The organism is Pantoea sp. B550, assembly GCF_024158165.1.
GTDB classification, from domain to species: domain Bacteria; phylum Pseudomonadota; class Gammaproteobacteria; order Enterobacterales; family Enterobacteriaceae; genus Pantoea; species Pantoea alfalfae.
Map to the genome: position 1 here is coordinate 1 of NZ_JAMYXI010000001.1, position 115,005 is coordinate 115,005.

The following is a 115,005-nucleotide window of genomic DNA, read 5'->3' on the forward strand; positions in this document are numbered from 1 at the left end:
GATAAATCCACTCACGCAGCAACCGCGAAAACCAGCCCGTCTGTTCCCGCTGTGCATTCCACTGGACCAGAACCAGCTGATCCCGTGTAACCAGCTTCGCAGAAGCGTACATGCCTTCATTGCCAAGCCGTTCGATTTTATTACGTGCATCGTAGCTATCGGCAAAAACGGTTGCCGCGGTGAGCGTGGTACTTAGCGTCGAGCCGATTAATTCGAGGTTTCGTTTCTCATAATTTTTAATAAAAAGCAGCGACGTCGATGAGAGCAACAGCCAGCACAACAGTAATATCACCGCCGAATTGATGGTGCTTATTTTGCGCAGTTTATTGCGGATGGATGATTTATCGTGCTTTAGTTTATCGAATTTCATTTCATTCACTTCCCTCGCGGGAGAGCAAAAGCACATCCGGATTCACTCTGACACCGCTTCTGGCAAGTGAATCGAGATTAACGGAAAAATGCGTATGGTCCGGTTGAAAAATCAGACAAAAAGCGGCGCCCAGCGTGCATTCCGCATTGTTCTCTGCAAGGGTAAGCACCGCTCTTCCCTTCAGCTTCTCAATAATGTCCACCTGCTGCTGCGGTGTCTGATCGCCGAAATAAATGGCATCGCATCGATGCATTGCAGAATCACCTGCACCCGCAAGATAGAGAACGGTGAATGTCGCGGCCGCAGCGGCGCTATTTTCCGGCAAAGAGAGATGGCGTGCTGAAGTAAAAACACATAATTCAGGCGGCCTGTTTAAATTTTGCCAGTGAGTGAAACTGATGATGCCGCTAACGATACGATTAGCTTTGTCATCTTTTGTCCCGGCCAGCGCAATAGGGGGATGAAGAAACAGCAGAACAAGTAGCGCCAGGGCGAGCTGGCAGATGCGGCGCAGCAGAAGCAGCACATCGACATTATGATGCAGGTGATATTTATGGGTCATACTGCGTTCCGGTAATACTACGCACGGCAGGAGAGCTGAATAAGCGCGCAAATATTAACATAGCGCTGGTTACGCTTGCACACAGAATTTTCTTAGCTATAGATCATTCTGCTTATACTTTCAGACAGGTTCATTCACGGAATATTCGTTGGTCGTAACAGCTTCTGATAGCGAACGCCGACGGAGAATTACCTTACTTCACCGGCTTTTTCTGGTGGGTGATAACGTCTCTCTTTTGGTAAAGCAATTCGCCAGGCTTTTCGTTTCAAGGCGCAGACTGGATAAAGACGCCTGTAATAACGTGATGCTGATAATGCATCGCCAGCGATATTCCGCAATTAACCTGTCCAACCAATACCCTCAAACATACCCCATCATTTTCAGAAGCGACTGCACCTGATTCATCGCTTCGCTACGATGTGACACGCCCAGTTTCTGATAGAGATTACGGATATGGGTTTTGATCGTGGTTGACGCTACCGCCAGCTCACCGGCAATTTGATCGTTGCTGTAGCCCGAATAGATTAACCCCAGCACCTGCCATTCGCGCTGCGTCAGCGGGCTGGTGCGAATCAGCTCCGGCACGTCAGGATGGTTAAGCAACCGGCTGACAAAGCCTTCATCGAAATGGGCGAACTTGTGACGGTGATATTTGTTGATCTCCAGCAGGATGCGGCGGGCGCGGTGGTTGTCCAGCTCATTCAGGGTATTAAGCTGTATCAGCTGCCGCAGTTGCTGCGCCATCATCTCGCCTTCAATGACAAAATGGCTGATAAAGCCCGTGCTGCGCGCCAGTTTCAGCGCCTCAATCAGCACGCGCTGCGCCTCCGCTTTGCGGTCAGTCTGCCAGTAGATCTGATTGAGCAGCAGCAGATTACGGTTTAAGTCGCTCATCAGGCGCAGGGCGCGGGCATTCTCATTCAGCTCCTCCAGCACCACTTCCGCCTGGCTGACATCACCCAGCAGAATCTGCGCGCGGGCGATGTTACGCCACTGTCCCTGCAGAAAATGGTTGTTGGCGAAGGCGGGTTTAGGTGTCTGCCGCATCCAGTCGCGGGCGTTCTGACTGTCGCCCGTCATCTGCCAGTAAATCACCCGGACTTTATCGGCATTGGCGATCCAGTCGCTGTGCCAGTTGCCGTTGTTCAGCAGGTTTTCCAGCCGGTTCAGATAGCTGCGGGCATTATCAATATTGCCGCGCGCCAGCGAGCACTGCACCAGCAATCCCAGACACTGAATCTGCTGCTGCGGCTGGTAACCATTCAGCACCTTGATGCCTTCGCGCGCCGCCTGTTCCGCCTCTTCCAGACGGCCCCAGGCCCACAGCAGCTGAGCGCGAATGCGCAGCAGAAACTCATGCAGCGGGAACTGTGCCAGATGCTGCTCTTCCACCAGCACAAAGGCGCGGCTCTGGATCTCCCAGGCGGCCTGCAAAAAGCCCTGCGCAAACAGGATTTCGCTCTGCTGAATCAGGCTCCAGAGCGCGTAGTGCCATATTTCATCGCGACGCGCCATCTGTTCGGTCTGCCGCATCAGCTTGAGTGAGTCGTCCAGTTCGCCTTTGCAGTGCATCACCTCGCCATGCACCGAAGTTGCCACAATGCGGCTGTAGTGACGGCTGGTGGGCAGAGTATCGAGCGCCACTTTCGCCAGCCGCTCCGCTTCATCGGTATTGCCATCGTTGATCGCCACCTGAGCGCGCAATGCATTAAATTCACCGCGCAGTGCCGCATCTATCTCGCAGTGGCTGGCCTGCTCAAAACGCGCCAGCAGGCTGTCGACTTCTGAAAAGCGATGCTGAGTCTGCATCAGCCACGCCTGCAATAGCACCAGCATCGGGTTGTCGAGCATCATCTCCCACGGCAGTGCTTTTAAAGAGTTCTCCAGCAGCGGCAGCTCGCTCTGATTAAACAGCGTCCAGGCGTGCTTCAGCAGCACGTCCCGCAGCATGGTAGCGTCGCCTGAGGCAAGCGCATGGTGAATCGCCTCGCCCGGAAATCCCTGCGCCATCCAGCTCTCGGCTGCGGCTCGATGCAGCGCAGGCAGCTCCGCCGCCAGTTCCCACTGACAGCGCTGACGCAGGAAGTTGCCGAACAGCGGATGGTAGCTGAACCAGCAGCCGGAATCGTCCATACGCTGCAGAAACAGTCCCTGTCGCTCAATCTCCTCCAGCCGCATCTGACCGTTCTCTTCACGGGTCACGCAGGCGATCAGTTCATCATTCATTGAGCGCAGCAGCGCGGTTTTCAGTAAAAAATGGCGGGTCGGCAGATCGACGTTATCCAGCACCTCTTCCACCAGATAGTCGGCGAGATGGCTGGCATTAATGCCCGAGAGACGTCGGGCGGAATGCTGAGCCGAACTGGCTCCCTGGCGTGCCGACAAGACAATCAGCTGCAGCGCCGTTGCCCAGCCTGCGACATCATCACAGAGGCGACTGCTCTCTTCGCTTTCAAGCGGGGCCGCCAGACGGCAGTCAAAAAACTGGCGCGCTTCCTGATGGGTGAACGCCAGCTGCTGGCTGCCCAGTTCGATCAATTGCTCACGCACCCGCAGGTTCGCGATACCGAGCTGCGGCAGGTTACGTGACATCAGAATCAGGGTCAGATTTTCAGGCTGATGACGCAGGAAAAAGCGCATCGCGTCGTGAATGACCGGGTTGGTGATCAGATGGTAGTCATCAACAATCAGCCAAAGCGGCTGCTGCCACTCCACCAGCTCGATAAAGAGCTGTGAAAACAGCGCATTGAGATTCACATATTGCCGCTTCTGCGCCAGCAGCTCACTGCGGGGACAGCCGCCGTGCGTCGCCTGTTGCAGTGCCGCGATCAGGTAATCGGCGAAGCGTTCCGGCTGATTATCGCCCTCATCCAGAGAAACCCAGCCCAGGTCGCTTTTCCCCGCCGCCCATTGCGATACCAGTGTGGTTTTACCGTAGCCCGCCGGACTGGTCACCAGCACCAGCCGATAGTTACCGGCAGCGGTGAGCTTTTGCAGCAATCTCTCGCGGATTACGGTGCCTTCAAGACGCACCGGGCGACTGAGTTTGGCGGGTATTAACATGGGCGCACGTTTCTCCATTTGTCGAGCGCATCATTATTTTACGCTTCGTAATTATTCCTTACACAGGTTCAGCATTTCGTCAGATGAATGCAAGCAAACCCATTAATTAAACTTTACAAAAGCGTGCGCAATCACACTCCTGCGACGATTTCGGATTAGCCTCATCCTCTCCACCCTCCCTATCCTCCTGCCCTAATTCTTTTCAGGAGGATGAGCAATGATTTCCGCCTGGGCAGACTGTCGGCACATTGATCCATTTTCTGTTTTTACAGGACATCAACCATGACACAGCCCGATTTCAACCCGACTCAGTTCAACGCTGCCCTGACCCGTCAGTGGCAGCGTTTTGGCCTGCGCAATGCGCAGGAGATGACCCACGCACAATGGTGGCAGGCACTCAGCGGTGCGCTGGCCGATATGCTGGCCGCACAACCCGCTCGCCCGGCCCCGACAGATCTCCGCCATGTTAACTACCTGTCGATGGAGTTTCTGATCGGTCGCCTGACCGGCAACAACCTGCTGAACCTGGGCTGGTATGACGCGGTTAACGACGCGCTGTCGGCCTGGAACATTTCACTGACCGACGTGCTGGAAAACGAAACGGATCCGGCGCTGGGCAACGGCGGACTCGGTCGTCTGGCCGCCTGCTTCCTGGATTCCATGGCGAATGTGGGGCAGCCTGCGACGGGCTATGGTCTGAACTATCAGTACGGACTGTTCCGCCAGCGCTTTGAACAGGGCGCACAGATTGAAGGCCCGGATGACTGGCAACGCGATTGCTACCCGTGGTTTAACCATAATGCTGCGCTCAACGTCAGCGTTGGACTGGGCGGTAAAGTGTTGACCGCTGCGGGGCAGCAGCAGTGGCAGCCGGCGTTTGAACTGGTTGGTGAAGCCTGGGATCTGCCGGTCGTTGGTTTTGAGAATGGCATCAGTCAGCCACTGCGTTTGTGGCAGGCGAAACATGCGCAGCCGTTTAATCTTAGTCGCTTCAATGACGGTGACTTTCTGCGCGCGGAGCAACAGGGCATTGATGCAGAAAAACTGACCAAAGTGCTCTATCCCAATGACAATCACCAGAACGGTAAAAAGCTGCGTCTGATGCAGCAATATTTCCAGTGCGCCTGCGCGCTGGCTGATATTCTGCGTCGTCATCATCGGGCCGGACGCAGCATCGAAACCCTGGCCGATTACGAAGTGATCCAGCTGAACGACACCCATCCGACGCTGGCAATCCCGGAACTGATGCGTCTGCTGCTGGATGAGCATCAGCTGAGCTGGGATCGCGCGTGGCAGATTACGCAACAGACCTTCGCCTATACCAACCATACCCTGATGCCGGAAGCACTGGAGTGCTGGGATGTCCGGCTGGTGCGCAGCCTGCTGCCGCGCCATATGATGATTATCAACACCCTGAACGCGCAGCTGAAAACAGCTGTCACGGCGCGCTGGCCGGATGATGAAGCAAAATGGGCGAAACTGGCGCTGGTGCATAATAACCAGTTGCGGATGGCTAACCTCTGCGTTACCAGCGGCTTTGCAGTTAACGGCGTGGCGGCGCTGCACTCGAAACTGGTGGTGCAGGATCTCTTCCCGGAATATCACCAGCTGTGGCCGGAGAAATTCCATAACGTGACCAACGGCATCACACCGCGCCGCTGGATCAATCAGTGCAACCCGGCGCTAAGTGCGCTGATCACCCGAACGCTCAACAAGCCGTGGCTGAACGATCTTGATGCCCTGCAGGGACTGGAAGCCTTTGCGGATGACGCCGCCTTCCGCGCGGAATATCGCGCCATCAAGCAGCAGAATAAGCAGGCGCTGGTCGGCTGGATCAAAAACCGTACCGATATCGAAATCGACCCCACTGCGCTGTTTGATGTGCAGATCAAACGCCTGCATGAGTACAAACGTCAGCATCTGAGCCTGCTGCACATCATTGCGCTGTGGCAGACGCTGGTCACCGATCCGCAGGCAAACCGTGCGCCGCGTGTGGTGCTGTTTGGTGCCAAAGCAGCGCCCGGTTATGCGCTGGCGAAAAACATTATCTACACCATCAATAAAGTGGCCGGGGTGATCAATCAGGACCCGCGCATCGGCAACCGCCTGAAAGTGGTGTTTATTCCCGATTACAACGTCTCCGTTGCCGAGCGACTGATTCCCGCCGCCGATCTCTCCGAACAGATTTCTACCGCCGGTAAAGAGGCCTCCGGCACCGGTAACATGAAGCTGGCGCTTAACGGAGCGCTGACCATCGGCACACTGGATGGGGCGAACGTTGAGATCGCTGAGCAGGTCGGCAGCGAGAACATTTTTATCTTCGGACATACCGTGGAACAGGTGAAGGCGTTAAAAGCCGATGGCTATGCCCCGGCGCAGTGGCGCAAAAAAGATCCGCAGCTCAATCGGGTTTTACAGGCGCTGGAAGATGGCACCTTCAGCCAGGGTGACCTCCACGCCTTTGACGCGATGCTGCACAGCCTCGGTCCGGAAGGCGGCGATCCTTATCTGGTGCTGGCTGACTTCCAGCCCTATCTGGACGCGCAGGCGCAGGTGGAACTGCTGTGGAGCGATCAGGAGGCCTGGACCCGTGCCACCATCCTCAATACCGCGCGCTGTGGCATGTTCAGCTCCGATCGTGCGATCCGCGATTACCAGCAGCGCTTCTGGCAAGCGAAACGCTAAGGAACGCGATGAAAGTTTTGGACGATTTTTCGCTGGCAGGCATCGCCGCAGAGTATATCAATGCGCACGGTAAGCCGCAGGCGATCCCGACCCTGACCCGCCAGCGTTTGCTGGCGGTGATGCAGCCTCCCCATCCGCTGAGCACGCCGCTGCCGCCAGGAGTCATTTTTCACAGCGGCGACCTGCTGAGTCTGTCGCCACAGCTGAGCGACGATGCCCACTGGCATCTTACCAGCGAGGCGGGTGAGATCAGCTCAGGTCGCTGCCAGCCCGCCCAGCCGCTGCATCTGCCGCCGCTGCCCGAAGGCTATCACCAGCTGACGCTGCAGCAGGGCGCACAGCAGTGGTCGTGCCGGGTGATTATTGCACCGGCCCGCTGTTATGAACCCCCTGCACTGCTGGCGGGTGAGTCGTTGTGGGGAGCCTGCGTGCAGCTCTATACCCTGCGCTCGGCGGAAAACTGGGGCATTGGCGACTTTGGCGATCTGCGCAGGATGCTGCCAGAGGTGTCCGCACGCGGCGGCGCATTTATCGGTCTTAATCCTGTCCATGCGCTCTTTCCTTCCTGCCCCGAGAGCGCAAGCCCTTACAGCCCGTCGTCCCGACGCTGGCTCAATGTACTCTACATCGATGTAGGCGCGGTCACTGACTTCCGGCAGAGCGCCACCGCGCAGGAATGGTGGCAGTTGCCGGAGACGCAGCAGGCGCTGGAGCAGGCTCGCGCGGCCGAATGGGTCGATTATGCGGCGGTAACCCGGCTGAAAATTCATGCACTGAGCCTGGCGTGGTCGCAGTTCACCCAGCGTGACGCCGCCGATTCAGAGGTACAGGCGTTTAATGTGTTTATCCGGGAGGGTGGCGAAAGCCTGCAGCATCAGGCGCTGTTTGATGCGCTGCACGCCGACCAGATGGCACAGGATAGCGGGCGCTGGGGCTGGCCAGTCTGGCCGGAGGCGTTGCAGAATCCCGGCACCCCGGCTGTGCAGGCATTTTTGAAACAACATCAGGATCAGGTGCGCTTCTGGCTCTGGCTGCAGTGGCTGGCCGCGAAGCAGTTTGCCGACTGCTGGGACATCTGCCAGCAGCAGCAGATGCCGATTGGCCTTTACCGCGATCTGGCGGTGGGTGTTGCGCAGGGTGGCGCAGAGACCTGGAGCGAGCGCGATCTCTACTGCATGGAGGCCAGCATCGGTGCGCCACCCGATATTCTCGGTCCGCGCGGCCAGGACTGGGGGTTGCCGCCCATGGATCCGCAGGTGATGCGGCAGCGCGCTTGGGAGCCGTGGATCGCCCTGCTGCGCGCCAGTATGCGCCACTGCGGCGCGCTGCGTATTGACCATGTGATGGCGCTGATGCGGCTGTGGTGGATTCCGGCCGGTGATAGCGCGATGCACGGTGCCTATGTGCACTATCCCATCGACGATCTGCTGGCGATTCTGGCGCTGGAAAGTCAGCGTCACCGCTGCATGGTAATTGGCGAAGATCTCGGCACCGTGCCGGAGGCGATTGTCGATAAGCTGAGGGACGGCGGGGTCTACTCCTATAAGGTGCTCTATTTTGAGCAGGAGTCAGCCCATGGTTTTCGTCCGCCCGCCGAATGGCCACGGCAGGCAATGGCGGTCGCGACCACTCACGATCTTCCGACGCTGCGTGGCTGGTGGCAGAGCGATGATTTGACCACCGGCGCACAACTCGGCCTCTATCCCGACAAGGTGATGCTGGCCGGGCTATATCAGGATCGGCTGCGGGCGAAGCAGGCACTGCTGCAGAGTCTGCATCGCGTTGGTGCCCTGCCGAAACGTGCCGGACGCGATGCACGTCGCACCGGCATGAGCAAGGCATTAAACCGGGCGATGCAGCACTATCTGGCTGACAGTCACAGCGCCCTGTTGGGACTGCAACCAGAGGACTGGCTGGATATGGCGGCGCCGGTCAATATACCGGGCACCCGCGATGAATATCCGAACTGGCGACGCAAACTGAGCGTACCGCTGGAAACGTTGTTCAGCGATCCTGCCACTGACACGCTGCTGCGTGATCTGACGGCACGACGTAAGCGGCTACTGCGCGACTGAAGGTTAACGCGCGACGCAGACTCTTAACTGACGCAGCCTGTTTTACATAATTTTCAGTTATTACAGCGTGCGGGCCGGCAACGGCTCGCACGCTGCTACTGTAATCAGCGCCTCTCAACAGTGATAAGATCACCCTGAGCACGAGCATCTGAAAAACACACCGGATGCTGTTCAGGATTTAATCAACTTAAGAATTTGTATTCGCCCATTCCTGAGATTGCTTTAACAGCAATGCCCAGTCGTCAGGTGGATAGCCGTTATGCAACATTCCTGAAAATACTTTATAGGCGTCACGCTTACTGCCATAAGCACGTTTGGTTTCAGCGTCATTCATCCATGCAAGGATGATGGTTTTATGTTGCTCACTGAATCTAAAGAACAAACGATACTGCATCAAAAACTTTGCACGGAACCAATGCTTATTTTGTTCTCCCAGCGTATCGCCCTGGCGAAACTTTGCCTGATGTGGATCGGTGCAAATCTCACTATTGATAACTTTAAACACAGCGGCTAAAAGCTTAGTCGTCGCTTTTCGCTGGTAACTTTCAGGATATTTAGCCCTGAGTAACTCCACTTCATTGGTCAGCGCAATCAGCTGCGATTCAAAACAGGGATGAACATAAACGTGCCATCCATTTATAACCGTGCTGTCTTCCATACTTAATTACTCATCGTCCATGAGTGGAGCATCCAAATCAACGTCCATACCTTCGGTCAACGATGTAATGCGAGTTAATAATCCTCGATCCAGCGTTTTAATATTTGCAGGCGTGTTGCGTATGTCAGCAGCAAGAAAACTCAGAAAGCTCGCCATCACTGGATCATCATCAGTCACCGTTTCCTGACGGGCAATAAGGACTTTGCCGCCCGGCAGAACAGCGTATTCGATATTCTCACCAGGTTGCAGATTCATCGCATCACGAACTGCGGCAGGGATAGTGGTCTGGCTGCGGGCTGTCAGTTTTGATGAAGCACGCAGAGAGATGTTTGCATGAGTCAGAGTTCCCATTGCGGATTCTCACTAGAAGAAACAAGGTAGCGCAACAGTAATGCAAGTGCATTGGCAATGCAAATGCATTGTTCGCGAATAAGAGCGAATGTTTTGTTACTAAGTCTTCATTAAAAGCTTCTGATTACGCTTTTCCGTATCGACTGAAAAATTGGCACCCTGTTTTATTTCCTGCCAGACATCAAACTCTTCGCGACTGATAAGCACAGCAGCAGAGCCGCCCCGGCGGGTGATAATCACAGGCTCACGCGCCATCACGATATCCATGATTTCAGCAAGATATTTTCGGGCCTGTGTTGTCGTGTAACTTCGCATTTAGCCTCCAGAAAAGTCATCCCTGAAACAGCTTAGTTAGCCTATATTCATCAAACGCTATTGCCCACAGCATGACTTACGCAATGCGTAAAACCACGCAAAAAAATCATTCAATCAGGATCTCTGCAACAAAAAAAAGGTGCGCCGCAGCGCACCAGATGGAACAACATCAGTATTGTCGGGGCAGCTTCACCCCTTGCCTTTAACACTACTGATAAAGGTTTGCCGCGCAGAAGTGGAACCCAGCCGCTCGGCTTCATCCAGCAGTTTCAGCGCCTTGTCGATATTGCCGCTGTTCACCGCCTCGGTGATCTTCTGATTAAAGTAACGCTCGGTGTCGCTCATGATCGGTTCCGCGCGGGCTTTGGGCGCGGGCGCTGCGGCGGGTGCCGGTGCTGCGCTGTACGCTGCCGCAGGTGCGGTATTGCCGACGGTCACCGCGCTCGGGCCGGATGAACCAAACAGCGGCCCGACCAGAATGGATGAGCCGGAGCTGGTCTGCATCTTCAGCTTGATCGTGCCTTCCCGGCTGTGGCGGGCGACGGGATCGGGGATATCCGGTACCGCATGACCGGTGCCCTGGGCGTAGGCCTTGGCCGGGTCAAGCAGCGTGGTGGTTTGCGTCAGATCGCTGTCGGTGGTGAACACCAGCAGGTAGATTTTTTGCTGACCCAGCGCCGGGGTTAGCTTCATCACCCCTTCCAGTCGATCTGCCGCCATCACGCCCGGCTTCTGATAGGTAAAGTAGCGGCTGGGGAACCAGGCCGCGGGACGCAGGTTTTCATCCAGCACCAGCACGTTCGGCGCGAAAACCTGACCGTTCGCCACTTCACTGCTCAGCGTCAGCGTCAGTTCGCCGATATTGGCGGGCAGACTGTAGGCCGCGACCGACCCGGCAATGTGTGGCGCGTTCAGCGTCTGGCCGCTGTTCGAAAGTGTCGTGGTCTGGGTCTGAGAGGCCGCCAGCGGTTGCCAGCTCAGACGTTGTAGCGATTCAGGTGCCACGACGGGTGCAGCGGAGAGATCCTGTGGCACCAGATTAACATCGGCCAGGGCAGGCAGAGTGTGCCCTGTCAGCAGCGCCGCACTCAGACAGAGTGCAGCCAGTTTTTTCATTTTCATTATGCGTACCTTATTACAGGTCGCGATGTGAACCAGGCAATGGCACACCACGACCAAATAGATCCCTCAGGCGCGACGCCGCGCCTGTCAGAAAAGGGTTACCACCAGATTTCCATCTGCGCGCCGAAGGTGACTTCGTCGTTGTTGCCACGGCTGTTAGTCAGGATGCCGTTGCCGCTGGTGTCCGCAGAGGCGAAGGTGGTGAGATCGCCTGAGTTATCTTTGTTGTAACCCCACTTTTCATCCCATTTGGCGTAGGTCGCGAACAGACGCAGTGCCGGACGAGACCAGATGCTGTCGCCCGCCTGCCACTGCTGCGCCAGCGTCACTTTGTACTGGCCGTTGCGCTCGTTAGCCTGCTGCGATTTGACGTTGTCGTAGCCCAGTTCCAGCAACGTGCTCATAATCGGCGTCCATTTGTACATCGGGCGCACACCCACGGTGTACCACTCGGTGCCGCGGTTGTTGTCCAGATCGATGTTCTGATACATGGCGACGTACATCAGGTCCCAGCGTTCCGCCAGCGAGATCGCGCCGTGATCGAGAATACGATACATGTCACCATTGTTATTCAGACTGGTACCCTGCGGCACGCCTTTGCCCTGCGAGGTCAGCGCATCAGTGGCGTACTGCAGCACGAACTTGTTGTAACCCTTCAGCATGCTCTGGGTATGTTCAGCCGTGAACATCCAGCCATCTTTCGACGCGCCATCCTCCAGACGGTAGTCGTCACGGGCATTGGCACGACCGTAATCGACACCCAGTTCCAGCACGCCATCCGTGTTAGTTTCCAGACCGGCCAGACGCACATCAAACACGTCGTTGGCAGTGCTGGTGGCGAAGTCACGGATACGATCGCTGGAGAAGGTATAAGAGCCGCCGGCTTCAGACGAACGGGTTGCCGCGAAAGAGAGCTTACCAAAGCCCAAATCGACATCTTCCAGACCCGCGCCCGGACCGGAGATATCCCAGTAGTAGAAGTCGATCATATGAACGTCGTGACGCTGATAGAACCGCTTACCGGCCCAGATGGTTGAACCTGGCAGCGCATCAATCAGGTTTTTACCTTTGACGTTGGCTTCGCGGAAAGCGGGGGATGTCGCTTCCCAGTCATTCTGCTGTGCCACGGAGTAAGCCACATTGGTGTCGAAATAGAAGCTTTTGTCGCCCTCTTTCCACACTTCCTGGCCTAATTTCAGTTCGGCGTAGGTTTCACACTCGTTACCCAGACGGTACTTACTTTGAGCGCCGGTCGCCTGAAAACATTGCTGCTCGCCACCGCTGCCGGTCCAGCCAATGCCGGAACGGGCGTAACCGGTAAAATCAACCGCCATCGTCGGGGCGGAGAGGGTGCCCACCGCGACGGCAACGGCAATGGGAAGTTTGCGCAGAGTTAACATTTTCTATCTCCTGAGGTCATTGCTTTTATTGTTTTTGGCAGGGCTATACACCCGGCTCCTGATACAGCCTGCGGCACGCGCTCCCGTCCTCGCGGAACAGGTGACAACGCTCGGGCGGCAGGCCAATACCGAGGATGGCGCCCTCTTTTACCAGCACGACGTCCTCCTGGCGGTAGACCAGGTTCTGACGGATAGCGGGAATCTCGATGTGAATCTGTGTTTCATGCCCCAGCTGTTCCACCACCTGCACTTCCCCTTCCAGGGTGACGTCGGCGATATCGCTGGAGAGCAGATGTTCCGGGCGAATACCCAGTGACATATTGCTGCCGACCTGGACGCCAGCACTGTCCACCGGCAGCCAGACCAGCTGCTGATTCGGCAGCCGCACCTGGACCTGATCAATGGCGGTGGCGGTCACTTTGACCGGCAGGAAATTCATTTTGGGTGAGCCAATAAACCCGGCGACAAAGCGGTTGGCGGGATAGTGATATAACTCAAGCGGCCTGCCGACCTGCGCAATGCGCCCGGCATCCAGCACCACGATCTTGTCTGCCAGCGTCATCGCTTCGATCTGATCGTGGGTGACGTAAATCATGGTGCGCTTCAGGCGCTTATGCAGACGGGAGATCTCAATGCGCATCTGGACGCGCAGCGCCGCGTCGAGGTTCGACAGCGGTTCATCCAGCAGAAAGACGCGCGGCTCCGCCACCAGCGTGCGGCCAATCGCCACGCGCTGACGCTGACCGCCAGAGAGGGCTTTAGGCCGGCGATCGAGCAGGTGCGCCAGTTGCAGAATCTCTGCCACCTGATTGACGCGCTGATGGATCTCCGCTTTTTTCACCCCGGCCAGCTTCAGGCCAAACGACATATTCTCCGCCACCGACAGGTGGGGATAGAGCGCATAAGACTGAAACACCATGCCGATGCCACGTTCGGCGGGCGGCACCTCATTCATGCGCCGGTCGCCGATCAACAGTTCGCCGCTGGTGATGGTTTCCAGTCCGGCAATCATGCGCAGCAGCGTCGATTTGCCACAGCCCGACGGGCCGACGAAAACAACAAATTCCCCTTCACGAATAGTGAGATCAATATCTTTCGACACCACCGTATCGCCCCAGGCTTTTGTGACATTGCGTAGCACAACGCTCGCCATGATCCCTTCCCTCTTAGCTGCACATTCGTGTCTGCCGGGCGGCAGACGGGTTCCGGGGCTCACTATGCGAGAGGAAACAGGGAGTAACATCCTCCGCCGCGACGCAATCTGATGGGGGAGGAGGCGGGAGGAGGAGAAATGCGGGCTGACTCGGCAGGCCGCGCGCTGCTGCGCTTTTTTGTGATCGCTGACGCAGACCTGCAGGATTTTTTACCGCTTCAGCACGCGCTTAAGGCGCTTTTTGCCTGTGCGATCACAGCGATTACGCCAGGGGCGTAGAGCGCAGGAGGATGAGATGCCGGTGTGGATCCGCACAATGATGCCGACAGAGCATTCACCACTTCCGCTAACAGGATGGATTTATGACGATGAAAACCGGAGCACGAATTCTGGCCCTTTCTGCCCTCTCTGCTGTGCTCTTTTCAGCAAGCGCGATGGCAAAAATCGAGGAAGGTAAACTGGTCATCTGGATCAACGGTGACAAGGGGTATAACGGCCTTGCCGAAGTGGGTAAGAAATTTGAGCAGGAGACCGGTATCAAAGTCACGGTCGAACATCCTGACAAAATGGAAGAGAAGTATCCGCAGGTCGCGGCGACCGGCGATGGCCCGGACATTATCTTCTGGGCGCATGACCGTTTTGGCGGCTACGCGCAGTCGGGCCTGCTGGCTGAGGTGACACCGGATGCCAGCTTCCGCGAAAAAATCTTCCCTTTCACCTGGGACGCGGTGCGCTTTGACGGCAAGCTGATCGGCTATCCGATTTCAGTGGAGTCGCTGTCACTGATCTACAACAAAAAGCTGCTGCCAACTCCGCCAAAAACCTGGGAAGAGATGGCCGCGCTCGACAAGCAACTGCGCGCCAAAGGCAAAAGTGCCATGATGTTTAACCTGCAGGAGCCTTACTTCACCTGGCCGTTGCTGGCCGCTGGCGGAGCTTACGCCTTTAAGCTGAGCGATGGGCACTATGATGTGAAGGATGTCGGCGTCGATAACGCCGGGGCGAAAGCGGGCATGCAGTTCCTGGTCGATCAGGTCAAAACCAAAACGCTGAATGCGGATACCGATTACTCCATTGCCGAAGCCGCCTTCAACAAAGGTGAGACTGCCATGACCATCAATGGTCCGTGGGCATGGGGCAATCTGGATAAGAGCGGCATCGACTATGGCGTCACAGAATTGCCTGCCTTGAAGGGAAAACCGTCTAAAGCCTTTGTCGGCGTGCTGAGCGCCGGGATCAATGCCGCCAGTCCAAACAAGGAACTGGCGAAGGAATTCCTGGAGAACTATCTGCTGACCGATTCCGGACTGGAAACGGTCAACAAAGACAAGCCGCTGGGTGCCGTGGCGCTGAAATCTTATCAGCAGACGCTGGAGAAAGATCCGCGTATCGCCGCCACCATGAGCAACGCTAAACAGGGCGACATCATGCCGAACATCCCGCAGATGGCGGCCTTCTGGTACGCGATGCGCACAGCGACCCTGAATGCGCTGGGCGGTCGTCAGAGCGTTGACGCCGCACTAAAAGATGCCCAGGCCCGTCTGAAGAAGTAATTCTCCCTTTTGCAGCCGGGGCAACCCGGCTTGAGTGATCGTTAAGGAAAACCGCATCATGTCAGGAAAACCGAAAACGCGCAGTCTGCTGCTGAAAAGCGTTCTCATCGCGCTCTGCTGTCTGCTGGTCGGCTATCTGCTGGTGCTGATGTACGCGCAGGGCGAATATCTTTTTGCGCTGCTGACGCTCATCCTCAGCGCGACCGGACTGTGGATTTTTGCCAACCGTCGCGCCTATGCGTGGCGCTATGTCTATCCTGGTGTCGCCGGAATGGCGCTGTTTGTGTTGTTCCCCCTCGCCTGCACTATCGCCATCGCTTTTACCAACTACAGCAGCAGTAACCAGCTTACCTTTGAGCGGGCGCAGCAGGTGCTGCTGGGCCGCACGTTCCAGTCGGGTGAGGCGGTGAATTTTTCACTCTTCCCGGCGGGTGATCGCTGGCAGCTGGTGCTGAACGATGGCAAAGATAATTTTGTCTCCCCTCCCTTTGCATTTGGCGCAGATCAGACGCTGAAAATGGCTCCCGCGGCACTCCCTGCAGCCGAACGTGCCACCTTCAGGGTGATCACCACCCACCGTCAGGCGCTGAGCCAGATCCGCGCCGAGCTGCCGGATGGCCGTCAGCTGCGGATGAGTTCGCTGCGTCAGTACTCTGGTACCCAGCCGCTTTATCGGGTTGGCGCGCAGGATGAGCTGATTAATCAGCAGAGCGGCACGCATTACCGCGCCAATCCGCAGACCGGTTTTTATCAGGCCATCAACGCAGACGATAACTGGGGCAACGAAACCCTGAGTCCCGGCTTTACCGTGAATACCGGCTGGAAAAACTTCGTACGGGTCTTTACCGATGAAGGGATTCAGAAGCCGTTCCTGGCGATATTTGGCTGGACGCTGCTCTTCTCGCTGATCACAGTGGTGCTGGCCGTGGCTGTGGGCATGGTGCTGGCCTGTCTGGTGCAGTGGGAAGCGCTGCGCGGCAAAGCGGTCTATCGGGTGATGCTGATTCTTCCCTATGCCGTGCCGGCCTTTATCTCGATCCTGATTTTCAAGGGGCTGTTTAACCAGAGCTTTGGCGAGATCAACGTGATGCTGAGCGCGCTGTTTGGTGTAAAACCCGCCTGGTTCAGCGATCCGACGCTGGCACGCACCATGCTGATTATCGTCAACACCTGGCTCGGCTATCCCTACATGATGATCCTCTGCATGGGGCTGCTGAAAGCCATTCCTGACGACCTCTATGAAGCCTCGGCGATGGACGGTGCCGGCCCGCTACAGAACTTCTTCCTGATTACGCTGCCGCTGCTGCTGAAACCGCTGATGCCGCTGATGATTGCCAGCTTTGCCTTTAACTTTAATAACTTTGTGCTGGTGCAGCTGCTGACCAACGGCGGGCCGGATCGCCTGGGCACTACCACACCAGCCGGTTATACCGACCTGCTGGTGAACTACACCTGGCGTATCGCCTTTGAAGGCGGTGGCGGGCAGGACTTTGGTCTGGCGGCCGCCATTGCCACGCTGATCTTCCTGCTGGTGGGTGCGCTGGCGGTGATTAACCTTAAAGCCTCGCGGATGAAATTCGATTAATAGCCTGATGGACCAGGCGCTAAGGAGTTGTTATGGCTATGGTACAACCCAAATCGCAACGGCTGCGTCTGCTGACCACGCATCTGCTGCTGCTGTTATTTATTGCCGCGATTCTGTTTCCGCTGCTGATGGTGATCGCGATTTCCCTGCGAGCCGGTAACTTTGCCACCGGCAGCCTGATCCCGGAGCAGATTTCCTGGGAGCACTGGCGGCTGGCGCTGGGCTTTAGCGTTGAACATGCCGACGGACGGGTTACACCGCCGCCCTTCCCGGTGCTGCTGTGGTTATGGAATTCGATCAAGATTGCGGCAATCAGCGCGCTGGGCATCGTGGCGCTCTCCACCACCTGCGCCTATGCGTTTGCCCGTATGCGCTTTACCGGTCGCGCCAGCCTGCTGAAAGGGATGCTGATTTTCCAGATGTTCCCGGCGGTGCTGTCGCTGGTAGCGCTCTATGCGCTGTTTGATCGTCTCGGCCAGTATCTGCCCTTTATCGGGCTGAATACCCACGGTGGAGTGATCTTCGCCTATCTGGGCGGCATTGCGCTGCATGTCTGGACGATTAAGGGCTATTTCGAAACCATCGATGGGTCACTGGAAGAGGCCGCCGCGCTGGATGGCGCAACGCCGTGGCAAGCGTTCCGGCTGGTGCTGCTGCCGCTGTCGGTGCCGATTCTGGCGGTGGTGTTTATTCTGGCATTTATCGCTGCGGTGACTGAAGTGCCGGTCGCCTCATTGCTGCTGCGCGACGTCAACAGCTACACCCTGGCGGTGGGGATGCAGCAATACCTCAATCCGCAGAACTACCTGTGGGGGGATTTTGCCGCGGCGGCGGTGCTCTCCGCGATTCCGATCACCCTGGTTTTCCTGCTGGCACAGCGCTGGCTGGTGAGCGGTTTAACCGCGGGCGGGGTGAAAGGCTAGACGATCATCATTGTACGTTGCCACTGCTTACACAACGCCTGTTGTGGTTGAATGATTCGGCGGCCTGCGGGCCGCCTTTTTTATCCTAATCCGCTTCTGACGCCAGACTGCCCGCCACTAGCGCCATCACCATAGCCGCTATCGCCTGCTGACCTTCAGGCTTGCTGATATCGCCGCGTGCCACCGCGCCTGCGATGGCATCCGCGCCCCCCAGCAGCCCCCACATGCCGGCTTCCGCAATACCGCTGCTGCCAGCAAAAGGCGCAAGCCAGCGCTGACAGCGGGCAATAAAATCGAGCTGATAGTGGCGTTTGACGGCGGCCAGTTCCGGTGAGGTACTGAGCGCGGACAGCAGTTCGGGTATTTCGCGCCCCTCCGTCATCACACAATCGACATAACAGGCCGCGAGCACGTCCGCTTTTTCTGGTAATTGCATCGGCGCGGCATCCATCGCCGCATTCATCCGCTCGCTCTGGCGGCGATCAAAATCGTCATACAACGCCGCCAGCAGCCCATGACGGGTAGTGAAATGGTCATACACCACCGGTTTACTGACGCCTGCCGCGTCGCCGACCCGCGCCAGCGTCAGCGCCTCGCTGCCTTCCGTCTGCATTATCTGCCACGCGACGTCTGACAACTGCCTGCGTCGGGCCTCACGTGACAGACGCTTACGGGGTGTTTTTTCTACGGTCATGTTTTTCCTGATGGGCGAACAGACGCTGGCCCAGAGCCTGCGCCAGCTGATAGTGCGACTCAGGATAACCTTCATCGCCGATCAGTAACAGCTCACTGGTCACCACCGGCGCACCGCAGTAGTCAAAGATGCCGTTTTCAATCTGATTACGCATGCTGGTGAAATAGCCGCGCCGCACAAAGGTTCGGGTGTCCGCCGCGCCAATGGCCAGCAGATGCACAGGCAGATGGCCAAGGCGTTTAATTACCCGGCCATCCTGTTCGCTGAAGGCCCAGTCCTGGATAAACACCCGGTCGATCCAGCCTTTGAGCTGTGCCGGGAATGACCACCAGTAAATCGGATAGACCAGTACCAGCGCATCGGCGCGGTCCAGTCGCTGCTGTTCCGCCAGCACTTCGGGCGATGCCATAGCCTGACCGTTGAAACGTCGATGATCATCGAGCGTGAAGCGTGGATCAAACCCTTCTGCCGCCAGATCGGCCTTTTCAACCGTGTGGTGCCCTGTCGAGATTATGCCCTGCGCCAGCTGGTCCGCCACGTGGTGGGAATGCGCATCCTGATTAGGATGGGAAGTCACTATGAGTGCATGCATCGTTGTCACCTTACCTGATTAGCCATTAAGCTACTAAAGGTAAGTTACTATTGGTAGGTTATCAAGCGGCAACGTCTGTTCTTCTGACTCACCGCATTTACGGTTTAAACGCGGCCGTCGCCAGCAGAGCCTTCTCCAGTTGATGAGGGTCAAACGTAAAGGGAAGATGCGCCAGGCTGGCGGCGGGAAAGTGGATTTGCTGCGCGATTTGATGCACGGTGTCGGCGTCGATAGCCGCAGGTAGCGTCAGGGGCGAGTGGAAACGGCGCAGCAGCGACAGCAGTTCCGGCTCGACCTGTTTGCCCTGCTGTTCAATCCAGGACTGGATCAGCAGGCTGAAACCGACCTTTTCGCCGTGCAGCCAGTGATGCAGTTCTGGCTGGTGCGTCAGACGGTCGTGGATAACATGGGCAAAGCCGGGCGTCGCCATTGCGTCCTGAATACTGTTCGCCAGCCCTGCCAGTACAATATTGGCTTCAATCACCTTCTCCAGCGCCGGGGTGACCTGTTGCGCTAGGTTATCGGCCACCGCCGTTTCACCCCACTGTCTCAGCACCGTCACCGCCTGCCAGGCGGCGGCGACTTTAAGATCCAGCGCCATCCGGTGCGGCGTCTGTCGCTGATAAGGTTCAAACTCAAACCATTTCGCCAGCGCGTCCACAATACCGGATCGCAGGTAGCGGACGTCGCTATGGGCAATCACTTCACTGTCCACCAGAATCCATTCCGGCATGGCGTTAAGTGGCTGACTGCGAAGATGCCCGCCCTGCTTGTTATAAATAATTGCCAGCGGAGACCAGGCTGCGCAGGTGGCAGCCAGCGTAGCGAAGTTGACCAGCCGCACATCCGGCAGGGCATCATTGACCGCTTTGGCACAGTCCAGCACCCGCCCGCCCCCGACGGCCAGAATCAGGGTGGCTCCGTGCGTCTGCACCCGCTGTTGCAGTGAAGCTATCGCCGCATCGGTGCATTCACCGGTCAGCATGTCGAGCTGCCAGCGAATGCCTGCCTGTTCCAGGCTGATGGTCAGTGCCGGATTCACCGCCTGCCAGGCGTGCGGCGAGGTGAGGATATGTATATGCGAGGTCAGCGGCCGGATAATCTCACCCACTTCAGACCGGAGTCCTGGCCGTTGCAGATAGCCTTTTGGCGACATTACACGAAACATCGCTGCCCCTTAACGCCGATAAGCCAGCGAACGCACCAGGCGGTCACCGAGTTTCTGAATCAGCATCACCAGCGCCAGCAGCACCACAATGGTGGCCGCCATGATCTGGTTATCGAAGCGCTGATAGCCGTAGCGAATCGCCAGATCGCCTAGTCCGCCGCCGCCGACCACACCCGCCATCGCCGAGAAGCCAATCAGCATCACAATAGTCAGGGTAATGCCCGCCACCAGCGCAGGGAGTGCTTCCGGCAGCAATACGCGGCTGACGATATGCCACAACGTGCCGCCCATTGAGACTACCGCCTCAATGCGGCCGCGATCGACCTCATCCAGCGCGTTCTCCACGATGCGGGCAAAAAAGGGAAAGGCGCCCAGCGTAATCGGGACAATCGCGGCGGTACTGCCGAGCGTGGTGCCGACCAGCAGGCGGGTAAAAGGGATCAGTGCGATCAGCAGCACCACAAACGGCAGCGCGCGCCCAGTATTGACCAGCGCATTGAGCAGTAGTGAAATCGCGCGGTTAGGCAGAATGCCCTGGGGACGGGTCAGGAACAGCAGCACGCCCACCGGTAAACCTATCGCAACCGTAAAGAGTGCCGCCAGCAGCACCATATATAACGTTTCGCCTGTGGCGTTCAACAGCAGTTCCTGAAACCGATCGCTACTCATGCTACGCATCGGGTTAATGCCTCTCGCTGATATTTTTCAATAAACGCCCGGTCCGCTTCGCCATCCTTCAGCAGCATTTTGCGCAGGCGTCCCTCTTCGCGTCCCATAATCTGGCTCAGCGTTCCGCTCTCGACCAGCTGGCCATTCTCCAGCAGCGCCGCACCGTCACAGATACGCTTTACTACCGCCATTTCATGGGTAATCAACACAACTGTGATATTGAGCTGCTGCTGAATATCGGCCAGCAGATCGAGAATCGAGGTGGTGGTTTCGGGGTCCAGCGCGCTGGTCGCCTCATCGCACAGCAGATAACGCGGTCGGGCGGCCAGCGCGCGGGCAATGCCGACGCGCTGTTTCTGTCCACCTGAGAGCTGCGACGGCCAGGCGGCCGCAAAGGACTCCAGCCCCACCAGTTTCAGCAGCGAGGTGACCCGCTGGCGGCGCGCCGCCTTAGGCACACCCGCAATCTCCAGCGCCAGATCGACATTGTCCTGCACGTTACGGGAATGCAGCAGATTGAAGTGCTGGAAGATCATCCCCATCTGCTGGCGCTGCTGACGCAGCTGCGCCAGGCTCAATGTGGCGAGATCCTGACCATCTATCTCAATCCGCCCGCTGGAAGGACTCTCCAGCCGGTTCAGGCAGCGCAGCAGCGTACTTTTGCCCGCCCCGCTCCGGCCCAGGATACCAAAGATGGTGCCCTCTTCGATGGTCAGAGAGATATCGTCTAACGCTGGCGCAGGTGCGCCAGCGTAGTGTTTGCTGAGATGACTGAGCTTAATCATGCTGCTGGTCCGCAACCGGAATCACAGAGCCCTGATAGGTTTTACGGATGAACTCTGCCACCTGCGGCGAGCGCAGATCTTTCGCCAGCTGAATCACTCGCGGATCTTTCGCCAGTTCAGGCGTGGTCACCAGCAGGTTGGCGTAAGGGTTATGCGCCGCGGACTCCAGCCCCAGCGCATCTTTTGCCGGATTCAGACCCGCTTCCAGGGCATAGTTGCCGTTGATAATGGCGGCATCAACGTCATCCAGTGACCGTGGCAGCTGCGGTGATTCGATCTCAACAATTTTAATTTTCTTCGGGTTTTCACTGATATCTTTCGGCGTCACCAGCGTCGAACCCGCCTCGCCCTGCGCGTTAAGTTTAATCACCCCTTTGTCCTGCAACAGCCAGAGTGCGCGGCTCAGGTTGGTGGTGTTGTTCGGCACGGCAATGCTTGCGCCCTCTGGCAACGCTGCCAGCGATTTCACCTTACGCGAGTAGATCCCCAGCGGCTCAATATGCACACTGGCGACCACAGCAAAGGTTTTTCCCAGCGCTTTCTCCTGATCTTTTAAATAAGGCAGATGCTGGAAGTAGTTGGCATCGACATCCCCGGATGCCAGCAGTTCATTGGCATTCACGCCCCCGCTCAGCTCAACAATTTTGATATCCAGTTTCGGATCCAGCGTTTTGACATACTCAAGGATTTCCGCATGCGGCAGCGGATCGGCCGCCACGCGCAGCGGTGCCGCCTGTAAACTTTGAGCAATCAGCAATGAAAGACCAGCCAGAACCAGAAAGCGCTTTTTAATCATCATCATTTATCTCTTATCGTTATCAGTCGTAGTTTTTAGTGGGTGTTGTGTTCGGGATAGAAACGCTGGGCAACTTCCGGATGCGAACGCAGCCGGCCTTTAAGGTAATTCCAGCCAACTTCTCGCAGGAGCGGGTTAAGCGGATCGCTGCTCGGTCCCTGCGCCAGCTCAGCCAGCTGCGGGGGAAGCTGATAGATTGGCACGACGGCGTCGAGCTGTGCGCCAAGGAAGAAGGCGATGGATAAGCGCTCATTGTTCTGCTGCGGCGACACCACGCGGTGTACCGTCGCGCGCAGATAGCCGTTGGTCGCCAGCTCCAGCAGTTCGCCAATGTTGACCACAAACGCGCCCGGCAAAGGTGAGGCATCAATCCAGTTGCCCGGCGTCACTTCAACCTGCAAGCCCGGCTGGTCGTCCTGTAATAACATGGTCAGGAAACCCGAATCCTTATGTGCACCTACACCCTGGCGTGATTCACCCTCGGTGCGGCCCGGATAGCGGATCAGTTTGATGTGTTCGTTGGGATAGTCGCCGTAAAGGTTATCGAAGGCGTTACGTGGCAGGTTCAGCGCTTCGGCAAAGGCGCGCAGCAACTCCAGCGCCACGGCAGTCATCTGCTGCTGCCAGCGGGTCACCACCGTCTGCAATTCAGGCAAGGCTTCAGGCCACTGGTTCGGCCCCTGCATGCGTTGCCAGGTCGGGGAATCGGCGGTGACGGGCAGCGCTTCGCGCTCTGCGCCAATATCGAACTGCTCACGATAGTCGGGCTGGCTGCGGGTGATTTCCACGCCCGCCAGGTTGTAACCACGAAAATGCGGTGAGTTGGCCATCGCGACCGCCGTTTTGTCCGCCTGCGGCAGAGCAAAAAACGTCCGTGCGACCCGCTGAACCTCATCCAGTAATTCACGGTCGATACCGTGATTAATTAAGTAGAAGAAACCGACATCACGCGCGGCCTGGCTTAATTTTTCCAGAACCTGTCGCTGCTGCTGTTGATGACCTGACAATAATGCGAAATCAATGACCGGCAATTCTGATGGGGTTAACGCACTCATGATTAACACTCTGTTGGCATAGAATCGTTTTACCTTGCCATTTCAGTTATGCGTTAACTACCAACTAATCCTGCTATGGATATGCGGCGGATGGGAATATCCCACCGCCCCTTAAGTCCCCGCCCGCAGATTACTCTGTGGTCGGGATCACAAATTCCGGTGGCGACCACGCTGTGATTTCAGGCAGGGTCTCGTGGTAAAGCGCAATCTCTACAAAACAGGTCTGCGCGCTGCACCCCTGGCCCAGTCGTGAACTGCCGCGATCCTGGGTCAGCACATTAGGGTTGCCATGTTTATCCAGCGGCTTGCCCTCCTGCTGTTCCAGCGGGTCATACCAGGCCCCGGTCGACATCTGCACCACCCCCGGCAGGATATCCTGTGTCAGATGCACGCCCGCCAGCAGCGCGCCGCGTCCGTTAAACACTTTCACGATGCTGTTCTCCTCAATGCCACGCGCAGCCGCATCCTCAGGGTGCATCCAGAGCGGCTCGCGCCCGGCAATTTTGGTGGCCCGGCTGACCCGGCCATGATCGTACTGGCTGTGCAGCCGGGTTCGCGGCTGGCTGGAGAGCAGATGCAACGGCCACTGCTGCTTCTCCTGCTGCTGAGCCTGATATTCCGGCGGATACCAGAAGGCAAAGCCGGGCGCTTCTTCATAGCCAAAGTCAGCCACCCGCTGCGAAAAGAGTTCGATTTTTCCCGATACCGTGCTGAGCGGGGCCGACTCCGGGTTATCGCGAAACGCTTTAAGGAGGATCTGTGGTGTGTCAGGCGCGGGATATTCCACCACGCCCTGTGACCAGAAGGCCTCAAAGGGCGGCAGTTCGATGCCCTGCGCCGCTGCGCGTGGCCGGGAGTCTGCGTAAATGGCTTCAAGCCACTGGCGCTCACCGCGTCCCTGAGTAAAGGCATCAGCAAAACCGAGCCGCTGCGCCAGCTCAGCAAAGATGGCGTAATCCGATTTTGCCGCCCCAAACGGCGGCAGATGCTGCGGCATGGCAATAATAAAGCCGTCGTTGCTGGCGCTGCCGATATCCTCGCGCTCCAGCGAAGTGGTGGCGGGCAGGACGATATCGGCAAATCTGGCCTGCGCCGTCCAGAACTGCTCATGCACAATCACGGTGTCCGGCTGCTGCCATGCGCGTATCAGCTTGTTGATATCCTGATGATGATGGAAGACGTTGCCGCCAGCCCAGTAGACCAGCCGGATGTCGGGATAGGTTCGCTGCTGGCCGTCAAACGCGTAGAGACCGCCGGGATTAAGCAGCATGTCAGCGATACGTGCCACCGGTATAGTCTGCTGTACGGCATTATGGCCGGCAGGCAGCCGGGGGCCAGAGAACTGTCGCCGGGCGGCACCCGCCAGATTGGTTGAGGCGTAACCAAACCCCAGCCCGCCGCCGGGCGTGCCAATCTGCCCCAGTAGCGCAGTGGTGGCGACAGTGGCCCAGAACGCCTGCTCGCCCTGCCGCGCACGCTGCACTGACCAGGCAATATTGACCATCGTTTTGTGAGCCGCCATCTGCCGTGCTAATCCGCGAATCTGATCGGCTGCCAGCCCGGTTAGTGACGCAGCCCATTCGGGCGTTTTGGCGATGCCATCGTGTTCACCCAACAGATACGCCGCATAGATATCGAAGCCTACGGTGTAGCGCGCCACAAAGGCCGCGTCATACAGGGATTCCGCAATCAATACCTGCCCGATGGCCAGTAGTAACGCCGTATCGGAGCCGGGCTTTATCGCCAGCCACTCCGCATCGGCCACCCCGGCGAGATCGTTTCTGACCGGACTGATGTTAATAAAGCGGGTGCCATTCTGCCGCAGTGTGGTCAGCCAGTGAGCCAGCGCATGATCGTTAGCCCCACCGCCATTGACCTGCGCATTGCGCAGCGGCAATCCGCCAATCGCCACAAACAGCTCACAATGCTCCGCCAGTACCGGCCAGTGAGTATGGTGACGTTGTAACTCATCCAGATTACCGATGATGTGCGGCAGCGTGCGTTCACCGGCCGCAATGCTGTAGGTATTGGTGCTGGCGGTGTAGCCGCCGTAGTGGTTAAAGAAGCGGTGCAGCTGGCTCTGGGCATGATGAAATCGTCCGGCGCTGGACCAGCCATATGAACCGGCATAGATCGCTTCATTGCCGTGCCCGGTTTTCACCCGCGCCAGCTCTTCAGCCACCAGTTGCAGCGCCACTTCCCAGCTCACCTCGACAAACGGCTCTTTACCGCGTCCGCTGCGTGAAGCGCTTCTGTTCTGCAGATAGCCGAGCCTGACAGCCGGATTTCTGACCCGGGTTTCACTCTGCACCGCGCCCGGCAGCGACTGACCGATAGCGGACGGATTACGGTCCCACGCCACCGGCCTGACCGACGTCAGCGTGTCACCGTCGGTGGTGACGTGATAGGTGCCCCAGTGCATTACCGCTAAATCATTCTTCTTCATGGTTTACTCGCGTCGGATACGACGTGAAATACGCGTACCCAGGGTTTGCAGAAGCTGGACAATCACAATGAGAACCAGCGCAGTGGAAATCGTGGCAAAGGCGTCAAAGCGCTGATAACCGTAAGTAATGGCGAGGTCGCCAATGCCGCCGCCACCCACCGTGCCCGCCATCGCCGTGGCGCCCAGCAGTCCGATGGTGGCAGTGGTCAGGGCCAGCACCAGCGAGGAAGCCGCTTCCGGCAGCATGAAATACCAGATGGTCTGCAGCGTAGTAGCCCCCATCGCGTTGGCTGACTCCAGAATGCCTTCGTCGACCTCCAGCAACGCGCTTTCCACCAGCCGCGAGATATAAGGCGCAATAAAGATCACCAGCGGTACAATGGCCCCCGCCGTGCCAATCGTGGTGTTCACCAGCAGGCGCGTCAGCGGCAGGATAGTAATCAGCAGAATAATGAACGGCAGCGAACGGATGATATTCACGACAGGGTTCAATAGCTGATGCACCAGACGCTGGGGCTGTATCCCGCCCGGACGGCAGACCACCAGAATAATGCCAAGCGGCAGCCCCAGCAGCGAACCAAAGCCCAGCGACAGCCCCACCATAATCAGCGTGTCCTGCATCGCCGTCAGGAACTGATCGCCGGTTACAGCCGTTTCAAAGAGTTCAGACATCACTGATTTTTACTCCGGTCGCGGTGAGAAACTGAATCGCCGCCTCGCGCTGCGCGGGTTCGCCTTTGATCTGCACAATCATGAAACCCAGAATGGTGCGCTGCACCTCCGTCATGCTGGCGAACAGAATATTCACCTCCACCTCATAGTTGCGGATCAGCTGATTGATCACCGGCTGCTGTGCCGTGCTGCCGACAAACTCCAGCCGTAACGCGTCGGCTGCCGGATGCTCGCTGAGCAATTCAAGCGTCTGCTGTGGCAGGCGATCGTGAATGACCGACTGCACAAAGCTGGCGCTCACCGCCTGCCGTGGTTCGGCGAACAGCGTCAGGACATCGCCCTGTTCAACAATGCGACCGTGCGCCATCACCGCCATCCGGTTGCAGATCTTCTGCACCACTGACATCTCGTGGGTGATCAGCACAATGGTGATGCCGTAACGCTGATTGATTTCCTGTAACAGCAGCAGAATCTGCACCGTGGTCTGGGGATCCAGCGCCGACGTCGCCTCATCGCACAGCAGAATGGCAGGGTTGGTCGCCAGCGCACGGGCAATTCCGACGCGCTGTTTCTGACCGCCGGAGAGTTCGTCCGGGTAGCTGTGGGCTTTGTCGCTGAGGTTCACAAACGCCAGCAGTTCCGCTACGCGGGTGGCGATAAAATCTTTACTCCGCCCCTGCAATATCAGCGGGATGGCCACGTTGTGAAATACGGTACGGGCATTGAGCAGATTAAAGTGCTGAAAGATCATCCCAATCTGCTTTTTGACGTCAATTAACCGCTTTTTGCTGATCCCCTGTAACGCTTCACCCTGCACCTCCACCGTGCCGGTCGTCGGCGTTTCCAGATGATTAATCAGGCGCAGCAGCGTGCTTTTTCCGGCACCGCTGGTGCCGATAACGCCAAAAATATCGCCCTGGTTGATGCGTAGATTAATATCCTGCAGCGCCTGCACTTCTGACCCGTTACGTGCAAAGGTTTTGCTGACCTGGTCAAACGCGATAGCCGCCTGACTCATTTGAAATAGTCTGGCAACAGATAGCCCGCATATTGCGCATTACTGGTGATATACGCTTTGAATTCCGGCGAGTGATAGCCGGCAATAATGTCACGGGCAAACTGAGCCTGCTTATTTTTACCCGCTACCGTTACTACGTTAATAAACTGGCTGGTTGGTGCCTCCAGTTTCAGCGCGGAATTGAGTTTCAGGCCACTGGAGACCGCGAAGTTACCCTGAATAACACCATAATCCACATCAGGCAGTGCGCGCACCTGCTGGGCATTATCCATCTCTTTCAGCACGATTTTGTAGGGGTTCTCCGTAATGTTTTTCTGCGAGAAGGTTGCGGCGTCGCTCTCAGGGCTGATTTTCAGCCAGCCGATACTCTGAAGTAGCAGCGCAGCCCGATACTCATTTGAGGGCTGGTTCGGCACAGAGACCGTGCTGCCTGGCGCAGGCTGCGTCAGCGTTTTTGCGCGTTCAGAATAGAGCCCCATTGGCGGGGTCGGCACCTGCACAATACCGACGTTATCAATGCCAAGCCGATCGTTAACCGACTTCAGATAGACCGGATGCTGCATGATATTGGCGTCAATCGTGCCGCGATGAACAGCATCATTAACCTGTATGCCATCGCTGAAATCCTTATATTCCAGCGTATAACCCTGCTTAATTAGCAGAGGTGCCACGCCTTTTTCAAACTGCTCTTTATACGGACCCGGATTAAAACCAATGCGTATTTTTTTCTGGTCTGCGGCTTGCGCAGCAGAGGTAAAAATTGAAACAGCCGTCAGTGAAAAAATAATTCCCCGTGAAGTAATGCGCATAATGCTTCCTGATTCATTATTGTGAGAGCAATCGATTTAATCACAGCCCTTACAATCAGGAACAGGCAAAACCGGCCCCGACTTTGGCTTATTTATGCTAACGATAGTCACAGGCTGAATATCCAGATGGCGGCAATCTTCAGCGTTATTTCTGCTAAAGAAATGAAACCCGGCTGTGTCATTCTTTTCCGCTTCACACTCTTTATTGCGGGACGGTTATGGCGGAGTTTGCAGCTTCAGATTTGGTCGCAGGGCTGGAAGAGAATCTTTTCAGCTTACTTGAGAAGCAGGCAGCAGAACTGGATGCATCGCAGTTACCGCTTATCGATCTCTCATCGGGCAGCCCACGTCAGCCTACGCCGCCTGCGGTCATCGCCTCCTTACAGGCTGCGGCGGCGCGGCCGGAAAATCATGAATATCCCTCCTTCTGGGGAAAGCCCGCCCTGCGTCAGGCTATCGCAGACTTTTACCAGCGTCACTATGGGGTCATGCTGGATCCCGATACCGAAGTTGCGCTGTTTCAGGGCGCGCACATTGGCGTCAACGGCTTTCCACGCGCCCTGCTCAACCCGGGCCAGGTGTTAATCTCCACCGATCCCTGTTATCCAATCTATCGCTCAGCAGCACGCCAGGCCGGTGCCGATTTTTATGGCATCCCGGTGGAGGCGCGTAACGCTTTCCTGCCCGATTTTACTCAGGTGCCGGATGAGATTACCGCGCGCGCCGGTCTGGTTATGCTCAACTATCCCCATAATCCCACCGGCGCACTGGCGACGTCCGCGCTGTTCGCCGACGCGCTGGCTTTCGCCCGCCAGCACCCTATTCCGCTGATCCATGACTTCGCCTACGCTACGCTAGGCAGTGAGCCGGACGAGCAGCCGCTAAGTCTGCTGGCCCAGCCCGATGGCAAAGAGTGGGGGGTGGAAATTTACACCCTGTCGAAAAGCGCGTTGATGGCAGGCTGGCGTGTGGGCTTTGCTGTGGGAAACGCCTCGATTATTACGGCTTTTAAAAAACTGCATACTCACAGCTACAGCACGGTGTCTGGCGCGGTGCAGGATGCCGCCATCACCGCCTTGTCGCTCTCTGCTGAGCAACTTAACCGTCTGGCTGATCCTTATCACCAGCGTCGTCGCGTGGTACTCGCCAGGCTGGCAGCGATGCACTGGCCGGTGCGCGCTCGTCAGGGCACCTTTTTTCTCTGGCTGCCTGCGCCACCCGGTTTTACCGGCGAGGAGTTCGCCAGCCTGTTACTGCAAGAGTGTCATCTGCTGGTGGCACCAGGTCACGGCTTTGGCCCCGCCGGGCGGCATTATATTCGTATCAGCCTGACCGCCAGCACGGAACAGCTGCTGCAGGCGCTGGACCGCATTGACGGGTTGAAACTGTTTAATGAGCGCAGGCGTGGCTGATGAAATCAGAGCCAGACAGCATCTAAGCCATAAACGCGGGATATGACCAAATGTTTGTGAGCGTAAGCAGGCATGATTAAGTGCAGTGTGCTGACTTTGTCAGCAAAGGCAGTTATTTCGACTGAAAACTTGCAAAACCTTACATTCGTAGTCTAAGGTTTACCGTCTGCGGTTTTTGCCGCTTCACTTAAAAATTATACGGCTTCTTATAGCTTTCATTTCCACGGTTTCTTCTGAACATTATTTGCGGCTGCGAAAGCTATAAGACTCCTTCATTGACGTACCTGAGGAGAATATGGACACCAGAAACACATCGTCTGAACACCCAAAGAAACATTTCTGGAACAGAAAGCCCAAAGAGCTGACTGTTGACGACATTACTGTCATCGATAACGACATGCTGAAGCGCGCAGTTGGCGCAGCGGCGCTCGGTAATGCGATGGAATGGTTCGACTTTGGCGTATACAGCTATCTTGCCGTCATCATCGGCAAAGTCTTTTTCCCGGATGCCAACAACGCGGTGCAGCTGATCGCTACCTTTGGTACGTTTGCCGCCGCCTTCCTGGTGCGTCCGATTGGCGGTCTGGTGTTTGGCCCCCTGGGTGACCGCATTGGCCGCCAGAAAGTGCTGGCGATGACGATGATCATGATGTCGATCGGGACATTCTGCATCGGGCTGATCCCGGCCTATTCGTCGATAGGGATTATGGCCCCGATTCTGCTGCTGGTCGCACGCCTGATTCAGGGCTTCTCGACCGGTGGTGAATATGGTGGTGCAGCGACCTTTATCGCGGAGTATTCCACCGACAAACGCCGTGGCTTTATGGGCAGCTTCCTGGAGTTCGGTACCATTGGCGGTTACCTTCTGGGTGCCAGCCTGGTCACGGTGATGACCACCGTGATGTCGAACGAGGCGATGATGTCCTGGGGCTGGCGCGTGCCGTTCTTTATTGCTGCGCCGCTGGGTCTTTTCGGCCTCTATGTCCGTCTGAAGCTGGAAGAGACGCCGGCATTCCAGCAGCACATGGAAAAGCAGGAAGCGCTGGAGCAGAGCAAACCGCGCCTGACACTGATGCAGATGCTGAGCAAGTATCGTGCGCCCATGCTGAAATGTATCGGTCTGGTGCTGCTGTTCAACGTCTCCAACTACATGCTGACCTCGTATATGCCGAGTTACCTGACCGGCGTGCTGGGACTGCCAGAGCTGAGTGGTCTGCTGCTGGTGATGGTGGCGATGTTCGTGATGATGCCGCTGACGCTGCTGTGGGGGCGCTGGACCGATCGCATTGGTCGTCGTCCGGTGATTGGCTTTGGTGCAGTAGGCCTGATTCTGCTCGCCATTCCGAGCTTTATGCTGATCGGGTCAGGTAACATGTGGGCGGTATTTGGCGGCCTGCTGATTCTGGGCGTGCTGCACACCTGTTTCAGCGGCACCATGCCGTCGACGCTGCCAGCGCTGTTTACGACGGATATTCGTTACAGCGCACTGGCTATCGGTTTCAACCTGTCGGTGTCGCTGTTCGGCGGTACGACACCGTTGATTACCGCGTGGCTGGTAGATACCACCAAAAACAACATGATGCCGGCCTACTACATGATGGGTGCAGGCGTGATCGGCCTGCTGACCATTCTGACGGTGCGGGAAACGGCGCGTCAGCCGCTGACCGGTTCATCGCCTGCGGTAGCAACCAAAGCGGAAGCGCATCGACTGATCGATAAGCTGCGTAAACGGCAAAAGCCCGCCACGACCGCGGCTAAATAACGTTTCTGACACCCTGCTCTGCAGGGTGTTTTTTTATCTGGCAGACGCACGCTCTACCCACCTGATTTTACTGCCCTGAAACGCGCAACTTTCGCCCGATTGCCACACAGCGCCATGCTGCACCAGCGGCGGCGATGCGCTTTGGTGCGATCGTAAAACCACAGGGTGCAGTCGGGATGTTCACAGGCACGGACTCTGCTGAAATCTTCCTGCGTGAGCAGCATTGCAGCCTGTTCTGCAACCTGTCCCAGCCGTTGCCTCACGTTCTGGCTGGCGTAAACGCGCCGGATAGTCAGCGAACCCGACTCCACGCTCAGTTGCAGGTGACTCGTTGCCTGGCCCAGCCAGACATTCAGCGCCTCAGTACTCACATTCTCACCTGCTTTATGCTGCTGCACAGCGTCACGAACAATCTGACGTAACTGACGAGCGGCCTGCACCAGCGCGCCCGGCTCATACTGCGGCGCAGATCCGTCGGTTAGCAGTCCGGCCTGTTGCAGCCAGGCTTCAACATCCTGATCGCTTTGCCAGAAATCGTATGGCCGCCCCTCTGCGATAGCTTCGGTGTTGATAAAATCCAGCGCCGGATGATCGGCCAGAAACCACGGCCCCTGGCCGGAGTGTGATTGCGTTTCCGCCATGATGTCGCCCTCATTATTGAAATCTTCTGACGCTACTGTAACCGATAAAAAACCAGATGAGTAGTTACAGACGGCCTCATGTAACCACTAAATATCAATTTGACAGGTTACATTATCACTGCATAATAAGCCCTTGTAACCCTATAAATGCCATTTAACCAGTTACAGGAAAATATCATGAATACACACTCTGTTTCTTATCGTTATCAGCAGGCCGACGGCGTTAATGTTTTCTATCGAGAAGCGGGCGATCCATTACTGCCGGTACTGCTGCTGTTGCATGGCTTTCCCACCTCTTCACATCAGTTCCGCAATCTGATCCCGCTTCTGGCTGATAAATTTCATCTCATCGCACCCGATATGCCGGGCTTTGGCTTTACTGAAGTGCCTGCTGAGCGCAACTATTCCTGGACCTTTGACGCGCTGGGCCAGACGCTGACCGCCTTTGTCGATGCACTGGGGCTGGAACGTTATGCGATGTATGTTTTCGACTATGGCGCACCTGCCGGTCTGCGACTGGCACTGGCTTACCCCGATCGCGTCAGCGGGCTGATATCACAAAACGGTAACGCCTATCTGGAGGGATTAGGAGAGGCCTGGGCACCGGTCCGCGCCTACTGGGACGATCCCAGCGAAGCAAATGGTCAGGTGATCCGTGACGCTATCCTGACGCTGGAAGGGGTGAAGTGGCAGTATCTGCATGGGGTAAGCGATCCGCAGCAGATCGCACCGGAAACCTATACCCTGGATACTCTGTTGATGGAGCGCCCCGGTAACAAAGATATTCAGCAGGCCCTGTTTCTCAATTACGCCAGTAACCTGAAACGTTACCCGGAATTTCAGGCGTTCTTTCGCCAGCAGCAGGTGCCAACGCTGGTGATCTGGGGCAAGCACGATCCGTTCTTTATTCCACCGGGCGCCGTGGCCTGGCAGCGTGATAATCCACAGGCGGTGGTCGAGATGCTGGACAGCGGCCACTTCGCGCTGGAGACACACACGCATCACATTGCGTCGCGCATCCGCGAGATGTTCAGTGGCAACTGATTCGTAGCGCGCAGAGGCAGGCTATTCAGCGCTGCCTCTGCAAACGTGCAGGTCATTCATTGCTAAAGCGGCCAACGGTGCTGGCCGCGCCCAGCGCATGGCCTTTCAGCTGTGCCACCAGCTCGGCCTGTGTTAACCCTGCTTTCAACTGACCCACCGGCAAATCGGTGGCGATCAGCACAAAGTTATAGTGATGCAGGCCGCTGCCTGCAGGCGGGCAAGGTCCATAATAGTGCAGTGTCCCGGGTGTATTTTTTCCGCCGGTGTAGTCCTTGCCCTTTGTCAGCGCCCCCTGCGCGAACGACGAACGGCTGACCGGAATGTTATAGGCCACCATATGAGTCACGCCCAGCCCTTTGGCCCCGACCGGATCGGTCATCAGCAGGGCCAGACTGCGGGTGCCCGCCGGAATCGCAGACCAGTTGAGTTCGGGAGAGATATTCTCACCGGTGCAGGAAGGATTACTTTTATTGGCACCGGCAAACTTTTTGTCCAGTAGCGCATTATCGCTGAAATCCTGTGATTGCAGCGTAAACACCGACGCTGCCAGCGCGGTTATTGGCAAAACGGCAAGCACTGTTGCACAGAGTAATTTTTTCACCAGCCACTCCTTATCAGGTTAGTTCCGGATGCATTGCATCACTGCCTGCTTACTATAACGGCTTTAACACGATTAGCCCGGCTGACCGGCCGTTTAAATATTGCGAAACGGCAGATCTATGATCGCTGTCGCGCTGGCTGAGGGTGCTGACGCGTTGCCCTGAGACACATTACCCGATATAAGTTAACGCCTGCGGCTGAGTTTTCGCCAGACACCCCGTCACTGTCACCGATAAGTGGACACTATGCAGATTGAAGATCTCCGGATTTACATCGCCGTAATACATGCTGGTAACTTCACTGCAGCCGCTGAGCAGCTGATGTTATCGAAGCAGTATGTCAGTCGCCGCATGGCCGCGCTGGAAGCATCGTTAGGCGTACGTCTGCTGATACGTAACACCCGCAAGCTGTCAGTGACGGATGCGGGTCTGCTGTTTGCGCAGCATGCTCAGCGCATTCTGGATGAGATTCAGGAAGCCGAACTGGCGGTGTCGGAGCAGCAGCAGGCGCTGCGCGGTACCTTCCGCATCAATCTGCCGATGTCGTTTGGCATGAGCCACCTGTCACCGCTGATTGCGGAGTTTCTGAGTCATCATCCGGCACTGCAGTTTCAGATTGAGCTGGCGGATCGCTATGTTGATGTGATTGGCGAAGGCGTCGATATGGCGATTCGCATCGGCACCCTGGCAGATTCCACGCTGATTGCCCGTCCGCTGGGTGAATTGAAACGGGTAATCTGCTGCAGTCCCGGTTACCTGCAGCGGGCCGGCACGCCGCAGCAGCCCGAGGAGTTGCTGCAACACGCCTGTCTGCGCTACGGACGGGAAGGTCTGAATGGCTGGGAACTGCAGGTCAATGGCAAAGCGAAATGGCTGGCGGTTCAGGGCCCCATGGTGAGTAACAATGGCGAAGTGCTGCGTGATGCCGCCCTGGCGGGACTCGGACTGGTCTTGCTTCCCGCTTTTATCGTAGAGACAGACCTGCAAAGGGGTGAACTGGTGACGGTGCTGGACGGCTGCCAGCCGCCCCCACTCTCCCTGAATGCGGTTTACCCACAGCACCGTCAGCGCAGCGAAGTAAACCGCCAGTTACTGGCCTTTTTACAGACGCGTTTAGCGCTGTGATTGAGCTAAAGCGTTTTTAATGCCGCAAAAACGCGGGCGACGGCAACCGCACCGGGATCGGGCACGCCATTCAGGTTCGCGCTGTTGAGATAAGATGATCGGCCCGCCTTTGCTTTTCCCATGCTGGCGGTTGCATCACTGCCGTGCTGCGCCGCATCTGCTGCGGCTGCCAGCGGTTTGCCCGCCACCAGCGCCTCAATAGCGGGCTGGAGCGCATCAATCAGTGTGCGATCGCCCGGTTTAGCCCCACCATACTGCTTCATTTTTTCCAGACCCTGCTGTAAGGCGACCGGCAGGTCATCTCCTTCCGACAGGTGCTGCGCCGCGGCGGTGAAGAAGATGGCCATCAACACGCCGCTGGATCCGCCCATGACCGTGGCCAGTCGCTCACCCGTTACCGCGAGCAGGTCGTGCAGAACATTCAGTGGCAGCTGGTTATCTGCGCATTCACGCTGGATCTGACGCGCGCCAGCAGCAAAGGTCGAGCCGGTATCACCATCACCCACCTGAGCATCGAGTTTATTCAGCTCGCTTTCACTGGCGATCAGCGTTTCACAAATGCGGTTAACAAAGGCTGCGACTACCGGATTTTCTGAGGGTTGCACCGAATGCGCTGTCGCCTCTCGGGTCGCGTTAACCGGCTGAAGCGATGTGATCTTAACCGCCGGAACCCAGCCGGTCACTTCAACCGGGGCGCAGATCGCCGCTTCGAACAGCGGCGTCAGCGTCATGCAGGTAACGGAAAACCCTTTCATGTCCAGCGCGGTCATCAGCGGTGCCGGGCCAATCAGATAACGGCTTCCCCGGCTCAGCGGCGACTCAATCAGATCACGTGTGACCAGACTCATCTCCAGCGCCGACATCCCGCCAAGGTTATTCACCAGCAGCGCGCAGGGCAGATCCTTGTCTGGACCTGGCATCACCTTCTCCAGCAGATGCTGCACAATCTGCTGACTGTTCTGAGTCGGCATGACGTCAACGCCCGGCTCACCATGAATCCCCAGCCCCATTTCCACGCTGCCGTCGGGCACCCGCTGGCCGGTCTGTTCTTCCGGCAGATGACAGCTGGAAAGCGCTACCCCCATGGTGGCGATAGCACGACTGGCAGCCTCTGCGGCCTCCGTTACCGCCGTCAGATCATCACCGCGTTCGGCGACAAAGCCTGCCACTTTATGCACCAGCAACGTGCCTGCCACGCCGCGTGGCTGAGGATTGTCCGGTAAGGCTATATCATCACCGACAATCACCATATTGACGCTGAATCCTGCCTTGCGGGCTTTTTCAGCCGCCAGCCCAAAGTTGAGTCGATCGCCGGTGTAGTTTTTCACAATCAGCAGACATCCCGCGTCACCGGTAAGGTTGATGATGGCGTTATAAACCGCATCAACGCTGGGTGAGGCGAACACATCGCCACAGACGGCCGCCGTCAGCATTCCTTTACCGATAAAACCAACGTGCGCCGGTTCATGGCCGGAACCGCCACCGGAGATCAGTGCGACCTGCTGTTTTTTCCAGTCTCTGCGCATCACGATGCGAATGTGGGGATCGACCTGCAGCCGCACCAGATTGCGCCACGGACTGGCGTAAATCATGCCATCCAGCGCGCTGTCGACGAGTTCATCATTTTTATTCATTACGAATCGGGTCATGTCTTCATTCCTCATGGACGGACAGGTTTGTAATAAAGAAGTGTTGCACACAACTGACGATGGGCATAATCCACCGCCTCTCACCGCATACCCACCAGACGAAAGCCCTGCCTGAATGAATTGCGCGCAGTACTTTTTACTAATTCATTGATTTTTATCAAATGTTCTTACCTGAAACTGAGAGGTTATGCGCAGAACCTGAAAAGCGGATAACGGATCGTAGAAAACCATTTTTAACAGAGGATGTTTTGATGACCCAACGTATGATTCTGAATGAAACCGCCTGGTTTGGTGCTGGCGCATTACGTCATTTGCCTGAAGAGGTACAGCGTCGCGGGATGCGTAAAGCGCTTATTGTCACTGACAAAGCGCTGGTTGCGGCCGGTGCGCTGAAGCGGGTAACTGACCTGCTGGAACAGCATCAGCTTGCCTGGGCGGTCTTTGATGAGGTCGTTCCGAATCCGACTATCCGGGTAGTGCAGCAGGGCGTTGCCGTGTTCAGGGAATCAGGTGCTGACTACCTCATCGCCATCGGCGGTGGTTCACCGCAGGACACAAGTAAAGCGATCGGCATTATTATCAACAACCCTGAATTCGAAGATGTTCGCAGCCTGGAAGGGGTTAGCCCAACCCGTCATCCGTGCGTGCCAATCATCGCAATTCCGACCACGGCAGGCACGGCGGCAGAAGTCACTATTAACTATGTCATTACCGATGAAGAGAATCGTCGCAAGTTTGTCTGCGTCGATCCGCATGACATTCCAAAAGTGGCGATTATTGATGCGGAGATGATGGCGAGCATGCCCGCCTCGCTGAAAGCGGCCACCGGTATTGATGCCCTAACTCACGCGATTGAAGGGTACATTACGCGCGGTGCCTGGCCCCTGACTGACATGCTGCACCTCAAAGCCATTGAAATTATCAGCCAGTCGCTGCGCGAATCGGTGGCGGGAAATATTGTTGCTGTTGAGCAGATGGCGCTGGGGCAGTATGTGGCCGGTATGGGCTTTTCCAATGTCGGACTCGGTCTGGTGCATGGTATGGCACATCCGCTGGGCGCTTTTTATAACGTGCCGCACGGCGTGGCGAACGCCATTCTGCTGCCACAGGTGATGGCGTGGAACGCCCCATCAACAGGCGAAAAATATCGCGATATTGCCCGTGCGATGGGCGTGAAACAGGTCGACACGCTGACGCTGGATCAGGCGCGGGAAGCGGCTGTCGCTGCAGTTCGTCAGCTCTGCCGCGATGTGGGTATTCCGCGTTCGCTGCGCGAGGTCGGCTTACAGGAGGCGGATATCCCTGCACTGGCGCAGGCGGCGCTGGATGATGTCTGCACCGGCGGTAACCCTCGTACCCCGGATCTGGAAGCGGTGATGGCACTCTATCGTCAGAGTTAAAACGCGTACGCTGTTTAGTCATGCACTGCCATGTCTGGCCCGCCCACCATAGCGGGCTTTTTTACGTCAGGGTAACGGTCAGTCAGCAAGCGTTCGCCAGGGGATGTAAAGATAGGATGGCGGCATCAGCAAAGGTTCGACCCACATTTCCCGCCACGGTTTCAGCCTGAAATCGCCCGTTATCATCATCGATGTCAGAGCGTAAATCAGCCATATTGACCGATAATTTCTTTAGATGCTTAACCCTGATTCACTTGATCTGGATCACAAAAATCCGCATCATGCGCAGCGAAAACCATAATGACGCTGCGGAGATATCAATGACACTGTACCAGGGTATGCTAATTTTTTATGCCGTTGTTGCACTGGTCGCGACGCTAATCACTTTCTTCATCGCCAAAGATAAGCTGAGCATCAAACTGCTGAGCGCTTTTCTGGTGGGTGCCACCTGGCCGATGAGTTTTCCTGTTGCGCTGATGTTTGCGCTGTTTTAATTGACATTATCCCCTTAGCGACCACACTCAGGTAAGACGTCCCTGACCTGCCAACCGCCGATCACCGACGTGACCTTGCTCAAAAGGGTTAATAAGGAGCGGATATGCGCGTATTCAGTGTGATGATTCTGGTTTCTCTTCTCAGTGCCTGCAGTGCCCCGTGGCACGCTGAAAAAACGGTTCCCGCGGCCGAAACCCGTCAGCAGACCTGCCAGCCCGGATCTAATCCCAGCCAGAACGACTGTGGTCACTTCCCTGAGCCTGAGTTCCACTAATCACTCATACAGCGATCGCGGCGGCGAGATCGCATTTACGCTATTTCATCATATAACAAGGCTTTACAGGCCGCTAACCGGTCAGTAAAGTAGCGCCCAGACATCAATTCTGATGCGTAAGCGTTAACGTCAACCAACGCCCCCGCAGCACTGCTGCATGTGATGATCCCTGCCATGATGCCAGTACAACAGCAAGCTAAACCCCTCGCTGCGTTTTCCAGCGCCAGCTTTTTTTTGTTCGTCCTGCTGCTCACCGCAGCAAATCTTCGGGCACCGATTACCGCCGTCGGGCCGGTGCTGCAGGATGTCCGCCAGACCTTTGGCCTCAGCGCCAGCGAAGCAGGCCTGTTTAACTTTATTCCACTGATGCTTTTTGCCCTGCTCGCCCCGCCTGCCGCCTGGCTGGGAAATCGGGTCGGGCTGGAGCGCAGTTTGTGGAGTGCACTGTGCCTGATTACTGCTGGTTCACTGTTGCGCTGGTTGCCTGCTGAAGCGGCATTATGGAGCGGAACGCTGCTGCTGAGCGCAGGTATTGCCGCGGCCAACGTACTGCTGCCGCCCCTGATTAAGCGCGATTTCACCGCCCATACCGCCAGATACATTGGCCTTTATGCCGCCACCATGTCGATTACTGCCAGCCTCGCGTCGGGCATTGCCGTGCCGCTGAGCGAGCTCTCAACGGCGGGCTGGCGACTCTCACTGGTTGTCTGGGCGCTGCCAGGGCTGGTTGCGCTGCTCGCCTGGCTGCCGCTTTTACGTCAGCGGCAGTCATCTTTAGCGTCGGCTGAAGCCCCTGTTGCACATCGTCATGCGTGGCGCTCAGCCGGTGGCTGGCAAATCGCCCTGTTTATGGCACTGCAATCGCTGGCATTTTATACCCTGATCGACTGGTTTGCCGTGTTTGCTCAGGATAATGGCTTCACTCAGGCGCAGGCTGGGTGGCTGCTGTTCTGGTATCAGGCAATTGCAATCGTTGCTAATCTGGCCTGTATGGTTGCGCTGAAGCGGGTAAAAGATGCCCGGCTCACCGCATTCATTGCTTCCTCGGGTATTTTCCTCGGTATGTCAGGTCTGCTGCTTAATCCGCAATGGGCGTTGATCTGGCTGACACTGGCCGGACTGGGTGCCGGGGCTTCACTGGTGCTCTGCCTCTCGCTGTTTAATCTGCGCGCCACACATCACCGTCAGGCCTCACAACTTTCAGGCATGGCGCAATGTGTGGGCTATGCGCTGGCAGCCCTGGGCCCGCTGTTTTTTGGCGTGCTCCATGAACAGAGCGGTAACTGGACGCTGCCCTTCAGTGTGCTGGCACTGCTGAGCCTGTTACAGATGGTATTGGCTCCGCTGGCAGCACAGTCAAAACCCATCAGCTGAAAATGCGGCTCAGCGACTCACAACAGATGACTGGCCGGTCGCAAATGCATCACGCATTGCCGGCCAGCGTAAACCGACGGGAGAAAAGTGCGTGTCTGAACTAAATAATGCTCTGCTGCAGGAGGTCCTGGATCAGGTGCGTCCGCTGGTCCATCGGGGAAAAGTCGCTGACTATATCCCCGCGCTGGCCGATGTTGCGGCCGACAATCTGGCCATTGCCGTTTGCCTGCGTGACGGCACCCTCTTTCAGGCGGGCGATGCGGAGACGCGCTTTTCTATTCAGTCGATATCCAAAGCGCTATCGCTGACTGTGGCACTGACCCGCTATGACGACAGTGAAATCTGGCAGCGGGTTGGCAAAGAGCCATCAGGCCAGCCATTTAATTCACTGGTCCAGCTGGAGCTGGAACAGGGCAAGCCACGTAATCCGTTTATCAATGCCGGTGCGCTGGTGATTTGCGATCTGCTGGAAACCCGCCTGACGGCGCCACGCCAGCGAATGCTGGAAATTGTGCGCCAGCTTAGCCAGCAGCCCGATATCAATTATGATCGCCACGTTGCCCGCTCTGAATTTGAACATTCTGCCCGCAATGCCGCGATAGCCTGGCTGATGAAGTCGTTTGGTAATTTCGATAATGATGTCACCAGCGTCATGCAGACCTATTTCCACTATTGCTCACTGTCGATGAACTGCGTTGAACTGGCGCGCACCTTCATCTATCTGGGTAATCAGGGTAAAACACTGGATGGCAGCCAGATGATTACACCGCGTCAGGCGCGGCAGATTAACGCACTGATGATCACCAGCGGGATGTATGATGGCGCAGGCGAATTCGCGTGGCGGGTTGGGATGCCTGCAAAGTCGGGCGTAGGTGGCGGAATTATTGCCGTCATCCCTGGCGAGATGAGCATTGCCGTCTGGTCACCCGGGCTGGACAGCGCAGGTAATTCGCTGGCGGGCACTGCTGTGCTGGAATTGCTGACGGAAAAGCTGGGGCGCTCGATATTTTGATACTGAGCGCGCAAATAACAGGCTCGCCGTGATGAAAAGCGATGGAGTTCCCATGATTCCGGCAAGCTGATTTTATATTTTCAGTGCAGTACGCTGGCGATTTGAGTCGTCAGCGTTAATCAGCGCTCAAAAAATTCTTAGCGCGAAATCTGTGCCAGCTCCTTTACAAAGGTTTTGGCGTTTGAGACTTTGCCCGCCTGCACAATGCAGTTTACCAATGCTATCACCTGCAATGAAGAGTGATCGCCTGCCATCAAAATAGATACCAGCCTGTCCATCAGTTCTGCCAGATCACGTTGCCGGATATGTTTCTGCAACAGGGTCAGTGCCGCCATGCTGCGGTGTTGCATGATCTCATCGTCAGGAATCGTCGTGACATCCACCAGCGGAAAACTGTGGCTGTAAAGCCTGTCCGCCAGCAACGGGTCGTCGAACTCATCCAGCCACCGGGTCGAATAAGGAAAGGGAGTGCGTCTGCTCAAAACAGTATGGGTATCACCCGCGGCAATCTCTTATGCCCAGCTTCAGGATGGCGCTGCAAGCAGCCACTGCATAGCGCATCAGCCGAAATGCTATATGTTTGTCAGGTGATGACTGATGCTCAATGAGTAAATGGATCTATCCATTGCCAGCGGTAGTCTTAAGACTGTAAAGCACATCGCTAACGTACTGCCGAAGGTCATCCTCGACAAACGCCCCCGACTCCAGCTTCAGTGTGCTGAGATCACAGCGTTAGCACAACTCTGGCGGCAGGTGCAGCGCCAGGAAATCCCGGGCAATATCCGGCTGAGTCAGAAATTGCCGGAATGTCGCATCATGAGGCGTGTGCGTGCTGTTGTTCTTTTTCACTGACCAGACTGCTTTCTGTTCCTGAAGCGCTGACAACGGCTGATTCAGCAGGATAAAAGGCGCTAAATCCTGTAGCGCACGAACGTTTAAAGACCGGATGGAAATAACGAAATGAATACTCTGATGATTGAACCCCGTAAAACGCTTTTCCTGAATTCTACGAGGTTGCTCTGAATATTAACGAATTGCAGGCCTCAGAAAGCCATTCGACCCAGCTCAGCTCACCACATTAACCGGCTCGCCCTGAATAAAGGCCGCAATATTGGCCATCACACCCGTCACCAGATTCTCTACGCCGCTGCGACTCGCCCAGGCAATGTGCGGCGTCAGCAGCAGATTGGGCAAATCTGCCAGCAGCGGGTTATCTGCAGAGGGTGGTTCGCTGCTCAGAACATCCAGCGCCGCGCCGCCAATCAGCCCCTGCTTTAATGCCTCAGCAAGATCGGCCTCGTTAATGAGGCCACCACGCGCGGTGTTAATCAGCAGCGCATGCGGTTTCATTTTCTCCAGCGCCTCGCGATCAATCATCTGACGGGTGCTGTCACTCAATGGGCAGTGCAGCGAAATAATATCGCTGGTGGCCAGCATCTGCTCAAAGCTGACATAGCCCTCACGCACCCGATCACTGCCTTTGCGCTCCGCGTACTGGACCTTCATTCCCAGCGCCTGGGCCAGCCTGCCGACCGCCTGACCGATATCACCTTTGCCCGCGATACCCAGCGTGGCGCCGCCAATATCCCCTATTGGCTGACGATGCAGACAAAAGTGCTGCGCCTGCGGCCAGTCGATGCGGGTATTAACGGCATAAGCCATCATGTGACGACGCAAGGCGAAAATGGCGGCGATTACCGCCTCCGACACGCTCTGAGAAGAGTAGCCGGGTATATTACTGACCACGATGCCGCGGACGCGGCAGGCCTCTGTATCAATACAGTCATAACCGGTTGCCGCAATACAGATAAAGCGCAGTTCAGGAAGCTGCGCCAGGGTGTCGGCACACAACGGCACCTTATTGGTAATCGCAACCGTCGCGCCCGTGAGCGAAGAGACAATGTCACTGACCGGTGTTTGTGCGCGAATCTCCCAGTCAGCCTGTAGTTGCCCGGTCGGCAGAGAGACAGGCAGTGTGTCACCATCCAGCATTACAATTTTCATCTTCATTCCTTTATGGGTTCGGTTAAATGCAACCGACTCATTAATGTTATTTGTATGTATTTAACGAGTAACATCTAAGTTAAATGATGCTGGAATTAAAGTGAATATGTTCAAAGAGTGCGAATTTTTTCGGAACAGATGCCACTTTATTTAACCCTTTTATCCCCTTCGCGTTACACTGCCGCCCGTAATTTTCACCCTTGCGCCCGTTACAATCATGCAGAAATCTTCACTCAGACATCGACTCACTGCCGGTATTGCGATACTGGCCGTGCTGCTGTTGTTTGTCGCCCCGATGATTTCAAAGAATCTGGCTGAGCATCACGCCACAATGCAGCGTGTCTCCGCTATGAGCGCAGAGATGCCGATGATGCATCATCACAGCGAAATGATGTCAATGGCGGACCATGGGATGATGATGGATCCTGGTTTTGCCTGTGGTTACTGCGATTTACTGGTGCATGTGCCGCTGATGCTCTGGGTCTTTATCCCGTTCATCTGGTGGATGAGCCTGATCAGCCGCACCCCGCCGCCCTTTGCGATTAATCCGCCTCCGTGGCGATGGATGTTGCGTCTCCACCGACCACGAGCGCCGCCCGCTTTCACGTCACACTCACTGCTTTCTGATTCGATTGCGTGACAACGTCACCCAATCGCCTTTGTCTTTTGAAAAGTGTGGAATGCTATGTCCTCTTCTCAGGAAATTATCCCTGCACCGCGCGGCACGCTGTTTAATCTGTTTCGCCGCCTGCATTTTTATATCGGTCTGTTTATCGCACCGTTCATTTTTGTCGCCGCGCTCACCGGCACGCTCTACGTTCTGACGCCGCAGCTGGAACAGGCTATCTATCACGATGCCCTGACCACCGATGCACAGGGCCAGGCACAGCCGTTGTCAGCCCAGATTGCCGCCGCACGTGCGCGTGCGGGTGAGTCTGCACGTATCTACGCCGTGCGTCCCGCACCGGGTCCGCATGATACAACCCGCGTGCAGTTTGCTGAGCCTCAGCTTGGCCCATCGGAATCACGATCGCTGTTTATCGATCCCTACACTCTGCAGGTGAAAGGCGATATGACGGTGTATGGCACCAGCGGTGTGTTGCCGCTGCGCATGTGGCTGGATCAGCTGCATCGCGGCCTGCTGCTCGGCGATTTTGGCCGTAACTACAGCGAGCTGGCAGCCTCATGGCTGTGGGTCGCTGCGCTGGGTGGGATCATCTTATGGTCCGGCACCCGGCCATCACGTACCCGTAAGAAAGTGCGCAGCGGATTTGCGGCAACGCGTCACTGGCACGTTACGCTGGGTCTGCTGCTGGCTATCGGGCTGGTGTTCTTTTCGGTAACGGGACTGACCTGGTCACAGTGGGCAGGCAACAATATCGAAAAGATGCGCAGCGACTTTGGCTGGAAAACGCCGCAGGTTAATACCGCACTGAACGGTGACGCACCCGCCGAAGCAGCCGATCCGCATGCTGACCATCGCGGTGCGATGGAAGGCATGACGATGTCCGGCATGACCATGCCAGCCAGAATCGCCGCGCCAGTGGTTCTCAATCAACCGAATGCCAGCTGGGATCAGGCACTGGCAGCAGCACGTCAGGCCGGACTGCACGCCGCGAAACTGGAGCTGCGTCAGCCTAAGAACGCAGAACAGGCCTGGACAGTTTCGGAGATTGATCGCAGCTGGCCAAGTCAGGTTGATGCGGTTTCAATCAATCCGGCTGATTTCAGCGTGGTCGACCGCGTTGAATTCGCCAGCTTCCCGCTGGTGGCAAAACTGACCCGCTGGGGCGTGGATGCGCATATGGGGGTACTGTTTGGTCTGCCTAACCAACTGATTCTGGCCCTGTTCGGCTTTGGACTCTGTGCGATGATAGTGCTGGGCTACCGCATGTGGTGGATTCGCCGCCCGGCGGTTCCCCAGCTCAGCCCATCGCAGACGCTGTTGTCCGCCTGGCTTGCACTGCCGCGCTATGCACAGGGCACCAGCCTGATAGTGACGCTGGCGCTGGGTTATGCGCTGCCTGTTATGGGCATCAGCCTGGTTGTGCTGATCCTGCTGGATATTCAGCGCTGGCGCAGCGCGCAGGGTGCGTCGGTCATCCGGGAAGAAATTGCGCCAGATAAGCAGTCGCCGCTGGCTATCGTCCAGTCACGCTTCGCCGGAAAGCGCAAAGAGATGCGCTATTTTCTCCGCAGCGTCACGGTGCTGGCGCTGATTGTGATTTCAGTGATGGCGAATGCGATGATTGGCGGCGTGATTGACCAGTATCAGATCCCTTTCAGCCACTGGTCACTGACCATGTATATCACCCAGGCGATGATGATCCTGCTCTACTCCACGGTCTTTACCGGGCTATTGTCGATCCCACTCTGGTATTTCTTCCTGGGTGAGAGCGACGAACAGGGCAAATGAGCAGATGACACACCGCGTTATTTTTTATTCAAAATAACTGACGAAGCCGGGCAAATCATCCGGCTTCTCATTCTGCGCCTGAGGTCTATGATCGTTGTTATGCCTTCCTTTATCTGAGAACTCATCATGAATATTGTGCGAGCTAATTCTGAACAACTCTTTGAGTACGGTCCTTTTACCGTTCGTCGTCAGCGGCCTGGCGAGGCGCTTAGCCCGTTGCTCATTGTTGACCTGATGTCGCTGAAACTGGATGCCCGGATCCCGATGCAGCAGCATCAGGACGAAGAAGTGTTCACCTACCTGTGGCGCGGTTCAATGCAGCATCAGGACAGCAACGGCGAGCGTACTCAGCTCTCTGCGAAAAAGGTAATGGTGGTGAATGCCGGTGAGGGTGTTCAGTACGAAGAATCAGTGCCGCTGTATGAAGCGGAACTGTTGCAGGCCGTTATCCGGCCTTCACTGCCGGGCGGTGAAGCGATGACTCAGGTGCTGGAGCGCGATCAGGGCATTATGACTAACGGCTGGACCGAACTGGCCGGGCCGGAAGAGTCTGATGCCCCGCTGGAATTGCGCCAGGAAGTCTATATCTACGATACGCTGCTGGAGCGTAACCAGACGGTGGACGTGCCCTCGATGCCGGGCTTTGTGGCTTATCTCATCGTGCTGGAAGGAATTATTCGCATCGGCGATCAGCGACTCAGTCGCGGCGATGCGGTGAGTGAGCTGGATAGCAGCATGGAGGTTACCGGCGATCGGGATGCCAATCTGGTCTGCTTCCTGGTGAAGCCTGATAATGTTGCATAACAAAGCGCGGGATAATCCCGCGCTTTTCTTTTGATGGGCGATTTAAAGCGTTTTACGTTGCTGCATCGCCTGCACCCGCTTATAGACATGATCAAACTGACGTACATCGTCGCGTAGCCAGTGGCGTTGTGTCAGCGGTGCATCATCCAGTGCCTGCGGCAGCGGCACGCCGGCCAGCGATCCCCGGCAGCAAAAGGCGCGCGCCAGCGTCGCCGTAGTGATGCCAATGTAGCGGGCAAACTCAGGTAAGGTCATCAGTGCAGTGCTCATATTCCACCTCCTGCTAACAAAATATTCCCTGCATTTTCAGCCCAAATCTTTAATGCTTTTATTGATCTGAAACATAGATATGGTACTAATCTTCTGCCTGCTGATGAGATAGCTCGCCTCGCCTGCCGTAAAACGAAAAGAAGTGAGGACCCCGTGCGCCATTATGGATTGATGATAGCCCTGCTGTTTTCCGGCTTTACAGCTGCTCATACCCTGACACCCGGTCAGCCTGTCCCGCCGGTCTACATTGCCGACAAAGGCGAAATGGTGCTGAACCAGGGTGACATCGATTATCAGCGCTGGAACAGTCAGACACTGACCGGAAAAGTGCGTCTGGTGATTCATGTTGCTGGCCGGCTTTCTGCGAAAGATCAGAGTGCCTCCTTAATTAAAGCCATTCAGCAGGCCCAACTGCCGCGTGACCGCTTCCAGACTACCACCATCGTAAATACGGACGATGCCCTGCCCGGCAGTGCCATTTTTGTGGTGCGCAGCATCGCCTCCAGCAAAAAAGCAGTACCCTGGCAGCAATTTATTATCGACAGCAGTGGCGTCACTGCGCATAGCTGGCATCTTCAGCCGGAAAGCGCGTCTGTCGTGGTGATTGATCGGGAAGGGATTGTACGCTTCGCTAAAGATGGCGCATTATCGGATGAGGATGTCACCAGCGTGATGAAAGCGCTGCGCGCATTACTGGGCTGATTCAGGCAATATAGTGGTCAGGACGGTGCGTTAAAACGCGGAATGCTGCTGAATTCGCCGACAATTTTATCACTGTGAGCTACGCTTAGTTGTAATGGATTTACCCGCCGTTCTTTGAAAACCTGCCAACTATGCTGTGGCAGTCGGGGACGATTATTGAAGATGGCATCGAATCATTTCGACCTGCTGTGACTTCCTCTGTAGATAAGGACAGCCATGATGACGGTCTGTGCAGAACAACACGTCAATTTCAGCCATAGTGATGCAGCCACCCTGTTGAACGACATTGAGCAGCGGCTTGATCAGCTTTTACCGGTGGAGAGTGAACGTGATTTAGTTGGCGAGGCAATGCGCGAGGGTGCGCTGGCACCGGGAAAGCGTATCCGCCCGCTGCTGCTGCTGCTGGCCGCGCGCGATCTCGGCTGTAGCGCCACCCCTGCCGGGCTGCTTGATCTCGCCTGCGCGGTTGAGATGGTGCACGCCGCCTCCCTGATTCTGGATGACATGCCCTGCATGGATGATGCGCAGTTGCGTCGCGGACGTCCGACCATTCACTGCCAGTATGGTGAACATGTCGCGATTCTGGCCGCAGTGGCGCTGCTGAGTAAGGCTTTTGGCGTGGTTGCAATGGCTGAAGGCTTAACGGCAGCTGCCAGAGCTGATGCGGTCGCGGAGCTATCTCACGCTGTCGGCATGCAGGGTCTGGTGCAGGGTCAGTTCAAGGATCTTTCAGAAGGTGACAAGCCACGCAGTGCCGACGCCATTCTGATGACCAATCACTACAAAACCAGCACCCTGTTCTGCGCCTCTATGCAGATGGCCTCTATTGTGGCGGAAACGCCAAAAGAGGCGCGCGAACAGCTACACCGCTTCTCGCTTAATCTCGGTCAGGCCTTTCAGCTGCTGGACGATCTCACTGACGGCATGGCGGATACCGGCAAAGATGCCCATCAGGATGAGGGGAAATCGACGCTGGTCAATCTGCTGGGGCCTCAGGCGGTTGAAACGCGACTGCGCGATCATCTGCGCTGTGCCAGTGAGCATCTGCTTTCGGCCTGCCAGGACGGTTATGCCACTCATCATTTTGTTCAGGCCTGGTTTGAGAAAAAACTCGCTGCCGTCAGTTAAGGATGCTGCATGAGTCACTTCGCGGTCATTGCACCGCCCTTCTATAGCCATGTGCAGGCGCTTACGCATCTGAGCCAGGCCTTAATCGCACGCGGACACCAGATTACCTTTATCCAGCAGACGGATGTCAGCGCACTACTTACTGACAGCCGGATAGGGTTTTTCCCGCTGGGTCTCGCCTCGCATCCGGCAGGCAGTCTGGCGCATACCCTTCAGCTGGCGGCGCATCCTCTTGGCCCATCAATGCTTAAATTAATCAATGAGATGGCCCGCAGCACAGAGATGCTCTGCCGTGAACTGCCGGTGGTGCTGAACACGCTGGCAATTGATGGCGTGATCGTCGATCAGATGGAGCCAGCCGGTGCGCTGGCGGCAGAGTCTCTGAACCTGCCCTACGTCTCTGTGGCCTGTGCGCTGCCACTTAACCGTGAACCCCATTTTCCGCTGGCCGTGATGCCGTTTGACTATGCTAACACCGACCAGGCACGCGAACGCTATCGCGCGAGTGAAAAGATCTATGACTGGCTGATGCGCCGTCACGATCGCGTTATCGCCCGTAACGCCCATGCGATGGGATTAGCACCACGGGAAAAGCTGCATCACTGCTTTTCACCCCTTGCGCAGATCAGCCAGCTGTTGCCGGAACTCGATTTTCCCCGCCAGGCGCTGCCCGACCATTTTCATTCGGTCGGTCCGCTGCGTGCAGCGGTAACAGCGCCTGCCGCGTCGCAGCCACGTTATTTCCCACATGGCGACAGACCACGCATTTTTGCTTCACTTGGCACGCTGCAGGGGCACCGCTACGGCCTGTTTAAAACCATTGTTCGCGCCTGTCATGAGATCGACGCGCAGTTGCTGCTGGCGCATTGTGGTCGTCTGTCACCGTTTCAGGCGGAAAAACTGGCGCAGTCCAGCCATGTTCAGGTGGTCGATTTTGCCGATCAGGCTGCCGCACTGGCGCAGGCCGATCTGGCGATAACGCACGGCGGCATGAATACGGTACTGGATGCTGTTAACTATCTGACGCCAATGCTGGCGATTCCCCTGGCCTTTGACCAGCCGGGCGTCGCGGCCAGAGTGGTCTGTCACGGTATAGGGCGTCGCGCGTCACGCTTCACTACCAGCCACTCAATGGCCCGTCAGCTTCAGACTTTGCTGGCTGATGAAAGCTACGGCCAGCAGATGAAAACGCTGCGCACTGCGCTCTGTCAGGCGGGCGGCACCACCCTCGCAGCGGATATTGTCGAACAGGCGATGCAGACCCGCAAGCCGGTACTCCACAGGAGAGATTATGTCGCGGTATGATCTGATTCTGGTGGGCGCGGGGCTGGCTAACGGGCTGATTGCTCTGCGCCTGCGCCAGCAGCGTCCGTCACTGCGTATGCTGCTGATTGATGCAGAAAGTGAGCCTGGCGCGCATCATACCTGGTCGTTTCATGCGGAGGATCTCACTGACACGCAGCATCACTGGATTGCTCCGCTGGTGGTTCATCACTGGCCCGGTTATGAGGTGCGCTTTCCGCAACGCAGTCGCAACCTGAACAGTGGCTATTTTTGTGTGACCGCAGCGCGTTTCGCGCAGGTGATCCGCGATCGGTTTGCGCCGGATCTGCTGCTGAATACCCGCGTGGCGAGCATCGCTTCACGCCTTGTCACGCTGGAGGATGGTCGGGTGCTGGAAACTGACGCGGTGATCGATGGACGCGGCTATCAGCCCGATGATGCGCTGCGCATGGGCTTCCAGGCGTTTGTGGGTCAGGAGTGGCAGCTCAGTGCGCCCCACGGCCTGACCGCACCAGTCATTATGGACGCGACCGTGGATCAGCAGTCAGGCTATCGCTTTGTCTACAGCCTGCCCTTTTCGGCGGATACGCTGCTGATTGAAGATACCCACTATATTGATAACGCCACGCTGGGAGGCGATCGCGCCCGTCAGAATATCCGTGACTATGCTGCTCAGCAGGGCTGGCAGTTAAAGCAGCTATTGCGTGAAGAACAGGGCGCGTTGCCGATTACGCTGACCGGCGACGTGGACGCCTTCTGGCAGAAACGCGATCTGCCCTGCAGCGGCCTGCGTGCCGGGTTATTCCATCCTACCACCGGCTATTCGCTGCCGCTGGCGGTCGCGCTGGCTGACCGGCTGGCGCAGATGCAGTCGTTCACTTCTGAGACCCTGCACGCCACCATTCAGCAGTTTGCCAGTCATTCCTGGCAGCAGCAGCGCTTCTTCCGCATGCTAAACCGGATGCTGTTTCTGGCGGGTCCGGCAGACCAGCGCTGGCAGGTTATGCAACGATTTTACGGCCTCCCCGAAGGTCTGATTGCCCGTTTTTATGCGGGAAAACTCACTGTGTCTGATCGGCTGCGCATCTTAAGCGGCAAGCCGCCGGTTCCCGTACTGGCTGCGCTACAGGCTATTATGACTCCTCACCGTCAACAGGCGATGCAATGAACAGAACGACAGTAATTGGTGCAGGCTTTGGTGGTCTCGCGCTGGCCATTCGCCTTCAGGCGTCAGGGATCCCTACGCGGCTGCTGGAGCAGCGTGATAAACCCGGCGGCCGCGCCTATGTTTACGAGGATCAGGGCTTTACCTTTGATGCCGGCCCCACGGTGATTACTGATCCCAGCGCTATTGAAGAGCTCTTCACCCTGGCAGGTAAAAAACTCTCTGACTATGTCGAACTGCTGCCGGTGAAGCCTTTTTATCGCCTCTGCTGGGAGTCCGGCAAAGTCTTCAGTTATGACAACGATCAGCCCGCGCTGGAAGCGCAAATCAGCGCATTTAATCCGCGTGACGTAGAAGGCTATCGTCGCTTTCTGGCCTATTCCCGTGCGGTGTTTGCAGAAGGTTATCTCAAGCTCGGCACCGTGCCATTTCTGTCATTCCGGGACATGCTGCGCGCCGCCCCTCAGCTGGCAAAACTGCAGGCGTGGCGCAGCGTCTACAGCAAAGTGGCGAGCTATATTGAAGATGAGCATCTGCGTCAGGCGTTCTCTTTTCACTCGCTGCTGGTAGGCGGAAATCCATTTGCCACCTCGTCAATCTATACCCTGATTCATGCGCTGGAACGTGAATGGGGCGTCTGGTTCCCGCGTGGTGGCACAGGCGCCCTGGTACAGGGCATGGTGAAGCTGTTTCAGGATCTGGGCGGCGAAGTGGAGCTGAATGCCAGCGTTGCCCGGCTGGAGACGCAGGAAAATAAAATCATCGCCGTGCATCTGGATGATGGCCGGGTCTTCCCGACCCGCGCGGTTGCCTCTAACGCTGACGTGGTTCATACCTACCGCGAACTGCTGAGTCAGCATCCCGCCGCTGTGGCCAGGGGAAAATCCCTGCAGAACAAGCGCATGAGCAACTCGCTGTTTGTGCTCTATTTTGGCCTGAATCATCATCACGATCAGCTCGCGCACCACACAGTCTGCTTTGGTCCGCGCTATCGTGAATTGATTGATGAGATCTTTAATAAAGACGCCCTCGCAGAGGACTTCTCGCTTTACCTTCACGCGCCCTGCGTGACCGATCCGTCACTGGCACCCGAAGGCTGCGGCAGTTATTACGTGCTGGCACCGGTGCCGCACCTCGGCACCGCCGATATCGACTGGGCCGTGGAAGGTCCTCGCCTGCGCGATCGCATCTTCGACTATCTGGAACAGCACTACATGCCAGGCCTGCGCAGCCAGCTGGTGACGCATCGCATGTTCACGCCGTTTAATTTCCGCGATGAATTGAATGCGTATCAGGGCTCGGCATTCTCGGTCGAGCCGATTCTGACGCAAAGTGCCTGGTTCCGGCCCCATAACCGCGATAAGACCATTAAAAATCTTTACCTGGTCGGCGCGGGCACCCATCCTGGCGCGGGCATCCCAGGAGTGATTGGTTCGGCCAAAGCCACCGCAGGATTGATGCTGGAGGATCTGGCTTGAATAGTCCGTCACTGCTCGATCATGCCGTTGAAACCATGGAAGTGGGCTCGAAAAGCTTTGCCACGGCATCGAAACTGTTTGATGCCAAAACCCGACGCAGTGTGCTAATGCTCTACTCATGGTGTCGTCACTGTGATGATGTGATTGACGATCAGGTGCTGGGATTCAGCAACGATACGCCGTCACTGCAATCTGCTGAACAGCGCCTGGCGCAGCTGGAGATGAAAACCCGTCAGGCCTATGCCGGATCGCAGATGCATGAGCCTGCCTTTGCCGCCTTTCAGGAGGTAGCGATGGCGCACGATATTCTGCCTGCTTACGCTTTTGATCACCTGGCGGGCTTTGCGATGGATGTCCATGAGACCCGCTATCAGACGCTGGACGATACGCTGCGCTACTGCTATCACGTGGCGGGCGTGGTGGGTCTGATGATGGCGCAGATTATGGGCGTGCGCGACAACGCCACGCTCGATCGCGCCTGCGATCTCGGTCTGGCCTTTCAGCTAACCAATATTGCCCGCGATATTGTTGAAGATGCTGAAGCGGGACGCTGTTATCTGCCCGCTGAGTGGCTGGCAGAAGAGGGGCTGACGCGGGAGGCGCTGGCGGACCCGCGCCATCGCCAGGCCGTCAGCCGCGTTGCCCGCCGACTGGTGGAGACGGCAGAACCTTATTATCGATCGGCATCGGCGGGGTTGCCCGGTTTACCGCTGCGTTCAGCGTGGGCCATTGCGACGGCAAAACAGGTTTATCGTAAGATCGGTATGAAAGTAGTCGAAGCGGGTGCACAAGCGTGGGATCAACGTCAGTCCACCAGCACGCCAGAGAAACTGGCCATGCTGGTGGCAGCATCCGGTCAGGCAGTTACTTCCCGGATGGGACGTCCTGCTCCACGCCCTGCTTACCTCTGGCAGCGCCCCGTTTAACGCCGTGACGTTCCCTGAGCGTCGCCTGCAGTTTTGACAGCGGCGGCGCATAGAGAAAACCAAATGAGACACAATCTTCCTTACCCCGTACCGCATGATGCAGTCGGTGCGCCATGTAAAGCCGGCGCAGATAACCCCGGCGCGGCACATAGCGGAATGGCCAGCGCTGATGGACCAGCCCGTCATGCACGATAAAATAGAGCAGACCGTAAAGCGTCATCCCTGCACCGATCCACTGTAGCGGCCAGATGCCTGTGCTGCCCAGATAAATAAGTAAAATCGACAGGCCCGCGAACACCACCGCATAGAGGTCGTTAACCTCGAACCAGCCCTTATGTGGTTCATGATGTGACAGGTGCCAGCCCCAACCCCAGCCATGCATGATGTATTTGTGCGCCAGCGCAGCCGTTATCTCCATGCCGATAACGGTGACCAGAACAATCAGGGCATTCCAAATCCACAACATAGCTTCTCCCGAACATGCATCCTGCAAAGTGGTACAGAGGAATAATTTTAACAGAGATTAGGGAAAACCGCGGGTCATGGTTAGCGGGTTTTAACAATTGCTGCAGGAGACGGGGCGTAATGCGCAGGGCTGATGACACATGCAGCCAGCATCACGCAGCATTCGTCAGTGATGCACAGCCTGTGCCTGTTAATTATAAACGAGATTGAACGTCACCGTGCCGTCCGCTTTTCCCGCCATCACCTGCCCGCCAGTCTGAATATATTGCGCGTTAAACGTCATCGACGCCGCCTGATTGGGAGAAGAAACTGTCGTCAGCACCGGCAGCTGATCGGTTGAGACATTCAGCGGCACGCGCTGACCTTCCGGGACCTGCAGGCCGGGTCCATAAGTCAGCGCAATGCCTACACCGGATGCTGAGTTGCTCTGAGGCGTCAGGCTGATGGCATCTTTATCACCTGATGTAGCCATACCAAAGAAACCGACTTTTACGGCTGCACTGTGCTCACACATCACCTGAATCCGGAAGCGCTTCTCGCTTCCTGCCCGGCTGCCGATACCGGTGAATTCCGTCTTACTCACCTTTCCCATGTCCACATTAATAGCGGACTGGGAGGCGACCACAGAACAGCTGCCATACTGCACGGTAAAGCTGGAGAGGAATATTTGCGGCTTGTCGTTGATTGGCTGGCTGCTGGCTGCACTGTCCCCGACCTTCAGGCTGGCATTGCCAATGTTCACCTCACCGACAGATGCGGGTTGATCGCCAGGGTTAAGCGGCGAGCGCTGTCCGGGAATTTTATAGAACACCACATAGGACTGAAGGGTTATGTCGTGGGCAGAATTTAACTGTGGGCTGGTCTGGGAGTTGCAGATCGAGCTGGTTTTACCTTTACCGGTGGTATCAGCGAAACCGCCACCGCAATAAGACGGCTCCTTGAAACCAATAGCGAACCCGATGCTCTCAACGCCTGGAACACGGTATATCGGCGTATTGTGCCCGCCCGCGATATTGGTCTGTAAGCCGGACTCTTCAGCATTAATCTCAAACCCCATATCTTTGTAGTTATAGCCCTGCTCACCGCTGTTTTTATTGCATGTAAAAGCATTGCTGCTTTGCAGGGGCATCTGCGCCGAGATGGGGGTGCCATCGGCTGCGCCCGGCACATAGTTGACGTTATGCACCTGCACGACCACCTGGCTGACGCCCTGACAGGACTCCTGTCCCAGTGCAGGTAAAGCACATAATGTCGGGATAATCAGCATCATCCCTTTCGCTAAACGCAGAACTGATTTCATCTTACATTCCTGTGAATTACTGGCAAACCGCAGAGACGAGTCTGACCGGATTGGTGCCGCTGGCGGCAGGCAGGCGGAACGGCGCGCGGCAGCTTTTCTCCCCCCCCTCTTCCTGCCATTTCACCTCGATAACACCCTGGGCGGGTACACCACTCAGATAGAGTTCGCCTTTTTCAGCGACGATGCCGCTGGTGCTGCTGTTTTTTCCCTCTTCGGCGAGCGCGATCTGCCCCGTCGCCCCGAAAGGTGGGAAGGCATCCTGCCAGCTAAGCGTGAACAGCACCCGATTACCCACGTGGGTGGCATAGTCGGTCATCACAATCGCGCCGCGTGTCGGGATAGCCGTTTGACCATCCAGTTCGACGTCAACATTGTCGGGCAGCGTATCCGTTTCCAGTTCGATGGCATTTTCATGATAAGGCGAAAGTGACGGCACAATCGCATAGCCGCGACCATCGGTGACCACATTGCTGCTGCTCTGAATGCCCACATCGGCCGTACCCGGCACACGCACAATCGCGAAGGTGTCGCCCAGCGGCTGGCTCAGCGTAATGCCGTGTGCATGTGCGACGATGCCGCCCGAGAGACCATAGTTAAACTGAGTGCTGTGGCGATCATGACTGACCCCAGCACTGAGGCTGCCGCGACTGCCACGATAGTCCAGCGAGCCGTTGCTGTTCAGATTTTGTCCCTGGCTGTTGTGGCCCTGCTGCAGGTTGTAATGCAGGTTGTTGTCCTGTAACGCGCTACCCGACAGGCTGACCTGCTGCGAAACATTCCCATCATTGCCGGAGTTCATGCTGTAGCTGACGGAGCTGTCTGGCAGCAGCGCGATGAAGGGAACAGAGACATTAAAAGAGACCGCGCGGTCAGCCTTACGGACGCTGGTCGAGTCGGTGTAAAACCAGGCGATGCCCCAGGAAATGGCTTTGTAATTGCTGTAAAAACCCAGATGCAGGGTGCGATCTTCACTCTTTGAACGCCAGTAGCGCTGCACATAGGCAGAGGCGCTAAGGCTGCCGTAGTCACCCATTTCCTGAGAGACCATTATTTCTGACCGACTGCGTTTGTTAGCCACGTAGCGGGTCGGGCTGGTCATCGCATTGGCTTCGCTGAAGGCATAGAAACCACTGGAGGAGTAGCGATAGCTCGCCATGCTGAAAGTCGTATTGGTGGAGGCGAAATTTTTCTGATACTGCGCGCGGACTGACTGACCACTGCTGCTCTGGCCTTGCGCTAAACGGGTTTTAGCCACGGTAACATCGGTTCCCAGCGAGCCAAAATCGCCAAGACTTTTACCCAGACCGATCGCCACAGCGTGATAATTCTGCGCCATCTGAACGCCACCAAAGGCGGTAAAGTCATGCGGCAGTCCGTAAAACAGTGTGGACTGCACAAATTCAGGTGAACGTAGATTGTTGCTGCCTGAGTAATGATAACGACCGCCGCTGACGCTGTACTTCATATGCCCCTCACGCAGCATATAGGGCACCGCCGAGTAGGGCTGGGTGAAGGTTCGCACCGTGCCATCGCTTTCATGGATAGTGATATCGAGATCACCGCTCTGCGCCGTGGGATAGAGATCTTTGATTTCGAATGCGCCCGGTGCGACTACAGTTTCATAAATCACGTAGCCATGCTGACTCACCGTGACCCGCGCATTGCTGTGGGCGATGCCGTGTATCACCGGGGCAAAACCACGCTGACTCTCGGGAAGCATGGTGTCATCAGACATGATCTGCACACCGCGAAACTGCACGCTGTCAAAAACGTCGCCAGAGGTGTAGGTATCTCCGACCCTGAACTGGCTTTTCAGTGTCTTAAGATCCCGCTCCAGATAAGTAGTCTGGGATTGCCAGTGACTGACCAGATCACAGCGCCAGGTGGCCGTGTTACGCAGTCGCCATGCGCCAAGATTGGCCCCACTGCGCAGGCTGAGCAGCGTTGAATTCCAGCGGTCGCTTTCATTACGGCTGCTGCTTCCGGTGAGGTTATAATTTACAAAAGCGGCCGATACACCCTCATCCCAGCGCGAAGGATCGACATAATCGCGATCTTTTATTTTCAGGGCAATCTGGGGAATGGAAAGATTTAACTGCTGGTGCGCGAAATCAAAGTTGGCCGCAGCATCGGGTATGAAATCACCCAGCTCCTCAACCGTCTTATCTTTCTTCAGATTTCTGAACGCAGAGAAGCCGTTTACGTTGACACCAATCGCTGAAAGTTCTTCCGCCGTCAGTTGCGGAACAAGCCCGTTTCTGCCCTGCACAAAAGTGACATCGCGGCTATTAATCATCCGGTTGTTGAGCAGCAGCGTGACATGATAGGTACCCGGTTGCTGGCCGCCTTCATGGGCGAAATAGTGGAGATCGGCGGCGTTATGCTGATCGGATGAAAATTCCAGCGCCGCCGGATTAAAGTAGTCATCCGCACGCGCACCACGCAGCGGGCAGAACATAAGCAGCATCAGACCTGGAACGCCTGCAAGCCAGGAGGAGGCGTAAAGCGGTTTCGCGTGCTTTTTCTTCTCTGTATTGGCCTGTTGAGTGACTTTCACTGTTGATGCCCCGGATTCAAATCAAAATAAATGACTAACGCGTACGTTGTTCAGTGATGCCGCCAAAATCATTAATGGCCGACCATGTCACTGCGCCTGAATCAGCGACGTTCCACTGACGATCTTCACCCGGGCCAATCATGCCAGGATCCTGAATGGCGTGATGATTAACGCTTATCGAATAAAAAGAGACAAAGTAAGGGGTTGGGTTATGTGCAATCAGCTGCCTGCCTTCATGGCGAAACGAGAGTTGTTGCCAGGCATCAGCCGGATTTCCCGCCAGGCCTTTGGGCCGATAAAAAAGTTTAAATTTCGATTTGATATTAACCTGCAGCTGGTTGCTTTTATCGCGTGGCGCAGGCGAAATAGATTTCACATTGAGCCAGAATACCGATTCACGATCTTTCGGCAGGGGCATTCCCAGATAATTAATCCTTAACAGATTCTCTTTTCCCGCATCGAGGCGGAAGAGTGGTGGCGTGACAATAAAAGGCACGCGGGCGTGATCATCTGAATTAAAATTCTCTATCCAGGATTCAATCAGGTAGGGGATAGTTTCATCCTGATTAGTGACAGAAAGCGCTGCCTCCTTTTTTCCTTCAACAAAAATAATACGCGTCCCTCCCATCACAACACCTGCATGAGCAGCCATGCTCAGCATACACGCAGAGAAAAGCGAAATAATTCTTATTACTTTAAACATAGTCATTTACGCCGTTGATATTCAGGAGGGAAGCAGGGTTGCCCCTGCTTTTAATCAGTTATAAACCATTACAAAATTTGAAACTGAGTTGGCGGGACCGACTGCAATTTCAGCACCATCACTTTTATAATCGGCAAAGAAATTCAGGTCGGCAGATCCCCCATCTGAAGACTTAACCACGTTGACCGCTTTGGAAATGGTACCGATAGCAATCGGTGTGCTGCGGTCAGCTTCGTAGAGTTTGATGCCCACGCCAGTTGCGCCACCGTCAGTCACTTTCAGCAGGGTATTGTCGCCGCTATCTTTATCGCCATCGAACAGCACGGCCACTTTAGTGACCGATGCCGGGCAGTCTTTGACTGAAATAGTGAAAGGGGTTTCGGTGGTTTCGCTGCGGCTTTCGAAATAAGATTTCGCCCACTTACCTAAATCAACGCTCTGATTTTTACTGGCAGTTGAAACGTCACAGGAAACATCGGTAATTTCACCGGTAAATTTCACTTCGCCACCTGCACCCTGAGTACCGGCGGCGGTTCCCGGATTAGGCACAATGGGTGATGGGCCGTCAGCTGCGGCTAATGCCGATCCGGAAATCATAAGGCCAGCCAGTGCCACTGGCAGAATACGTTTTCTGATATTCATCAAACCTGTCTCTTTTCAATACATGCAAAGCGGCTGGGATCAGCCACCTGATGGATAAATATGCATTTATAAAATGCGCCAACATAACAACCCGGTGTTTATTATGTTGGGACTATATTAGCGCTGTGCAGCTATATAAAAGATAAACAGGTCGTTTCGTTACATTCCCAAATAATCCATTAAACGCTTTTCATGTTCTGGATCAATTTCCGGTAATTTAAGAAAAGGATTAGTCAGCCGGTTAAACATCCCTTTTTAATAACACATTCACCTATACAGCCCTTTATATTTACTTTAATTATTTATAGGTTCCAGAATGGGAATATCTTTTTCGCCAGCAGCACATACGTGTCGCTCAACAATAGCCTGCAACAATTATTCATTACGATGAAATAGCAAGCCAGTGCAACTTAAAGCAGATCGTGATCCATCGGCGTGCGAAAAGCTTGCCGTGCGGCAACCATCAGTTGACTGGCTGTTACAGTGGTGGGGAGTCGAAGCAGAATTTTACTTGCCTGCCAGTAACAGAGCACCATGACCTCATCCTCCTCTTTTTCAGCCAGCTCATGCAGCCGGGCGCGCAGTGATAACACGTCAATACTCTGCTGATCATCCAGCATGTCAGAGATTGTCTTGTTAATAACGCGATGGAGAATTTTCCAGGTAAGATCGGTATGCAAAATTAACCTCTTCTAACGCTTATCGGCCCCAGGCAGACGATTAGCATACAGTTAACAGAACTGACTTTCTCATTCGGGCGAGCAAATTCTGCAGATAACTATAGCTGCGTTGCAGGGCCAGCAGTTGAGAATGCCAAAGCCGATAATTCTAACGATTAATGGCCCTTGCTGTCGCCTGTTACGCGCGTCTCAGCCGCTGATTGCTGTTTTTTGTAACAATTACGGCTGATTCTCAACTGGCTGATGCGATGAGGATTTGCCAGGGTAAGGACACTTTCCGTTCCGTTTATCTTAAAGGAGTTTTCGATGAGTCAGCATGCTGATGTCCTGATCTGGGGCCACGGTCCCGCAATCTTTGAAGTCTTTCTGGAACCCACCTGCCCTTTTTCGGTACGCGCGTTCAATAAATTTGACGCGTTACTGGCGCATGTGGGTGAAGAGAAGATGACCCTGAAGATTCGCCTGCAATCACAGCCGTGGCACCTCTATTCCGGCGTGATTGTGCGTTACATCCTTGCCGCCGCCAGCGAAAGTAAAGAGGCGGCAAAGAAGGTAATGCAGGCAGTCGCCGATCATCGTGAAGAGTTTGAGTTCACCGATCACTGTACCGGCCCGAATCGCGATGCAACGCCGAACCAGATTCTGGCCCGCCTCAGGGAGTACAGCGGCGTGGATGCCAGCGCCGCGTTTGATCAGCCCGATCTGCAGAACGCGATTAAATGGCACTGCAAATATGCCCGCCAGAATGGTATCCACGTTTCACCGACCTTTATGGTGAATGGTCTGGTGCAGCCCGACATCAGCAGCGGTGACGACATTGAACACTGGGCGAGCTTTCTGATGCGTTAGTTTTTGTGCGCGGCTGTGGCTGGCCGCGCCAGAGTATGCCTCTCCTTTGCGATCCAGCACACACCAAAACCCAATATCATGATAATTAAGCCTGTTTTCCCATGAGCAGGCCGGGTAAGCTGTAACGCGCTTAGCAGCATATAAACCGCTGCTGCTTTATCTTAACGGCGACACTGGCCTGCATTTATTCCGGTCAGGCGCTTCTTTCATTAAGGATTTGCGGATGTCGATGACGCTGGAACAACTGCAGGACAAATATCCGGGTGCATTCACAGATGCATTCGGTGATTCCCCGGAATTAGCTAACGAGCTGGCAACGCTGATTATTGCCGGAAAAAAGGTAGCCACCTGCGGTTCGTTACAGAGCTGGCAGGATCAGGAAGTCCTGCCACAGCCGGGCGGCTACACCATTGTTCTGAACGGCGAAAAACGGCCCGTCTGCGTGATCCGCACTACCGGACTGTTCCTGACGCGCTTTGATCGCGTGACGCCCGAGATGGCGATGCTGGAGGGCGAAGGCGATCTCAGCCTCGACCACTGGCGGCAGGAACATCAGCGCTACTTCGAACGTGAAGGCTATTTCCACAGCGAAATGGAGCTGATCTTCGAAACGTTCCAGCTGGTCGAGGTGATCTAAACCCGAACCTTACAGCGTATTTGCCGCCATCAACGCCAGACGCGTAACACCACGCGCGGCGAGGTTCTCAGCCGCCTGAGCTGCACGCATGCCACTGGCACACACCAGTACCACACGCTGATCGGATGGCGGCTGCCAGGCTGCTATCTGCTGCGGCAAAATCCGTAACACCCGTCCGGCCACACTGACCGGCGCTTCTTCGGGACTGCGCAGTTCCACAATGCAATCGTCCTCACTGAGCATCAGCTTATCGATAAACGGGATGCCCGGCACGTCGGGTTCAGGTGCATCATCAAAGCGAAATTGCCTGATGTGCCAGTCCACAAAGTCGCAGTGAATCATGCAGCCGAGCGGCGACGGCGTCAGTTTCAATAACACACTCAGCACCATCTGGGCCTGAATTGCACCCAGCATCGCTACCGCAGGCCCCATCACGCCCGCCGTATTGCAGTTTCCCGACGCTATCGGCAGTTGAGGAAAGAGCGCACGATAGCCAGGCGCACCGCCGCAGAATCCGCCGACATAGCCTTTGCGACCCAGCACCGAGGCGCAGATCAGCGGCAGACCACGCGGAGAGCAGGCGTCGGAGAGTTGATAGGTGATGGCGAAGTTATCCGCCGCATCCACCACCAGATCGACCCCCTTCAGCGCCTGCGGCAGTTGGCTGGCGCTCAACATCTGAGGATGTACCTCAACGTGGCAGTCAGGATTACGCAGCGCCAGCTCGCGCTGAGCACAGATTGCTTTCGGCTGGCCCACATCCCCGACGCCAAACAGCGTCTGCCGGTGGAGGTTGTGCAGCTCGACCCGATCGCCATCGTAAAGACGAATAAATCCGATGCCCGCTCCGGCCAGCAATGGCAGCAGCGTCGCGCTAAGGCCGCCCGCACCCACTACCAGCACCCTTGCCCCGCTCAGGCGCTGTTGCCCCGCTTCACCAATCTCCGGCAGCATCGCCTGTCGCTGATAACGCGTCATCGCTGCTCCTTAACTGAACTGTGCCAGACCAAAAATGGGCGTAGAAGCTGACGCCATGTCGCGTTGCTCCATCAATCCTGCCTGAAACGCCTCGTACCCGCCGTGGATCGCGGCGGCAAAGGCACCCGCCATGCGCACCGGATCGCGTGCTTTCGCTACCGCCGTGTTAAGCAGCACGCCATCAAAACCCATCTCCATCGCCTGTGCCGCCTGGCCTGGCGCACCGATGCCCGCATCAATAATCAGCGGCACACATTTAAACCACGCACGCATGGCGCGTAGTCCCTCTATATTGCGCAGCCCCTGGCCGGAACCAATCGGCGCGCCCCAGGGCATCAGCACTTCACAACCCGCTTCCAGCAGTTTCTCGCCAACGATCAGATCTTCGGTAGTGTAGGGAAAGACCTGAAAGCCATCAGCACAGAGGATTCGGGCCGCTTCAACCAACGCAAAGGGATCGGGCTGCAGCGTGTCGGCATGACCAATCACTTCCAGCTTAATCCAGGGCGTGTCGAACAGTTCACGCGCCATCTGCGCCGTCGTCACCGCCTCTTTCACCGTGTGGCAGCCTGCGGTATTCGGCAGAATCCGTTTATTGAGCTGCTGCAACAGCGTGCGAAAGGCACCGCCTTCGCTGCCTTCACGACGCAGGCTGACGGTAATGATCTCCGCACCTGACGCGTCGATTGCCTGATGCAGAATATCGGGTGATGGATAGCCGGCGGTGCCGAGCAGAAAGCGTGATTGCGGGGCAAATTGATAGAACATGGTTAACCTCCCTGCATCGGTGACAGGATTTCCAGCTGGCTGCCCGGCTCAAGCTGCTGGCTGGCATAACGGCTGCGCGGCACAAACTCACCGTTCAGCGCAGTGGCGACGGTGCGCGGGTCAATCTGCTGCTCCGCCATAAGTTCCGCCAGCGTGATTGCGCTGGTTTCAATCATGCGTCCATTAAGTTGAACTCGCATGAGTCATCTCCTGAGTGAGTTGCAGCATGAGTTTTTCAGCCATGATCGGGGCCAGTAAAAAGCCGTGGCGGTACAGCCCGTTTAACGAGAAGCGGCCATTTTCATAGCGGACTTCCGGCAGGTTCTGACGGTAGGCGGGACGCAGACCGGTGCCACTCTCCACGATGCGCGCTTCAGCCAGCGCCGGATGCAGGCTGTAAGCCGCGCTCAGCAACTCCATCATCGCCCTGCCGCTGATCGGGCTGCTGTCGTGACTTTCGACCATGGTGGCTCCGAGCATGAAGTGGCCTCCGGCACGCGGCACCAGATAGCAGGGAAAGCGCGGATGCAGCAAACGGACCGGACGGGAGAGCTGAACATCATGCGTGCGCAGGATCAGCATTTCGCCCCGCACGGCGCGCAGAGCGGGCTGCTGATCAAGAGCATGGATGCCGCGGCAGTCGATGATTGTGCCGCCGGGTTTGCCGCTGTGAAACGGTACGCCAGCCTCCTGCAGTGTGGCGCGCAGTTGCTGCAGTGCGCCGCGCGGATCAAGATGCGCCTCTGCAGCAAAGAACAGGCCACGGGCAAAGCGATTTTCCAGCGCCGGTTCGATGTCACCGGGGGCGACCCACCGATGCTGCTGCGTCATGCTGGCGAAGCGCGTCAGTTCACGGCTGTCACGTGGTGGCGCAACCACCAGCGTGCCCTGCTGCTCAACGCCATCAACGCGTTGCGCCCACCAGCCCGCCGCATGCTGGCCCCATTCGATCACCTGCGGCGGCGCGCTTTCCGCTTCGCACCAGGGCGCAAGCATACCGCCCGCCCAGTGCGAGGCGGCACGACAGTCCGGCTGCGTAATAATTTCGACGGACTCTCCCCGCTCCCTGAGCAGTGTGGCGACGCACAGCCCGGCGACGCCGCTGCCGAGCACCGACCAGCGGCTCATGGTGTCCACCGGAGAGGAAGAAAGGGGTTCAGGATGAGATAGTTCACTTTGGCCTCGTTATCAGTTAACGAAGACCCGTGATACGGAGGGAAAAGGCAGAGACGTCGCGAACGCGCCCCTGCGGCAAGTATCGGATGCGATACCCGTCTTCCTACGCCAGTATCAACTGGGTCAGGTTCTAAGGGTCGCTAAGCCGCGCACTGCGCTATTAGCCTCTCAGTCTCTCTGGCGAGACTCCCCTGACGGCTTTAGTTGTAAGTTAAGCGGGCAGCTTCGTCAAGCCGCGTGCGTGAAGACGCGCCAGAAATTCGGAGGATATGTGCAGGCGTTTACTGTGAGTGCAAAGGCTATGCATTCGCATATGAGAAAAGAGAGATGTGTTAAACGGCAGGTGCTCTAAAGCGCCTGCAGCGATTGTGTCACCACGTCGGTTATTTCACGAATACGCAATTCAGCGCGGCGATAGTAGGTCCATTTCCCGACTTTGCTGGCTTCGACCAGTCCCGCATTGTGCAGGGCTTTCAGACATAACGAGGTAGCGGGCTGTGATAAGCCCGCCTTGTCCTGGATGAGGGTGGCACAGACGCCATACTGAGCGAAGGGATAAAGCTGCGAATAGCCCGCAAACGCTTCGTCAGGATTTTTAAGCCACTTCAGTACTGCCACTCTGGTCGGGTTGGACAGTAACTTCAGGGCATTTTCGGGGGACATGCCGCCTCACATAAGATCAGGATTCAAAAACAGGATAGTCAGTATAGCCTTTCTCAGTGCCGCCATACAGGGAGGCGTTGTCGACCTCATTCAGCGGATAGCCCGATTTAATGCGCGCAGGCAGATCGGGATTCGCAATAAACGAGCGGCCAAAACCCGCCAGGTCGCCCCAGCCGTTATCCAGCATACGCTGTGCTTTTTCCGCCGTGTAGCGACCGGAATAGATGATCGGCGATCGGAATGCTTCCCTCAGCGCAACCCGGAAACACTCTGGCATATCCGGGCTATTATCCCAGTCCGCTTCGGCAATAGAGAGATAACCAACTTCCAGCTCATTCAGAAGCTGAGCGGCGCGGATGTAGGTTGCGTGGGGATCGCTTTCAACGAGGCCAAGATAGACGCGCTCTTCGTCGGTACTCGAAAACAGCGGCGCAAACCGCACGCCAACACGGTGGCTGCCAAATACCGAGCTGACCGCCTCAACCACTTCACGCAGAAAACGCAGACGATTCTCTGCTGAACCGCCATATTCATCCGTACGGAAGTTGGTGTGCTCCGAAATAAACTGGTTAATCAGATAACCGTTGGCGGAATGCAGTTCCACACCGTCAAAACCCGCCTCTTTTGCATTTTCCGCTGCGCGTCGGTAAAGCGCCACGATCTCTTTTACTTCCGCGTTGGTCAGTACCCGTGGTTCGCTGGGTGCGGTCAGTATCCCGGCACCGGGTCCGGTTTCAATAAATACCCGGACGTTATCAGCCGCGATGGCTGAAGGGGCAACGGGTGCCTGTTTACCGGGCTGAAGCTCATTGTGAGAGACGCGACCAACATGCCAGAGCTGACAGAAAATCGTTGCGCCTTCCTGATGTACCGCCTCTGTCACCTTTTTCCAGCCAGCGATCTGAGCGTCGCTGTGGATCCCCGGCGTCCATGCATAGCCCTGCCCGCGAGGTTCAATCTGGGTGCCTTCGGTGATCATCAGTCCCGCGCTGGCACGCTGGCGGTAATACTCCACCATCATATCGCCGGGAATATTGCCCGGCTGTTCACTGCGACAACGCGTCAGCGGCGGCAATACAATGCGGTTACGAAGCGTGAGATCGCCCAGGTTCAGGGGGGTAAAAAGTGACGGCATAACAAAAGGTCCTCTGATGTGTAAGAGGCGCCATTATATTTACACATTTAAATTTGTAAATGTGTAATCAGTGCTTTTTGTTTTAGTCGGGTTTATCAGAGTGTCTCATCATACTAAACAGCCTCATCGTAGCAATCCTGCCGACGCGACGCTCAGGATGGCTTTATTGTCACGAAAGAGCCGCCAGCCGCAGGTTCATCACCTTTTAAGCTATGTATTTATCAGCGAACGCCTGCCACTGCTGGCGATAAACCTCCAGCTGTTTAAGTGCGTCATCGATTGAGGGTTGCGATTTGTTGCCCGGATTCGGTGTGGAACGAATCACATCAGCAAACGCACTGAAAATGGCGTTCATGTCACTGCCCGATTTTGTCGCTTCGAACATCCTGGCCCGTTCATTCTGTGGCCGCGCGGTGCCGCTCTTTACCTGGTTGAGATAATCACGCGCATCCGCCACGATTTCGCGGGTGCCATATTGATGCGCAATATCCAGCCTCTGCTGTGCTCCCAGCAGCGTGCGCTCTTCGCGTAATGCCACTTTACCGTCGATCATCTCATCAACAATGCCCGTCGCCTGCTCCCACTTGTCCTCCGGAACATATTTCTCAATAAGTTTGTGCAGTTTCACCTGCGTTAACGTTATTGCCATCGCTTCAGAGGTATCGCTGTTATCGTACTGATTTTGTCCCACCTGACCTTCAGCGAGCACCTGATGAAGTGCGCCCGCAAACTCATCCATACTGGCCTGGGTGTTATCTGTCGTCATGTCCACCAGGGGCCGGAATGTCCTTGCATCCCAGTTAGTATAGGGATCATTGAAAAGCGCATAGCCGAGGTTAAACGTGGGTCCCTGATTAGCGGATCGACTTGTCAGCAGACCTTTCAGATTTATATCCTGCTGTTCAGCTGAGACAGGATCAGCTACGACCTGCATCAGGCGGTCTCTTGCCGCCTGAGAGATGTTAACTACAGCGTCAGGAAGCGTTTTTCCGGTAATTGACTCGGTATTGACGCCTGAAGATGGTTTGATTGCACCGGAAGTAGCATAGCTATTTGCCACGCCGTCTGTAAGTCCATTGATTAACACCATAATGCCCTCTACGGTTTGATGAATTGAGTAATTAATCGGCAGGATGTAACAAAACTTTACCGTGAAAAATACAATCCGTAAGGCGGGTGACTTCTTTGAAAATCAGATCATCAGGTTCGCTTTGGCATAACTTTGATTCATAATGCCTTCAGAAACCCTTATTTTCGCCTCCTGCAGGTCAACACATTCCATATAAGATTAAAACCTTGCGAAATGCATAGAAAAGCATCATGTCAGCAGGCCGTTATTCCTTTCAGACAAGGCAAATTCAAAGGACATATTATGAATAGTGCACTGACTTTAGAGGCGCTGGGACCACGCATTTGTATTATGGGTCCTTCAAACAGCGGTAAATCCACCTTAGCAGAGGCTATTTCCCGCAAAACGAATTTACCTGTTGTTCATCTTGATCAACTTCACCATCTTCCAGGTAGTCAATGGATTCCCAGAGCGCCGGAAGCATTTCGCCATTTGCATGCGGATGCAGTGAGTCAGGAAAAATGGGTGATGGAGGGAAATTATACAAAATGCATTGAGGAACGATTTGCTCATGCCACGGGATTGATTCTTCTGGATGTAAAAGTGACCGTGGCACTGCTGCGTTATATTCGCAGGTGTTATTCATCCACACCGCGAATAGGGGGTCTCGGCATCAGCAGAGAGTCCGTAAGCCTGGAGATGCTTAAATATATTGTTCGTACTGCCCCGCAGAATCGTAAGTACCATCAGACGCTTTACGATCAGGTCAGATTGCCAAAAGTTCTGCTTAATTCTCCGCACGAGATTAAAGCCTGTTCAGAATACTGGGGCTTACAGTTAAAAAAATAAGTAAACCCACACCGCTTCGATAAATCACCCATCTATAAGCTCGTCAGCAAGTCAGCGCGATAACCTGTTGGTGTACGCCATGACATTATCAGGGTTGCATCGCCTGCTGCCGCTCCGGCTCATCATCTGATCGTTCCTCGTAAGGAGTCCAAACGGATGACGCTCCGTCATCATTAGCCGTAATTAGTTACGGCTGAAGACCAGTTTCAATCCTGCCAGCGCAAAGCAACAGGCTAGCAGCGCATCCAGCCCGCGACGAATTCGACGGTAAAAAGCGCTCATTACAGCCGTCGAAAATAGCAAAGCATAACCACCGAATACAACCATGCAGATCGCCGCACAGCCGCAGATAATCATTGGTAACGTCGAGGTGACCGCTTGGGGTTTAAGGGCAAATGACATAATCGCCACCCAGGTCAGAATCGCTTTGGGGTTGCCGATATGCATCAGGATACCCTGACGGAACAGGCTGCCATAAGCGACCCGGGTATCGCTGGTTTTAAACTCTCCGGCTTCCGTACGGCGTAACGCAGATTTACCGGCTTTAAACGCCAGCCAGAGCAGATATAATCCGCCGCCAATTTTCAACGCAATCAGCAGTTGAGCAAAGGTTGTCAGTATGGTCAGCACACCGCAGGCTGCCAGCAGCGCCCAGATCATCGACCCACTCACGACACCCGCAGCCAGCGCCAGCGCGGCACCTCTGCCCTTTTTCATCGCTGTCCCCATTATCGCCATATTGCTCGGTCCGGGACTGGCCGTGGCAACAAAATAGGTCGTAAAGATCAGGATTAACTCGTGTGAAAGCGCCATATTTTTCTCTGCGAAGCGGGATTATCAATATGTTATATCCGCTGGCAAAGAAATTTACTATTCATTAACACATTGCCGGTTTTTACGGAGGAGGCTTAATAAAAAGGGCAGGCATCAGGTACGGCAGCGATAAGCTGTATTCACTGAATGACAGGGGCGCGTTAACGGCTATACAGACCTTGTTTTCCGAAAAAGCGGGAGGAACATCGATCTGCCTGACATCCCTCGCGATTTGTGACCTAATTTCATAATGGTCACTTTAAGTCAATCAGGGTCAGCGACGTTAAGGGAACAGGATCTGCCGATACCCATCTGCGGCTGAATCATAGATCCACCTGGCTTGCCGCCCCAAAAATGCAAGGTGAACAGGAACCGTTTTCATTGCCCGCAGCCTCGGATATTCTCCTGCTCAGCTGCCACAACCTTTTGTTATGACTCCTTTACAGTGACATGCCTTAATTTGTTGATGATAAAAATCCAGCCATAAGTGACCATTGACTTAATTAGTCACAAGAATGAGAATGCGTAAACTATCCTGTTACCGCTTTAAGGGAACTTATGCTCAGGCTTAAATCCGCCACCCTTGCTGTTTACGTGTTGCCGCTGGCTTTGGTGGCCTGCGGTGAACCTTCCACCCGCGACGATCCCCGAACGCAGGCTCCTCTGGTGCGGACTGCAACCGTGGTAAGCGCGATAGATCGATCCCACGCCTTTACCGGCGTTGTGGTCGCCCGGATTCAAAGCGATCTCAGTTTCAGAGTACAAGGCAAAATCCTTGAACGTCTGGTGGATACCGGTCAGGCGGTCAAACGCGGTCAGCCGCTGATGCGTCTGGATCCGATTGACCTGACACTGCAGTCTCAGGCTCAGCAACAGGTTGTGGAGGCAGCGCGGGCACGGGCTAAGCAAGCCACACAGGATGAAGCGCGCTATCGAGGCCTTGTCACGACGGGTGCCGTATCGGCATCAGCCTACGACCAGATAAAGGCCGCTGCCGATACGGCCAGAGCCGATCTCAGAGCCGCACAGGCACAGGCCAGCGTCGCGCAGAATGCAACGGGTTATGCCGTGCTGCTGGCCGACGCCGATGGCGTTGTCGTAGATACGCTGGCAGAACCGGGTCAGGTGGTCAGTGCCGGACAGGCGGTTATCCGGCTCGCCAGAGCCGGACAGCGTGAGGCCATCGTACAGTTACCTGAGACGCTCAGGCCTGCGCCGGACAGTGATGCTCAGGCGACGCTTTACGGCTCCGGAGATAAACGGGTGCCCGCCAGGCTGCGCCTGCTATCAGATGCCGCTGATCCGGTGACGCGAACCTTTGAAGCGAGATATGTACTGGAAGGCGCGCTGGCTAATGCACCGCTGGGCTCGACCGTCACGCTTAACATCGCGGAAAACGCCAGCAAAGCTGCGGTAATGAACGTGCCCTTAGCCGCGCTCTACGATCCGGGTAAAGGGCCGGGCGTCTGGAGCATTTCAGGTCAGCCCGCAACCGTCTCATGGCGCCCGGTGCAGGTGATTAACCTTGGGGATGACAACGCCGGCGTTGTCGGAAAACTCAAGCCGGGTGAGCAGGTCGTTGCGCTTGGCGCGCATCTGCTCCATGAGGGTGAAAAAGTGCGCACGGCTTCGCACGGCAACGCGCACAGTGCGGGGAGTCATCCATGAGCAAGGGACGTTTCAATCTCTCGGCGCTGGCTGTACGTGAGCGATCGATTACCCTCTTCCTGATCATTCTGATTACTGTTGCCGGTATTCTGTCGTTCTTCGAACTTGGGCGAGCGGAAGACCCGCCTTTTACTGTCAAGCAGATGACCATTATCACAGCCTGGCCGGGTGCTACTGCCCGGGAGATGCAGGATCAGGTTGCTGAGCCGCTGGAGAAGCGTCTGCAGGAGCTTAAGTGGTACGACCGCAGTGAGACCTATACCCGTCCGGGTCTGGCGTTTACCATGCTGTCACTGCAGGACAGCACGCCGCCTTCACAGGTGCAGGAAGAGTTCTATCAGGCGCGCAAGAAAGTTCGTGATGAAGCCAGCAGCCTGCCCGCGGGTGTCATCGGACCGATGGTTAATGACGAGTTCTCTGATGTGACTTTTGCCTTATTTGCGCTTAAGGCCAGGGGGGAGCCGCAGCGTCTGCTGGCAAGGGATGCTGAATCGCTGCGCCAGCAGCTTCTGCATGTAGCCGGCGTAAAAAAGGTCAACATTATTGGTGAGCAGAGTGAGCGAATTTTTATCTCGTTCTCTCATGACAGGCTGGCCACGCTCGGCATTTCCCCCCAGGATATCTTTTCTGCCCTGAACAGTCAGAACGTGCTGACCCCGGCCGGTTCGATAGATGCCAGCGGCCCCCAAATCTTTATTCGTCTTGATGGCGCCTTCGACACACTGGAAAAAATCCGCCAGACGCCTGTCGTTGCCGGGGGCAGAACACTGCGCCTTTCAGACGTCGCGACGGTTGAGCGAGGCTATGAAGATCCGGCGACTTTTATCGTACGTAATCAGGGCGAGCAGGCGCTGTTGTTAGGCGTCGTTATGCGCGACGGCTGGAATGGCCTCGATCTCGGTAAGGCACTGGATGAGGAAACGGCCAGAATTAATGACGGCATGCCGTTGGGTATGACGCTGACGAAGGTCACCGATCAGGCCATCAACATCAGTTCAGCCGTAGACGAATTCATGATCAAGTTCTTTGTCGCCCTGCTGGTGGTCATGGTGGTCTGCTTTGTCAGTATGGGCTGGCGGGTTGGTGTAGTGGTCGCCGCAGCCGTGCCACTGACACTGGCTATCGTGTTTGTTGTGATGGAGGCTTCCGGCAAGAATTTTGATCGCATCACCCTGGGTTCGCTGATCCTTGCCCTGGGTTTGCTGGTCGATGACGCCATCATCGCGATTGAAATGATGGTGGTCAAAATGGAAGAAGGTTATGACCGCATCAAAGCCTCTGCCTATGCCTGGAGTCATACGGCGGCACCAATGCTGGCGGGTACGCTGGTTACCGCTGTGGGCTTTATGCCGAATGGTTTTGCACAATCTACCGCCGGCGAGTACACCAGCAATATGTTCTGGATTGTCGGCATCGCCCTGATCGCCTCGTGGATAGTGGCGGTGGTCTTTACGCCTTATCTTGGCGTGAAAATGCTGCCGGAGATCAAAACGGTGGCGGGAGGACATACCGCGATTTATAACACCCGCCATTACAACCGATTCCGTCATATTCTGGGCCGTGTCATCGCAGGCAAATGGCTGGTGGCCGGTTCGGTGGTTGCTCTATTTACGCTTGCCGTGCTCGGCATGGGGATTGTGAACGCACAATTTTTCCCCACCTCTGACCGCCCGGAAGTGCTGGCAGAAGTCCAGATGCCTTATGGAACGTCAATCGAGGAGACCAGCCAGGCGACTGCAAAAATCGAAGCCTGGCTGCAGAAGCAGCCGGAGGCAAAAATCGTCACATCTTATATCGGACAAGGGTCACCGCGTTTTTATCTGGCCATGGCTCCCGAACTGCCCGACCCCTCGTTTGCGAAAATTGTTGTGCTGACGGACAGCCAGGAAGCGCGTGAAACACTCAAGCACAGGTTACGCGAAGCGGCGGCTCATGGACTTGCAGCAGAGGCGCGCATCCGCGTGACACAACTGGTGTTTGGCCCCTACTCGCCCTATCCGGTGGCGTATCGCGTCATGGGGCCGGATCCCGACACGTTGCGCGCCATCGCAGCCGACGTAGAGGCAGTGCTACAGGCCAGTCCGCTAATGAGAACAGTTAATATGGATTGGGGGCCAAAGGTGCCGACGCTGCATTTCACGCTTAATCAGGATCGTCTGCAGGCCGTGGGACTGACATCGAATGCGGTGGCAGAGCAGCTTCAGTTCCTGCTTTCTGGCGTTCCGATTACCTCAGTACGTGAAGATATCCGCTCCGTACAGGTTATGGGACGTGCGGCGGGTAACATCCGGCTCGATCCGGCCAGAATAGCGGGCTTTACCTTAGTCGGTTCCTCAGGTCAGCGTATTCCACTCTCTCAGATAGGCGACGTTGATGTACGCATGGAAGATCCGATTCTGCGCCGCCGCGATCGCACCCCGACGCTGACGGTGCGCGGTGATATTGCTGAGCATCTGCAGCCGCCGGAGGTCTCAAAGCAGATGCTCAAAGCGTTACAGCCCATCATCGATTCACTGCCAGCGGGCTACCGCATTGAACAGGCAGGCTCGATTGAAGAATCTGGCAAAGCGACCAAAGCAATGGCACCGCTGTTCCCGATTATGATCGCCATGACGCTGCTGATTATCATTCTGCAGGTGCGTTCGATGTCGGCGATGGTGATGGTCTTTCTGACGTCGCCTCTGGGACTGATTGGTGTGGTGCCGACGCTACTTCTGTTTAACCAGCCGTTTGGCATCAATGCACTGGTTGGACTGATAGCGCTGTCGGGCATCCTGATGCGCAACACGCTAATCCTGATAGGGCAGATTCACCATAATGAGCATCAAGGACTCTCGCCTTTTGATGCGGTGGTAGAGGCAACGATACAGCGTGCGCGTCCGGTGCTGCTGACGGCAATGGCTGCCATTCTGGCCTTCATTCCGCTGACGCACTCCGTATTCTGGGGAACGCTGGCATATACCCTGATTGGCGGTACGTTAGGCGGCACCCTGATTACGCTGGTATTCCTGCCGGCGATGTACGCGATATGGTTCAGAATTCGTCCGGGTCAACTCCGCTCCGCTGACGCCCCCTGAGCTGAACGTAACCTGAAACGGGCGTGAACGCTGAACCCGACAGCCTGGCGGATTACGTTACAAAGGTTTCAGACCAGGGAATTTGATCGTGATGTAAGAGGAGTGGGATGAAGAGAATAATAAAGAGACGGATGGCGGGAAAGATAAAGCAACACTAAGGGCAGTTCAGTCCGGTTTTAAATCGCCTTTCAGGCCTCTGAAACCGGACTGCGTCTGCTCAGGAAAAGATTATTTTCCCAGAATTTCCCGGCGGACAATCTCGGCACCCGCACTCAACGCATGCAGTTTGCCATTGGCAACCTGGCGCGGCAGAGGAATCATGCCGCAGTTGGTTGAAGGATAGAGATTTTCAGCATCCACAAACTGCAGCGCTTTACGCAGCGTGCTTGCCACTGCTTCCGGCGTCTCAATTTCATGAGTCGCTACGTCGATAGCACCGACCATGACTTTTTTACCGCGAATCAGCTCAATCAGATCCATCGGAACGCGCGAGTTCTGGCACTCCAGTGAGACGATGTCGATAGCCGAACGCTGCAATTTTGGGAAGACCTCTTCATACTGGCGCCACTCTGTGCCCAGCGTTTTCTTCCAGTCGGTATTGGCTTTGATACCGTAGCCGTAGCAGATGTGAACGGCGGTTTCACACTTCAGACCGTCAATAGCACGCTCCAGTGCGGCAATACCCCAGTCATTCACTTCATCAAAGAAGACGTTAAAGGCTGGTTCGTCGAACTGAATAATATCAACGCCTGCGGCTTCTAACTCTTTCGCTTCCTGATTCAGGATTTTTGCGAATTCCCAGGCCAGCTTTTCACGACTTTTATAGTGATTGTCATAAAGGGTATCGATCATCGTCATCGGACCCGGCAACGCCCACTTAATAGGACGATCGGTCAGCTTGCGCAGGATTTTTGCATCTTCAACAAACACCGGCTTCTGACGTGAGACTTCACCCACTACGGTCGGCACGCTGGCGTCATAACGATTACGGATGCGGACCACTTCACGCTTCTCAAAATCCACGCCGCTGAGGTGTTCAATAAACGTCGTTACAAAGTGCTGACGGGTCTGCTCACCATCGCTGACGATATCAATGCCGGCGCGAACCTGGTCGTCCAGACAGAGACGCAGTGCATCTCTTTTACCGTCAACTAACTCTTCATCCTGCAGTTTCCAGGGTGACCACAGCACCTCTGGCTGCGCAATCCAGGACGGTTTAGGCAGGCTGCCCGCAGTGGATGTCGGTAATAAAGTTTTCATAGCAGGTGACCTTTTGTTTTTAATTAATCAAAGAACGGATTCAGCAGACCATTGTGCGAGAAGTGTCTGATTAGGCTTGATGAAATGCGCCTCAGTAAACTTACCCTGCTCAACGGCCAGACGGCTACGCTCTTCGCGATCGTAAACGATGCGGGTTAATGAATAATCCTGATGGTGCAGCGTTGGCTGATAGCACTGTCCGGCTGCAGAATTCGCGTTATAAATTTCCGGGCGATAGATCTTCTGAAAAGTTTCCATGGTGCTGATAGTGCTGATCAGCTCCAGATTGGTGTAATCGCTGAGCAGGTCACCGTGGAAGTAGAAGGCCAGCGGCGCAACACTGCCCTGCGGCATAAAGAAACGCACTTTCAGGCCCATTTTTCCAAAATAAAAATCAGTCAGCGAAGGCGCATCCTGCTGGTATTCGATGCCCAGCACCGGATGCATATTACCGGTACGCACATAGGTATTTTTGCTCGACACACTCAGACAGATGACCGGAGACTTATTGAAGTTTTCTTTATAGGCCGCTGAGTTGACGAAACTTTTAAAAATGTTGCCGTGCAGCTGGCCAAAATCATCCGGCAGACTGAATTCTGTCTGCCCTTTATTGTGCTCTGTCAGCACCACGCTGAAATCATAATCACGTACGTAGGATGAGAAGTTATTGCCGACAATCCCTTCGAAACGTTCACCGGTTTTGTGATCGACGATATGGGTCTTCAGAATCTCAATCGCCGGGAACGATTCGTCGTTGCTGCCAGGACGAAGATTCAGCTCAGCAGAAATAATCTCAAGTTCGACAGCGTAACGGTCGCTTTTTGGGTTGTCCCAGTGCGCCAGCGCGTTAAACCGGTTGTCGATCATCGCCAGCGCGTTATGCAGGTTTTCCTGGCGTTTTTCACCACGCGCCAGATTAGCGAAGTTAGTCGTCGCCCGCGTATTTTTCGAAGGGTTATAGTTTTCGTCGAAACGAATGCGCTTAAGGGTAAAGGCTACGTTGTTCATCGCTATCGGGTATCCTGGTCGCTGATATGATTTGTTGCTTCAGGGTTATGCAACTTCGCTATCCCTTAACAAGCGTTCATATGACTCAAAGTTATTAACAATTCTTACTTTATGCCTCAACATCCGGTTGAAAAAAAGTGATTAAATTTCAACGAACATGAAGGAAATTCATGTTGAGGCGGAAAAGCGGGGAATTTTTCATGCGGCCAGCGTGCCTGAAAATATCTGGAGTGAAATCAGGACTTTTTAAGACGCTACGGAAATAAATAATTTTAATATAAATCAATAAATTATTATCACCCCACCACATCTGCAAGGCTTTTGACGGTTTCGTACTCAGACACGCCAGACATCTTTTTATTCACCTTAGCGGAAATCAATCGATTCCAGCCTGCAGAAAATTGCTGCTAAGGGCACGGCCCTGACAGGGGATCACCTGTGCCCTACACATTTGCTAAATCTTATAAAAATTATCGCATGTCACTTTATGCGCGCCTGATTTAACTGAGAGCCGGCTGGCCGCTTCTTTCATCAGTTTCCCCAGTCCGCTCTCACACTTCGCCTGCGTCAGACGTGACGATGGCCCGGTGAGTGCCAGCGCAGCGAGCAGCCTGTCATCTTCCCCAAACACCGGTACGGAAAATGCCGCAATGTGCGGATCGCGCATCCCGGAGGTAAACAGCGGAAGTTCAGGTACAGCATCAAACAGGGGTTCGTGCTTGCCCCAGTAGCGAAGCACCTGCCCGATGGCAGAGTTATCCAGCGGCAGAAAGGTGCCGGGCAGACGCGTTTCACGCAGTCCTTCAGAAGGCTCAGCTCTGAACAGACAGAGTCGCTGATCATTTTCAATCACATACCATGAGGCGCTTTCACCCGTCGCGGTCGCCAGAGCGTGAAGCTCAGGCTGAACAATGCTGGCCAGATGGAAAGATTGTTCATAGAGCTTGCCCAGATAGAGCAGCCTCGGCCCCAGGGTATAGACGCCATTGTCACGGCGAATCACATAATTCATGCGCTCAAGTGAGTTCATCAGGCGATAGACCGTCGTTTTGTGATAACCCGACAGCTGCGCCAGCGCGGTAAGCGTCAGCGACTCCTCGCCAGGTTTGAAACAATCCAGCAGCGCCAGCGCTTTTTCTACGGCAATTACGCCTTCATTCCCCATGGGTACGTCCTCCTGTATGCGACGGCAGGCAGTTTACCGCGCAATTTGTGATTCACATCGTATTTACATCACAAATGAGTGCTTAACACTGGTGCGATGCGAATTAACATCGATATAGTAGTTTTATATTGTACAACTAAGTTGTATCTGGTAAACCGAAAGAGGAATAATCTATGCCACATGCAGAGAATACCTTCATCAATCGCGACATTATCCGTGTCGCACCAGAGCTTGTTCAACAGGCGGCTCAGTTCCAGGCTGCGATACTGGCTGATGTCGCCGGTCGACGCGGGACGCTGCATGGTCGCGTCAAACCAGTCGCCTCCACGATGAAAGTCGCTGGTCCCGCTATCACCGTCGAGGTCCGGCCCGGCGATAATCTGGCGATCCATGCTGCACTGGCTATCGCCCAGCCGGGCGACGTAATTGTGGTTGATGGCAAAGGCGATATCAGCTGTGCATTAATCGGCGAGATTATGTCGGCCCAGGCTAAAGCCTCCGGCATTGCGGGGATTATCATTGATGGCGCGGTGCGTGACGCCGATGCACTGAGTACGAACGGCTTCCCGGTGTTTGCTGCAGGTCTGAATCCCTGTGGCCCGACCAAGTCTGTTGCGGGACGGGTCAACTATCCGGTTTCTGTCGCGGGCGCTGCCATTCAGCCCGGCGATCTGGTCATCGGAGATAGTGATGGCGTGGTGATTCTGCCGCGTGAAGAGATCCCTGCCCTGCTCGAGCTGGCGCAGAAAAAACTGGATTTCGAGACCGGGCGTATTGCCGCCATTCGTGATGGCGACCTTCGCGCGCCGTGGCTGGAGAAAGCCCTTCTTACCGCTGGCATGCTGGCGGATGGGGAGACGCTCTGATGACAACCCAACTTCCCGTCATTCTGGTCACGGCCAGCGATCTGGCTCCGCAGGCCGTCAGCCTGCTGAACGCGTTCAGCCTGGTTTATGCAGGCAAACAGCCGGACGAAGATACCCTGTTCAGACTCTGCCAGCAGCATAATCCGGTAGCGATAATTGTTCGTTACGGAAAAATGAATGCCCGCATCATGGATGCTGCGCCTGCCCTGCGCGTGATTTCCAAACACGGCAGCGGTATTGACGTTATCGATCAACAGGCAGCCGCGGCACGCGATATTCGTGTGCAGTCTGCGCCGGGTGCCAACGCAGCCGCTGTAGCCGAGCATACCTGGGCGATGATTTTGGCCTGCGCCAAATCCGTGATAACGCTGGATCAGCGCATGCGTCAGGGGCACTGGGACAAATCCACGCATAAATCTGTGGAGCTGGAAGGCAGAACCCTGGGTCTGGTCGGGCTTGGTGCAATTGGCGGTCGCGTTGCCCGCATTGGGCGGGCGTTTGGTATGAAGGTGCTCGCCTATGATCCTTTTGCAAAAACCTTTCCTGATGAGTGTGAGTCCGCCTCACTTGACGACCTGCTGCAACAGGCAGACATCATTTCGCTGCACTGCCCGCTGACCGGACAGACACGCCAGATGATTAATGCAGAGAAACTGGCGTTGTTTAAAAAAGGCGCCATTCTGGTAAACACGGCACGCGGCGGTCTTATTGATGATGACGCGCTTTTAGCGGCACTGAACAATGGCACCGTCGCCTGGGCCGCACTGGATAGTTTCCCCACTGAACCTCTGACGGCACCGCATATCTGGCAGCATGTTGAGAATGTGATTCTGTCCCCCCACATTGGCGGCGTCAGTGACAACTCCTACGTGAAGATGGGTACGGTGGCGGCCAGTAATATTCTGAACGTTCTGGAATCTCTGAAAAATGAAAGCGCGGTGTCCTGAGCCATCTCTGTAGCCGACTAAACAGGCTTTATCGCTATGTAGTCGGCATTTTTACAGATTTGAGTCTCTGCAATCACTTAAAGCGTTAAGAAGCTATCATTGATGCCAGGGGGTTATAAATAATGCGTGTCTGCTTTTAGCGAACAGCTGAAGTCAGACTGATAACAAATCAGAATTGACTCCACCACCCTGGTATACGATCGGGAGTTCATTTACACATTTTCCAGACTCATAAATCCTGATATAACCCGTTGACGTCAACTTCGCGGACTTTTTCCGAATGAGGGATTAAGTCGTCGAGCTGCTTGTAGCGCTCACTCAAGCGTATGAAGTCAATCACGTCACAAATTCCTTTTTAATGAGGTCTGCAGGCTGAGAGTTTGAACCATTAAGCATCCCCTGACTTTATGGCACGTGACAGTTTTAACGAAAATGCCTGTTGAAGTTGATGCTTAGCTATTAGATTCGATCCTGCCGCGAGCCATTCGCTCAGGGCAGGATAGCCTCAGTACGGATCCCTGTCGGCAATAACGATGAGAGGATGCCACATCCAGATGAAAAACAAAAAACCGCCTCATGACAGATAACTTTCAGAGCCTGAATTTATTTTCCACGCGACGAGCCATGGCCTTTAAGCTTGATATTAAGTTACGCTTAATTTAGCTGGTGAGCCAAAGCAATATGAGTTTGATGGAAACGTCGAAGGCCGCATTAAGGATGAATACCTGAAAGAAAAGGGGTTCAGAGATATTCTTCATGTGCGGAAAACAATGAATAACTGTCAGCAGACTAATAATGCCTGCATAGTCAGGTGATCTCAGAATCACCATAAGCGCTCTTAAAATATGGAAAATTATATAAATTGAAAATAAGAAGTTAAAAAAACGATATTATTAACTCATCACTACTTATGATAACGCTGGCAGGCTAACCACTGAAGTGCTTTCAGACAGACTCACTGCAGTAGCTATCAAATGAAGAGCAATGTTGCTAGCTTAATGCGTATTTTTACATCCATTACTTGACTGGAGTAACTGAACAGGAAATTTTGCCCCTTAAAACACTAAGGGGCAATAAATTAATGATGGTTATTTGACTTATTTCGTATTCTGGTATTTTTATTATTTGAATGCTTTTTGCACTCTGTACGCAAGACTTTAAAAATCACATAATCTTGCGTGGTTTTCCCTGGTGTTGCATTGGTCTTTGACCGCCTGACCGCTATGCATTGAAAGTGCTAAGCAGTCAGGCACATTTTTATTATAAGACCTGTACGATATAATAAAAGCTGTCCTTAAGGGCAGGGGTGATAGTTTCATCATGTGATTATTTAGGGGGAGTTAATGAGTTCTGCTATTGATTTTTTTTTGCGTGATTATGATGAATTGTCGGTTGAACAAGCGAATGAGTTATACCGGCTGAGAAGAAAAACATTTCGGGATCGGCTCGACTGGGAGGTCGAATGCATTGACGGTATGGAAAAGGACCTTTTCGATAACAAAAACACAACTTACTTACTGGGTATGCACGCCGGTAAATTGCTATGCGGCGCACGATTCATAGACTCGACGCAGCCGACGATGATGAGCGAAATTTTCCATAAATACTTCTCAGGTGTATGTAGTCTCCCTACAGATATTCCCTGCTGTGAAATTACTCGCCTGTTTTTAGACAAAGAAAGACGTGATGCTGCAAAACTGGATGGTTTACCCGCCAGTAAAGCATTATTTCTTGCAATGATTATTTTTTGCATGAAGAAGAAATATTCAGGGATGTACGCAGTGGTCAGTCGCGGCATGTATGCCATATTTCGCCACGCCAACTGGAAAACAGAGGTCATTCAAAAAGGGATTTCTGAAAAAGGAGAAGTTATCTACTATATTTTTATGCCTGCTAACAGTAGCGTCATTGAGGATATCATCATTAAGGACAAACACTCTGAATGGCTTCGTGAGAAGCTACAGCACTTACGCCATCTTTAAATAAGTATCTGGCTCAGTTTTCCAGTAAGCGGAGTTCTGCGCCAAGTTTTATAGCGTGTCTTGCGTTATTAACACCGAGTTTTTTCATTACATTACCCATGTGGAATTTTACCGTGCGCTCTGCAATGGATAAAATAATAGCAATCTCAGCATATGTTTTCCCGTCACTGACCCACTTAAGAATCTGTCGCTCTCGCGGTGATAAAAAGGCATTTTTTTTCTGCTGATGTTGACTATACAGATTGAGCGTCTTCTGGTGCAGATGAATAAGGAAACTCATGAATTTTGGCCGATGTTTATCAATGTCAAACTCGAAATCCTTCTTTCCAATAACAGATAATACAACCAGGTTATTCAGGTAGTCATGCAGAGGAAATGTCTGCCCCCGATATATGTTATATTGAAAACTTTCGTTGAAAATCCTGGTGAGATTGTAACCTTCTGACAAAATAACTTCATTCTCCCAAAAGTAGTCTTCAACGCAGCGCAAGCCGCGGATAATGACGGGATCGATAAACTGATATTTTCTTTCAAGGTAAACATCAAACCACGCCGGATTGTTATTGATAATCTGCATCTGCGAAGGGTCTTTTTTATTCATAATAGCGTATGCATAGATAATACCCGGGTAATCCTCGAAGAATGCATCCAGTTCCTCCTGGATCAACGAATTTATCCTTTGGTCGTTATAGTATGTATCCTTCACGTCAGCTGTTACCTTCAGGTTGAGTGGTTTAGAAGTATAATCTGGTTCATGAACTGCTGTGAATCGTATTTTCACCCAACTCACATATCCGAAGGACAACATCATACAGTAATATCCCACTCATTTCTGCCTTAAGAAAGCGAGGACAGGAGTGGCTCATGAGATTGTTGATGGGTATCGGAACGTTGACATAACACCATGATCAACAGGAATAACCGAATAGTTTTTGACGGTTATAGGTAATGCATGCCTGTCTGAAGCGACAACAGCAACGTTTCCTTGCAAATCCTTAGTAAGGAAAGGCTGGAGGATCGTGCAGGGGTATGGATCTGTCTTCAACGGGCGGGGAATTGTGATCATGAATTTTCATCAGGTATTGACGCCTGACAGACTTCTTTTAAGCGAAGTGCTTCTTAGATTGCATCCTGTTTTTCTGATCCTAAACTCTTGCTAAATTTCTCTTAGCGAATACTTCCCTGCTTGCTTTATGTCACCCGCATTTTAAAAATTACCTCATGGAATATATCTACTTCCTGATGGTTGTAATATGAATGTTTCAGCCCACCGGGGGTTTTCTCTTCACTCCTGCTCTGATGCAGGCTTTGAGCCATCGCTTTTAGAGGGTGCGAGGCTTTAAACCCACTTGTATGATGAGGTAATAGAACTTACCGTTCAAAGCGAAAGTCTGTGACAGAAAGCCTGATCTCGTCTCTGCTCAATTAATCCACTGACGTCTTAAAATCAAAAGATGAATATTCAAAGGCTATTCAAAACAGTGCTCTTGTGTCAGTAACGCTGAAAGGACTCACCTGCAGACGCAATGTTCAGCATCTGCAGATGATATTACGTTATTTACTGACTGGCGAAGCGTGCGTGTCAACTTCGATGTTTAACTGTTTTCTGCGACCCATAACCAGCACCGCAATACCGCCGATGCCACAGAGGATTGCCAGTGGCATCATTGCCAGCGTATGGCTGCCGGTCGCCTGATTAATGATGCCGTAAACGTTGACCATTAATCCTCCGCCAATCAGGTTCGCCATCGCACCGATAGCGGCCAGACCCGCAGCAGCGGTAGTGGATGACATCCATCCCGATGCCAGCGCCCAGAAAGGTCCTTTCATTGAGTAGGCACCCATTAATACCAATGACAGGATGACAACACTGCCGGTCAGGCTGTTAGTGATAAAGGCGGAGAGCAGACCACCCGCAATCAGGAACAGCGTTAATGCGGTATGCCAGCGACGCTCGCCGCTTCGGTCAGAACTTCTGCCCCATACAACCATCAGAATGGATGCCAGACCGTAAGGAATCGCATTGACTAAACCGGTGGAGAAGTTATCCAGCCCGAACGATTTCAGCAGTTGCGGAGACCAGACGCTCAGCGTTGATCCCGCCGCAGAAGCACCCGCATAAATCAGCGCCATCACCCAGATATGCTTGTGACGCAGTAACTGCCATAGCGAGATATGACCAATCGCTTTTTTCTTCTCGTTTTCTGCCTGAATAGTTGTACTCAGCCACGCTTTTTGTTCCTGATTTAACCAGCTAGCGTCAGTCGGACGATTACTGAGTAAAAAGAAGGCTGCAATCCCCAGAACCACCGCCGGAATACCTTCCAGGATGAATAACCAGTGCCAGCCACGCATGCCCAACCAGCCGTCGAACGACAAAATCAGGCCGGAGATAGGCGACCCTATAAAGTTCGCTGCCGGGATTGCCACCATGAAGGTTGCAATCACACGCGCACGGTACTTGCCCGGGATCCAGTAAGTCAGATAAAGAATCACGCCAGGGAAAAAGCCTGCCTCGGCTGCACCCAGTAAAAAGCGCAGTACGTAGAGCGTATTGGCACTTTCAACAAAAGCAGTACAGACCGAAATAATGCCCCACGACACCATGATGCGAGAGATCCAAATCTTTGCGCCAATTTTCTGCATGGCGAGGTTACTGGGAACTTCAAACAGGAAGTAACCCACGAAAAACAGGCTGCTTGCAAAACCAAATACCGCTTTTGACAACCCTAAATCTTCGTTCATCTGTAATGAAGCCATTCCGATGTTGCCGCGGTCGATGATGGCAATCAGATAACAGACAATCAGAAAGGGCAAAATGCGCCAGACCACCTTCTTAACGATCTGCTGCTCAATATCGGCAGAGAATGTCGTGATGTGCTGTTTTTCAGACATGATAATCCTCACAATTTTGTCATCGGTTTAGGGCAGTGGAGAAACCGCATTATTGTACGATGTACAACAGTAATGTACTGAGTAAAACTATTATCACGATAAAATCTTACCCCTGCCTGACGATGTAATCAGGTTGTGTTAGTTGTCACAAAAAAGTATTCATCTGTTTTCGTTTATGTGATGGGCATGTCGTTAACGGGTCGGATTCAGCGATCTTTTTCCGAGGTACCAATCAGAGAACAGGTATGGAGGAGAAAAAATAGGATGTTTTGAGGTTCAGTGGCTAATGATTGCAACACGTGCGACGACCAACGGTTTATGTCACTGATTCCCCGGACCGAAAACGGCGAGTTTTGCCCCAGGCTATTCGATAACGTAATGACTCGCGGTGTAACGATGGAAACCACAGGGGTCATTATGAAATACAAAATCTCCGGCCTGAAAGCCGAGCCGTTTGCTCATCTTTTTGGACAAAGCGAAAGCTATCTGAAAAATCATAATGCTATACGACAAACGGTAGAGTGCTATCCGGGTTATCCTGACCGTATCTCATTGTGTGATATCCCCGTCGGTGAAACCGCTTTGCTGATCAATCACATCTATCAGCCTGCAGACTCCCCCTTTTTTGGCACTCATGCGATTTATGTCTGGGAGGGATGCACCCGACAAGGCATTTACCTGAATGCCTTACCCGAAGTGATGCAAAGCAGAATTCTGTCACTGCGGGCCTTTAACAAGGAACATTTTTTAATAGTGGCAGACATAGCTGAAGGGAAACTTGCTGAAAACCTCATAGGCCTTTTGTTTAGCGATTCACAGGTGAGTTATATCCAGATACATAATGCGAAACAAGGATGCTATTTATGTTGTGCTGAGCGTTGTGAATGACGAGTCAACTCAGATGTATCTGATGTGTTGCAGAATCCTCTTCTGGCCCTGAGGTGCTGGCTTTTACAAAGTCTTTATCACCATGCCGACTGCGGCCAGCATCATAATGAATCCGGCTGCACGGAAAATGCGTCGTTGCGCTTTTTCACTGGTGAGAAGGTGGCGTATTCTGAGCGCAGCAAGTATAAAAACCGCGCCTACACCCAAAAGGACAATCACGGTTAGCGGTACCAGAATTCCTCCCCACATCTTCAATGATGCATTATCCCGAGAGATTACCAGAGGCAATATTGCCAGATAAAAAGCGATGGTTTTAGGATTTCCCAGCGTGATGGTCAGCCCTGAAAACCAGGCTGAAGCCAGTTCTCGTTTTGTCGCTTTCCGGGCAATGTTTATAGTCTGAGGCTGGTGACACCAGAATTTCCATGCCAGCATACATAGATAGAGTGATGCAGCCCAGTTAATCAGAGCGAAGAGAGAAGTATAGGTATGAGCGATCACCGCCAGCCCAAATACCGCTATAGATAAATAGATTAAGTCTCCGAGAATAAGGCCGGCCAGCATCGTAAAGCCCGTCACCGCCCTACCACTTACACTGCGAGCGACTAATGCAGTCATACCCGGACCCGGAATTACGGCAGCTAAACCGAGCGCAGCCGTATAAGCTATTATCTGAGCGGCATCTGACATGATGATTCCTTTTAGTATCCAATTTCAGGAAGATCGGTTTGATATAATGTCTTAAACATATCTGGCCTGAGTGAAAACGGAGTAACTCAGGCAGTAATAGCCTTAGTTGTTTTTTTTAATCCTTTTTTGCCCGTGGTGCGCGTATCTGGCTCCATTATTAAGCTTGCCTGTTTTAATGATATTAACTGCCATGCACCGTCCGTTATTTTATCGATGTAACACTGCGGGATGCACATGACTCAATCTGCATGGGTGCCTGAGAAATATGGCGTATCCCATGCGCCATTTAAAATAAAAATGCCAAAACAGATTAAATGCAGATTCATATCCCCCCCAAAACTGTGTGTAATAACTGTTTAGATAGTGAATTTATTATGCAGAAATGATGCGGAAAATTGTTACCTATATCAATTACTAAATGCCGCTTTTAAGGTAAAAACAACCCTTTAATGCTCATGAAAAGAAAGGAATTTCCTTATATGGCCCTTAGCCTGACAGATATGAAAATCCTTAAAATTTTACAGGATGATGCTCGCGTCACTAACCAGGTACTGGCAGAGAAAATAAACCTTTCAGCTTCTCCCTGCTGGCGCAAGGTCCGCAAGCTCGAAGAAGATGAAGTTATTCAGGGCTACCGTGCGGTTCTTGATCGCAAAAAAATTGGTCTGGATGTGATGGTTTTCATTCGGGTCGTCATTGACAGTCATAGTGAGGCGGAGGCCAGAAAATTTGAAGAAGAAGTGACCGCGCTGGAGGATGTGGTTGCCTGTTATAGCATCGGAGGGGATGCCGACTTTCTGCTACAGGTTGTGGCATCAGATCTGGACTCTTATGCTGATTTTGCCATGTCAGTGGTACGCAGATTGCCAGGCATCAAAGAAATGCAGAGCATGTTTGTGCTTAAAGAAATCAAACCACTCGTCACTTATCCGATTAAGAAAACCCCTGAATAAATATCATTTCAGGATTTTCGCAAAGCACACCGCCTCTTTGCGATTAATGTAGGGTCCATAATTATCAATCCGTTCATAACCCTTTCTCAGATAAAAATTTACAGCCTTATGGTTAACAGAACGCGTTTCAAGCCAGATTTGGCTATAACCCACACTAAGGGCAGCGTTTTCCAGGAAAGTGAGCAAAGCACCACCAATAGCCGGGGAACTACGATCTGAGAACATCCTTTTGAGTTCGGCAATATTTCCGGTTAACGGTCTGATTGCGCCACACCCTACTGCTCTGCCCTTGTCGTTTCTGGCAATTACCCAAAGCGATCTCATATCATTCAAAGAGTCCATGGTGAAGTTACTGTTGCCGCCATCACCAGTAATCGCCGCAAGCTTAGCTGACAGTTTACTTACCAGAAGTTGTGACTCTGCTGAGCGAGGATCTGCTTTTTCGACCGTTATCATGCTGATACCCTTTTTGATGATTACAGTCAGGATAAAAGGAGATGAACCCAAATGCATCACGGTCATTTTCCGCCAATCCCGATACCGACCACAACATCAACCAACCCCGCACTTCGCATCTATAATTCAGTGTCCCAGGCCCATGCGCGCGATCCGGCCACCAGCTCTCTCATCGTATGGGTGTCTGAAAATCGTGGTGTCAGCGATACCTCGATTTTCAATGCCATGATGAAGCCCGCCGGATTTAACAAGCTCATCATTTACAGAATTAAGGAAGCCACATGATCTTATCACTCGAAAATCAGGTTGCACTGGTTACCGGCGCTAGCTCAGGTCTCGGCTATGCCTGCGCAGAAGCACTTGCCAAAGCAGGTGCCGGTGTGGTGGTTAACTACCATAGCCAGGCGGAACCTGCCGAAGAGCTGGTTGAAAAAATCCGTGCAGACGGTGGACGCGCCATTGCAGTAAAGGGAGACGTATCAAAAGAGGCTGATGTAGAAAATCTCTTTGCCCAGACGATTGCTGAATTCGGCAGGCTGGATATCCTGGTGGCTAACTCAGGGCTGCAGAAAGATGCGCCTTCCATTGAGATGTCGCTTGCAGACTGGAATACCGTTCTGGACGTGAACCTGACCGGGCAGTTCCTTTGCGCACGGGCTGCGCTGCGTCAGTTTCGTGACCAGGAGCACCGCCCGGAGATCAGTCGGGCTGTAGGTAAGATCATTCATATGAGCTCGGTTCATCAGCTCATTCCCTGGGCCGGACATGTTAATTACGCCGCCTCAAAAGGCGGAGTTGATTTGCTGATGAAAAGCCTGGCACAGGAAGTAGGCGAAGATCGCATACGCGTAAACTCAGTCGCACCCGGCGCTATCGCGACTGCCATTAACGAAGAAGCGACCCAGGGCGAAGCGGGTAAAGCGTTGTTAAAACTTATCCCTTATGGGCGTATCGGTGAGGCGGAAGATGTGGCGAATGCAGTGGTCTGGCTGGCCAGTGATCTTTCCGACTATGTTCATGGCACTACACTGTTTATCGATGGTGGGATGAGTCTTTATCCCGGATTTCGCGATAATGGTTAAGTGATGTGTCTGGAATGATATTAACTACCTGGCGGTAAGAGTGCTGCTCTTCCCGCCAGGTGCATTCAGCGATTGCTCGCGCCGCAGATATCGAACCAGACACTCAATCTCGTGATCCAACGCCGTTATCCGCACTGTGCTAATGTTGACGGACAACAGGTTCCGCTCTGAGGATTGCATCATGTCTCCCTTTTATCAACTCTCTGCCACCAGCCTGAATGGTCAGCCAATCCCGATGGCCGACTATGCTGGCAAGGTGGTTCTGGTGGTGAATACCGCCAGTCATTGTGGATTCACGCCACAATATGCAGGGCTTGAAACACTCTACAAAAAGTATGCCGCTCAGGGCCTGGTGATACTCGGTTTTCCCTGTAACCAGTTCGGTAAACAGGAACCGGGTAGTGCCGATGACATCGCGCAGACATGCCACATCAACTATGGTGTGAGTTTTCCTATGTCAGGAAAAGTAGACGTTAACGGCACCGGAACGCACCCGATTTTCCGTTACCTGAAAGAAGAATTACCCGGCGTGCTGGGTGGCCGTATTAAATGGAACTTCACTAAGTTCCTGATTGGGCGTGATGGCAAACCCATCAAACGATTTGCCCCGACCACTACGCCGGAAAAAATGGAAGCTGCCATTCTGGCTGCACTTTAAGAGGGTGAGAGTGGGGATGGGCCATTAATGTAGAAGATGAAATTAACGATGTTCAGAGCCCGACATTTATTATTCTTTGTGCTCTTGTCAATTTGGAACTTATCTGCCGATATCAGCGAATACTCAGCCTTTACTCGCTTCGCAACCTGATACCTGCGAAAGCTTCAATGGGCAAAGTGATTTTGCTGATGGTCAGAATGGCGTCACAGGCACGATAACCCGTGACGCTCTCAAGGGTATTTTATGCAATCATCCCGCCATCAATCACCAGCTCGGTGCCACTGATATAGCTGCTTTCATCTGAAGCCAGGAACAGTGCCGCAGCCGCCACCTCCTCAGGATTTCCCAGCCGCTTTGCCGGGATCCGGGCGGTCAGCGTCTGCCTGACTTCATCGCTGGCCCGGTCAAACATCGGGGTATTGGTCGGACCAGGACTCAGCGTGTTGACCCTGATGCCGCGCGGTGCCAGCTCACTATTCCAGGTGCGGGCATAAGACCGTACCGCGGCCTTGCTGGCGGAATAGCTGCCATAACCGGGATTCGCTATCGCGCCCGCAACGGAACCCACCAGCACGACACTGCTGCCCTCGCCCATCAGCCGCACTGCGTGCTGCACCGTCAGCACCATGGCTCGCACATTCAGATTAAAAGCGCGATCGATGTGTTCTTCCGTGGTCTCTTCCAGGCTGGCCGGTTCTGACACACCTGAAGCGTTGACGAGGATATCAAGGCGACCCGCTCTGGTGCCCAGGGTTTCGAACAGACGCGCAAGGTCATTTGAGCGGGTGATATCGCCCTGGATGGCCTCGACCTGACCGCCGATCAGTGCGACTGCCTCAGCCAGCTGCGCTTCCCGTCGGCCGATGATAAAAACGCGTGCACCTTCCTCTGCAAAACGGCGAGCGACAGCAAGACCGATACCGCTATTACCCCCGGTGACAAGGGCGATTTTTCCACTCAGTTTCATCATTGCGACTCCGGATAGAGGTTAGACACCTGATGGTATATTTATTATATTTAGTGTCAATTACGCACCTGATGTACACCAGATATCCTAAAGGAAACCTCATGGCAACTGATATTACCCAGCTACTGGCCGAGATCAACAGCACGCGCCCTGTCCTGGAACAGGTAGCGAATAAGTGGTCGGTCTTAATCCTGACTGTATTATGCTCTCAGCCCTCACGTTTTAATGCCATCAAACGCAGGCTCGACCCCATCACCCATAAATCTCTGACAGAGGCCTTACGCCGGCTGGAACGCAACGGACTGGTAAGCCGCCGTGTGATTGCTTCATCGCCAGTGGCGGTCGAATATGCGATTACGCCGCTGGGCCGGACATTGCAGGATCCTTTCGTCGCGCTGGTGAACTGGGCAAAGCAACATGGAGGTGCCATGGAGCAGGCGCAGGTGGATTATGATGAAGGGCGGGATAGCGAAGAATCTGCATGAACTTAGCCTGAGCGACGTTCCTGCATGTTGATAGCGTAGGGTGATGCGCAGATAAGTGCAGGATAACCACTTAAGGAGTGGAAGCGGAGACGCGCCATCATATACAACGGCTACTCCGCTGCTGGCTCAAAAAACTGATAAGAACCATCACGTCGTGCTTTAGCCTGATACATCGCCTTATCTGCATTCTCGAATAACATTTTAGCTGTTGCTGTCCCGAAGCGGGCAAGGCTGATACCAATCGCTGCGCCGATGCGTACATCCATGCTATTGATGGCGAAAGGTGCATGCAGACTGTCAATAATCCGCAGGGCAATAGCTGACGCGGCCTCGTGATTGCTGCATTTAGCAGCCACAACAAACTCATCACCACCCAGTCGGGCAACGGAGTCGCCCGGACGCATACAGTGCTGCAACCGTTCACTGACCTGCTGCAGCAGGGCATCGCCTGTTGCATGACCCATCAGATCGTTCACCGCCTTGAAGCCATTCAAATCGATAAACATCACTGTGGTGTAGGCCTGATCGTCTGCCTGCGCCAGCATGAATCCCACCTTCTCGTTAATCCAGGCACGATTGTGCAGCCCGGTCAGCGTGTCCAGGGTTGCCAGCCTCTCAAGATTACGCATCCGTTCTTTGTCCCGCGTGATGTCGCGCGACACCAGCACGGCACCAATATTTTTTCCTGAACTGGGATTGATGACGCCACAGGCTTTGGTACCCAGTGAGATGTAATGGCCGTCGCGATGCAGTTTACGCACCTCAACGACATCCGGCAGTACCCCGCCGCTGAAGATGCATCCCAGCGCTTCGGTAGCTAACTCGCGGTCATCGGGGTGCAGGAAATCCACGACCAGTTGCCCCACAACCTCTTCGGTTGTCCAGCCTATGATTTCGCTGTAAGAGGGAGAAATTGATACGTATCTGCCCTCCGCGTCGCAATGGGCGATCAGATCGGTACTGTTTTCAATCAGAAGACGATATTCCGCCGCCGTGCGCAGTGCATCTTCCAGCGCTTTACGCTGCCCGGTCACATCCAGAATAAAGCCGTTGTATTGCAGATGGGAGGTGCCAGGCTGGCAATCCGGCAGGCCGGAAACAAGAACCCGACGCGTCCTGCCATCCAGACAATGAATCGGCACTTCAATATGGAAAGGCCTCAGCAATTCCAGGGCTGCAGTCAGTTGCAGTGCGATCTTTGCATCGTCGTCAGCCTGCGCCAGTCTCAGCCATGAACTCAGCGTCACGCCTTTAAGCTCAGGTATCAGACCCGCAGGACTTTCCTGACTGGCGATGCAGATCCCCTGAGCATCCGTAGACCAAACAGCGGTAAAAGAAGGTTTGATCATTGGATTCATGGTGGCCGACTCCGACGTTGCTGACGATGTTAAATAAGTTCAATACACGTCGCTACAGACCTGATTATAACCGTTAATGCCTGCCTGTAGCTGAGGGAGGCTATGGATAAGGGTTCAGTATTGCGGGCCGTGATAAATGCTGGTGGAAACTGAGGCCTTACCGGCAGCAGTTTCTGAGGTGCCTTCTCCTGTGGCATTACGTAAAGCTGTCAGGTTGCAGTGTCAGAAGTATGAGTCTGTGTATATCGGCTCATCGGGACATAATCTTTAATCACGGCTTGTTGTCTGATGGCTGTGAACCCTGGAACCGGCAGAACATTGTTCCGACAGTAAATCCCTGCGGGTTTTGGGGCGTCACTCAGTCATGTCATTCCGGCTGGCTGAATGGCGGAGGGACTGATAGCCAGACTGACAAAGACTAAGCTGCTGACAATTAATTGCGCTTCACAATTTGTTAATTTTTTTACTCGCAGATAATGTGCTGTCAGAAAGAGCCATCTGAGCCATTCTGAAAAGCCCTTCAGGGCAGTGAGGATTTAACACCCCGCAAGACGTATAAAAAATCTTTTAATACAGAATCATAATAGCACCTGGCCTTTAAAAACTGCTTATCGTGGCGCATTTCCATCCTCAAGGCAGCAGTAAAAAGCCGGTCGAAAATTTCTCTCACCTCTTGTGCAGCTTAATCTTTCCTTAAGATTAATCCTATAACATCTCCGCTGTATTAGCCCATGCAGGGCTTATCCGGAGAATCACCCTATGCAAAATAACAACACAGCTTCTCACGCTCTGAGTAAAGTTCCGGCCGTTACCGCGGCTTTCTGGTTGACTAAAATCGCTGCAACCACCCTGGGTGAAACCGGCGGCGATGCGGTGACGATGTCGATGAATCTCGGTTACCTGACCGGAACACTGATTTTCGCCATCATCTTTCTGGTCGCTGTCGTAGTGCAGATCAATCGCACCAGCTTCAACAAATGGATCTACTGGTTCACCGTCGTGGCGACGACCACTGTCGGTACAACGATGGCGGACTTTGCCGATCGCTCACTGAACATGGGTTATCTGGGCGGTACGCTGCTGCTGAGCACTCTGCTGATCCTCTCTCTTTTTCTCTGGAAAATGACCTGTGGAACGGTCGCAGTGAGTTCGGTAAACAACGCTGTTACTGAGAGTTTTTACTGGGTCACCATTATGTTTTCTCAGACACTGGGAACAGCATTGGGTGACTGGACGGCAGACAGCGAAGGGCTGGGTTACGATGGCGGGATCCTGCTGTTTGTTGGCGCGCTGGCGATCATCTGGGCGGCAAGTCGCTTTACTTCCCTTTCACGCACCGCGCTGTTCTGGGCAGCCTTTATCCTGACCCGGCCACTGGGTGCCGTTGTCGGTGACTTCCTGGACAAACCCCTTGCTTCAGGCGGACTGGCGCTGAGTCGCTATGGCGCCTCGCTGACGCTGGCACTGATCATCATCGCTTTTCTGGTGGTGCTGCCACAGCGCGCGGCAATGAAGACCGCCCCCGCGAATTAAAAAGCACGACCGGAAGAATTAAAGGTAACGCTTCTTTTTAAACCTGGTCAGGGCCGCCAGTGATGGCGGCTATTTTTTATCTGATCTGTCATCGTCCGTGCAGGTTGTTAAATTCAGGCTGGCCGCTCCAGCGAGACGATAAGCCCTTCATGCGCAGCAGAGAGGACGGGCAGACTTTCTACTGGCTCCTGCATTTTCACCCGAAATGCTGTATTGCTGGCATCAAGAAAAACGGTTCTCAGATGCCGGTTGCAGATAAACCAGATTTCGTCACGGTCATTTGAAAGAATGTAGTAAGCATCTGAGGTTTCAGAGGGGTTAAAGCAGCCCAGTGCGCGATAAGCGGTCTGCGGGGTAAAGCCACTGGAAAGCGGCAGCGGCCTGGGGCCATGCGCTAACTCTTCGATCCTGAGGTAAAGTCCCTGTTCAAGCCACAGCATAGTGTCACATCCTGGATGTAGAGGAATCGGGCTGAGCATGCCGGCTGGCTTACAGGTAGTAAGAATGCCCGTTTACCGACCAGCTCAGGCAATGGGTAATTTTTCTGACATTCAGAAACGTTATCCTGATCTGAGCATAGCAGCGAGGTGTTGTTATGCTTTTTTATCTTTGCCTGGCTCCCCGCTACTCAAGCCGGCTGGCAATCAGCCGCAGTTGTTCCGCAATCTGCTTTAAATCACGCTGCTGCTGTCCGGCGATACCGGTCGAGCTGCGCACCACCAGCTTTGCCGGCAGAATCGAGGAGGAACGCTGCTCGTCCTGCTCACTGGCCAGCAACAGACGGGCAACCGCCTCTTTGCCCTGCAAATCGAGATCCAGCGACACCGTGGTCAGCGACGGATGGAAAAAGGCACTTTCATAAGTGTCATCGTAGCCAATCACCGAAATCTGCCCAGGCACGGCCACACCACGCTGATGCAGCGCACTCAGCACACCCAGCGCCATCTGATCGTTGCCCACCAGCAGTGCACTGAACTCTGGCGCTTCACGCAGCAGTTGCAGCACGCCATTGTAACCACTCTGCGCATCCCAGTTACCGTGGCTGATGCTGACCGGCCTCAGACGGTAGCTTTCCAGCGTGTCGAGCCAGCTCTTTAACCGCAGATTGGCGGAGACCGACTGCTCAGGACCCGCCAGCAGGGCAAACTCGCGATGCCCCTGCTCATAGAGGTATTTGACGCTGGCGCGGGTGCCGTCAGCCGGGTTAAACGAAACGTTAAACACTGCGCTGTAGGGATCAACATCAAGGAACAGACAGAGAATATCGTCGTTCTCCTGCACGACCTGCTCAGCAGCGCTGCTCTCCAGCGGGACATTGATGATCACTTTATCCACCCGCTGAGATTTAAGTTCATTGATGCAATCCTGCAGACTTTGATTGACGTTCTCATCAATCATGGCGATCAGCACCTGGTAGTCCGCAGCATTCGCATAACGTTTAACCGCAGCGGCCACCTGTGAGGGCGCATGCAACGCCAGCGAAGTCGTTACCAGACCCAGAGTTGTACTCTGCTTGCCCACCAGCTGCTGAGCCAGGCGGTTGGGTACGTAGCGCAGGGTTTCAATTGCGTGTTCCACCTTGCGCCGCGTTGACTCCGAGACGTTTGCCGACTTATTCAGAACCCTTGATACCGTCTGATACGACACGCCAGCATGACGGGCGACATCCTCTAAGGTGGCATTTTTTGATTTCATAATTCGCATCCCTGATTACCGATGGCGGAATGTTATCACAGCCCTGATGTCAGCCAGACTACCGCAGTCACATTGCGCGAATAAAAAATAAAAGTAATACCTTCACATCGTAAAATTTGGTGATCTGATTCACTAATCGTTACAGATTCCGCCACTTTATTTGCAGTAAATCACACATTATCGCGATTTTGTTTGTCACTCATCTGACAAAAAGCGTTTACTGCCGCTGTCATGTGAACGTATTACAAATAAAAACTGAGGATAACATGGAAACAAGGTTACGAACTGCTGCTGTGGCGCTTGCTGCGGCCCTGACCTCCCCGACGCTCTATGCCGCCATTGACAACATCGATTTCCATGGCTATCTGCGTGGTGGCGTTGGCGTATCACAGGATGGCGGTATTGAAGAGTATCAAAAGAACAAGGTTGGCCGTCTCGGCAATGAAGCCGACACTTATGGCGAGGTTGAGCTGGGCAGCGAAGTCTACAAAAAGGATGACGTCAGTTTTTACGTCGACACCATGGTCAGTATGTTCTCCGACGGCTCAAACGATAACGAAACTACCTTCGGCGACGATGCGCAATTTGGCCTGCGTCAGCTCAACCTGCAGATCAAAGGACTGGTGCCGGGTGATAAAGATGCGGTGATCTGGGGCGGTAAACGCTACTACCAGCGTCACGATCTGCACATCATTGATACCAAGTACTGGAACATCTCGGGTTCAGGTGCCGGTATCGAAAACTACACGCTGGGTCCGGGCGCGATCTCCTTTGCCTGGATTCGTGGCGATGCGAATGACGTGGATTACCGCGTCGATGGCGACAACGACGTCAACATCAACTACCTCGATCTTCGCTATGCCGGCTGGAAACCCTGGAACGGCGCCTGGACCGAATTTGGTATTGATTACGCCATGCCAAACACCACCAACAAACAGAAAGAATATGGTGGCCTGTATGACGCAGATAACGGCGTCATGCTCACCAGTGAAATCAGTCAGGACATGTGGGGCGGCTACCAGAAGCTGGTGTTCCAGTACGCCAACAAAGGTCTGGCGCAGAACATGATTTCGCAGGGCGGCGGCTGGTATGACATGTGGAATGATACTCAAAACGCCACCGGCTACCGCGTGATTAACACCGGTCTGCTTCCGATCACCGACAAGTTCTCACTGAATCAGGTCTTTACCTGGGGATCGGCGGACGATGTCACCGCACAGACCCGCAAAAGTACCCTGCTGTCGCTGGTAGGGCGTGGTCAGTATCAGTTTACGCAGTATGTCCGCGGCATCGGTGAAGTCGGTAGCTTCTGGCAGAAAGATGAAAACAAAGTGGGCAGCGACTATAAAGCGGCAGGACAGAAATATACGCTGGCGCTGGGTCTGGCAGCCGGTCCCGAATTTATGTCTCGTCCGGAACTTCGACTGTTTGCCTCTTACCTGAATGACTCAGAGGATGGACACAGCTTCAAAGACAACACCAGTAATAACACCTGGAACTTCGGCGTACAGGTTGAAGCCTGGTGGTAACCGCGCAATCTCCTCATTGTGATCATTATTGAGCTCTTATGCAGGGGCTTATTTGGATAACCGGCGACGGTTATCCATTTTTTTATTCATATTTCTCGGGCGTCTGTTACTCCGGTTTAAAGAAACGTTCTTCCAGCAGCTGACGCAGCTGGTCGGACTGCTTACCAAAGATCGCATGCACCTCATGCCCCAGAATCACCACGCCAATCGCCCCCGCCTTCTGCAATCCCGCCGTATCCACCGCTTTCAGCGATGTCACCTTCACCCGCAGCCGGGTTAAACAGGCATCCACCTGCTGAATATTGTCACGTCCGCCAAAACAGTTGACCAGACGCTCCAGTAGCGCGCTGTCTACCTCAAGCTCTTCCACCGTCAGCGGCTGCCGACTGAAATATTGCTTAAACGATTTGAGACTCAACATGTGGTTCTCCTTCAGATAATAAAAAGGCGGGCAACTGCCCGCCACTCACGAGTGATAAACGAAAACGCGGGGCAGAATGCCTGGGGCTGCTCACAGAATATACACGCTTCCTGCGCCTATCCTGCAATCAGCCTCTTAAAACCTGCTCTATATCAACAGTTATATGCAGACCTTCCAACAGACAGCTCCCAATCCATAAGCGATGGGGGCATATGCCTGTAGCAAAGCATCACACCGCCCGGATAAAAACGCCGGAAGCGTTTTTGAACAACGCGATGCGTTGGCCCGCTAACGGGCGCACCTCAGGGATGAGATGCGTAATTGCCCCTGCTGAGCGGACATGGATGCCGTCTTTAGCGTCTTTACGGAAGGCATATGCCCCCTGAGCCAGTGCTCAGACTGCCAGCAATCGCCAATGAATTAACTCCTGAGCCTGTACTCCCCCCCTACTCCATTGGCCCACTCAGAACCCGACATCCCCATGGCCCAAGCGTCAGCAATTCCCCCACACCCGAGCCATCAATCAAATCACTCACCCCGACAGGCAACGAGACCTGCTGCGTCTGACCGGTAAAGTTCTGCACAAACAGAAATGCCTGTTCACCATCAGTTCGCCGCTGAACGACAACGCCTGGCGGCAGCTCAGTCGCCAGCGCACGCGGTAACCCAAGCTGCTTAATGAGTGCACCATAAAAATCCCGATGGAACGGCAGATCATTACGTGACGCAATATACCAGGCTTTACCCTGACCAACCCGATTCACCGTCACCGCCGGGGTTCCGGCATAAAAATCACTCTCGTAACTGGCCAGCGCCGTGGCCCCTTCGAGATGAATATGCTCGCAAAGCTCCCGCGCCTGATATGGCCCGCTCAGACCCAGCTCATTGCCGCGCACCCCGCGCACGCCGTTAAACTCCTCATCGGTCAGACTATCGATCTCTTCTGACCAGATGCCGAGCAGCGGCCGCAACGGCCCAGGGAATCCTCCCAGATAACAGAGATCGCTCTCATTCACGATGCCGCTCCAGTAACTGGCCACGAAATGCCCGCCCCGCTCAACATGCTGCTCAACCCGCGCCGCAAAACCGTCGCGTACCATATACAGCATTGGCGCTATCACCAGATCGTAACCGCTGAGATCGCTGTCGCCGTTAATCACATCTACCGCAACACCCTGCTCCCAGAACGCGCGGTAGTGCTCGTTTACCGTACGCTCATAGTGCAGACCAAGATTGCGTGGGCCCTGCGCGTTATCCATTGCCCAGCGACTCTCCCAGTCGAAAATAATCGCGACGCGCGCCTCAACCCGACTGCCCATTACCGGCGTCATGGCCGCCAGCATCCGGCCCAGCTCACTCACTTCACGCCCTGTTCGCGTATCAATATGGCCGACATGATCAACCACCGCGCCGTGAAACTTCTCGACCGATCCCCGACTCTTGCGCCACTGAAAATATTGCACCGCGTCCGCACCATGCGCCACTGCCTGCAGCGAAGAGAGAATATGCATCCCCGGCTTCTTCAGTTTACTGGTCGGCTGCCAGTTCGTTGAGCCAGGCGTCGACTCCATCAACACGAAAGGCTTGCCCTGCTTCAGTGTGCGCATCAAATCGTGGTACATCGCGGTATAACAGGCGAGCGTGGTCTCATCCTTCTCGTTATGCCACATCGGGTAGCTATCCCAGGAGATAAAATCGAGCGCCGGTGCCAGCTTCCAGTAATCGTAGTCGTAGAAATATTCCATGAAATTAGTGGTCGCGGGCAGATCGGGATTGGCCTGCTTCAGCGGCTTAATCTCCTCCCGACAGAAGTCAGTCACCTGATCGGTCATAAATCGCCGCCAGTCCAGATTCAGACCATGAATCGACATCTCGCCCTGCGGCGCAGGCGACACAATCTGTGACCAGTCTGTGTAGGTATGACTCCAGAAGTCACTCCACCAGGCGAGATTCAGCTTCTCCAGCGTCTCATAACGACGCTGCAGCCAGCCGCGAAAGGCCTGCTGACAGCGATCGCAATGACACTCGCCCCCATACTCATTAGAGATATGCCAGCCGACCACCGCCGGATGATGCGCGTAACGCGCGGCCAGGCGGCTATTCATCGCCTGCACTTTCTGGCGATAAACCGGCGAGGTCATACAGTGGTTATGACGGCCACCGTGCAGGGCAGGTACGCGATCGCGCCCCACGCGCAACACCTCAGGATACGCCTGCGACATCCAGGCCGGCCTGGCCCCGCTCGGTGTGGCGAGAAACACGGAAATCCCCTGCAGCCAGAGCGTATCGATCACCTCATCCAGCCAGCCAAACTCATAGCGCCCCTCTTCCGGCTCCAGCTTCGCCCAGCTGAAAATACCCACCGACATCACGTTGCAGTTCGCCTGCTTCATCATCGCGACGTCGTCATCAATAATGCCCGGCTGGTGCGCCCACTGTTCCGGATTGTAGTCAGCACCATGCAGCAGCCGGTTAACCCGGGCGCTCAGCGGGGGAAATTTATTCATACCTGGTCCTCAGAGGAAGAGATCAGCGTTAGTGCTGATAGTTAATGAAAAACCTGTAGCGAAGGCAGCGCCTTGCCGTGACAGTCAAACAGTGCCTGGTTCTCTCGGGCGTTACCCTGTTTCCATTCGTCGTGGATATATTTCATGCCGACGGGCGTAGCCCAGGTATTGCCGGGCGCGGGGATCCACGCCGGTTCCCAGTAGACCACACCCTTGCCGCGATGGTCCGGCACTGCCAGCACCGCTTTAATCAGGTCATGCAGATAGGCCGCCTGCCCCGCGACCGTGCCGGGATAGCCGCCTGCCTGCTCCTCTTTTGCCTGGAAACTGTTCTCAGCGTTGTCGCAGTTTTCCAGCGTGTAGCCATAGGCGGCTTCCACCACCATCACGTCTTTGTCATAGCGCCGGGAGATATCATCCATGTTGGCTTTCAGAGCGCTAATCGGGCCGTTCCAGTAGGTGTACATCGACAGACCGATCACATCGAACGGCACATCACGCTTAACGATTTCATCGAACCACCAGCGGAAGGTATCGTTTTTAGTACCCTCGGCCAGATGCAGCATGATCTTCACCTGATGCGGATCGCTGAGGTTCTCGCGCACCCCGCTGATGCCCGCCTTCAGCAGGCCGGCCAGCCGATCAAACTCGCCGCCGTTCTGGCCCCAGCTCTTGCCTTCCGGCCAGAGCATGCCGCCGTTAAGCTCGTTGCCAATCTGCACGATATCCGGCATGACGCCATCTGCTTTAAAGCGGGCGATGGTGTCGCGGGTGTAGTCATGCACCTGCGTTTCCAGCTGCGAAAAGGTCAGTGACTGCCAGGCTTTGGGCTTGAACTGCTTGCCCGGATCGGTCCAGAAGTCGCTGTAGTGAATATCCAGCAGCAGCTTCAGGCCCGCTGCTTTAACCCGCTTCGCCAGCGCCAGCGTAGTCGCCAGCTCGTTGCCGCCACCACCGTAGGTGTGACCGCTGCCGTCAGTGGGATCGACCCACAACCGCAGCCGGATAGTGTTGATGCCGCTGGCTTTCAGAATGGCGATAGCATCCTGCTGCTGGTTGTCCGCGTTGTAGAATTTCGCGCCCTGCTTCTCCAGCTCTGCCAGTGAAGAGATGTCCGCACCTTTGATAAAATCGGCGGGCCACGGCCCGGCAGAGCCGATGGCAGGCTTATCGGCGGCGAGCAGCGGCGTCGCCCAGGCCAGCGCCAGGGCGAGAATCAATGTTTTGGGCGTCATGATTTATCCTTTAGTACTGCCTGAAGCCAGGCCAGAGACGAAGTATTTTTGCAGAGCCAGATAGAACACGGCTACCGGCACAGCGATCAGCACGGCTCCGGCCGCATAGGTGGTGTAACTGGCACCCATTTTTTGCGACACCAGATTGTAGAGTCCAATCGGCAGCGTGAACTGTTCCGGCGTGCGCAGAATGGTGCTGGAGAGAATGAAATCGCCCAGCGGCCCCGTGAACGAGAACAGCGCAACGACCGCCAGAATCGGCTTCGACAGCGGCATGATGATCTCAACAAAGATGCGGAAGTTGCCCGCGCCATCCATGCGCGCTGACTCATCGAGATCTTTGGGTATCGAATCGAGATAGCCCTTCATCAGATACGTGTTCATCGGAATCATCCCGCCAACGTAGATCAGCACCAGCGCCAGGTGGCTGTTGATTAATCCCAGCAGCTGCGACAGGACGAAGATCGCGATCAGCGCTGAAAACTGCGGGATCATCTGCAGCAGCAGAAACAGCATCAGTCCATTCTGCCGTCCCTTAAACCGAAAACGGGAAAAAGCGTAAGCGGTACAGCTGACGCTGATTAATGTCAGCACCATGGTCAGGAAACTGATTTTCATCGAATTCCAGTACCAGGTCAGGTAAGGCACCGTGCCGTTAAACAGGTCGCGATAATGCTGAAGCGATGCATTCTCCGGAATGATCGAACTGCTGAGCAGGCTGTTACCTGCATTCAGTGATGCTCCTACCGTCCAGACCAGCGGATAGATAATGATGGCCGAGACGGCCAGCACCACCAGCCAGGTCAGCGACAGGCGTATCCACCTTTCGCGTTTAATACTGCCGGACTTCGCCATAACTGCTCCCTTACGCCATCTCATCTTGTTTAAACGACCGGGTCGCGCGGAACTGCCACAGCGCCAGACCTACCACGAAAATCGACAGCAGAATGGTAATCGTGGCGGCGATAGCATATTGCGACGACGACATGGTGAGCTTGTAGATCCACGACACCAGAATATCGGTGCCTCCGGCATTCGACCCCGCCACCGCCGGACCGCCGTTGTTAAACAGATAGATGATGTTGAAATTATTAAAGTTGAAGGTGTATTGCGTGATGATGATCGGCGCAATGGCGTAGAGCACCAGCGGCAGCGTGATGGTTTTCAGCCGCGTCCAGGCGCTGGCACCGTCCATGATCGCCGCCTCATAGAGATCGTCCGGGATCGCCTGCAGCACCCCGGTGGTCATCGCAAACACAAACGGGAAGCCGAGCCAGGTCTGCATCATAATCAGCGCGGTTTTGGTCCAGAATGGATCGGTCATCCAGGCTTTCGGTGCAATGCCAAAGAAGTCGAGAATTGCGTTGTTGATCACTCCAAAGCTGTCGTTGAACATCCCGGCGAAGACCAGAATGGTGACAAAACCCGGCACTGCCCACGGCAGGATAAAGATGGTGCGGATCAGCGGCTTAAAGCGCAGGTCCTTCTGATTGACCAGAATCGCCAGCATCACGCCGACGGTACACTGTAGTGTGGTCGCCAGCAGCGTCCAGACCACCGTCCACTGCAGCACATCGAAGAAGGTGGAACGCCAGATCGACAGCGTAAAAATGTTGATGAAGTTTTTGAATCCTACCCAGTCCACCAGCTTCGCCGGCGGCGTGTGATAGAGGTTGTAGTTTGTGAAGGCGATGGCAAAACCAAAAAGAATCGGAAACACCACCACGAAAACCAGCAGAATAAACCCCGGCGAAATCATCAGGTAGGGGAAGCCGTCGCGCAGCAGCAGCTGATACTGCTGACGCACGCTGTTAAGGGGTTGCCCCCTGTCGCGCTTAACGCCATTGACCCAGGCATCGCGCACCGACAATCCCCAGACCGCCACGCCAAAGGCGGCGATCAGCACGCTGATAATTCCCTCCGCCAGCAGGAAAATGGAGTTATCGCGCGGCACCGATTCACCCAGCGTGTATAGCCCCCAGAATCCTTCTCGCAGAAAATCGTGGAAGACGCCGGTAAAACTGCTGAGCAGAATCAGAAAGCACAAGCCTTTCGCCCACTGGCGGTGATAAAACTGGCCGAAGCCAGGCAGCAGTGCCAGCAACGCACCGGTCGTCGCATGACGACGCGGACGCTTAGCGGTCACCAGATGTTCATCGGAAGATATAGCCACACTCTGATCCTTATCCTGTACGGTTATCCCGTGAACCAGCATTACTGGTTGCTGGCCTGCATCGCTTCAATCTGCATGGTGATCTGTTTCACCGCGTTATCCAGCGCCGCTTTTGGCTCCTGCTTGCCGGAAACGCTCAGCTCCAGCGCCGCATTGGCCGGGCCCCACACTTCCTGCATCTCCGGCACACCCGGCATGGCTGAGGCTCGCGCCGCCTGCACCGCAACCGCGTTGGCTTTCTCATCATCTTTGATAATCGGATCGTTCATCAGCGCAGTAACCGGTGGGATCTCCTGAGTCTTCTGATAGCGCTCTTTCACATACTGCGGCTGGTTGATAAAGGTCAGGAACTTCTGCGCCAGCGCCTGATCTTTACTCCATGTCGACACCACATAGCCTTTCACGCCCAGGAAAGAGCTCATCGGTTTGCCGTTAGGCAGCAATGGCAGGGGTGCCACGCCGTAGTTGATCCCGGCAGCCTGATAAGGCTGGAACGCCCATGGCCCGTTGATCACCGCCGCCGCTTTCTTCTCGGTAAACAGCGAGTCGATGGCATTCAGGCCGTTGTCGCCCATGATGCCGCCAGGCAACAATCCTTCGCTGAAGAAGCGCCTGAGATAGGTCACCGCTTCCACGCTACCAGGGGTGTTCAGCCCGATATCGTTGGTGTTAATCACACCTTTTGCGTCTTTACCAAAAATGTAAGACCCCGTTGGTGCCATCACGCCCCAGCTGTAGTAAATCTGGTCAAACTTCGCCAGCAGGCCATACTGTTTTGCCTCGCGCTGCTTCTGCGAGAACGCGCGATACTCATCCAGCGTTTTCAGCGGCGCGGGCAGCAGATCTTTGTTGTAGATCAGCACCAGGGTTTCAACCGCCTTAGGCACGCCGTAGACCACGTTATTCTGTGTGAACGCGGCCATTGCCGAAGGCGTATAAGCGCTCTGCTCTGCCGCATCGATTTTCAGCGGAGCCAGCAAGCCCTGCACTACCGCGCTGCCGAGCTGGTCGTTTGGGATCACCAGCACATCCGGGCCAATTCCGGCCGGGCCATCCAGACGCAGCTTTTCAATCTGCTGCGCAAACGGCATCTCCTGCACTTTTACGTCAATGCCGAACTGTTTCTGAAAATCGGCGATCGCCGTTTTGATGCCGTCCGATTTCTTAATGTCTTCCCAGACGGTGAGTTGCTGAGCGGCCCAGACGGATTGATTAAGCATCAATGCTGAGAGGAGTAGCGTAACGCTGATTTTGATTTTCATTACCGGCCTCGTGTGAAGGTATGACATTTTTAGCTGCCATTTGCTGATGTTCTTTTTATAAACACATGCTGATTGTGCATATGAAGTATGAGTAACGTATCGCATTTGAGTCATACGCTACGCGGAATAGGTGCTGCGCTCCAGCCCGTTTGCACCAATGTGTGATCGGTATTACAGAAATCAAAAACAGCGATAGGGCGTGCCCGGACGGAACGTTATAGTCAATGCAGGCACCATCAGGCCTGACGTGGAATCTGACCCACTGTTATACGTCGTACATTTTAGCCACCAGACTCTTTGCCATGAGGTTCAGCATGTCCAGCATCAGATTGAGAAATGTCACCAAACGCTTTGGTAAAACAGAAACGCTAAAAAATATCGCACTCGATATTGAAGCTGGTGAGTTTGCAGTATTCGTCGGTCCATCAGGCTGCGGAAAATCCACGCTGCTGAGGCTTATTGCCGGACTGGAAGAGATCAGTGACGGTGAGATTCTGATTGGCGATGAGGTGATGAATGATGTCGCACCTTCGCATCGTGGGGTGGCGATGGTGTTTCAGTCTTACGCGCTCTATCCCCATATGACGGTAGCGGAGAATATCGGTTACGGCCTGAAGGTCAACGGGCTGCCAAAAGCGCAGATTCAGCATCAGGTTGAAATGGTGGCGAAGACGCTGCAGCTGGGGCAACTACTGGATCGTAAACCTAAGCAGCTTTCCGGCGGACAGCGTCAGCGTGTCGCCATTGGTCGCGCGATTGTGCGTAATCCCCGGGTGTTTATGTTTGATGAGCCACTGTCGAACCTGGATGCAGAGCTGCGTGTCGATATGCGGCTGCACATCGCTAAGCTTCATCAGGAGCTGAAAACCACCATGGTTTATGTGACGCACGATCAGACGGAGGCGATGACGCTGGCCGATAAGATTGTGGTGATGAACTACGGCAAGGTGGAACAGGTCGGTTCGCCGATGGAACTCTACTACAACCCGATCAACCGCTTCGTTGCGGGTTTTATCGGCTCGCCGAAGATGAACTTCCTGCCCGCGCGTGTAGAGCAGTGTGGCCCTGGCGGGCTGGTCGCCCTGATCAATGACGGCGAACACCGGCTGCAACTCCCCTCACCCATCCGCCAGCTGCAGTCAGGAGATGAGATCACCCTGGGTATCCGGCCGGAACAGTTGCAGATCAACGGCGATGCGCCTCTGAATATCGACTTCCACTGCGAGGTTGTGGAACGGCTCGGCAATAATACCTATCTGTTTGGTCAGAGCCACGGCCACGACGGCTTTAAGATGCTGCTGCCGGGCGATGTGCATTTCCGCCCTTATCAGACGCTGCGTCCCAGCTTCCATCCGCACCACTGCATGGTGTTTGATGCCGACGGCGCACGTATCAGCGCAGATATTGCGATGCCGCAGGTGCGTGCGGCCTGAGGTTTTATAAATCTGGCAGGCTGGATATGACATCGACAGCCTGCCCCTGGCAAACATAGGTCTGGTCTGCCGTTTCCTGCAAGATTATCCCGTTCACGCCAGCCTGCGGGTAGCTGGCTGGTATTACTGATGGCCAAAGCAAACACTGACATCCGGCTTTACCGGTTAACGGAGCAGACCTTGATTAAACGGAACCCTCTTTTTCAATGACCAACACGCGGGCGACACCCTGTGGACGCGCAATGTGTTCTGTACCTTCGCTGGCATAAAAAATATCACCTGTGTTGAGTATCCTGCTTTTGATATCACCGTTTTCTTTGTATTGCATCTCAACACACCCATCCATAACAGCAAAAACCTCCTGTCCGTCATTGATGTGCCATCTATAGGGTTGATCGGTCCAGTGAAGTTTCACGCTGATATTATCGAAGCTGGCAATGTGTTGAGCATCCCAGGCTTTAGAGCCGGTAAATGCTTTACTGCGATAAAAGTTCATCTTTTCTCCCTCAACAGACATGATTTAACGTCATGAATAGCTGAGAGCGTTGATGGGTTCCATACGCTGCCCGTATGTTGTCCTGATTTGTCCCTGCGTTGTCCATTTGAGGGTAAAGCCGGGATGCAGGATCAGAGAACGAGGCCGGGAAATCGAATGCGCTTAGAATCAGGGTGTTTCGAAGTCAGAACCCTGTTCTTTATCAGATGACTGCCCGATGATCTCTGTGCGTGGCAAACGCTCTCTTACGGCATATCTCAGGCCCGGGACGGAGCCGATGTCCGCTCAGTGCCAAAGGCGGACGTTTTTCCGGTCTGTTACAGCTGATTCAGACATCATGACACAACCTGCGGTAATTATCGGGTTCAATCCCGTAACGCTTCATTTTGTTATACAGCGCACCGCGTGAAAGATTCAGCGCGATGGCAACCTGACGCATATTGCCCTTTTTTTCCATCAGACAGAGTTCTATTAGCGTCTTCTCGCCATCCTTCAGACTAAAACTTTTCACGCTCTCGCCTGGTATATCGGAAATGGCACAGGCGGACAGACGAAGCTCCTCAGGTAGATCTTTATCACTGATATCGTCCGTTTCGGTCAGGTTGATGGTTCGTTCAACAATATTTTCCAGTTCACGCACATTTCCGGGCCAGTCATAGTTTTCCATCATCTGCAGCGCCGAACCGGAAAGTAATGCGCGTTCACGATTGAGTGCGCGGCATATTTTTTCGCAGAACCAGTCAGTCAGCTCTTTAATATCTTCTTTTCTGACTCGCAAAGGTGGAATGGGCAGACTGATCACGTTCAGGCGAAAATAGAGATCACGACGGAATGAGCCATTATCAATATCTCTTTTCAGATCGCGATTGGTTGCAGCAACAATACGCACATTGACTTTTAGTGGTTGCTTCCCGCCGATGCGCGTCACTTCACCTTCCTGCAGTACTCTCAACAAACTGGCTTGCGCATCGAGCGGCATATCACCGATTTCATCAAGGAACAGCGTTCCTCCATCTGCCAGTTCAAATTTACCCGCTGAGCCACCACGTCTTGAACCGGTGAACGCGCCATCCTCATAGCCAAACAGTTCGCTCAGCACAAGATCACGAGGGATTGCGCCACAGTTAACAGCAAGGAACGGACCGGCATTGCGATTACTGCCATTATGGATGGACTGAGCAAATAGCTCCTTGCCGGTACCGCTTTCGCCTGTAAGCAGTACAGTACTATCACTGCGTCCAGCGTTACGTGCTTTATTACGCGTATCCTGCATTATGCGTGACTGGCCGAGAATCATGTCAAAGGTATAGCTGGCACTACTGCCAATAACACGACGCGTCATATCACGTATACGGCGGTTATCACGCATAGAAATGACGCGGCCACCTTCAGGTGTGATAACAACGGAAATCACACATGTGATACGCGAAACAGGGCCAGGAGAAAGAGTAATGTTGCGATCTTTACAGGCTGGCAGCTCTCTGAATGAACAATCATCCGGCATGAATACTTCATCAGCATCACGGAAGCGGACATCTTCCTGTATACCTAATATCTGGCGGGCATAGCGGTTTAACTGCCGAATTGTGCCTCTCTCACTGACAACCAGAACGCCTTCATTCAGCGATTCCATTACTGATTCCTGCTCATTTACTAAATGACGCAAAATCAGCTGCTGTGAAATTGCCTCTGCAGCAGCCTGAACGGTTCCCAGAGTATGGTAGTGAAAATAGCCAGGATTGGCAGTTAATGTCAGCACGCCCAGCATAACGCCATTTTCATCCCGGATGGGAGCCGCAGCGCAGTGTTTGCCACGAATACGCAGCGCTTCTTTATAATTTTCTGCGCTCAGCATATAGACCAGTTTGTTCTCTTTAATGCAGCGACCGGTGCAGTTGGTACCGGATATTGCCTCGCTGAGAATACTGCCTACTGGCGTTAAATCCTGGCCACAATAGTGCATCGTTACACCATTAGCGTCAGTCAGATTGATGTGACCATCAGGATTATAGGCGAGCAGATTACGCATGATATCGCGCGCTATGGCGATTAATGCCGAGTTCCGTGTCATGACTCTGCGAAGTTCGTGCTCTGCGCATAACTGGTATTCGAAGCGATAGGCATCAATACCTTCTTCATGGCTACGTATCCATGATGCGTGAACAGCCGGGCGTAAGCCTTTCGGTACATTTCCCTGCTCGAAAGCTTTCCAGGCTATCCCCAGTTCTTCTATGTATTCGTCAAATTTCTGCGCATGGTTCAGCCTGGCGATCAGCTCCCATTCCTCGTCCCACGTTTTTTCGTTTTTATGGTTCATACGTTTCATTATCTAATATTTTGAATATGTCCATTCTATAGACATGTTATGGAGACATGTCCTTTTTATAAACACTTTGTGATCGTCATCTTTTTTTATTCCCATATAAAACAGCGATGTGTGAGTTGGCACATTCATTGCTAACCAGAAAGGTCTTACCTACAAATACAAATCATAAAAACCACCGTGGAGAAATATTGAAATGTCTACACGAAAGCATAATGTGCCTTACCTCATTTTCATCTGTGCCATCGCATCAGTCAGCGGGATCATTCTTGGCTATGACGCCTCTGTTATTTCAGGCGTTATCGAACCACTGACTGAACATTTATCGCTCACGCCTGCTGAAAGTGGATGGGCGGTTTCTAACGTTATTTTGGGATGTGTTATTGGTGCCTGGGGTGTCGGGCGCCTTACTGACCATATTGGCCGTAAAGCGACATTAATCATTACTGCAGTTCTGTTTGCCATTTCAGCAGTCGGCGCGGCTCTCGCCAATGACCTTACCTGGTTCGTTATCTATCGCATGATTGGCGGTCTGGCCGTGGGAATGGCCTCTGCCGTTACTCCACTCTACATCGCCGAGGTGTCTCCGAAAGATCTGCGTGGGCGCATGCTGGGTATGCAGCAGATGCTGATGGTGAGCGGCCAACTGGTGGTTTACGTGGTGAACTATCTGATTGCCAAAGGGGCGGCTCACGAATGGATTGTATCGATGGGCTGGCGCTGGATGCTGGCGTCAGCACTGGTTCCCTGCGTCCTGTTCCTGGTGATGGCCTTCTTTATGCCAGAATCGCCACGCTGGTATGCGATGCATAACAGAAAAGAGAAATCACTCAAGGTGCTGACCTCTCTTTCCAACGCAGCACATGCTGAACGCTTATACGCCGAGATCCGTAGTTCTATTGATGTTGATTCCGCCTCAACCAGTGCGCCATCGCAGCGCGGCATCCTTAAGGACAAAAAGGCATCTTATATTCTGTGGATCGGTTGTGCCGTTGCCGTGCTTCAGCAGGTTTCCGGCATCAATATCCTGATGTATTTCGCACCATCGCTGTTGCAGAACGTGACGGGTAATACACAGGACTCTCTGTTTCAAAGCATTTTTCTGGGTCTGGCTTTGTTAGCGGGTGTCAGTATTGCGTTGGTTGCGTTTGACCGCGTGGGCCGTATTCCGTTACTTCGCTGGGGTGCTTTAGGTTGCGCTGCCTTCCTGTTCTTCACTTCCTGGGCCTTCATGAACGAAGCCAAAGGTTACCTGCCGGTGGTTGGCTTAGTGGGATTTATCTTTGTATTCGGCTTGTCATGGAGCCTCGGTGCCTGGCTGCTGATATCAGAAATCTTCCCGAACCGTATGCGCGCTGTAGCGATGGGCTATGCCTTCTGTTCCCTGTGGATTTCAAACTTCATCGTTACTCAGAGCTTTCCAATGATGAACCGCAGTCCGGCACTGATGGAGCATTTCCACGGCGCCTTCCCGCTGCTGCTATGCGGCGGGTTCAGCGTCATCGCTTTCTGGTTCGTTGGCCGCTTCCTGCCTGAGACAAAAGGTGTATCGCTGGAGCACATCGAACCGCTGATGCTTTCTAAATCCCGTCGTTTTGGACATGAGCAGCAACCGCTCGTTACACCAGAATCGGTATCCCAAAAGTAAGCCTTAAATACCCTACATATTGAGGAGAGTCACATGTCTTTAAAAAATATTGTGCGCGTTGGTCTGATTGGCGCAGGTCGTATGGGCAGTTTTCATGGTGAAACGGTTGCTCAACGTATTCCAGGTGCCACTTTAGTAGCAGTTGCAGATCCTGTTCCAGGCGCCGCAGAGAAACTGGCCGCTAAACTGGGCGCACAAAAATCCTATACCGACCCGCAGGCAATGCTGAATGACCCTGACATCGACGCAGTCGTTATAGCATCGCCAGCGCGTACTCACGCTGAGCTGATTGTAGCAGCAGCAAAGGCGAGTAAAGGCGTTTTCTGTGAGAAGCCAATGGCTGTGACTCTGGAAGAGGCAGATAAGGCAATCAACGCCGCTGAAGAAGCCGGTGTTACGCTGCAGGTTGGCTTCAACCGTCGCTTCGTGAGCGGTTTTGCTGCTGCTTACGAAGAAATCAAAGCAGGTAAAATTGGTGTGCCGCAGCTGCTGCGTTCAACCACACGCGATCCAGGCCTGGGCGATCCTGCTCCAATCCCACACTGGACCATTTTCCTGGAAACCCTTATCCACGACTTCGACATCCTGCTTCACCTGAACCCGGGGGCGAAACCTACCCAGGTTTATGCCGTTGCCGATGCTTTAGTTCGCCCTGATTTTAAAGACCGTGGATTGCTGGACACCGCCGTAGTGAACATTCGTTTTGATAACGGCGCAATAGCTACTGCTGAAGCTAATTTCCAGGCAGTATATGGCTACGACGTGCGTGGTGAAGTGTTCGGCAGCAAAGGAATGCTGCAGGCTGGCAATATGAACGTGAACAACTGCGTGCGGTACACCGCTGAGGGTATCTCAATCGATACTGCACGCCGCGATACCGATCTGCTGCGTGATGCCTATGTAGCAGAGCTGACCGACTTCGTGCGTTGTGTTGCGACCGGTGAAACCCCGAAGGCAACGGGCGAAGATGCTCGCAACGCGTTGGAAATTGCGCTGGCATGTATTGCCTCTGTTCAGCAGTCTCAGCCGATCACTCTGTAAGGATTACTCATGTCTGACTATTCATTATCCGTATGCGCTGAAATGGTGTTCCTCGAACTGCCATTCATTGAGCGCGTGGAACGCCTTCACGCCATGGGCTTCGGCGTGGAAATCTGGGACTGGACCCAGAAAGACATCGAAGCGCTGGTGAAAACCGGTGCCCGCATTACTTCAATGACCGGCTATATCTCAGGAAACCTGACCGACGACGAAGAGATTGCACAGCTGCTTTCCAGTGCCAGCGAGTCAATTGAGGTTGCCTGTCGTCTTGGCTGTCCGTCACTGAACCTGCACGGAACCGGTTTGAACAATGTCGGCCTGCCTGTGAAACCAGTTGAAGTAGTAACCGGTGACATGTGGCTGAAGGCGAAGAAAACGCTGGATGAGCTTGCAAAACTGGGCGAGCAAGCCGGCAAGGTGTTCACTCTGGAGAACCTGAATACGGCCGTTGACCATCCGGGTACGCCTTTCGCCAAAGCAGACGATACGCTTGCGCTGGTTGCCGCAGTGAACAGCCCATACCTGAAGATGAACCTTGATATTTATCACGCGCAGATTGGTGAAGGAAACCTGATTGAGCTGATTCAGAAAAGCGAGAAGTACATTGGTGAAATCCAGGTCGCTGACGTGCCGGGCCGTAAGGAGCCGGGAACGGGCGAGATCAACTACAAAGCCGTTGCCCGGGCGCTGCAGGGCATCAACTACCACGGCGTGGTAGCACTGGAAGGTTGGGCATCAGGTGATTCTGTGGCGGCGCTGGACGCTTTCCGCGAAGCGTTCACCCTGTAATCCCTGCCCCCCGAGCCTCGCAGGACCTGGTTAGCATCGCTTCGCAGCTCATCGGGAGCGGTGCTTTTTATTTTGAAGGATAGAAATATGAGCGTATCAACGCGTATTCTTGTTGGAGTGAGTCCACTGTCCTGGACCAATGATGTACTGGCAGATCTCGGCGGCGATATCCCGCTAGAAACCTGCCTGGAAGAAGCCGCAGCAGCTGGTTATGAAGGGATTGAGTTGGGGCGTAAATTCCCGGGAACAATTAATACACTCCAGCCGATTCTCTCCAACGCAAAGCTCAAGCTGGCATCCGGCTGGTTTAACGGATTTCTTGCTGAGCGTAGCGTCGAGGAAGAGCTTGAAGCTGTTCACAATCACGCATTACTTCTCAAGTCTCTTGGGGCGAAAGTAATGGTTTATGGTGAGTGCGGTGTTATGCCAGGCAATTCTCCTCTGGATGAGCCATTATCGCTGTCTCCAGCTTTAGGGAGCATCAATCTTGAGCAGTATGCGCAGAAGGTAAATAGTCTGGCTGCGTCACTGTTGAAAACTTACGGCTTGCGTCTCGCTTACCATCATCATTTGATGATGATTGTAGAAACTAACGATGAGTTGAAAGCATTCCTGGAAGCGACTGATGATGTAGTAGGTATCGTGCTGGATTGTGGCCATGCGACAACCGCTGGCATAGACATTAGCTGGGTGCTGGAAAACTACGGCAACCGGGTGGCACATATCCATATGAAGGATGTGCGTGGAGATGTATTAAATAATGTGATCAACAATGATTGGAGCTTTAATAATGCTGTCAGAAACGGTCTGTTCACCATTCCTGGAGATGGCATCGTCGATTACACGCCAGTAATTAATTTTCTGAAACAATCAAATTATAGTGGTTGGATAATTATTGAGGCAGAACAAGACCCGGTAAAAGCACCGCCATTAGAGACGGTCAAAAAAGCGCGAGCATGGGTTAAAAATGAGATTGGAATCTGAGTCGCCGTTAAAAATTAGCCATCAGGTTACTATATAGGGTCATCTGGCGCTGATTAAGCGCCTTTTTTAATATGAAATAAACTTGCCATTATGCCTGGTGCTTACTCTAATAAACTAACCCTGGATGATTAGCATCGATCGTTGGATGAAAAAAGGATGGTGCCTGGCGACTGTTAATTACCCAAGCAATTATTAATACAATGCGTTATTTTTGAAGCCACCAGAAGGCAGTGAGCATAATTTTTAGCTACCGTTTTCACTTAAAACGCATTTAAGACCCTATCGGACTGCTTTGTGCTGAAAGTTAAACCGGAAATACAGGCTGGTGTATTCATCTTTCGTCAGCTTTATTCAGGCTTTCGGTGCAAAAGTTCGTAACCAGATACTCGGCGTACCGCTCCGGTGGACGACCGGTAATGGTTTCCACAGTGTTGCTGACCAGCGGCGATAAAGGGGCGCCGTGGTAACTTCCGATTTCATCTTTGTCATCGGTGTCTGTCTGAGCAGCTATTCAACATAGCTGTCAGGCGTAAGGTCTGGCACATCAGCCGCACAACCCCAGACCGAAGCAAAGTGAACAGCAATCTGATCGAGGGTCAGCCTCTCCGGGTACGGTTAGCGGGAATATACGCCCTCCGAACGCTTGAACGAGCAGCAGTGCGGCTATATCCTCAGGTGTAATCGTCGCGATCGATATTCCCCGGAGGCAGACCATACTGTCTGCATCTCGCTCATATGGGACATCCATAATCAAATCTCCTGACACTATGAAGATTGAACATGACAATGTCCTCATGGAACAAAAGCCGTATCATGGGCCAGAAGCGGACATGGGTTATTTAATTACTGCACTGCTCATAAAATAATTCCCGCAACAGAATATATTCAATCCTTATGGACATCCTGACTGCAAAGGCGATTACGGCACACATCCAGAATTTCATCAGCCAGTGCTGAGTTATCAGGGCAGGCACGAGATAGAACCAGGGCACCAACAAGATGTGCAATATTATCAATCAGTTCAGCGCGCGTTACATTTTCATTCCCCAACACTGCGAGCTGACGTTCAATCCCGGCCGCAAATGCCGCCTTCATTGACTCAGACTGACGCGCAGTATCGGTGCCTAGTGCCGACATCACACACCCGTTCCCCATATCATCGCGGTGTTGTCGGGAGAGGTAGTATTCAATAAATTTTTCCCGGCTCACACCAACCGTACTTTCTGCCGATCGCGTAAAACCACATCTCATGGCCTCCGACATCAGGTCAGCCTTGGAACTAAAGTGCTTGTAGAACCCGCCGTGTGTTAATCCCGCCGCAGCCATCAGTTCCGCGACGCCCACGCCATCGTAACCGCGCTCACGAAAAAGTTCTGAGGCCGTTTCAACAATGCGTGTCCGGTTTTCCCGAACCTGCTCTTTCGACACTTTCATGGTTTCCTGCCCCTCTTAAAAATTGAGTTTAAGTATACATTGATGATGACCATAATCAAACGGGTTGACTTTATTGATTATGATCATCATCATTATATTGACACCACAACCCACCATTAACGGGCGAATAAGCATGACGAATCAGACATTATTTCAACCCTATGAACTTGGCTCACCAACACTGGCCAACCACATCGTGATGGCACCGCTGACACGTAATCGGGCCGGAGCGGGGCTGGTACCGGGCGAACTGGCGGCGACCTACTACGCCCAGCGTGCCACAGCAGGATTGCTGATCACTGAAGCGACACAGATCTCCGCACAGGCGCAGGGCTATCAGGATACGCCGGGGATCTACACACAGGCTCAGATCGATGGCTGGCGTAAAGTGACTGACGCGGTGCATGCCAAAGGTGGGCGCATATTTGTACAGTTATGGCACGTAGGACGAATTTCGCATGTCGATTTACAGCCGGGTGGGGCTGCACCGGTCGCGCCGTCTGCGATGCGCGCCGGGACGAAAACCTTTGTGAATAATGGCTTTGCTGATGTTTCTGAGCCACGTGCGCTGGAGTTGCAGGAAATACCGGGGATTATTGACGATTTCAGAAAGGCATCGGCCAATGCCATTGCCGCCGGATTTGACGGTGTAGAGATTCACGGCGCGAATGGTTATCTACTGGAACAGTTCCTTAAAGACGGCGCCAATCAGCGAACCGATGAGTACGGTGGCTCTATCGAGAACCGTGCGCGCCTGCTGCTGGAAGTTACAGCGGCTGTTAAAGATGAGATCGGTGCTGACCGCACCGGCGTGCGCATTTCACCAGTTTCCCATGCTAATGCCATTTCATGCAGTGATCCGCAGCCATTGTATGACTACGTCGCTGATGAACTTAATGCATCAGGCATCGTGTACCTCCATGTAGTTGAAGGTGAGACGGGCGGCCCGCGTGATGTTTCACTGTTTGATTACGACTCCCTGCGCCGGCGTTTTAAAAACACCTATATCGGCAACAATGGCTATGACCTGGAACTGGCGTCCACTCAGCTTGCGCAAGGCAAAGCCGATCTGTTCGCGTTCGGTCGCTTGTTCATCTCCAACCCGGATCTGGTCGAAAGGCTGAAGACGGGCGCGCCTCTGGCCTCACTCAATCCTGAAACCCTTTATGGCGGTGGCGCAGCGGGATATACCGATTACCCGTCGCTGACTGAGGCCAGCAAGTAAAGCCCTACATACATCGCACATTGCAGATTCTTTTTACACATTAATAAAGAAGATCAACTTATGACTAAAGCTTCAGTTCTCATCACAGGCGCATCCACGGGTATT

The 115,005-nt window shown here is 54.3% G+C and carries 105 protein-coding genes, 1 pseudogene and 1 riboswitch (1 of these 107 only partly in view); of the genes and pseudogenes, 46 read left to right on the forward strand and 60 right to left on the reverse strand.

Annotated elements, in window-relative coordinates; translation table 11 throughout:
• From NIM72_RS00005 to malT, 3 genes are all read right to left on the reverse strand, one after another.
• The coding region (locus tag NIM72_RS00005; protein ID WP_305884799.1) for a CHASE sensor domain-containing protein at window positions 1-370 on the reverse strand (370 nt) is incomplete at its 3' end.
• 1 nt (window position 371) lies between these two features.
• On the reverse strand, window positions 372-932 hold the full coding sequence (locus NIM72_RS00010; RefSeq protein ID WP_253417706.1) for a YfiR family protein: 561 nt from the start codon (window positions 930-932) through the stop codon (window positions 372-374).
• Window positions 933-1,292: 360 nt separating this feature from the next.
• The gene (gene malT / locus NIM72_RS00015) at window positions 1,293-3,995 is read right to left on the reverse strand and encodes an HTH-type transcriptional regulator MalT (RefSeq protein WP_161736169.1); all 2,703 of its coding nucleotides are present in this window, start codon (window positions 3,993-3,995) and stop codon (window positions 1,293-1,295) included.
• A gap of 282 nt (window positions 3,996-4,277) precedes the next feature.
• On the opposite strand from malT, the gene malP reads away from it, so the two are divergent.
• Together malP and malQ are read left to right on the forward strand one after the other, a co-directional pair.
• Entirely contained in the window at window positions 4,278-6,680 is a 2,403-nt protein-coding gene (gene malP, locus NIM72_RS00020) for a maltodextrin phosphorylase (RefSeq protein ID WP_253417708.1), read from the forward strand.
• Window positions 6,681-6,688: 8 nt separating this feature from the next.
• Window positions 6,689-8,755, forward strand: a complete 2,067-nt coding sequence (gene malQ / locus NIM72_RS00025) for a 4-alpha-glucanotransferase (protein WP_253417710.1) — start codon at window positions 6,689-6,691, stop codon at window positions 8,753-8,755.
• Window positions 8,756-8,942: 187 nt separating this feature from the next.
• Here malQ and NIM72_RS00030 read toward each other — a convergent pair whose 3' ends face one another.
• From NIM72_RS00030 to malK, 6 genes are all read right to left on the reverse strand, one after another.
• Window positions 8,943-9,413: a type II toxin-antitoxin system YhaV family toxin gene (locus tag NIM72_RS00030; RefSeq protein WP_161736172.1), complete on the reverse strand. Its 471-nt coding sequence runs from the start codon at window positions 9,411-9,413 to the stop codon at window positions 8,943-8,945.
• A gap of 6 nt (window positions 9,414-9,419) precedes the next feature.
• Window positions 9,420-9,764, reverse strand: coding sequence for a type II toxin-antitoxin system PrlF family antitoxin (locus tag NIM72_RS00035; RefSeq protein ID WP_161736173.1), 345 nt, complete (start codon window positions 9,762-9,764; stop codon window positions 9,420-9,422).
• A gap of 99 nt (window positions 9,765-9,863) precedes the next feature.
• Complete coding sequence (locus NIM72_RS00040; protein WP_222925810.1) at window positions 9,864-10,079, reverse strand: type II toxin-antitoxin system Phd/YefM family antitoxin; 216 nt, start codon at window positions 10,077-10,079, stop codon at window positions 9,864-9,866.
• Between the two features lie 189 nt (window positions 10,080-10,268).
• Window positions 10,269-11,201, reverse strand: coding sequence for a maltose operon protein MalM (gene malM, locus NIM72_RS00045; protein WP_222925811.1), 933 nt, complete (start codon window positions 11,199-11,201; stop codon window positions 10,269-10,271).
• A gap of 98 nt (window positions 11,202-11,299) precedes the next feature.
• On the reverse strand, window positions 11,300-12,601 hold the full coding sequence (locus tag NIM72_RS00050) for a maltoporin (protein ID WP_161735458.1): 1,302 nt from the start codon (window positions 12,599-12,601) through the stop codon (window positions 11,300-11,302).
• A 43-nt stretch (window positions 12,602-12,644) separates the two neighbouring features.
• Window positions 12,645-13,754: a maltose/maltodextrin ABC transporter ATP-binding protein MalK gene (malK, locus tag NIM72_RS00055; protein WP_150015485.1), complete on the reverse strand. Its 1,110-nt coding sequence runs from the start codon at window positions 13,752-13,754 to the stop codon at window positions 12,645-12,647.
• Window positions 13,755-14,116: 362 nt separating this feature from the next.
• Here malK and malE point away from each other — a divergent pair, with 362 nt between their 5' ends.
• From malE to malG, 3 genes are read left to right on the forward strand one after another with little or no spacing between them, the layout of a single operon-like run.
• Window positions 14,117-15,307, forward strand: a complete 1,191-nt coding sequence (gene malE / locus NIM72_RS00060; protein WP_253417718.1) for a maltose/maltodextrin ABC transporter substrate-binding protein MalE — start codon at window positions 14,117-14,119, stop codon at window positions 15,305-15,307.
• A 58-nt stretch (window positions 15,308-15,365) separates the two neighbouring features.
• Window positions 15,366-16,892, forward strand: a complete 1,527-nt coding sequence (gene malF, locus NIM72_RS00065) for a maltose ABC transporter permease MalF (protein WP_253417720.1) — start codon at window positions 15,366-15,368, stop codon at window positions 16,890-16,892.
• 32 nt (window positions 16,893-16,924) lie between these two features.
• On the forward strand, window positions 16,925-17,815 hold the full coding sequence (gene malG, locus NIM72_RS00070; protein ID WP_013196178.1) for a maltose ABC transporter permease MalG: 891 nt from the start codon (window positions 16,925-16,927) through the stop codon (window positions 17,813-17,815).
• 85 nt (window positions 17,816-17,900) lie between these two features.
• On the opposite strand, the gene NIM72_RS00075 is transcribed toward malG, so the two are convergent.
• The 11 genes from NIM72_RS00075 to NIM72_RS00125 all read right to left on the reverse strand — a co-directional run bounded on the left by NIM72_RS00075 (window position 17,901) and on the right by NIM72_RS00125 (window position 28,519).
• A complete protein-coding gene (locus NIM72_RS00075) occupies window positions 17,901-18,509 on the reverse strand; it encodes a TetR/AcrR family transcriptional regulator (protein ID WP_161735452.1) in 609 nt (202 codons plus the stop codon).
• Window positions 18,484-19,101 (reverse strand): NAD(P)H-dependent oxidoreductase, encoded by a 618-nt coding sequence (locus NIM72_RS00080; protein ID WP_161735451.1) that lies wholly within the window; start codon window positions 19,099-19,101, stop codon window positions 18,484-18,486. Before NIM72_RS00080 ends, NIM72_RS00075 begins: the two co-directional genes overlap by 26 nt.
• Window positions 19,102-19,198: 97 nt before the next feature.
• The gene (locus NIM72_RS00085; RefSeq protein WP_161735449.1) at window positions 19,199-20,269 is read right to left on the reverse strand and encodes an iron-containing alcohol dehydrogenase family protein; all 1,071 of its coding nucleotides are present in this window, start codon (window positions 20,267-20,269) and stop codon (window positions 19,199-19,201) included.
• A gap of 9 nt (window positions 20,270-20,278) precedes the next feature.
• On the reverse strand, window positions 20,279-20,947 hold the full coding sequence (locus NIM72_RS00090) for a methionine ABC transporter permease (RefSeq protein ID WP_013196174.1): 669 nt from the start codon (window positions 20,945-20,947) through the stop codon (window positions 20,279-20,281).
• Window positions 20,935-21,723 (reverse strand): methionine ABC transporter ATP-binding protein, encoded by a 789-nt coding sequence (locus NIM72_RS00095; RefSeq protein WP_161735445.1) that lies wholly within the window; start codon window positions 21,721-21,723, stop codon window positions 20,935-20,937. Before NIM72_RS00095 ends, NIM72_RS00090 begins: the two co-directional genes overlap by 13 nt.
• Entirely contained in the window at window positions 21,716-22,519 is an 804-nt protein-coding gene (locus tag NIM72_RS00100) for a MetQ/NlpA family ABC transporter substrate-binding protein (RefSeq protein ID WP_033785173.1), read from the reverse strand. Before NIM72_RS00100 ends, NIM72_RS00095 begins: the two co-directional genes overlap by 8 nt.
• Window positions 22,520-22,554: 35 nt before the next feature.
• A complete protein-coding gene (locus NIM72_RS00105; RefSeq protein ID WP_161735443.1) occupies window positions 22,555-23,574 on the reverse strand; it encodes an isopenicillin N synthase family oxygenase in 1,020 nt (339 codons plus the stop codon).
• A gap of 130 nt (window positions 23,575-23,704) precedes the next feature.
• Window positions 23,705-26,020 carry a molybdopterin-dependent oxidoreductase gene (locus NIM72_RS00110; protein WP_222925814.1) on the reverse strand — a complete coding sequence of 772 codons (2,316 nt, stop codon included), beginning with the start codon at window positions 26,018-26,020 and terminating at the stop codon, window positions 23,705-23,707.
• 3 nt (window positions 26,021-26,023) lie between these two features.
• Complete coding sequence (locus tag NIM72_RS00115) at window positions 26,024-26,692, reverse strand: methionine ABC transporter permease (protein WP_222925815.1); 669 nt, start codon at window positions 26,690-26,692, stop codon at window positions 26,024-26,026.
• Window positions 26,685-27,710, reverse strand: a complete 1,026-nt coding sequence (locus NIM72_RS00120; RefSeq protein ID WP_253417722.1) for a methionine ABC transporter ATP-binding protein — start codon at window positions 27,708-27,710, stop codon at window positions 26,685-26,687. The genes NIM72_RS00115 and NIM72_RS00120 overlap by 8 nt, the downstream gene beginning before the upstream one ends.
• On the reverse strand, window positions 27,707-28,519 hold the full coding sequence (locus tag NIM72_RS00125) for a MetQ/NlpA family ABC transporter substrate-binding protein (RefSeq protein WP_253417724.1): 813 nt from the start codon (window positions 28,517-28,519) through the stop codon (window positions 27,707-27,709). The genes NIM72_RS00120 and NIM72_RS00125 overlap by 4 nt, the downstream gene beginning before the upstream one ends.
• Before the next feature lie 218 nt (window positions 28,520-28,737).
• On the opposite strand from NIM72_RS00125, the gene NIM72_RS00130 reads away from it, so the two are divergent.
• Together NIM72_RS00130 and proP are read left to right on the forward strand one after the other, a co-directional pair.
• A complete protein-coding gene (locus NIM72_RS00130; RefSeq protein WP_253417726.1) occupies window positions 28,738-29,931 on the forward strand; it encodes an aminotransferase class I/II-fold pyridoxal phosphate-dependent enzyme in 1,194 nt (397 codons plus the stop codon).
• A 295-nt stretch (window positions 29,932-30,226) separates the two neighbouring features.
• Window positions 30,227-31,693 (forward strand): glycine betaine/L-proline transporter ProP, encoded by a 1,467-nt coding sequence (gene proP, locus NIM72_RS00135; protein ID WP_095708080.1) that lies wholly within the window; start codon window positions 30,227-30,229, stop codon window positions 31,691-31,693.
• Window positions 31,694-31,746: 53 nt separating this feature from the next.
• Here the strand turns inward: proP and NIM72_RS00140 are convergent, their stop codons facing one another.
• Entirely contained in the window at window positions 31,747-32,334 is a 588-nt protein-coding gene (locus NIM72_RS00140) for an ABATE domain-containing protein (protein WP_222925819.1), read from the reverse strand.
• Window positions 32,335-32,511: 177 nt separating this feature from the next.
• Here NIM72_RS00140 and NIM72_RS00145 point away from each other — a divergent pair, with 177 nt between their 5' ends.
• Complete coding sequence (locus NIM72_RS00145; RefSeq protein WP_253417729.1) at window positions 32,512-33,378, forward strand: alpha/beta fold hydrolase; 867 nt, start codon at window positions 32,512-32,514, stop codon at window positions 33,376-33,378.
• Between the two features lie 52 nt (window positions 33,379-33,430).
• Here the strand turns inward: NIM72_RS00145 and NIM72_RS00150 are convergent, their stop codons facing one another.
• Window positions 33,431-33,979, reverse strand: a complete 549-nt coding sequence (locus tag NIM72_RS00150) for a YbhB/YbcL family Raf kinase inhibitor-like protein (RefSeq protein ID WP_253417731.1) — start codon at window positions 33,977-33,979, stop codon at window positions 33,431-33,433.
• 244 nt (window positions 33,980-34,223) lie between these two features.
• Between NIM72_RS00150 and NIM72_RS00155 the strand changes: the two genes are divergently transcribed.
• Window positions 34,224-35,102: a LysR family transcriptional regulator gene (locus NIM72_RS00155; RefSeq protein WP_161735428.1), complete on the forward strand. Its 879-nt coding sequence runs from the start codon at window positions 34,224-34,226 to the stop codon at window positions 35,100-35,102.
• 5 nt (window positions 35,103-35,107) lie between these two features.
• On the opposite strand, the gene NIM72_RS00160 is transcribed toward NIM72_RS00155, so the two are convergent.
• Window positions 35,108-36,751 carry a dihydroxyacetone kinase subunit DhaK gene (locus NIM72_RS00160; protein ID WP_253417733.1) on the reverse strand — a complete coding sequence of 548 codons (1,644 nt, stop codon included), beginning with the start codon at window positions 36,749-36,751 and terminating at the stop codon, window positions 35,108-35,110.
• A gap of 251 nt (window positions 36,752-37,002) precedes the next feature.
• Between NIM72_RS00160 and fucO the strand changes: the two genes are divergently transcribed.
• From fucO to glsB, 5 genes are all read left to right on the forward strand, one after another.
• A complete protein-coding gene (fucO, locus tag NIM72_RS00165) occupies window positions 37,003-38,151 on the forward strand; it encodes a lactaldehyde reductase (protein ID WP_161735424.1) in 1,149 nt (382 codons plus the stop codon).
• A 320-nt stretch (window positions 38,152-38,471) separates the two neighbouring features.
• On the forward strand, window positions 38,472-38,645 hold the full coding sequence (locus tag NIM72_RS00170; RefSeq protein ID WP_008924737.1) for a GhoT/OrtT family toxin: 174 nt from the start codon (window positions 38,472-38,474) through the stop codon (window positions 38,643-38,645).
• 104 nt (window positions 38,646-38,749) lie between these two features.
• Window positions 38,750-38,920 (forward strand): hypothetical protein, encoded by a 171-nt coding sequence (locus NIM72_RS00175; protein WP_202605013.1) that lies wholly within the window; start codon window positions 38,750-38,752, stop codon window positions 38,918-38,920.
• 174 nt (window positions 38,921-39,094) lie between these two features.
• Window positions 39,095-40,294: an MFS transporter gene (locus NIM72_RS00180; RefSeq protein ID WP_161735422.1), complete on the forward strand. Its 1,200-nt coding sequence runs from the start codon at window positions 39,095-39,097 to the stop codon at window positions 40,292-40,294.
• 91 nt (window positions 40,295-40,385) lie between these two features.
• The gene (gene glsB / locus NIM72_RS00185; protein ID WP_253417735.1) at window positions 40,386-41,306 is read left to right on the forward strand and encodes a glutaminase B; all 921 of its coding nucleotides are present in this window, start codon (window positions 40,386-40,388) and stop codon (window positions 41,304-41,306) included.
• Window positions 41,307-41,455: 149 nt separating this feature from the next.
• Here glsB and NIM72_RS00190 read toward each other — a convergent pair.
• Both NIM72_RS00190 and NIM72_RS00195 read right to left on the reverse strand, forming a co-directional pair.
• Window positions 41,456-42,155, reverse strand: a pseudogene (locus tag NIM72_RS00190) (Rpn family recombination-promoting nuclease/putative transposase); the annotation flags it as partial.
• Window positions 42,156-42,371: 216 nt separating this feature from the next.
• Window positions 42,372-43,310: a D-2-hydroxyacid dehydrogenase gene (locus NIM72_RS00195; protein ID WP_253417738.1), complete on the reverse strand. Its 939-nt coding sequence runs from the start codon at window positions 43,308-43,310 to the stop codon at window positions 42,372-42,374.
• 217 nt (window positions 43,311-43,527) lie between these two features.
• On the opposite strand from NIM72_RS00195, the gene NIM72_RS00200 reads away from it, so the two are divergent.
• The 3 genes from NIM72_RS00200 to NIM72_RS00210 all read left to right on the forward strand — a co-directional run bounded on the left by NIM72_RS00200 (window position 43,528) and on the right by NIM72_RS00210 (window position 46,530).
• Window positions 43,528-43,950, forward strand: a complete 423-nt coding sequence (locus tag NIM72_RS00200) for a DUF2946 domain-containing protein (RefSeq protein WP_253417740.1) — start codon at window positions 43,528-43,530, stop codon at window positions 43,948-43,950.
• 45 nt (window positions 43,951-43,995) lie between these two features.
• A complete protein-coding gene (locus NIM72_RS00205) occupies window positions 43,996-45,726 on the forward strand; it encodes a DUF2534 family protein (RefSeq protein WP_253417742.1) in 1,731 nt (576 codons plus the stop codon).
• Window positions 45,727-45,852: 126 nt separating this feature from the next.
• Entirely contained in the window at window positions 45,853-46,530 is a 678-nt protein-coding gene (locus tag NIM72_RS00210) for a pirin family protein (RefSeq protein WP_253417744.1), read from the forward strand.
• A gap of 42 nt (window positions 46,531-46,572) precedes the next feature.
• Here NIM72_RS00210 and NIM72_RS00215 read toward each other — a convergent pair whose 3' ends face one another.
• A complete protein-coding gene (locus NIM72_RS00215; protein ID WP_161735411.1) occupies window positions 46,573-46,800 on the reverse strand; it encodes a hypothetical protein in 228 nt (75 codons plus the stop codon).
• A gap of 171 nt (window positions 46,801-46,971) precedes the next feature.
• Between NIM72_RS00215 and NIM72_RS00220 the strand changes: the two genes are divergently transcribed.
• From NIM72_RS00220 to crtB, 6 genes are all read left to right on the forward strand, one after another.
• Window positions 46,972-47,502: a YtfJ family protein gene (locus NIM72_RS00220; protein ID WP_253417746.1), complete on the forward strand. Its 531-nt coding sequence runs from the start codon at window positions 46,972-46,974 to the stop codon at window positions 47,500-47,502.
• A gap of 219 nt (window positions 47,503-47,721) precedes the next feature.
• Window positions 47,722-48,630 (forward strand): polyprenyl synthetase family protein, encoded by a 909-nt coding sequence (locus tag NIM72_RS00225; RefSeq protein WP_222925872.1) that lies wholly within the window; start codon window positions 47,722-47,724, stop codon window positions 48,628-48,630.
• Window positions 48,631-48,639: 9 nt separating this feature from the next.
• Complete coding sequence (locus NIM72_RS00230; protein WP_222925828.1) at window positions 48,640-49,935, forward strand: glycosyltransferase; 1,296 nt, start codon at window positions 48,640-48,642, stop codon at window positions 49,933-49,935.
• Window positions 49,922-51,082: a lycopene beta-cyclase CrtY gene (gene crtY, locus NIM72_RS00235; RefSeq protein WP_161735407.1), complete on the forward strand. Its 1,161-nt coding sequence runs from the start codon at window positions 49,922-49,924 to the stop codon at window positions 51,080-51,082. The genes NIM72_RS00230 and crtY overlap by 14 nt, the downstream gene beginning before the upstream one ends.
• Complete coding sequence (locus NIM72_RS00240) at window positions 51,079-52,557, forward strand: phytoene desaturase (RefSeq protein WP_161735405.1); 1,479 nt, start codon at window positions 51,079-51,081, stop codon at window positions 52,555-52,557. The genes crtY and NIM72_RS00240 overlap by 4 nt, the downstream gene beginning before the upstream one ends.
• Window positions 52,554-53,483, forward strand: coding sequence for a 15-cis-phytoene synthase CrtB (gene crtB, locus NIM72_RS00245; RefSeq protein ID WP_253417748.1), 930 nt, complete (start codon window positions 52,554-52,556; stop codon window positions 53,481-53,483). Before NIM72_RS00240 ends, crtB begins: the two co-directional genes overlap by 4 nt.
• Here crtB and NIM72_RS00250 read toward each other — a convergent pair.
• From NIM72_RS00250 to NIM72_RS00275, 6 genes are all read right to left on the reverse strand, one after another.
• Entirely contained in the window at window positions 53,422-53,949 is a 528-nt protein-coding gene (locus tag NIM72_RS00250; protein ID WP_161735401.1) for a sterol desaturase family protein, read from the reverse strand. The genes crtB and NIM72_RS00250 overlap by 62 nt on opposite strands.
• Window positions 53,950-54,138: 189 nt before the next feature.
• The gene (locus tag NIM72_RS00255; RefSeq protein ID WP_222925830.1) at window positions 54,139-55,248 is read right to left on the reverse strand and encodes a fimbrial protein; all 1,110 of its coding nucleotides are present in this window, start codon (window positions 55,246-55,248) and stop codon (window positions 54,139-54,141) included.
• A gap of 16 nt (window positions 55,249-55,264) precedes the next feature.
• On the reverse strand, window positions 55,265-57,805 hold the full coding sequence (locus NIM72_RS00260) for a fimbria/pilus outer membrane usher protein (RefSeq protein WP_253417750.1): 2,541 nt from the start codon (window positions 57,803-57,805) through the stop codon (window positions 55,265-55,267).
• Between the two features lie 34 nt (window positions 57,806-57,839).
• Window positions 57,840-58,508: a molecular chaperone gene (locus tag NIM72_RS00265; protein ID WP_253417752.1), complete on the reverse strand. Its 669-nt coding sequence runs from the start codon at window positions 58,506-58,508 to the stop codon at window positions 57,840-57,842.
• Between the two features lie 54 nt (window positions 58,509-58,562).
• Window positions 58,563-59,150, reverse strand: coding sequence for a fimbrial protein (locus NIM72_RS00270; protein WP_253417754.1), 588 nt, complete (start codon window positions 59,148-59,150; stop codon window positions 58,563-58,565).
• 410 nt (window positions 59,151-59,560) lie between these two features.
• Complete coding sequence (locus tag NIM72_RS00275; RefSeq protein WP_161736151.1) at window positions 59,561-59,830, reverse strand: hypothetical protein; 270 nt, start codon at window positions 59,828-59,830, stop codon at window positions 59,561-59,563.
• A gap of 306 nt (window positions 59,831-60,136) precedes the next feature.
• Between NIM72_RS00275 and NIM72_RS00280 the strand changes: the two genes are divergently transcribed.
• The gene (locus tag NIM72_RS00280; RefSeq protein ID WP_222925569.1) at window positions 60,137-60,679 is read left to right on the forward strand and encodes a thioredoxin domain-containing protein; all 543 of its coding nucleotides are present in this window, start codon (window positions 60,137-60,139) and stop codon (window positions 60,677-60,679) included.
• Window positions 60,680-60,902: 223 nt separating this feature from the next.
• On the forward strand, window positions 60,903-61,316 hold the full coding sequence (locus NIM72_RS00285; protein WP_161736149.1) for an ASCH domain-containing protein: 414 nt from the start codon (window positions 60,903-60,905) through the stop codon (window positions 61,314-61,316).
• A 9-nt stretch (window positions 61,317-61,325) separates the two neighbouring features.
• On the opposite strand, the gene NIM72_RS00290 is transcribed toward NIM72_RS00285, so the two are convergent.
• From NIM72_RS00290 to NIM72_RS00320, 7 genes are all read right to left on the reverse strand, one after another.
• Window positions 61,326-62,294: a HesA/MoeB/ThiF family protein gene (locus tag NIM72_RS00290; protein ID WP_253417756.1), complete on the reverse strand. Its 969-nt coding sequence runs from the start codon at window positions 62,292-62,294 to the stop codon at window positions 61,326-61,328.
• Window positions 62,295-62,303: 9 nt separating this feature from the next.
• Window positions 62,304-63,062, reverse strand: coding sequence for a thiazole synthase (locus tag NIM72_RS00295; RefSeq protein ID WP_253417758.1), 759 nt, complete (start codon window positions 63,060-63,062; stop codon window positions 62,304-62,306).
• A 2-nt stretch (window positions 63,063-63,064) separates the two neighbouring features.
• Window positions 63,065-63,262, reverse strand: coding sequence for a sulfur carrier protein ThiS (gene thiS / locus NIM72_RS00300; RefSeq protein ID WP_161736146.1), 198 nt, complete (start codon window positions 63,260-63,262; stop codon window positions 63,065-63,067).
• Window positions 63,246-64,190 (reverse strand): FAD-dependent oxidoreductase, encoded by a 945-nt coding sequence (locus NIM72_RS00305; protein WP_161736145.1) that lies wholly within the window; start codon window positions 64,188-64,190, stop codon window positions 63,246-63,248. The genes thiS and NIM72_RS00305 overlap by 17 nt, the downstream gene beginning before the upstream one ends.
• Window positions 64,191-64,321: 131 nt before the next feature.
• Window positions 64,322-64,441, reverse strand: a riboswitch (TPP riboswitch).
• A gap of 145 nt (window positions 64,442-64,586) precedes the next feature.
• Complete coding sequence (locus NIM72_RS00310; protein WP_161736144.1) at window positions 64,587-64,901, reverse strand: helix-turn-helix transcriptional regulator; 315 nt, start codon at window positions 64,899-64,901, stop codon at window positions 64,587-64,589.
• A gap of 16 nt (window positions 64,902-64,917) precedes the next feature.
• Window positions 64,918-66,036, reverse strand: a complete 1,119-nt coding sequence (locus NIM72_RS00315; RefSeq protein ID WP_253417761.1) for an alkene reductase — start codon at window positions 66,034-66,036, stop codon at window positions 64,918-64,920.
• A 205-nt stretch (window positions 66,037-66,241) separates the two neighbouring features.
• On the reverse strand, window positions 66,242-66,970 hold the full coding sequence (locus NIM72_RS00320) for a hypothetical protein (RefSeq protein ID WP_237566741.1): 729 nt from the start codon (window positions 66,968-66,970) through the stop codon (window positions 66,242-66,244).
• A gap of 438 nt (window positions 66,971-67,408) precedes the next feature.
• On the opposite strand from NIM72_RS00320, the gene NIM72_RS00325 reads away from it, so the two are divergent.
• Window positions 67,409-67,954, forward strand: a complete 546-nt coding sequence (locus NIM72_RS00325; protein ID WP_253417763.1) for an AAA family ATPase — start codon at window positions 67,409-67,411, stop codon at window positions 67,952-67,954.
• Window positions 67,955-68,137: 183 nt separating this feature from the next.
• Here NIM72_RS00325 and NIM72_RS00330 read toward each other — a convergent pair whose 3' ends face one another.
• Window positions 68,138-68,767 (reverse strand): LysE family translocator, encoded by a 630-nt coding sequence (locus NIM72_RS00330; RefSeq protein ID WP_161736141.1) that lies wholly within the window; start codon window positions 68,765-68,767, stop codon window positions 68,138-68,140.
• Window positions 68,768-69,325: 558 nt separating this feature from the next.
• Here NIM72_RS00330 and NIM72_RS00335 point away from each other — a divergent pair.
• Both NIM72_RS00335 and NIM72_RS00340 read left to right on the forward strand, forming a co-directional pair.
• Window positions 69,326-70,435 carry an efflux RND transporter periplasmic adaptor subunit gene (locus NIM72_RS00335; RefSeq protein ID WP_253417765.1) on the forward strand — a complete coding sequence of 370 codons (1,110 nt, stop codon included), beginning with the start codon at window positions 69,326-69,328 and terminating at the stop codon, window positions 70,433-70,435.
• The gene (locus NIM72_RS00340; protein ID WP_253417767.1) at window positions 70,432-73,512 is read left to right on the forward strand and encodes an efflux RND transporter permease subunit; all 3,081 of its coding nucleotides are present in this window, start codon (window positions 70,432-70,434) and stop codon (window positions 73,510-73,512) included. The genes NIM72_RS00335 and NIM72_RS00340 overlap by 4 nt, the downstream gene beginning before the upstream one ends.
• A 228-nt stretch (window positions 73,513-73,740) precedes the next feature.
• Here the strand turns inward: NIM72_RS00340 and NIM72_RS00345 are convergent, their stop codons facing one another.
• From NIM72_RS00345 to NIM72_RS00355, 3 genes are all read right to left on the reverse strand, one after another.
• Window positions 73,741-74,772: a methionine synthase gene (locus tag NIM72_RS00345; protein ID WP_161736138.1), complete on the reverse strand. Its 1,032-nt coding sequence runs from the start codon at window positions 74,770-74,772 to the stop codon at window positions 73,741-73,743.
• Window positions 74,773-74,799: 27 nt separating this feature from the next.
• Window positions 74,800-75,780 carry a DUF1852 domain-containing protein gene (locus NIM72_RS00350; protein ID WP_253417769.1) on the reverse strand — a complete coding sequence of 327 codons (981 nt, stop codon included), beginning with the start codon at window positions 75,778-75,780 and terminating at the stop codon, window positions 74,800-74,802.
• A gap of 454 nt (window positions 75,781-76,234) precedes the next feature.
• A complete protein-coding gene (locus NIM72_RS00355) occupies window positions 76,235-76,945 on the reverse strand; it encodes an IclR family transcriptional regulator (RefSeq protein ID WP_161736136.1) in 711 nt (236 codons plus the stop codon).
• A 173-nt stretch (window positions 76,946-77,118) separates the two neighbouring features.
• Between NIM72_RS00355 and NIM72_RS00360 the strand changes: the two genes are divergently transcribed.
• From NIM72_RS00360 to NIM72_RS00370, 3 genes are all read left to right on the forward strand, one after another.
• Window positions 77,119-77,811 carry an RraA family protein gene (locus NIM72_RS00360; RefSeq protein ID WP_222925559.1) on the forward strand — a complete coding sequence of 231 codons (693 nt, stop codon included), beginning with the start codon at window positions 77,119-77,121 and terminating at the stop codon, window positions 77,809-77,811.
• Window positions 77,811-78,758, forward strand: coding sequence for a hydroxyacid dehydrogenase (locus NIM72_RS00365; protein ID WP_253417771.1), 948 nt, complete (start codon window positions 77,811-77,813; stop codon window positions 78,756-78,758). Before NIM72_RS00360 ends, NIM72_RS00365 begins: the two co-directional genes overlap by 1 nt.
• Window positions 78,759-80,101: 1,343 nt before the next feature.
• Window positions 80,102-80,740, forward strand: a complete 639-nt coding sequence (locus tag NIM72_RS00370; RefSeq protein ID WP_161736133.1) for an acyl-homoserine-lactone synthase — start codon at window positions 80,102-80,104, stop codon at window positions 80,738-80,740.
• A 13-nt stretch (window positions 80,741-80,753) separates the two neighbouring features.
• Here the strand turns inward: NIM72_RS00370 and NIM72_RS00375 are convergent, their stop codons facing one another.
• Together NIM72_RS00375 and NIM72_RS00380 are read right to left on the reverse strand one after the other, a co-directional pair.
• Window positions 80,754-81,551: a LuxR family transcriptional regulator gene (locus tag NIM72_RS00375; RefSeq protein WP_253417773.1), complete on the reverse strand. Its 798-nt coding sequence runs from the start codon at window positions 81,549-81,551 to the stop codon at window positions 80,754-80,756.
• Between the two features lie 743 nt (window positions 81,552-82,294).
• Window positions 82,295-83,635 (reverse strand): MFS transporter, encoded by a 1,341-nt coding sequence (locus tag NIM72_RS00380; RefSeq protein WP_253417775.1) that lies wholly within the window; start codon window positions 83,633-83,635, stop codon window positions 82,295-82,297.
• 417 nt (window positions 83,636-84,052) lie between these two features.
• Here NIM72_RS00380 and NIM72_RS00385 point away from each other — a divergent pair, with 417 nt between their 5' ends.
• Window positions 84,053-84,523 (forward strand): DUF1203 domain-containing protein, encoded by a 471-nt coding sequence (locus NIM72_RS00385; RefSeq protein WP_253417776.1) that lies wholly within the window; start codon window positions 84,053-84,055, stop codon window positions 84,521-84,523.
• Window positions 84,524-84,586: 63 nt separating this feature from the next.
• Here the strand turns inward: NIM72_RS00385 and NIM72_RS00390 are convergent, their stop codons facing one another.
• Window positions 84,587-85,213, reverse strand: coding sequence for a LysE family translocator (locus NIM72_RS00390; protein WP_253417778.1), 627 nt, complete (start codon window positions 85,211-85,213; stop codon window positions 84,587-84,589).
• Window positions 85,214-85,692: 479 nt separating this feature from the next.
• Here NIM72_RS00390 and NIM72_RS00395 point away from each other — a divergent pair, with 479 nt between their 5' ends.
• Window positions 85,693-86,166 carry an Lrp/AsnC family transcriptional regulator gene (locus tag NIM72_RS00395; protein ID WP_253417780.1) on the forward strand — a complete coding sequence of 158 codons (474 nt, stop codon included), beginning with the start codon at window positions 85,693-85,695 and terminating at the stop codon, window positions 86,164-86,166.
• Window positions 86,167-86,169: 3 nt separating this feature from the next.
• Here the strand turns inward: NIM72_RS00395 and NIM72_RS00400 are convergent, their stop codons facing one another.
• Window positions 86,170-86,679, reverse strand: coding sequence for a GNAT family N-acetyltransferase (locus NIM72_RS00400; RefSeq protein ID WP_253418313.1), 510 nt, complete (start codon window positions 86,677-86,679; stop codon window positions 86,170-86,172).
• Between NIM72_RS00400 and NIM72_RS00405 the strand changes: the two genes are divergently transcribed.
• From NIM72_RS00405 to NIM72_RS00415, 3 genes are all read left to right on the forward strand, one after another.
• Window positions 86,674-86,907 carry a hypothetical protein gene (locus tag NIM72_RS00405; protein WP_253417782.1) on the forward strand — a complete coding sequence of 78 codons (234 nt, stop codon included), beginning with the start codon at window positions 86,674-86,676 and terminating at the stop codon, window positions 86,905-86,907. The two genes, NIM72_RS00400 and NIM72_RS00405, sit on opposite strands and share 6 nt — an antisense overlap.
• Complete coding sequence (locus NIM72_RS00410) at window positions 86,904-87,704, forward strand: SDR family oxidoreductase (RefSeq protein ID WP_253417790.1); 801 nt, start codon at window positions 86,904-86,906, stop codon at window positions 87,702-87,704. The genes NIM72_RS00405 and NIM72_RS00410 overlap by 4 nt, the downstream gene beginning before the upstream one ends.
• Before the next feature lie 181 nt (window positions 87,705-87,885).
• Window positions 87,886-88,362: a glutathione peroxidase gene (locus tag NIM72_RS00415; RefSeq protein WP_161736126.1), complete on the forward strand. Its 477-nt coding sequence runs from the start codon at window positions 87,886-87,888 to the stop codon at window positions 88,360-88,362.
• A gap of 241 nt (window positions 88,363-88,603) precedes the next feature.
• Here NIM72_RS00415 and NIM72_RS00420 read toward each other — a convergent pair whose 3' ends face one another.
• On the reverse strand, window positions 88,604-89,332 hold the full coding sequence (locus NIM72_RS00420) for an SDR family NAD(P)-dependent oxidoreductase (RefSeq protein WP_222925554.1): 729 nt from the start codon (window positions 89,330-89,332) through the stop codon (window positions 88,604-88,606).
• A 98-nt stretch (window positions 89,333-89,430) separates the two neighbouring features.
• Between NIM72_RS00420 and NIM72_RS00425 the strand changes: the two genes are divergently transcribed.
• Entirely contained in the window at window positions 89,431-89,814 is a 384-nt protein-coding gene (locus NIM72_RS00425; protein WP_222925553.1) for a helix-turn-helix domain-containing protein, read from the forward strand.
• A 110-nt stretch (window positions 89,815-89,924) separates the two neighbouring features.
• Here NIM72_RS00425 and NIM72_RS00430 read toward each other — a convergent pair whose 3' ends face one another.
• Entirely contained in the window at window positions 89,925-91,172 is a 1,248-nt protein-coding gene (locus NIM72_RS00430; protein ID WP_161736917.1) for a sensor domain-containing diguanylate cyclase, read from the reverse strand.
• Window positions 91,173-91,931: 759 nt separating this feature from the next.
• Between NIM72_RS00430 and NIM72_RS00435 the strand changes: the two genes are divergently transcribed.
• Window positions 91,932-92,705 (forward strand): hypothetical protein, encoded by a 774-nt coding sequence (locus NIM72_RS00435; RefSeq protein WP_161736918.1) that lies wholly within the window; start codon window positions 91,932-91,934, stop codon window positions 92,703-92,705.
• Between the two features lie 113 nt (window positions 92,706-92,818).
• Here NIM72_RS00435 and NIM72_RS00440 read toward each other — a convergent pair whose 3' ends face one another.
• Window positions 92,819-93,145 (reverse strand): hypothetical protein, encoded by a 327-nt coding sequence (locus tag NIM72_RS00440; RefSeq protein WP_222925552.1) that lies wholly within the window; start codon window positions 93,143-93,145, stop codon window positions 92,819-92,821.
• Between the two features lie 184 nt (window positions 93,146-93,329).
• Complete coding sequence (locus NIM72_RS00445; protein ID WP_161736920.1) at window positions 93,330-94,400, reverse strand: LacI family DNA-binding transcriptional regulator; 1,071 nt, start codon at window positions 94,398-94,400, stop codon at window positions 93,330-93,332.
• A 266-nt stretch (window positions 94,401-94,666) separates the two neighbouring features.
• Between NIM72_RS00445 and NIM72_RS00450 the strand changes: the two genes are divergently transcribed.
• On the forward strand, window positions 94,667-95,929 hold the full coding sequence (locus NIM72_RS00450; RefSeq protein ID WP_253417792.1) for a maltoporin: 1,263 nt from the start codon (window positions 94,667-94,669) through the stop codon (window positions 95,927-95,929).
• Between the two features lie 106 nt (window positions 95,930-96,035).
• Here NIM72_RS00450 and NIM72_RS00455 read toward each other — a convergent pair whose 3' ends face one another.
• From NIM72_RS00455 to NIM72_RS00480, 6 genes are all read right to left on the reverse strand, one after another.
• Window positions 96,036-96,350, reverse strand: a complete 315-nt coding sequence (locus tag NIM72_RS00455) for a glucose PTS transporter subunit EIIB (RefSeq protein ID WP_150015418.1) — start codon at window positions 96,348-96,350, stop codon at window positions 96,036-96,038.
• 446 nt (window positions 96,351-96,796) lie between these two features.
• Window positions 96,797-98,857 carry a beta-galactosidase gene (locus tag NIM72_RS00460; protein WP_253417794.1) on the reverse strand — a complete coding sequence of 687 codons (2,061 nt, stop codon included), beginning with the start codon at window positions 98,855-98,857 and terminating at the stop codon, window positions 96,797-96,799.
• Between the two features lie 41 nt (window positions 98,858-98,898).
• On the reverse strand, window positions 98,899-100,092 hold the full coding sequence (locus NIM72_RS00465) for a glycosyl hydrolase 53 family protein (RefSeq protein ID WP_253417796.1): 1,194 nt from the start codon (window positions 100,090-100,092) through the stop codon (window positions 98,899-98,901).
• Between the two features lie 3 nt (window positions 100,093-100,095).
• Complete coding sequence (locus NIM72_RS00470; protein ID WP_033786803.1) at window positions 100,096-100,947, reverse strand: sugar ABC transporter permease; 852 nt, start codon at window positions 100,945-100,947, stop codon at window positions 100,096-100,098.
• A 10-nt stretch (window positions 100,948-100,957) separates the two neighbouring features.
• Window positions 100,958-102,307, reverse strand: a complete 1,350-nt coding sequence (locus tag NIM72_RS00475; RefSeq protein ID WP_202605113.1) for a carbohydrate ABC transporter permease — start codon at window positions 102,305-102,307, stop codon at window positions 100,958-100,960.
• A complete protein-coding gene (locus NIM72_RS00480) occupies window positions 102,307-103,527 on the reverse strand; it encodes an extracellular solute-binding protein (protein WP_222925548.1) in 1,221 nt (406 codons plus the stop codon). Before NIM72_RS00480 ends, NIM72_RS00475 begins: the two co-directional genes overlap by 1 nt.
• 314 nt (window positions 103,528-103,841) lie before the next feature.
• Here NIM72_RS00480 and NIM72_RS00485 point away from each other — a divergent pair, with 314 nt between their 5' ends.
• The gene (locus NIM72_RS00485) at window positions 103,842-104,960 is read left to right on the forward strand and encodes an ABC transporter ATP-binding protein (protein WP_161736834.1); all 1,119 of its coding nucleotides are present in this window, start codon (window positions 103,842-103,844) and stop codon (window positions 104,958-104,960) included.
• A 184-nt stretch (window positions 104,961-105,144) separates the two neighbouring features.
• Here the strand turns inward: NIM72_RS00485 and NIM72_RS00490 are convergent, their stop codons facing one another.
• Window positions 105,145-105,456 carry a cupin gene (locus NIM72_RS00490; protein WP_253417798.1) on the reverse strand — a complete coding sequence of 104 codons (312 nt, stop codon included), beginning with the start codon at window positions 105,454-105,456 and terminating at the stop codon, window positions 105,145-105,147.
• A 328-nt stretch (window positions 105,457-105,784) separates the two neighbouring features.
• The gene (locus tag NIM72_RS00495; protein WP_253417799.1) at window positions 105,785-107,773 is read right to left on the reverse strand and encodes a sigma-54-dependent Fis family transcriptional regulator; all 1,989 of its coding nucleotides are present in this window, start codon (window positions 107,771-107,773) and stop codon (window positions 105,785-105,787) included.
• 202 nt (window positions 107,774-107,975) lie between these two features.
• Here NIM72_RS00495 and NIM72_RS00500 point away from each other — a divergent pair, with 202 nt between their 5' ends.
• The 4 genes from NIM72_RS00500 (at window position 107,976) to iolE (ending at window position 112,241) form a co-directional block, all read left to right on the forward strand.
• Window positions 107,976-109,427, forward strand: coding sequence for a sugar porter family MFS transporter (locus NIM72_RS00500; protein ID WP_161736713.1), 1,452 nt, complete (start codon window positions 107,976-107,978; stop codon window positions 109,425-109,427).
• A 33-nt stretch (window positions 109,428-109,460) separates the two neighbouring features.
• Window positions 109,461-110,468, forward strand: coding sequence for a Gfo/Idh/MocA family oxidoreductase (locus NIM72_RS00505; RefSeq protein WP_161736714.1), 1,008 nt, complete (start codon window positions 109,461-109,463; stop codon window positions 110,466-110,468).
• Window positions 110,469-110,477: 9 nt separating this feature from the next.
• The gene (locus NIM72_RS00510; RefSeq protein WP_253417801.1) at window positions 110,478-111,257 is read left to right on the forward strand and encodes a TIM barrel protein; all 780 of its coding nucleotides are present in this window, start codon (window positions 110,478-110,480) and stop codon (window positions 111,255-111,257) included.
• Between the two features lie 87 nt (window positions 111,258-111,344).
• Window positions 111,345-112,241: a myo-inosose-2 dehydratase gene (iolE, locus tag NIM72_RS00515; protein ID WP_253417803.1), complete on the forward strand. Its 897-nt coding sequence runs from the start codon at window positions 111,345-111,347 to the stop codon at window positions 112,239-112,241.
• Window positions 112,242-113,126: 885 nt separating this feature from the next.
• On the opposite strand, the gene NIM72_RS00520 is transcribed toward iolE, so the two are convergent.
• Window positions 113,127-113,675: a TetR/AcrR family transcriptional regulator gene (locus NIM72_RS00520; RefSeq protein ID WP_253417805.1), complete on the reverse strand. Its 549-nt coding sequence runs from the start codon at window positions 113,673-113,675 to the stop codon at window positions 113,127-113,129.
• Between the two features lie 133 nt (window positions 113,676-113,808).
• On the opposite strand from NIM72_RS00520, the gene NIM72_RS00525 reads away from it, so the two are divergent.
• Together NIM72_RS00525 and NIM72_RS00530 are read left to right on the forward strand one after the other, a co-directional pair.
• Entirely contained in the window at window positions 113,809-114,900 is a 1,092-nt protein-coding gene (locus tag NIM72_RS00525) for an alkene reductase (protein ID WP_253417807.1), read from the forward strand.
• Window positions 114,901-114,960: 60 nt separating this feature from the next.
• A protein-coding gene (locus NIM72_RS00530) for an SDR family oxidoreductase (protein ID WP_253417809.1) crosses the window boundary here: on the forward strand, window positions 114,961-115,005 show its start. 738 nt of this gene lie beyond the right edge of the window; only the first 45 of its 783 coding nucleotides appear in the window; its start codon is at window positions 114,961-114,963; its stop codon lies off the right edge, out of view.

What these genes read in the sequence shown, in the direction of transcription:
- NIM72_RS00115 (WP_222925815.1), bottom strand. Translation starts at nt 26,692, where the DNA reads ATGTCTGAACTCTTTGAAACGGCTGTAACCGGCGATCAGTTCCTGACG.
- NIM72_RS00485 (WP_161736834.1), top strand. Translation starts at nt 103,842, where the DNA reads ATGTCCAGCATCAGATTGAGAAATGTCACCAAACGCTTTGGTAAAACA.
- iolE (WP_253417803.1), top strand. Translation starts at nt 111,345, where the DNA reads ATGAGCGTATCAACGCGTATTCTTGTTGGAGTGAGTCCACTGTCCTGG.
- malK (WP_150015485.1), bottom strand. Translation starts at nt 13,754, where the DNA reads ATGGCGAGCGTTGTGCTACGCAATGTCACAAAAGCCTGGGGCGATACG.
- NIM72_RS00310 (WP_161736144.1), bottom strand. Translation starts at nt 64,901, where the DNA reads ATGTCCCCCGAAAATGCCCTGAAGTTACTGTCCAACCCGACCAGAGTG.
- NIM72_RS00125 (WP_253417724.1), bottom strand. Translation starts at nt 28,519, where the DNA reads ATGCGCATTACTTCACGGGGAATTATTTTTTCACTGACGGCTGTTTCA.
- NIM72_RS00255 (WP_222925830.1), bottom strand. Translation starts at nt 55,248, where the DNA reads ATGAAATCAGTTCTGCGTTTAGCGAAAGGGATGATGCTGATTATCCCG.
- NIM72_RS00370 (WP_161736133.1), top strand. Translation starts at nt 80,102, where the DNA reads ATGAGTTCTGCTATTGATTTTTTTTTGCGTGATTATGATGAATTGTCG.
- NIM72_RS00155 (WP_161735428.1), top strand. Translation starts at nt 34,224, where the DNA reads ATGCAGATTGAAGATCTCCGGATTTACATCGCCGTAATACATGCTGGT.
- NIM72_RS00040 (WP_222925810.1), bottom strand. Translation starts at nt 10,079, where the DNA reads ATGCGAAGTTACACGACAACACAGGCCCGAAAATATCTTGCTGAAATC.
- NIM72_RS00465 (WP_253417796.1), bottom strand. Translation starts at nt 100,092, where the DNA reads ATGACGCCCAAAACATTGATTCTCGCCCTGGCGCTGGCCTGGGCGACG.
- NIM72_RS00410 (WP_253417790.1), top strand. Translation starts at nt 86,904, where the DNA reads ATGATCTTATCACTCGAAAATCAGGTTGCACTGGTTACCGGCGCTAGC.
- malT (WP_161736169.1), bottom strand. Translation starts at nt 3,995, where the DNA reads ATGTTAATACCCGCCAAACTCAGTCGCCCGGTGCGTCTTGAAGGCACC.
- NIM72_RS00210 (WP_253417744.1), top strand. Translation starts at nt 45,853, where the DNA reads ATGAATATTGTGCGAGCTAATTCTGAACAACTCTTTGAGTACGGTCCT.
- NIM72_RS00470 (WP_033786803.1), bottom strand. Translation starts at nt 100,947, where the DNA reads ATGGCGAAGTCCGGCAGTATTAAACGCGAAAGGTGGATACGCCTGTCG.
- NIM72_RS00505 (WP_161736714.1), top strand. Translation starts at nt 109,461, where the DNA reads ATGTCTTTAAAAAATATTGTGCGCGTTGGTCTGATTGGCGCAGGTCGT.
- malM (WP_222925811.1), bottom strand. Translation starts at nt 11,201, where the DNA reads ATGAAAATGAAAAAACTGGCTGCACTCTGTCTGAGTGCGGCGCTGCTG.
- NIM72_RS00100 (WP_033785173.1), bottom strand. Translation starts at nt 22,519, where the DNA reads ATGATTAAAAAGCGCTTTCTGGTTCTGGCTGGTCTTTCATTGCTGATT.
- NIM72_RS00335 (WP_253417765.1), top strand. Translation starts at nt 69,326, where the DNA reads ATGCTCAGGCTTAAATCCGCCACCCTTGCTGTTTACGTGTTGCCGCTG.
- NIM72_RS00345 (WP_161736138.1), bottom strand. Translation starts at nt 74,772, where the DNA reads ATGAAAACTTTATTACCGACATCCACTGCGGGCAGCCTGCCTAAACCG.
- NIM72_RS00030 (WP_161736172.1), bottom strand. Translation starts at nt 9,413, where the DNA reads ATGGAAGACAGCACGGTTATAAATGGATGGCACGTTTATGTTCATCCC.
- NIM72_RS00495 (WP_253417799.1), bottom strand. Translation starts at nt 107,773, where the DNA reads ATGAACCATAAAAACGAAAAAACGTGGGACGAGGAATGGGAGCTGATC.
- NIM72_RS00350 (WP_253417769.1), bottom strand. Translation starts at nt 75,780, where the DNA reads ATGAACAACGTAGCCTTTACCCTTAAGCGCATTCGTTTCGACGAAAAC.
- malE (WP_253417718.1), top strand. Translation starts at nt 14,117, where the DNA reads ATGACGATGAAAACCGGAGCACGAATTCTGGCCCTTTCTGCCCTCTCT.
- NIM72_RS00440 (WP_222925552.1), bottom strand. Translation starts at nt 93,145, where the DNA reads ATGCTGTGGCTTGAACAGGGACTTTACCTCAGGATCGAAGAGTTAGCG.
- NIM72_RS00205 (WP_253417742.1), top strand. Translation starts at nt 43,996, where the DNA reads ATGTCCTCTTCTCAGGAAATTATCCCTGCACCGCGCGGCACGCTGTTT.
- malG (WP_013196178.1), top strand. Translation starts at nt 16,925, where the DNA reads ATGGCTATGGTACAACCCAAATCGCAACGGCTGCGTCTGCTGACCACG.
- NIM72_RS00405 (WP_253417782.1), top strand. Translation starts at nt 86,674, where the DNA reads ATGCATCACGGTCATTTTCCGCCAATCCCGATACCGACCACAACATCA.
- NIM72_RS00380 (WP_253417775.1), bottom strand. Translation starts at nt 83,635, where the DNA reads ATGTCTGAAAAACAGCACATCACGACATTCTCTGCCGATATTGAGCAG.
- NIM72_RS00315 (WP_253417761.1), bottom strand. Translation starts at nt 66,036, where the DNA reads ATGCCGTCACTTTTTACCCCCCTGAACCTGGGCGATCTCACGCTTCGT.
- malP (WP_253417708.1), top strand. Translation starts at nt 4,278, where the DNA reads ATGACACAGCCCGATTTCAACCCGACTCAGTTCAACGCTGCCCTGACC.
- NIM72_RS00325 (WP_253417763.1), top strand. Translation starts at nt 67,409, where the DNA reads ATGAATAGTGCACTGACTTTAGAGGCGCTGGGACCACGCATTTGTATT.
- NIM72_RS00425 (WP_222925553.1), top strand. Translation starts at nt 89,431, where the DNA reads ATGGCAACTGATATTACCCAGCTACTGGCCGAGATCAACAGCACGCGC.
- NIM72_RS00050 (WP_161735458.1), bottom strand. Translation starts at nt 12,601, where the DNA reads ATGTTAACTCTGCGCAAACTTCCCATTGCCGTTGCCGTCGCGGTGGGC.
- NIM72_RS00305 (WP_161736145.1), bottom strand. Translation starts at nt 64,190, where the DNA reads ATGAGCCGCTGGTCGGTGCTCGGCAGCGGCGTCGCCGGGCTGTGCGTC.
- NIM72_RS00035 (WP_161736173.1), bottom strand. Translation starts at nt 9,764, where the DNA reads ATGGGAACTCTGACTCATGCAAACATCTCTCTGCGTGCTTCATCAAAA.
- NIM72_RS00080 (WP_161735451.1), bottom strand. Translation starts at nt 19,101, where the DNA reads ATGCATGCACTCATAGTGACTTCCCATCCTAATCAGGATGCGCATTCC.
- NIM72_RS00395 (WP_253417780.1), top strand. Translation starts at nt 85,693, where the DNA reads ATGGCCCTTAGCCTGACAGATATGAAAATCCTTAAAATTTTACAGGAT.
- NIM72_RS00490 (WP_253417798.1), bottom strand. Translation starts at nt 105,456, where the DNA reads ATGAACTTTTATCGCAGTAAAGCATTTACCGGCTCTAAAGCCTGGGAT.
- NIM72_RS00475 (WP_202605113.1), bottom strand. Translation starts at nt 102,307, where the DNA reads ATGCTGGTTCACGGGATAACCGTACAGGATAAGGATCAGAGTGTGGCT.
- NIM72_RS00435 (WP_161736918.1), top strand. Translation starts at nt 91,932, where the DNA reads ATGCAAAATAACAACACAGCTTCTCACGCTCTGAGTAAAGTTCCGGCC.
- NIM72_RS00420 (WP_222925554.1), bottom strand. Translation starts at nt 89,332, where the DNA reads ATGATGAAACTGAGTGGAAAAATCGCCCTTGTCACCGGGGGTAATAGC.
- NIM72_RS00250 (WP_161735401.1), bottom strand. Translation starts at nt 53,949, where the DNA reads ATGTTGTGGATTTGGAATGCCCTGATTGTTCTGGTCACCGTTATCGGC.
- NIM72_RS00365 (WP_253417771.1), top strand. Translation starts at nt 77,811, where the DNA reads ATGACAACCCAACTTCCCGTCATTCTGGTCACGGCCAGCGATCTGGCT.
- NIM72_RS00320 (WP_237566741.1), bottom strand. Translation starts at nt 66,970, where the DNA reads ATGCAGGTCGTAGCTGATCCTGTCTCAGCTGAACAGCAGGATATAAAT.
- NIM72_RS00240 (WP_161735405.1), top strand. Translation starts at nt 51,079, where the DNA reads ATGAACAGAACGACAGTAATTGGTGCAGGCTTTGGTGGTCTCGCGCTG.
- NIM72_RS00110 (WP_222925814.1), bottom strand. Translation starts at nt 26,020, where the DNA reads ATGAAGAAGAATGATTTAGCGGTAATGCACTGGGGCACCTATCACGTC.
- NIM72_RS00280 (WP_222925569.1), top strand. Translation starts at nt 60,137, where the DNA reads ATGAGTCAGCATGCTGATGTCCTGATCTGGGGCCACGGTCCCGCAATC.
- NIM72_RS00500 (WP_161736713.1), top strand. Translation starts at nt 107,976, where the DNA reads ATGTCTACACGAAAGCATAATGTGCCTTACCTCATTTTCATCTGTGCC.
- NIM72_RS00340 (WP_253417767.1), top strand. Translation starts at nt 70,432, where the DNA reads ATGAGCAAGGGACGTTTCAATCTCTCGGCGCTGGCTGTACGTGAGCGA.
- NIM72_RS00220 (WP_253417746.1), top strand. Translation starts at nt 46,972, where the DNA reads ATGATAGCCCTGCTGTTTTCCGGCTTTACAGCTGCTCATACCCTGACA.
- NIM72_RS00355 (WP_161736136.1), bottom strand. Translation starts at nt 76,945, where the DNA reads ATGGGGAATGAAGGCGTAATTGCCGTAGAAAAAGCGCTGGCGCTGCTG.
- NIM72_RS00400 (WP_253418313.1), bottom strand. Translation starts at nt 86,679, where the DNA reads ATGCATTTGGGTTCATCTCCTTTTATCCTGACTGTAATCATCAAAAAG.
- NIM72_RS00105 (WP_161735443.1), bottom strand. Translation starts at nt 23,574, where the DNA reads ATGAGTGCGTTAACCCCATCAGAATTGCCGGTCATTGATTTCGCATTA.
- NIM72_RS00170 (WP_008924737.1), top strand. Translation starts at nt 38,472, where the DNA reads ATGACACTGTACCAGGGTATGCTAATTTTTTATGCCGTTGTTGCACTG.
- NIM72_RS00270 (WP_253417754.1), bottom strand. Translation starts at nt 59,150, where the DNA reads ATGAATATCAGAAAACGTATTCTGCCAGTGGCACTGGCTGGCCTTATG.
- NIM72_RS00215 (WP_161735411.1), bottom strand. Translation starts at nt 46,800, where the DNA reads ATGAGCACTGCACTGATGACCTTACCTGAGTTTGCCCGCTACATTGGC.
- NIM72_RS00120 (WP_253417722.1), bottom strand. Translation starts at nt 27,710, where the DNA reads ATGAGTCAGGCGGCTATCGCGTTTGACCAGGTCAGCAAAACCTTTGCA.
- NIM72_RS00230 (WP_222925828.1), top strand. Translation starts at nt 48,640, where the DNA reads ATGAGTCACTTCGCGGTCATTGCACCGCCCTTCTATAGCCATGTGCAG.
- NIM72_RS00010 (WP_253417706.1), bottom strand. Translation starts at nt 932, where the DNA reads ATGACCCATAAATATCACCTGCATCATAATGTCGATGTGCTGCTTCTG.
- NIM72_RS00330 (WP_161736141.1), bottom strand. Translation starts at nt 68,767, where the DNA reads ATGGCGCTTTCACACGAGTTAATCCTGATCTTTACGACCTATTTTGTT.
- NIM72_RS00225 (WP_222925872.1), top strand. Translation starts at nt 47,722, where the DNA reads ATGACGGTCTGTGCAGAACAACACGTCAATTTCAGCCATAGTGATGCA.
- NIM72_RS00160 (WP_253417733.1), bottom strand. Translation starts at nt 36,751, where the DNA reads ATGACCCGATTCGTAATGAATAAAAATGATGAACTCGTCGACAGCGCG.
- NIM72_RS00480 (WP_222925548.1), bottom strand. Translation starts at nt 103,527, where the DNA reads ATGAAAATCAAAATCAGCGTTACGCTACTCCTCTCAGCATTGATGCTT.
- NIM72_RS00415 (WP_161736126.1), top strand. Translation starts at nt 87,886, where the DNA reads ATGTCTCCCTTTTATCAACTCTCTGCCACCAGCCTGAATGGTCAGCCA.
- NIM72_RS00445 (WP_161736920.1), bottom strand. Translation starts at nt 94,400, where the DNA reads ATGAAATCAAAAAATGCCACCTTAGAGGATGTCGCCCGTCATGCTGGC.
- NIM72_RS00195 (WP_253417738.1), bottom strand. Translation starts at nt 43,310, where the DNA reads ATGAAAATTGTAATGCTGGATGGTGACACACTGCCTGTCTCTCTGCCG.
- NIM72_RS00455 (WP_150015418.1), bottom strand. Translation starts at nt 96,350, where the DNA reads ATGTTGAGTCTCAAATCGTTTAAGCAATATTTCAGTCGGCAGCCGCTG.
- NIM72_RS00075 (WP_161735452.1), bottom strand. Translation starts at nt 18,509, where the DNA reads ATGACCGTAGAAAAAACACCCCGTAAGCGTCTGTCACGTGAGGCCCGA.
- NIM72_RS00200 (WP_253417740.1), top strand. Translation starts at nt 43,528, where the DNA reads ATGCAGAAATCTTCACTCAGACATCGACTCACTGCCGGTATTGCGATA.
- NIM72_RS00295 (WP_253417758.1), bottom strand. Translation starts at nt 63,062, where the DNA reads ATGTTCTATCAATTTGCCCCGCAATCACGCTTTCTGCTCGGCACCGCC.
- NIM72_RS00510 (WP_253417801.1), top strand. Translation starts at nt 110,478, where the DNA reads ATGTCTGACTATTCATTATCCGTATGCGCTGAAATGGTGTTCCTCGAA.
- NIM72_RS00385 (WP_253417776.1), top strand. Translation starts at nt 84,053, where the DNA reads ATGAAATACAAAATCTCCGGCCTGAAAGCCGAGCCGTTTGCTCATCTT.
- crtY (WP_161735407.1), top strand. Translation starts at nt 49,922, where the DNA reads ATGTCGCGGTATGATCTGATTCTGGTGGGCGCGGGGCTGGCTAACGGG.
- thiS (WP_161736146.1), bottom strand. Translation starts at nt 63,262, where the DNA reads ATGCGAGTTCAACTTAATGGACGCATGATTGAAACCAGCGCAATCACG.
- NIM72_RS00180 (WP_161735422.1), top strand. Translation starts at nt 39,095, where the DNA reads ATGATGCCAGTACAACAGCAAGCTAAACCCCTCGCTGCGTTTTCCAGC.
- NIM72_RS00085 (WP_161735449.1), bottom strand. Translation starts at nt 20,269, where the DNA reads ATGTTTCGTGTAATGTCGCCAAAAGGCTATCTGCAACGGCCAGGACTC.
- NIM72_RS00145 (WP_253417729.1), top strand. Translation starts at nt 32,512, where the DNA reads ATGAATACACACTCTGTTTCTTATCGTTATCAGCAGGCCGACGGCGTT.
- NIM72_RS00460 (WP_253417794.1), bottom strand. Translation starts at nt 98,857, where the DNA reads ATGAATAAATTTCCCCCGCTGAGCGCCCGGGTTAACCGGCTGCTGCAT.
- NIM72_RS00130 (WP_253417726.1), top strand. Translation starts at nt 28,738, where the DNA reads ATGGCGGAGTTTGCAGCTTCAGATTTGGTCGCAGGGCTGGAAGAGAAT.
- NIM72_RS00450 (WP_253417792.1), top strand. Translation starts at nt 94,667, where the DNA reads ATGGAAACAAGGTTACGAACTGCTGCTGTGGCGCTTGCTGCGGCCCTG.
- NIM72_RS00140 (WP_222925819.1), bottom strand. Translation starts at nt 32,334, where the DNA reads ATGGCGGAAACGCAATCACACTCCGGCCAGGGGCCGTGGTTTCTGGCC.
- NIM72_RS00265 (WP_253417752.1), bottom strand. Translation starts at nt 58,508, where the DNA reads ATGTTTAAAGTAATAAGAATTATTTCGCTTTTCTCTGCGTGTATGCTG.
- proP (WP_095708080.1), top strand. Translation starts at nt 30,227, where the DNA reads ATGGACACCAGAAACACATCGTCTGAACACCCAAAGAAACATTTCTGG.
- NIM72_RS00375 (WP_253417773.1), bottom strand. Translation starts at nt 81,551, where the DNA reads ATGATGTTGTCCTTCGGATATGTGAGTTGGGTGAAAATACGATTCACA.
- NIM72_RS00285 (WP_161736149.1), top strand. Translation starts at nt 60,903, where the DNA reads ATGTCGATGACGCTGGAACAACTGCAGGACAAATATCCGGGTGCATTC.
- NIM72_RS00290 (WP_253417756.1), bottom strand. Translation starts at nt 62,294, where the DNA reads ATGACGCGTTATCAGCGACAGGCGATGCTGCCGGAGATTGGTGAAGCG.
- NIM72_RS00390 (WP_253417778.1), bottom strand. Translation starts at nt 85,213, where the DNA reads ATGTCAGATGCCGCTCAGATAATAGCTTATACGGCTGCGCTCGGTTTA.
- NIM72_RS00430 (WP_161736917.1), bottom strand. Translation starts at nt 91,172, where the DNA reads ATGAATCCAATGATCAAACCTTCTTTTACCGCTGTTTGGTCTACGGAT.
- NIM72_RS00520 (WP_253417805.1), bottom strand. Translation starts at nt 113,675, where the DNA reads ATGAAAGTGTCGAAAGAGCAGGTTCGGGAAAACCGGACACGCATTGTT.
- NIM72_RS00095 (WP_161735445.1), bottom strand. Translation starts at nt 21,723, where the DNA reads ATGATTAAGCTCAGTCATCTCAGCAAACACTACGCTGGCGCACCTGCG.
- fucO (WP_161735424.1), top strand. Translation starts at nt 37,003, where the DNA reads ATGACCCAACGTATGATTCTGAATGAAACCGCCTGGTTTGGTGCTGGC.
- NIM72_RS00525 (WP_253417807.1), top strand. Translation starts at nt 113,809, where the DNA reads ATGACGAATCAGACATTATTTCAACCCTATGAACTTGGCTCACCAACA.
- NIM72_RS00360 (WP_222925559.1), top strand. Translation starts at nt 77,119, where the DNA reads ATGCCACATGCAGAGAATACCTTCATCAATCGCGACATTATCCGTGTC.
- malQ (WP_253417710.1), top strand. Translation starts at nt 6,689, where the DNA reads ATGAAAGTTTTGGACGATTTTTCGCTGGCAGGCATCGCCGCAGAGTAT.
- NIM72_RS00090 (WP_013196174.1), bottom strand. Translation starts at nt 20,947, where the DNA reads ATGCGTAGCATGAGTAGCGATCGGTTTCAGGAACTGCTGTTGAACGCC.
- NIM72_RS00175 (WP_202605013.1), top strand. Translation starts at nt 38,750, where the DNA reads ATGCGCGTATTCAGTGTGATGATTCTGGTTTCTCTTCTCAGTGCCTGC.
- malF (WP_253417720.1), top strand. Translation starts at nt 15,366, where the DNA reads ATGTCAGGAAAACCGAAAACGCGCAGTCTGCTGCTGAAAAGCGTTCTC.